Source organism: Pseudomonas sp. NPDC098740 (assembly GCF_044760065.1).
GTDB classification, from domain to species: domain Bacteria; phylum Pseudomonadota; class Gammaproteobacteria; order Pseudomonadales; family Pseudomonadaceae; genus Aquipseudomonas; species Aquipseudomonas rossensis.
In genome coordinates this window covers 195,480-308,459 of sequence record NZ_JBIWAM010000005.1, presented here as the reverse complement: position 1 = coordinate 308,459, position 112,980 = coordinate 195,480, and the positions used below count along the sequence as shown (strand labels likewise).

The window sequence follows — 112,980 nt, the reverse complement described above, 5'->3', positions numbered from 1 at the left end:
TTGCAGGCCGTGGGCTTGCGTGGCGCCATCGACCTGATGCCTGACGAGTTGTCCGGCGGCATGAAGCGTCGTGTCGCTCTGGCCCGGGCGATTGCCCTCGATCCGCAAATCCTCATGTATGACGAGCCCTTTGTCGGCCAGGACCCCATCGCCATGGGTGTGCTGGTGCGCCTGATCCGCCTGCTCAACGATGCGCTGGGCATCACCAGTATCGTGGTCTCCCACGACCTGGCCGAGACCGCGAGCATCGCCGATTACATCTATGTCGTCGGCGAAGGCCAGGTGTTGGGGCAGGGCACTCCCGAGGAACTGATGAACTCGCAGGAACCACGCATCCGTCAATTCATGACAGGCGAGCCTGACGGTCCGGTCGCCTATCACTTTCCAGCGACGGATTACCGCGCAGATCTTCTGGGGCAGCGTTGATGCGCAAGATTTCACTGATAGAACGGGTTCGCCGGTTCGGCCACTCTGGCATTGACGTGCTGGGGGTGTTCGGCCGTTCGGCGATATTCCTGTTTCATGCCTTGCTTGGCCGTGGCGGCATTGGCGGCGGTTTTGGCTTGCTGATCAAGCAACTGCATTCGGTGGGCGTAATGTCCCTGGTGATCATCGTGGTCTCCGGGGTATTCATTGGCATGGTGCTGGCGCTGCAAGGCTTCAACATTCTATCCAGCTACGGTTCGGAGCAGGCGGTCGGCCAGATGGTTGCCCTGACGCTGTTGCGCGAACTGGGGCCCGTGGTCACGGCGTTGTTATTCGCCGGGCGCGCCGGTTCGGCATTGACTGCCGAAATCGGCAACATGAAGTCCACCGAGCAGTTGTCCAGTCTGGAAATGATTGGTGTTGACCCGCTCAAGTACATCATTGCCCCCCGCCTGTGGGCCGGCTTCATTTCCCTTCCTGTGCTGGCGATAATCTTCAGCGTGGTGGGCATCTGGGGTGGTTCATGGGTGGCCGTCGACTGGCTGGGCGTCTATGAAGGTTCCTACTGGTCGAATATGCAGAACAGCGTGACCTTTGCTGACGATGTGCTCAACGGCATCATCAAAAGCATTGTTTTCGCCTTTGTCGTGACCTGGATCGCCGTATTCCAAGGCTATGACTGCGAGCCCACTTCCGAGGGGATCAGTCGTGCCACTACCAAGACCGTGGTGTATGCCTCTTTGGCCGTACTCGGCCTGGACTTTATTCTGACCGCCTTGATGTTTGGAGATTTCTGATGCAAAACCGCACCCTGGAAATCGGTGTCGGCCTTTTCTTGCTGGCTGGCATCCTGGCTTTGCTGTTGCTGGCGTTGCGGGTGAGTGGCCTGTCCCCGAGCGCAACCACCGATACTTATAAAACTTACGCGTATTTCGACAATATCGCCGGTTTGACTGTCAGAGCTAAAGTGACCATGGCCGGTGTGACCATCGGCAAGGTCACGGCGATCGATCTGGACCGCGACAGTTTCACCGGTCGAGTGACCATGCAGCTGGAAAAGCGCGTAGATAACCTGCCGACTGACTCCACTGCATCTATCCTGACCGCTGGTCTGTTGGGCGAGAAGTACATCGGTATCAGCGTGGGCGGGGAAGAAACCTTGCTCAAGGATGGTTCAACCATCCACGACACGCAGTCGTCGTTGGTGCTTGAGGACCTGATCGGTAAATTTCTGCTCAATACCGTAAGCAAAGACGCCAAATGAGGAGCTTTTGAATGATCTCTACCTTGCGACGTGGCCTGTTGGTATTACTCGCAGCCCTGCCGTTGGTGGCTAACGCCGTGGCGGCGCCTTCGGCGCACGATCTGGTACAGGACACCACGACCCGGTTGCTGGCGGATCTTGCCGCCAACAAAGAAAAGTACAAACAAGATCCGCAAGATTTTTATACCGCGCTGAACACCATCGTCGGGCCTGTGGTGGATGCCGAAGGCATTTCCAAAAGCATCATGACGGTCAAGTATTCACGCAAAGCCACGCCTGCGCAGATGAAGACCTTTGAAGAAAATTTCAAAAAGGGTCTGTTCCAGTTTTATGGCAACGCTTTGCTCGAGTACAACAATCAGGGGATCGTCGTCGACCCTGCCAAGGATGAGTCGGGAGACCGTACAAGCGTTGCCATGACGGTCAAGGGTGCCAACGGTGCGATCTTTCCTGTGTCTTACACACTCGAAAAGATCAGTGGCGAGTGGAAACTGCGTAACGTAATCATCAACGGCATTAACATCGGCAAGTTGTTCCGTGATCAGTTCGCTGATGCGATGCAGCGCAATGGTAACGACCTGGACAAGACCATCAATGGTTGGGCCGGGGAAGTCGCCAAAGCCAAGGAAACCAGCCAGAAGCAAACCACTGAGACGCAAGCTCAATGAGTGTGTCGGCCATTCGCATGAGCGAATCCGGCGAGCTGACGCTTAGCGGCATGCTGGATTACCGCACTGGCCCCGGTTTGCGCAAGCAGGGGCAGGTGCTGATTAAATCCAGCAAGGCCGCGGCTCTGGTGGTCGATTGCTCGGCAGTGTTGAAGTCCAGCAGTGTCGGCTTGTCGCTGCTGCTGTGCTTCATGCGTGATGCAGAGGCGGCCGGCAAGGCGCTGAGCATCCGCGGGATGCCAGAAGACATGCGCGAAATCGCTCAGGTCAGCGAAATGACCGAGCTGTTGGCGCATCCCTAACCGCATCTATGAAGAAGCCCCCCGTCAGAGTCCTGCTTCGCGGGGTTCGCAGGCGCGGGGCTTTTTTGTATGATGTCCGACCCGCGCGCACAGGGCGCCGATTGAGGTTGAGCATGCAGGCCGTAGAAGTGAAGAGCTTCCTTGAAGGAAAGCTGCCAGGAACCCTAGTAGAAGTCGAGGGCGAAGGCTGCAACTTTCAGCTGAACGTGATTAGCGATGAACTGGCGGCGTTGAGCCCGGTGAAGCGTCAGCAGCAGATCTATGCCCATTTGAACCCATGGATCACCGATGGCAGCATCCATGCGGTCACTATGAAATTTTTCAGCAGCGCGGCCTGGGCCGAGCGCACCTGAGCCCAAGGGCGTCGAGATTCTTATGGATAAATTGATAATTACCGGTGGCGTTCGTCTTGATGGCGAAATCCGCATCTCCGGGGCAAAGAACTCTGCCCTGCCGATCCTGGCTGCAACCTTGCTGTGCGATGGCCCGGTGACTGTTGCCAACCTGCCGCACCTGCACGACATCACCACCATGATCGAGCTGTTCGGTCGTATGGGCATCGAGCCGGTGATCGACGAGAAACTCAGCGTCGAAATCGACCCGCGCACCATCAAGACCCTGATCGCTCCGTACGAACTGGTGAAAACCATGCGTGCGTCGATCCTGGTGCTGGGCCCGATGGTTGCGCGTTTTGGTGAAGCCGAAGTCGCACTGCCTGGCGGTTGCGCCATTGGTTCGCGTCCGGTTGACCTGCACATTCGTGGCCTCGAAGCCATGGGCGCGGTCATCGACGTCGAAGGCGGCTACATCAAGGCCAAGGCGCCTGAAGGTGGCCTGCGCGGTGCGCACTTCTTCTTCGACACCGTCAGTGTGACCGGTACCGAAAACATCATGATGGCGGCCGCTCTGGCCAAGGGCCGCAGCGTTCTGGCAAACGCCGCTCGCGAGCCTGAAGTCATCGACCTGGCGAACTTCCTGATCGCCATGGGCGCCAAGATCACTGGCGCCGGCACTGACACCATCACCATCGATGGCGTCGAGCGTCTGCACCCGACCACTTACAAAGTGATGCCTGACCGTATCGAGACCGGCACTTACCTGGTCGCAGCTGCTGTGACCGGCGGTCGTGTGAAGGTCAAGGACACCGATCCGACCATCCTCGAAGCCGTTCTTGAGAAACTCAAGGAATCGGGTGCCGAAATCACCTGCGGCGAAGACTGGATCGAGCTGAACATGCACGGCAAGCGGCCAAAAGCCGTTAACGTGCGCACCGCTCCGTACCCGGCATTCCCGACCGACATGCAAGCGCAGTTCATCTCCCTCAACGCCATTGCCGAAGGCACTGGTGCTGTGATCGAGACGATCTTCGAAAACCGCTTCATGCACGTTTACGAACTGCACCGCATGGGCGCCAAGATCCAGGTCGAAGGCAACACTGCCATCGTCACCGGTACCGAAAAGCTCAAGGGCGCGCCAGTCATGGCCACCGACCTGCGTGCTTCGGCCAGCCTGGTGATCTCGGCGTTGATCGCTGAGGGTGACACCCTGATCGACCGCATCTACCACATCGACCGTGGTTACGAGTGCATCGAAGAGAAACTGCAGATGCTCGGCGCCAAGATCCGCCGCGTACCGGGCTAGTTTCTGTTGCATGGGCACAGGGACGTGCCCGTTGGTTTCGTTTCAAGTCGAGGGTGTTTGCGCCCTCGATGTGTGTCCGGCGCCATTTGCGACCGGGCATCAGTAGCCTGATAAGGACTGACGTTTCCCATGTTGACCATCGCACTGTCCAAGGGCCGCATCCTTGACGACACCCTGCCGCTTCTGGCTGAAGCGGGCATCGTGCCGACCGAGAATCCGGACAAGAGCCGCAAGCTGATCATCCCCACGACCCAGGCCGATGTACGTCTGTTGATCGTGCGCGCCACCGATGTGCCGACTTACGTCGAACATGGTGCCGCGGACCTGGGCGTCGCCGGTAAAGATGTGCTGATGGAGTATGGCGGCCAGGGTTTGTACGAGCCGTTGGACCTGCGAATTGCCCTCTGCAAGCTGATGACCGCCGGCCGTGTCGGCGATGTCGAGCCCAAGGGCCGCCTGCGTGTGGCGACCAAGTTCGTCAACGTTGCCAAGCGCTACTACGCCGAACAGGGCCGTCAGGTCGACATCATCAAGCTCTATGGCTCGATGGAACTGGCGCCGCTGATCGGTCTGGCAGACAAGATCATCGACGTGGTCGACACCGGCAACACCCTGCGCGCCAATGGTCTGGAACCCCAGGATTTCATTGCCGACATCAGCTCCCGGCTGATCGTGAACAAAGCTTCGATGAAAATGCAGCATGCCCGTATCCAGGCGTTGATCGACACCCTGCGCAAGGCAGTGGAGTCTCGACACCGCGGCTGACTCACCCGCGCGGCCATAAACCGCGCCCGTCTATCCGCCTCATAGCCAGAATTCTCAGGTGCCCAAGCGGAAACGACTGCTAAGTTAGGGCGCCTGAGTTTTTGCCAATTCTATGAGGCTCTCGCTATGACCGCACCGACTGCAATTCGCCGACTCAACGCTGCTGACCCGGATTTCGCACATCATCTGGATCATCTGCTGAGCTGGGAAAGTGTGTCTGACGACTCGGTCAATCAGCGAGTGCTGGACATCATCAAGGCCGTGCGCGAGCGTGGCGATGCGGCGCTGGTGGAATTCACCCAGAAGTTCGACGGCCTGCAGGTCGCGTCCATGGCGGACCTGATCCTGCCTCGTGAGCGCCTGGAACTGGCCCTGACCCGAATCACCGTGCCTCAGCGTGAAGCGCTGGAAAAAGCCGCGTCCCGAGTACGCAGCTACCACGAGAAACAGAAGCAGGATTCCTGGAGCTACACCGAAGCCGACGGCACCGTGCTGGGCCAGAAAGTTACGCCGCTGGATCGCGCCGGCCTGTATGTACCGGGCGGCAAGGCGTCTTATCCGTCCTCGGTACTGATGAACGCGATTCCGGCCAAGGTGGCCGGTGTGACCGAAGTGGTCATGGTGGTGCCGACGCCTCGTGGCGAAATCAACGAGCTGGTGCTGGCCGCAGCCTGCATCGCCGGCGTGGACCGCGTGTTCACCATCGGCGGCGCTCAAGCGGTCGCCGCGCTGGCTTACGGCACCGAAAGCGTCCCGAAGGTCGACAAGGTGGTCGGTCCGGGCAACATCTATGTCGCCACCGCCAAGCGCCACGTGTTCGGCCAGGTCGGCATCGACATGATCGCCGGCCCATCCGAAATCCTCGTGGTCTGCGACGGCCAGACTGATCCGGACTGGATCGCCATGGACCTGTTCTCCCAAGCCGAGCACGACGAGGACGCCCAGGCGATTCTGGTCAGCCCGGACGCCGAGTTCCTCGACAAGGTCGCCGCCAGCATTGCCAAACTGCTGCCGACCATGGAACGCGCCGAGATCATCGAAACGTCGATCAATGGCCGTGGTGCGCTGATCAAGGTCCGCGACATGGACCAAGCCATCGAAGTGGCCAACCGCATCGCACCGGAACACCTTGAGTTGTCCGTTGCTGATCCGCAGGCCTGGCTGCCGAAGATTCGCCACGCTGGCGCGATCTTCATGGGCCGCCACACCTCCGAAGCCTTGGGCGACTACTGCGCCGGTCCGAACCACGTGTTGCCAACCTCCGGCACCGCGCGTTTCTCCTCGCCGCTGGGTGTGTACGACTTCCAGAAGCGTTCGTCGATCATCTTCTGCTCCGAGCAGGGTGCGTCGGAACTGGGCAAAACCGCTTCCGTGCTGGCCCGTGGCGAGTCGCTGACCGCTCACGCGCGCAGCGCCGAATACCGCATCGTTGACGAGCTCTTTAATGAAGAGCAGGGGGAGTGAACATGAGTAAATTCTGGAGCCCGTTCGTCAAGAATCTGGTGCCTTATGTACCGGGCGAGCAGCCGAAACTGGCGAAGCTGGTGAAGCTCAACACCAACGAAAACCCGTACGGACCATCGCCAAAAGCCTTGGCGGCGATGCAGACCGAACTGAACGACAATTTGCGTCTGTACCCGGACCCGAACAGTGATGTGCTCAAGCAAGCAGTCGCCAAGTACTACGGCGTGCAGAGCAATCAGGTGTTTCTCGGCAACGGTTCCGATGAAGTCCTGGCGCACATCTTTCACGGTTTGCTGCAACACGATCAGCCGCTGCTGTTCCCGGACATCAGCTACAGCTTCTATCCGGTTTACTGCGGGTTGTATGGCATCGCCTTCGACGCGGTGCCGCTGGACGAGCAGTTCCAGATCAACCCGGCAGACTACGCCAAGCCGAACGGCGGGATCATCTTCCCGAATCCGAACGCACCGACGGGCTGCCTGTTGGCGCTGGATGCCGTGGAGCAAATCCTCAAGGCCAGCCCGAATTCGGTGGTCGTGGTCGATGAGGCTTACATCGATTTCGGCGGTGAGACGGCGATCAGTCTGGTGGATCGTTATCCGAACCTGCTGGTGACCCAGACCCTGTCCAAGTCCCGTTCATTGGCGGGCCTGCGGGTGGGTCTGGCGGTGGGGCATCCTGACCTGATCGAGGCGCTGGAGCGGATCAAGAACAGCTTCAACTCCTATCCGCTGGATCGTCTGGCGAATGTCGGTGCAGCCGCAGCGCTCGAAGATCGTGAGTACTTCGACAAGACCTGCCGGTTGGTCATCGAGAATCGTGAATGGGTCGTTACGCAATTGGAAGCGAAGGGCTTTGAAGTGTTGCCGTCGGCGGCGAACTTCATCTTCGCCCGTCATCCGAAACACGATGCGGCAGCGCTGGCGGCGAAGTTGCGCGAGCAAGGTGTGATCGTTCGGCACTTCAAGCAGGAGCGGATTGCCCAGTTCCTGCGGATCTCGATTGGCACACCGGAGCAGAATCAGGCGCTGATCGACGGCCTCGGCGACCTCTAAAGATACCCCCCGATCCTGTGGGAGCGAGCTTGCTCGCGATGGCGGTCTGACATTCAACATAGATGCTGAATGTTATGGCCTCATCGCGAGCAAGCTCGCTCCCACAGTTGTTTTGGGGGGGCTTTTATTCGTGATGCGCTTCGCCGAGGAACGTCAACGAACTAAACACCCCGCGGGTCGCCACATCCGGGTTGTCCTTCAGCGGAATCTCCATCTGCGCCGCAATCACATTCAATCCTTCATTACGCACCAATACTTGCGCCCGACCTTCTGCGTCGGTCTCGGTGCTCAAGGTATTCGGCGCGCTGCGATAGTCGCCCACCAACTTCACACCCGCCGCCGGCTTACCGTCCAATAGCACTCGAACCGGCAACGATTTACCCGGCCCGACGGTCAGCGGATCAACCTCCGGCAGAATCAGCAATTTCATCTGATCGAGCTTCGGCAGTTTTGCCCCCGGCTGGTATATCGCCAGGCTGTACTTGAAGGTCTGGGTCGACTCAATGGCCCCCGACACTTTGCTGCGTCCTTCGTTGATCCATTTTTTATCCGCGGTCTGCGACCACATGCCGTTGTTCAGCGCCACGGCCATCACCGCCGGTGGTTTCAAAGGCTGCAGGCGGGCGTGGTCGGCCAGGCGTTGCACGCTCACCGGGATCATTTTGCCGCCGACGTCATAAGCCCACGCGCCACTGATTTTCTGCGCCTTGAAGGCGTTATCTTCGGCGCCGTGGCCGTAGATGACTTCGATGTTGCCACGACGTTGTTCGGTCCAGAGACCGTGGGCCGAGACTTGGCTGGCACATAACAGGCCGAGCAGCAGACCGGGTAGCGCCAGGGATTTGAGATGTTGCATGGTGACGTCCTTTTACAGGTTGAGTGTCAGGCTGACGGTGAAATTGCGCGGCTCGCCGGGGTTGACCCAGTAGTTGCTGTAGGAGCGCTCGAAGTATTTCTCGTCGAAAAGGTTGTTCAGGTTCAGGCCCACGGTGACATTTTCGCTGGCCTTGTAATGGGCCAGCAGGTCGACGGTGTGATAGGCCGGCAGTTCGAAATCGCTGCCGGCTTCACCTGAGCGATCGCCGACATAGGTGAACGCTGCACCAAGGTCCGAACCGCGCAAATGGCCGTCCTGAAATTCATAAACGCCCAACAAACTGCCGCTGCGTTTGGCCACGCCGAGAATTCGGCTGCCGGTGGGAATCACCTTGTCGCCTTGGGTGACTTCGGCGTCGATGTAAGCGAAGGCCCCTATCACTCGTACAGCATCGGTTACTTGCCCGGTGACTTGCAGGTCGAATCCCTGGCTGCGGGCCTTGCCCATGGCGCGGCTGGAGTCGGTGCTCGGGTCGAGCGCCAGGACATTTTCCTTTTCGATCTGGAAGGCGGCGAGGGTGGTACCCAGACGATCGTCGAACAATTCGCTCTTGATCCCGACTTCATAACCGACGCCTTCTTCCGGGTCGAAGGATTTGCCAGCGGAATCCAGGCCGTTGTTCGGTTTGAACGAAGTGGAGGCGTTGGCGAACAGCCCTACTTCGGGCGTCAGTTGGTAGAGCAGGCCGGCCCGCTGGGTCAGGGCATCGTGGCGCTGGCGGCTGGTCGTGTTGCGGCTGTGATCGTCGATGCTTTGTTCGAAATGTTCGAAGCGCGCACCGAGCATGCCGCGCAGTTTATCGGTGAAAACTATCTGGTCCTGAAGGTTCAGTGCCTGGCTTTCGACATGCTCGAAGAGGTTGGTCCCGGAGCGTGCGCCATTGGGTTTCGGCTGGCCGTATATCGGTCGATAGATATCGATGGCGTACGGGCCGCCGGCAATGGTCGTGACCCGTTCGTTCTTGCGGAAATTCTCGTATTCGCTGCCGATCAGCAGTTCGTGCTGCCAACTGCCGATGTCGAACAAACCGCGCAGTTCGAGTTGGGTGATGCTGTCATGCCAGTTGGTATCGCGCTCGCGGTAGCGACGGTTGATGGTATGGCCATCGGCGTTCAAGGGACGATTTTCGGACGCGAAGCCCCAGAGTTTGCCTTCCTTGTAATGGCTGGCCAGGCGAAGTTTCCAGCGGTCGTTAAGCTGATGTTCGAGGGCGGCTTGCAGCAGATTGTTGTGGTTGTCGATGTTGCCGTTATTGGGTTCGCCAAGGAAGGTCGAACGGGAGACGCCGCTCCATTTATTGTTCGGCGCGACGATACCTCGATCGAATGTCGAGCTGTGGCGAACGAATTCGCTCTCCACCAACAGGCTGGTGTCCGGGTTCAGTTGCCAACTGAAGGAGGGCGCGACGAACACACGCTGGCTGTCGACATGATCGCGGAAACTGTGGTTGTCCTCGACGGCCAGGTTCACCCGGGACAGAACGTTGCCGTCATCATCCAGCGGTGTGTTGACGTCCACGGCGGTGCGATAGCGATCCCAACTGCCGGCGCTGGTTTGCAGTGTGGTGAAGGCTTCGGGCTCGGGTTTCTTGGTGACGATGTTCACCGTACCGCCCGGATCGCCACGACCATAGAGACTGGCGGCCGGGCCTTTGAGCACTTCGATGCGTTCGATGTTGGCCTCGTCCGGCGTGCTTGGATAGCCGCGGTTGGCGCTGAAACCGTCCTTGTAGAACTCCGAAGTGGTGAAGCCGCGCACGCTGTATTCGTAGAGCGTCAGGCCGCCGAAGTTGTTCTGCTTCGACACGCCACCGGCAAAATCCAGGGCGCGCTCGACGCTGGTGCTGCCCAGATCCTTGAGCACACTGACGGGAATCACACTGATCGATTGCGGGATATCGCGAATGGCCGTGTCGGTTTTGGTTGCGCTGGAAGAGCGCGTGGCGCGGTAACCCTTGACCGGGCCGGTGGGGGATTCGTAGTCGGAGGTGACGCTGATGGCGTCCAGTTCAACGGTTTGCGATTCTTCGGCGAAGACCGGATCCCCCAGCAAACCGAGGGCCAGGCTTGCGAGGGAAGCCATTGTTCGAGACGACATGTTATGTTGTTCCAATAGTGATATTGAAACAATATAACATGCCTAATGAGAATGTCTGCTGTTAACAGCTTCGGAGTTATGGAGCGGCTGAGGGCGCAGCTCCTACCGCTTACTCTCCTTCTTTTTCCTTGATCGGCGCGGGTGGCGGACGCAGACCGATTTCTGCCGTGAGCTTGAGCTCTTTGCCGTTGCGCATCACCTGGATCGTGACCTTGTCAGTCGGTTTGATCCGCGCGACCTGGTTCATCGAACGACGACCATCGCCGGCCGGTTCGCCGTCGATGCTGAGGATCACGTCACCCAGTTGCAGGCCGGCCTTCTGCGCCGGACCGTCACGGAAAATCCCCGCGACCACAATGCCCGGGCGCCCCGACAGGCCAAACGATTCCGCCAGTTCCTGGCTCAACGGCTGCACTTCGATACCGAGCCAGCCGCGAATCACCTGGCCGTGTTCGATGATCGACTTCATCACTTCCATGGCCAGTTTCACCGGGATTGCGAAACCGATGCCCTGCGAACCGCCGGACTTGGAGAAGATCGCCGTGTTGATGCCGGTCAGGTTGCCGTTTGCATCCACCAGCGCACCGCCGGAGTTGCCAGGGTTGATCGCAGCGTCGGTCTGGATGAAGTCTTCGTAGTTGTTCAGGCCCAGCTGATTGCGCCCGGTGGCGCTGATGATGCCCATGGTCACGGTCTGGCCGACGCCGAACGGGTTGCCGATGGCCAAAGCCACGTCGCCGATGCGGATGTTGTCGGAGCGCCCGACAGTGATCGATGGGAGATTCTTCAAGTCGATCTTCAGGACCGCGAGGTCGGTTTCCGGGTCGCTGCCGATCACTCGGGCCAGGGTTTCACGACCGTCCTTGAGCGCCACCACGATCTGGTCGGCGCCGCTGGTCACATGGTTGTTGGTCAGCAGGTAACCTTCCGGGCTCATGATCACGCCGGAGCCGAGGCTCGACTCCATGCGCTTCTGTTTGGGCGAGTTGTCGCCGAAGAAGCGGCGGAACTGCGGATCCTCGAACAGCGGATGGTTCGGTTTGTTGATGACTTTGGTGGTGTACAGGTTGACCACCGACGGCGCGGCCGTGGTCACCGCGTCGGCATAGGACACCGGACCCTGTTGCATGGTGGTGGTTTGCGGGGCTTGCTGCATGTTGACGTCAAGGCTTGGGAGCCCGACCCACTGCGGGTAACGCTGGATTATCAATAGAGCGATAAGCACGCCGGCCAACAGCGGCCAGCCGGAAAAACGCAGCGCCTTGAGCATTAAGCACGTCCTGAGAGGTTGCAGGCGGTATGAGACCGCCCATAATGTCGCGCATTATACGAGGCGAAGCGTGCCTCTGAACGGGATATTTAGGAGTCTTTTATGGCCGTCGCCCTGAGCACCCTGGTCGAAGAAGCCGACCGTTACCTTAACAGTGCAAAGATTGCCGATTACTGCCCCAACGGGTTGCAGGTCGAAGGTCGGCCGCAGGTCATGCGCATCGTCAGTGGCGTCACCGCCAGCCAGGCGTTGCTCGACGCCGCTGTGGAAGCCAGCGCCGACCTGGTGCTGGTGCATCACGGTTATTTCTGGAAAGGCGAGAATCCGTGCATTACCGGCATGAAACAGCGTCGGTTGAAAACCCTGCTCAAGCACGATATCAGCCTGTTGTCCTACCATCTGCCGCTGGATCTGCACCCGGAAGTCGGCAATAACGTTCAGCTCGCCCGTCAGCTCGATATCACTGTGGAAGGCCCATTGGATCCGGACAATCTCAAAGTGGTCGGCCTGGTCGGTTCATTGAGCGAGCCGGTGACGCCCCGCGATTTTGCCCGTCGCGTACAAGAAGTCATGGGGCGCGAGCCGTTGCTGATTGAAGGCAGCGAGATGATTCGCCGCGTTGGCTGGTGCACCGGTGGCGGTCAGGGGTACATCGATCAGGCCGTGCTGGCTGGCGTCGACTTGTACCTCAGCGGTGAGGCGTCCGAACAGACCTTCCACAGCGCCCGGGAAAACAACATCAGCTTCATCGCCGCCGGCCATCACGCCACCGAGCGCTATGGCGTGCAGGCGCTGGGGGATTATCTGGCGCGGCGTTTTGCCCTTGAGCACATCTTCATCGATTGCCCGAACCCCATCTGATTTCCTGAACCAATGCATTCCCCTGTGTAGGAGCTGCCGAAGGCTGCGATCTTTTGATCTTGAAAATCAAAGTCAAAAGATCGCAGCCTTCGGCAGCTCCTACAGAGAGCGTAGCCCAAACGAGGGGGTATATTCATATACCCTTTCGATCTAGCTCACGTCCTGATTAGAAGAGGTCGCTGTGCTAGGATTCCCCGCTCGAACACGGCCCGCTGGCCGTCCATAAGATCGTTTTCGTGAGTAGCCATGGTCGACAAACTGACGCATCTGAAACAGCTGGAGGCCGAAAGCATCCACATCATCCGCGAGGTCGCCGCCGAGTTCGATAACCCGGTGATGCTGTACTCCGTCGGTAAAGACTCTGCCGTGATGCTGCACCTTGCGCGCAAGGCATTCTTCCCGGGCAAACTGCCGTTCCCGGTGATGCACGTCGACACCCGGTGGAAGTTCAAGGAAATGTACGCGTTCCGCGACCGCATGGTCGAAGACCTCGGCCTGGACCTGATCGTGCACGTGAACCCCGATGGCGTCGCGCAGGGCATCAACCCGCTGACCCACGGCAGCGCCAAGCACACCGACATCATGAAAACCGAAGGCCTCAAGCAGGCCCTCGACAAGTATGGTTTCGATGCCGCTTTCGGTGGTGCCCGTCGTGACGAAGAGAAGTCCCGCGCCAAAGAGCGCGTGTATTCCTTCCGCGACACCAAGCACCGCTGGGACCCGAAAAACCAGCGTCCCGAGTTGTGGAACGTCTACAACGGCAAGGTCAACAAGGGCGAGTCGATCCGTGTTTTCCCGTTGTCGAACTGGACCGAACTGGACATCTGGCAGTACATCTACCTCGAAGGCATCCCGATTGTGCCGCTGTATTTCGCCGCCGAGCGCGACGTCATCGAGATGAATGGCACCTGGATCATGATCGACGACGAGCGCCTGCTCAATCATCTGAGCGATGAAGACAAGGCGCGCATCGTCAAGAAGAAGGTCCGTTTCCGCACACTCGGCGACTACCCGTTGACCGGTGCGGTCGAGTCCGAGGCCACCAGCCTGACCGACATCATTCAGGAAATGCTCCTGACGCGAACTTCCGAACGCCAGGGCCGGGTCATCGATCACGATGGCGCAGGCTCGATGGAAGAAAAGAAACGTCAGGGTTATTTCTAAGGGGTTGTCATGTCGCACGCATCTGATTTGATCAGCGAGGACATCCTCGCCTATCTGGGCCAGCACGAACGCAAGGAAATGCTGCGCTTTCTTACCTGTGGCAACGTCGACGACGGCAAGAGCACCCTGATCGGGCGCCTGCTGCACGACTCCAAAATGATCTACGAAGATCACCTGGAAGCCATTACCCGCGACTCGAAAAAAGTCGGCACCACCGGTGATGACATCGACCTGGCATTGCTGGTCGACGGCCTGCAGGCCGAGCGTGAGCAGGGCATCACCATCGATGTCGCTTACCGCTACTTCTCCACCGCCAAGCGCAAATTCATCATCGCCGACACCCCGGGCCATGAGCAGTACACCCGCAACATGGCCACTGGTGCGTCCACCTGCGACCTGGCGATCATCCTGGTCGACGCCCGTTACGGCGTGCAGACCCAGACCCGTCGCCACAGCTTCATTGCCTCGTTGCTCGGCATCAAACACATCGTTGTTGCCATCAACAAGATGGACCTCAACGGCTTCGACGAAACAGTCTTCGAGTCGATCAAGGCCGATTACCTGAAGTTCGCCGAAGGCATCGCGTTCAAGCCGAGCACCATGGCCTTCGTGCCGATGTCGGCGCTGAAAGGCGACAACGTGGTGAACAAGTCCGAGCGTTCGCCGTGGTACACCGGCCAGTCGCTGATGGAAATTCTCGAGACCGTCGAGATCGCCAACGACCGCAACTACACCGACCTGCGTTTCCCGGTGCAGTACGTCAACCGTCCGAACCTGAACTTCCGTGGTTTCGCCGGCACCCTGGCCAGCGGCGTCGTACACAAGGGCGACGAAGTCGTTGTGCTGCCGTCGGGCAAGAGCAGCCGTGTGAAATCCATCGTCACCTTCGAAGGTGAGTTGGAGCACGCCGGTCCTGGGCAAGCGGTGACGCTGACCATGGAAGACGAAATCGACATCTCCCGCGGCGACTTGCTGGTGCATGCCGACAATTTGCCGCAAGTGACTGACGCCTTCGACGCCATGCTGGTGTGGATGGCCGAAGAGCCGATGCTGCCGGGCAAGAAGTACGACATCAAGCGCGCGACTACCTACGTGCCGGGTTCGATCACGAGCATCGTCAACCGTGTTGACGTGAACACCCTGGAAGAAGGTCCGGCCAGTTCGTTGCACTTGAACGAGATCGGTCGGGTCAAGATCAGTCTTGACGCGGCCATCGCGCTGGACGGTTACGCGAGTAACCGCACCACCGGTTCGTTCATCGTCATCGATCGTTTAACCAATGGCACCGTCGCGGCCGGCATGATCATCGCCCAGCCGTTGAGCCATGGCACCAGCACGCATCACGGCAAACTGGCGCACGTCGCCACCGAAGAACGCGCCCAGCGCTTCGGCCAGCAACCGGCCACCGTGTTGTTCAGCGGCTTGTCGGGCGCCGGCAAAAGCACCCTGGCTTACGCGGTTGAACGCAAGCTGTTCGACATGGGCCGTGCGGTGTTTGTACTCGATGGTCAGAACTTGCGTCACGACCTGAACAAAGGTCTGCCACAGGACCGCGCCGGGCGTACCGAGAACTGGCGTCGCGCGGCGCACGTTGCGCGTCAGTTCAACGAAGCCGGTCTGCTGACCTTGGCAGCCTTCGTTGCGCCGAGTGCCGAAGGTCGTGAGCAGGCCAGGGAGCTGATCGGCAAGGAGCGTCTGCTGACGGTCTACGTCCAGGCCTCTCCGACGGTCTGTGCCGAGCGTGACCCACAAGGCCTGTACGCAGCGGCCGGGGATAACATCCCGGGCGATTCCTTCCCGTACGACGTGCCGCTGGACGCCGACCTTGTGGTCGACACTCAGTCGCTGTCGCTGGAAGAAAGCGTCAAGCAAGTGCTGGATCTGCTGCGTAAACGTGGCGCGATCTAAGCGTTAGCCGCCAATAAAAAAAACCGCCGATGAGTGATCATCGGCGGGTTTTTTTGTGTCCTCAAGATCGCTATCGCGGGCAAGCCCGCTCCCACAGGGTTTTGTGGTGTACACGTCTACTGCGTGCGACTCGATTCCTGTGGGAGCGGGCTTGCCCGCGATAGGGCCGGTACAGTCACCTGATTACTTGGCGGGATACTCCCGATGCATCTGCGCAAGCAACGCATCCTTGTCTTCCCACAGCTGATTAATCCAGCCCTGAAACTGCAGTCGATACTCGCCATCCTGGTCGTAGTTCTTGCCAATGAACTGCGGCGGAATCTTCAGCTCCTGAAAGTGCACCACCACATCCTTCACATTTCCACAGAGCAAATCCCAGTAACCGGGACGGCCGGCCGGATAGTGAATGGTCACGTTGACGATGGCTTCGAGTTGCTCACCCATGGCATCCAGCACAAATGCAATACCGCCAGCCTTTGGCTTGAGCAGATGCTTGAACGGCGATTTCTGCTGGGCATGCTTGCCTTCGGTGAAACGCGTGCCTTCGACGAAGTTGAAAATCCCCACCGGGTTATGGCGGAACTTGTCGCAGGTCTTGCGGGTGGTTTCCAGGTCTTTGCCTTTCTTCTCCGGGTGCTTCTCCAGGTAGGTCTTGGAGTAACGCTTCATGAACGGAAAGCCGAGCGCCCACCAAGCCAGACCAATCACCGGCACCCAGATCAGTTCCTGTTTGAGGAAGAACTTCAGCGGGCGAATCTTCCGGTTCAGCACGTATTGCAACACCATGATGTCGACCCAGCTCTGGTGGTTGCTGGTGATCAAATACGAGTGCTGATAGTCCAGACCTTCTAGGCCGCTGAGTGTCCAGCGCGTGTGTCCGAGCAAGTCCATCCAGGCCTTGTTGTTGCTGATCCAGGCTTCGTGGATATGGCTCATCAGCCAATCGGTAAAACGCTGGGCGGCGGGGAAGGGCAATAGCAGTTTGAAAATCGCGACGATGAACAGCGGTGTGCAGCAGGCAATCGTGTTCAGCGCCAACAGCAGCGAGGCAATCACGCCTCGCAGCGGTGCAGGTAGGGAATCCAGCATTTAAAGATCCAAAGGTCGGTTGGCAGCTTGAATCGCGGTCAACGCGATGGTGTAGACGATGTCGTCGACTTGCGCGCCGCGCGGCAGGTCGTTCACCGGTTTGCGCAGGCCTTGCAGCATCGGCCCGAGGCTGACGCAGTCGGCGCTGCGCTGCACGGCTTTGTGGGTGGTGTTGCCGGTGTTCAGGTCGGGGAACACGAACACTGTGGCGCGACCGGCGACCTGGCTGTTCGGCGCCAGTTGCCGGGCAACGGTTTCGTTGGCGGCGGCGTCGTATTGCAACGGGCCGTCGATCAGCAGCGAGTTTTGTTGCTCGTGGGCGAGCAATGTCGCTTCGCGAACCTTCTCGACTTCTTCGCCGCTGGCCGATTCACCGCTGGAGTAGCTGATCATCGCCACGCGCGGGGTGATGCCGAAGGCGGCTGCCGAGTCGGCGCTTTGCAGCGCGATCTCTGCCAGTTCGCTGGCGCTCGGGTGCGGGTTCATCACGCAGTCGCCGTAGACCAGCACTTCCTCGGGGAAGAGCATGAAAAACACTGACGACACCAGCGTGCAGCCCGGCGCGGTCTTGATCAGCTGCAGGGCCGGGCGGATGGTGTTGGCGGTGGAGTGAATGACGCCGGACACGAGGCCGTCGACCTCATCCAGCGCCAGCATCATGGTGCCGATCACCACGGTGTCTTCCAGTTGTTGCTCGGCCATCGGCGCGTTGAGGCTTTTGGTTTTGCGCAGGGCAACCATCGGCTCGACGTAGCGTTCGCGAATCAGGTCCGGGTCGAGGATTTCCAGCCCCGGCGGCAGCTCGATGCCTTGGGCGCGAGCCACGGCTTCGACGTCTGCCGGCTTCGCCAGCAAGACACAACGGGCAATGCCGCGCGCCTGACAGATCGCTGCGGCTTGCACGGTCAGCGGCTCGCTGCCTTCAGGCAGGACGATGCGCTTGTTTGCGGCTTGGGCGCGCTGGATCAATTGATAACGGAACACGGCGGGCGACAGGCGCATTTCCCGTGGCGTGCCGCAGCGCTGGTGCAGCCACTTGGCGTCGAGGTGGCTGGCGACGAAGTCGGTGATGATCTCCGCGCGCTCGCGGTCGTCGATCGGGATTTCCTTGTTCAAACCGTTCAACTGGTTAGCGGTGTCGTAGGAGCCGGTGCTCACCGACAACACCGGCAGGCCAGCCTGCAACGCGCCACGGCACAGGTCCATGATGCGCGGGTCGGGCAGGGTGTCGCTGGTCAGCAACAGGCCGGCCAGCGGTACGCCGTTCATGGCCGCGAGACTGACGGCGAGGATGATGTCATCGCGATCACCGGGCGTCACCACCAACACGCCGGGCTTGAGCAGCTCTACAGTGTTGCGCATGGTACGGGCGCAAATGATGATTTTGGTCATGCGCCGGGTTTCGTAATCACCGGCATTGAGGATCTGCGCGCCCATCAGATCGGCGACGTCGCGGGTGCGTGGGGCGTTCAATTCCGGCTGGAACGGGATGCAACCCAGCAGACGGAAATCGCCACTGCGCAGCAATGGCGAGTGTTCCTTCAGGCGTGAGGCGAAGGCCTCCATGCTCTCCTCGGTTTTGACCTTGTTGAGGATCACGCCGAGGACTTTCGGGTCTTTCGGACCGCCGAACAATTGCGCCTGCAATTCCACTCGGCCGGACAGTTCGGTCAGCACTTCGTTTTCCGGTGCCGAGACCAGGATCACTTCGGCGTCGAGGCTTTTCGCCAAGTGCAGATTGACCCGCGCGGCATAACTGGCGCTCCGGGTCGGGACCATGCCTTCTACGATCAGCACATCCTTGCCGACTGCCGCCTGCTGATAGAGGGTGATGATTTCTTCGAGCAACTCGTCCAGCTGACCGTCGCCGAGCATGCGCTCGACGTGCGCCAGACCGAGCGGCTGAGGCGGTTTCAAACCGTGAGTGCGCGCCACCAGTTCAGTGGACCGTTCAGGCCCGGTGTCGCCCGGATGCGGCTGGGCAATCGGTTTGAAAAAGCCGACCTTGAGGCCGGCCCGCTCAAGGGTACGTACCAGCCCGAGGCTGATGGAGGTCAGACCCACACCAAAATCGGTGGGTGCGATAAAAAAAGTTTGCATGCGGATTCTCTAAAGGTGCATGGCAATGGTGAACGCCTATGACTGGCCTTCTACCGAAATTCAGTCGCCAAGGTTAGCGCTAACCGAGCCTTGTGCGCACCAACCGCAATCAAAGGGCTGGCCTATTTTTTTAATACGTTGCGTGGAGTCCAGGACCCAGGCGCGCGATTGCCACGGTGGCTGGTGGCGCAGGTGCTGGGTGTGACCGCAGGAAAGCTCGGCCACCCAGTGCCCGTCCTCATCTTGATGGAAGCCTGTGACCGTCGAGCCTTTCGCCGTCACCCGTCTGTCCGGGTTGTGTTCGCTTTCGGGCGATTGCTTCGCTAAACTTGGCCATTCTTCATTCTTATGCAAAAGGTCTCGCCCCATGCTGATCGCCGCCAATAAGGCTGTCTCCATCGACTATACCCTGACCAACGACGCTGGTGAGGTCATCGACAGCTCCGCCGGCGGCGCGCCGCTGGTCTACCTGCAAGGCGCAGGTAACATCATTCCGGGCCTGGAAAAGGCGCTGGAAGGCAAAGCAGTCGGTGACGAACTGACGGTTGCCGTAGAACCTGAAGATGCCTACGGCGAATACGCTGCCGAACTGGTCAGCACGTTGAGCCGCAGCATGTTCGAAGGCGTCGACGAGCTGGAAGTGGGTATGCAGTTCCACGCATCCGCTCCGGACGGCCAGATGCAGATCGTCACCATTCGCGATCTGGACGGCGACGATGTCACCGTCGATGGCAACCACCCGTTGGCCGGTCAGCGCCTGAATTTCCAGGTCAAGATCATCGACATTCGTGACGCCAGCCAGGAAGAAATCGCTCATGGTCACGTCCATGGCGAAGGTGGTCATCACCACTGATTTTCTGCGCTAAGCTTTCGAGAACTGGAGAGGCGCCCGAGGGGCGCCTTTTTAGTCCGCGGCTGTCCCTGGTGACACCGCCAAGTGGCTGTTTCGAGAAGAACACGGGAATCTGGAGTTCGTCATGAGTGCTTTTCACGACCTTAAATTGACAGGCCTGGATGGTCAGGAGCTACCTCTGGCGCCCTTCAAAGGGCACGTCGTGCTGGTGGTCAACGTCGCCTCCAAATGTGGCTTGACCCCTCAGTACGCGGCGCTGGAAAACCTCTACCAGCAATACAAGGACAAAGGCTTCAGCGTGCTGGGCCTGCCGTGCAACCAGTTTGCCGGGCAGGAACCGGGTACCGAGCAAGAGATCCAGGAGTTTTGCAGCCTCAACTACGGCGTGAGCTTTCCGTTGTCCAGCAAGCTGGAAGTCAACGGTCATGATCGTCATCAGCTGTACCGTCTGCTGGCGGGCGAGGGTGCTGAATTTCCCGGTGACATTACCTGGAACTTCGAAAAATTCCTGCTGGGCAAGGATGGTCGCGTGCTGGCGCGGTTCTCGCCGCGCACGGCGCCGGATGATCCGTCTGTCGTTCATGCGATTGAAAAAGCCCTGAGCTGAAGAGAAAGATCAAAAGATCGCAGCCTTCGGCAGCTCCTACGTGGGAATGTGAACACCCGTAGGAGCTGCCGAAGGCTGCGATCTTTTTTCGTTTCTAATCCTTAATCACTTAAATCAATAGTGCTGTTCAAGGCTTGCGACTCTCCATATTATCGCCGTCATAAAGTCATTTCCCGTGGAGCGTCCCATGCCCGTCAAAGCCCTGTTCAAACCGTTCCACCTCGGCACCCTCGAACTGCCGACCCGCGTCGTCATGGCGCCGATGACCCGTTCGTTTTCGCCGGGTGGCGTTCCCAATTCCAAAGTGATCGAGTACTACCGTCGTCGCGCTGCTGCGGGTGTGGGTCTGATCATCACCGAAGGCACCACCGTCGGCCACAAGGCTTCCAACGGTTACCCGAACGTGCCGCATTTCTACGGCGAAGCGCCGCTGGCTGGATGGAAAAAAGTAGTCGAGGCTGTTCATGCTGAAGGCGGCAAGATCGTTCCTCAGCTGTGGCATGTCGGCAGCGTGCGCCGCATCGGCACCGAGCCGGACGCCAGCGTGCCGGGTTACGGTCCGTCGGAGAAATTGAAGGACGGTCAGGTCGTGGTTCACGGCATGACCAAGCAAGATATCCAGGACGTGATCGCCGCATTTGCCCAGGCCGCCAAAGATGCCCAGAGCATCGGCATGGACGGCGTGGAAATTCACGGTGCCCACGGCTACCTCGTGGACCAGTTCTTCTGGGAAGGCAGTAACCAGCGCACCGACGAATACGGCGGCAGCCTGGCCAACCGTTCGCGTTTCGCCATTGAACTGATCCAGGCGGTGCGTGCAGCGGTCGGCGAAGGCTTCCCGATTATTTTCCGTTTCTCTCAGTGGAAGCAGCAGGATTACACCGCGCGTCTGGTGCAAACCCCGGAGGCACTGGGTGAATTCCTCAAGCCATTGTCCGACGCCGGCGTGGATATTTTCCACTGCTCGACGCGTCGTTTCTGGGAGCCGGAGTTCGACGGTTCCGAGCTGAACCTGGCCGGCTGGACCCGCAAACTCACCGGTAAACCGACCATCACCGTGGGCAGTGTCGGCCTGGATGGCGAGTTCCTGCAGTTCATGGTCAACACCGACAAGATCGCGCAGCCGGCCAGCCTGGAAAAACTGCTGGAGCGTTTGAACAATGATGAGTTCGATCTGGTGGCGGTAGGTCGTGCGCTGCTGGTGGACCCGGACTGGGCGCAGAAAGTGCGTGACGGCCGTGAAGAAGACATCCTGCCGTTCAGCCGTGAGGCGTTGATGACTCTGGTTTAAGCGGCGCTTTCACTGACGCCATCGTCGGAACGCCGCCCGGAGCAAGCTCGCTCCCACAGGTGACCGCGTTCTTCCAGAGACATGCGGTCGAATGTGGGAGCGAGCTTGCTCCGGGCGGCGTTCCGACGATGGCTGACTCAATGTCACCAAAAATTCAGGGCGCGATCGGTGCATTCGGCACCACTTGCTCCCCAACACAAGCCCCGCGCAACTGCCCTTCAAACTGCTCGATAATCGCTGCCCACCCTTGGCGACTCGCATGCTGACGCGCGTTAAGCCGCACGCAGCGCAAGGTTTCGCGCTCCTCCAACAGCCAACACGCCGCATCGCAAAACGCCTCTTCGTCCCCCGGCATCGCCAGTACACCGTTGTAGCCATGGCGAATGTGCTGAGCCGCCGCCGCTTGATCGTAAGCCACCACACCCAAACCCGAAGCCAGTGCCTCAAGCACCACGTTGCCGAACGTCTCGGTCAGGCTCGGAAACAGAAACACATCTCCCGACGCATAGTGACTGGCCAAGGCTTCGCCGCGTTGAGAGCCACAGAAAATCGCCTCGGGCAGTTCTTTCTCCAGGACCACTCGTTGCGGGCCGTCGCCGATCACGATCAACTTCAGGTTTTTCTGTGGATAAGTCGTACGCAGCCTTTCGAAACTGCGCTTAAGCAAGCCGAGATTTTTCTCCGGTGCCAGGCGTCCTACATGGATGACGGCAATGTCACTGTCGGCCAAATCCCACTGTTCGCGTAGCGACGTCAGCCGCTTGGTCGGGTGAAACAACTGGCTGTCGACCCCACGCGACAGCAACGCCAGGCGCTCGAAATGCCGGCGCTCCAGTTCCATTCTTTGGCTCACGCTCGGCACCAGGGTCAGCGTCGAACGATTATGAAACCAGCGCAAGTAGTGGGTCAGCAATCGCGTCAGCAGTCCAAGCCCATACTGACTGGAGTACTGCTGGAAATTGGTGTGAAAACCGCTGACCACCGAAATCCCCAAGCGCCGCGCCGCGCGCAACGCGGACAATCCCAGCGGTCCTTCCGTGGCGATGTACAGCACGTCCGGCCGATGACGCTTCCAGCGCCGCAACAGCTTGTGCATCGACGACTGACCCCATTGCAGACCCGGATAGCCCGGCAGCGGCCAGCCTCGGCACAGCAACAACGCATCGTCGCTGACCCGCTGCTGATCGCAACCCTGACGCGGTCGCACCAATTCCACCTGATGCCCGCGCGCGCGCAAACCGTCGCACAAGCGGCCGAGGGTATTGGCCACTCCGTTGATTTCGGGAGGGAAGGTTTCGGTGATCAGAGTGATATGCAGAGCTGTCGTCATGACCTCAGTGTCGGCTGAGGCCATGTCGTCAGTGTGACGGTGGGATGATGAATTTGTGACCGAATCAGCGCTGGACTACCAGGTTTTCCGCGCCACGTTCACGCACCCAGAACAACGTTGCACCCGCCACGGCGGCCGGCATCATCAGGATGTTGACCACCGGAATCAGCAGCACCAGATAAACACTGCCGCCGAAACTCATGCTCTGCCAGCGCTTCTCGCGCAGCCAGGCGAGCATCTCGTTCCAGCCGAGTTTGTGGTTGTCCGCCGGGTAGTCGATGTACTGGATCGCCATCATCCACACCCCGAACAGCAACCACAGTGGTGCAGCGATGATGTTCACCACAGGAATGAACGAGAGGATGAACAACCCGATGGCGCGCGGCAGGAAGTAGCCGAGCTTGCGCATCTCCCGGGCCAGGGTGCGGGGGATCATTTCGATCAGCTCGCCCCAGCTGAAGGACGGGAAGTCGTCGGTGCCACGCACCACGACTTCGACTTTTTCCGCGAGGAAGCCGTTGAATGGCGCGGCGATGATGTTGGCCAACATGGTGAAGGTGAAGAACACCATCAACACCACCAGCACCACGAACAACGGCCAGAGCACATAACCGAGAAAACTCAGCCAGTCGGGCAGGGACGGCATCAACGTATCGACCCATAGGCTGAATTGATGGCTGGCCAGGTAGATCAATCCGACGAACAGCACCAGGTTGATCATCAGCGGCAACAGCACAAACAAACGCAGGCTTGGGCTCAGGACCAGCTTGAGGCCTTCGCGCAGGTATTGCGGGCCGGACAGAACGGGGGCGGGCATAACGTGCTCCGAGCAAAGGGGAAACGCGCCGACCTTACCGGCTTTGCCTGACAGGCGAAAGCGCGGTAGCAGCATCGACATTAACTGTAACAAAGGCGCCTATGTATCCATCGTGATGGGATAGAGACCGCCTATGAGCTGGATTGTTAAACCGTATTTCCTTAATCTTCGCCCCCTCGATACGCTGCACCCCATACTTTTCACAGGACTGTCGAGCTCAAGCCTTCCCCAAGTGCTTTCAACGGTCCTTTTTTATTCCCGCCGGCAACCCGGCGTTCCGCGCCAGATGTTTAGGGCCGGTCAACAGGAGCAGGTCATGTCTGAAGTCCGTCATTCGCGAGTGATTATTCTCGGTTCCGGCCCTGCCGGTTACAGCGCCGCGGTTTATGCCGCCCGTGCCAACCTCAAGCCACTGCTGATCACCGGCATGCAAGCCGGCGGTCAACTGACCACCACCACCGAAGTCGATAACTGGCCGGGCGACGTCCACGGCCTGACCGGCCCGGCGCTGATGGACCGCATGAAAGAGCACGCCGAGCGCTTTGAAACCGAAATCGTCTTCGATCACATCAATGCCGTGGACTTCGCTGCCAAGCCGTACACCCTGACCGGCGACAGCGCGACCTACACCTGCGACGCCTTGATCATCGCCACCGGCGCCAGCGCTCGTTACCTGGGCCTGCCGTCGGAAGAAGCGTTCATGGGCAAAGGTGTTTCGGCCTGCGCAACCTGCGATGGGTTCTTCTACCGCAACAAGCCAGTGGCCGTGGTCGGTGGCGGCAACACCGCTGTTGAAGAGGCGCTGTACCTGGCCAACATCGCCAGCAAAGTGACCTTGATCCACCGTCGCGAAACCTTCCGCGCCGAGAAGATCCTGATCGACAAGCTGAATGCCCGTGTTGCCGAAGGCAAGATCGTCTTGAAGCTGAACTCGACTCTGGACGAAGTTCTGGGCGACAACATGGGCGTGACCGGTGCCCGCCTGAAGAACAACGACGGCAGCTTCGACGAGCTGACAGTCGACGGCGTGTTCATCGCCATCGGCCACACCCCGAACACGTCGTTGTTCGAAGGTCAGCTGACCTTGAAAGACGGCTACCTGGTCGTGCAGGGCGGCCGTGACGGCAACGCTACTGCCACCAGCCTCGAAGGCATCTTTGCTGCCGGTGACGTGGCTGACCACGTTTACCGTCAGGCCATCACCTCGGCCGGCGCTGGCTGCATGGCGGCACTGGACGCCGAGCGTTACCTCGACGATCTGCAGAACGCTTCGTTCTGATTGCGTTGCAATGAAAAAACAGGCCTCGGTTATTCCCCCACCTAGGAATACATAGTTAGGGTCTTTCTAGATTGTAACTACACAAATACCCCTCGATGAGGGGTATTTTTTTGACATCGCTAATCTGAAAGCCTTTTGTGGCATAGAACTGGATTCGAACAACAGTGTTGTGGTGGTTGCCGACCGGCTCCATCATCCGCCACAGGAATGACCGCCTCCATGTGTGATGACAGTTGTATCGCGGTCGGTGCCAGCACCTACAAACGAATGCTCATCTTGAAAATGCAATTGCAAATTTGTATCATTCGTTTTCAATTCAGCGAAGCAGGGAACGCAGCGCCAAAACAATAATAAGGTCAAGGCAATGCTCAAAATGCTTCTCGTATACGGTCATCTGCTCGCTACATGTATTGCCCTGGGGAGGGTGTTGCAGGCGGATCACAAGCTTTGGAGTTGGCGCAAGGAAATACTGGACCAGGCGAGGCTTGAGTACCTTGATGAAACTCAGAAGATCGTCAGCCTCGCACTGCTGGCCCTTTGGGCAAGCGGACTGTTGCTGGTGCTTCAGGGTTATCTCAATGAAGGCGACGCGTATCTGCTCAATCAGAAACTCTGGGCCAAGGTAACTGTCGTCGCGCTGCTGAGTCTCAACGGTGCATTATTGCATCGAGTCGGCTTCCCGTTGCTGCAAAAGGCTCCATTCGTCGCACTGCGCAGTGCAGGCCGCACGCGGCTCGCCTTGTTGGGTGCGTTTTCCATGAGCGGTTGGCTATTCGCCGCTTTCCTGGGGGTGGCTCGAGCCTGGAATCACGTGTTGCCTTATCTACATGTGATGGGCGCATTCGCCGCATTCTCGTTACTGGCTTGTTGCGTGGCGCTTGCAGTCGCCGGTAGGGCGGGCAGTGTCTGTGCGCAAAAATCCTCGGTACCGGGGTAGCTATCAATACGTGCAGCGGTCAGGCTGTCCGCCGGATCGCAGTTTGCTTTTCAGGAAAGGTTCGCCAGGCAGGCCTCGAGAATATCCAGCCCTTCTTCCAGCACCGCCGCCTCAGTGGTCAACGGCGCCAGAAGCCGGATGATGTGCCGTGATTTGCCGCTGGGCATCAGCAGCAAACCGGCGTCTCGTGCCAACGCCAGCAGCTGCGTCAACTGCGCCGATGCCGGTGTGCCGTCGGTATTGACCAGCTCGATGCCGCGCATCGCGCCAACGCCGGTCAAGCGGCCCAGATACGGCGACAGCTTGCTGGCGCGCCAGGATTGGTAGCGGCTGACAATCGCTTCTTCCTGTTGCGTGCCCCAGGCTTGTAGGTGCGCGTCAGTCATTTCATCCAGGGTCGCCAACGCCGCGGCGCAGGCAATCGGGTTGCCCGAATAGGTGCCGCCCAGTCCGCCCTTGGGCAAGGTGTCGAGCAGCGACTTGCGCCCGACCACCGCACCCAGCGGCACACCGCCGGCGATGCTTTTGCCCAGCAGGATCAAGTCCGGCTCAATGCCCAGTCGCGAAAATGCAAAGCGCTGGCCGGTGCGACCGAAGCCGGACTGGATTTCATCAGCGATCAGCAGGATGTTTTTTTCATCACAGAAGCGACGTAGCGCCTGGGCGAACTCCACGTCCAGCGTCAGGAAGCCCGATTCGCCCTGCACCGGTTCGACAATAAAACAGGCGACGTCATCAACGTCGATCTCGACGCTGAACAGCCGGTCCATGGCTTTCAGTGCCTCCGCGCAGGTCACGCCGTTGTCCTTGCTCGGGAAGGGCAGGTGAAAAACCGGACCCGGCAGCACGCCGACTTTCTGTTTGTAGGGCGCGACTTTGCCGTTGAGGTTGAGCGTGGCGAGGGTGCGGCCATGGAAGGCGCCGTCGAAGGCGATGACGGCCGTGCGACCGGTGGCGCCACGGACGATCTTCAGGGCGTTTTCCGCCGCTTCAGCGCCGCTGTTGGTGAGCATGCCGCTGACCGGGTAGTTCACCGGAATAAACGCGGCGAGACGATCCATCAGTTCGATGTAGGGCGCATGCGGAGCGGCGTTGAACGCGTAGTGGGTCAGCCGGGTGGCTTGTTCGCGAATGGCCTCGACGATGCGCGGATGGCAATGGCCGAGGTTCAATACACCGATGCCGCCGACGAAGTCGATGTAGCGTTTGCCATCGGTGTCCCAGACCTCGGCATTTTTGCCGTGGCTGAGCGTGACGGGATGAACGATGTTGATCGACTGGCTGATGGTTTCGCTGCTCATGGATGACCGACTCTGAAGAAGGGATGCTTCTTTTTATCTAAGCCGTGAGCAGCGGTGCCCGGCAAACGAAATAAAGTCGCCGGGTCAATCTTAAAAGTCGGGATGTGCGGTGAAGGTCAAAAGATCGCAGCCTCGTTTCACTCGACAGCTCCTACAGCGAAATACAATCCCTGTAGGAGCTGTCGAGTGAAACGAGGCTGCGATCTTTTGATTTTGAGTCAGCGGCGAGTCAGCGGCTGTTGAGTGAACTTCACACCGGTCAGGCCATGAGCAATCAGCGCGCGGATATTGCCGTGATCGCTGCCCTCAGGCGTCGCCACCACCGAACGGTAATGCTCGCCGAACGCCAACAGCGCTTCTTCATCGCTCAAGCCTTCCAGCAGCGCCAGACCCAGGGTCTTGCACGAGCCTTCATTCTGCCCGGCTGCGTTTTCCACGCCGCCGTTGTTGAAAGCCTGAGGCTGATAGTCGTAGCCGGCGGCGATGAAGGCCAGGGTGTCGGCAAAAACGTGTTCGCCGCTCTTGAGGCTGGCGCGCAGGGTGTTCAAATCACTCATTGGGTTTTCCTTTGGCGAACGCCGCTTGTTGTTCGGCGTTGGCTTCTTGCTGGTATTGGGCTTTCCACTCGGCGTACGGCATGCCGTAAACCACTTCGCGGGCGTCGTCGAGGCTGACCTCGATCTGGCGTTCGTCGGCAGCGGCCTTGTACCACTTGGACAAGCAGTTGCGGCAGAAACCGGAGAGGTTCATCAGGTCGATGTTCTGCACATCCTTGCGGCTGTCCAGGTGGGCGACCAGCCGGCGAAAGGCGGCGGCTTCGAGTTCCAGGCGTTGTTGGTCGTTCATGGCGGGGCTCTGTGCAATCAAATCGTGGCGCGGATGATAAAAGCCTGGCGAACAATGCGCCAGACGCGGTCAGCGGCTCGCGGCCAGGGTAATCGACACCGACTCGGCGAATCGCAGGGCGTGGGGCTTGTCGACTTCGACCTCGGCGTACAACACCGACTCGTTGGCCATGACCAGATCGAGAATTTCCTGAGTCAGGCGCTCGAGCAGGGCGAAGCGATTGCCTTCCACGTGGGCGATGATCGCCTTGGTGATGGTGCGGTAATTCAGCGCGTGATCGATGTCGTTGTCACGCACCGCTTCCTGAGCGGCATAGAGGATGGTCAGGTTGATCAGTACATCCTGCTTGTTGAGGATTTCATCCTCGTTGATCCCGATGAAGGTTCGCAGGCACAGGTCCTTGACCCGGATGCGTGCCGTTCCTGGTTGAAGTTGTGGCATTGCTACTTGCTCCGTCCAATCAATTGCAGGAACTCCTGTCGGGTGTTGCTCGACTCGCGGAAGGCGCCGAGCATCACCGAGGTGTTCATGGTCGAATTCTGTTTCTCGACGCCGCGCATCATCATGCACATGTGCTTGGCTTCGATGACCACCGCGACGCCCGCCGCACCGGTCACTTGCTGCACCGCGTCGGCGATTTGCCGGGTGAGGTTTTCCTGGATTTGCAGGCGACGGGCGAACATGTCCACCAGTCGTGCAATTTTCGACAGGCCCAGCACTTTGCCCGTTGGAATATAAGCCACATGCGCCTTGCCGATGAAGGGCAGCATGTGATGTTCGCAGAGCGAGTACAGCTCGATGTTGTCGACGATGATCATTTCATCGGCATCGGAAGCGAACAGCGCGCCGTTGACGATCTCTTCGACACTTTGCTCATAACCATGGCAGAGGTACTGCATGGCTTTTGCCGCGCGAGCCGGGGTGTCTTGCAGGCCCTCGCGGTCGGGGTTTTCACCAAGGCCGATGAGGATCTCGCGGTAGCTCTGGGACAGGGATAACGTCATGGAACATCCTCGCGGGGGCCGCTTATTTGATGTGCCGTCCGCCATTGACGGTCAGGGTCGTGCCGGTGACATAAGGGTTGTCGAGCAAATAACGCAGGCTCTGGTAGATCACTTCGCAGCCGGGTTCGATACCGAGCGCGGACTTGGCCAGTGCCTTGGCGCGGTACGCCGCGTCGTCGTCGGGGTTGAACATTAGCAGGGCTGGCGCGATACCGTTGACCTTGATTGTCGGCGCGTATTTCGCGGCGAAGGACAGGGTGAGGCTGTCGAGCCCGGCTTTGCTGGCGCAGTAACCAATGTGCTTGCTGCTGCCCTTGCGGGTCACGTCGTCGCTGATGTGCACGATGTCGGCGGGGCTTGAGCGTTGCAGCAAGTCGGCACAATGCAGATTGATCAGGTAGGGCGCCAGCATGTGGACGTTGAACATGCGGGTGAAGGCTGCGGCGTCGGTGTCCGGGGTTTCGGCCAGCCATTCGGAGGCGTTATGGACAATCGCCCGCAGGCTGTCGGTGTGGTTTTTCAGTTCGCTGATGAACGCGAAGATTCCGGCTTCAGTGGAGAAGTCGGCAAACACCGCGGTCGCTCCCAGGTCGCGCAGAATTTGCACGCCGGGGCGTTCACTGCGGAAGCTGAAGATCACCGGCTGGCCATCCTCGAGCAAACGCTGCGCACAGTGCAGGCCGACACGTTGGCCGGCACCGGTGATGAGGATTGGGGCTACGAAAGAGGTCATGAACGGCTCGCGTCGCGGTAAGAGCAAAACTATACCAGCGACGAGAGGTGTCTTGCCCCTGAAAAGATCGCAGCCTGCGGCAGCTCCTACAGGGCGCGGTACGGTCACGCTTTTGTAGGAGCTGGCGAAGCCTGCGATCTTTTAGCTGTTCTGGGTGGAGGGCTCGGCGGGCAACGGCCGTGCCGGTGGGGTGTTCAGCCAGCTGGCCAGAAGGCGGGTCGACAGCGGAATGAAGAAGTAGACCATCAGAGGGGTCAAGCACAAGGTGCTGATGAACACCCGGCTCAGCAGGCCCATGTCGCTCAGCAATGGCCCGAGGACAAAGTTGAACAGCAGGGAAACCGGAAAGAATGCCAACCAGATCGCCACGGCCTGTTTCCAGCGTGGTGGGCGCTGGCCGGCCGCGCCGAACCAGCCTTCGATGCCGCTGACACGATGTTCCGTTGGATGGGCAAACAAGTCGCTGCCGCGGCCAAGCCAGGCGGTGCGTGAGACGGAATGTTCCCAGGCATGCAGCGTCTGCTCGTCTGCGAAGCGGAAAATAATCTGGAATTCGTCATCGTCGGGCGGCGGAGCGAGCACGCCAGAACCGAGATAACCGGCAAAATCGGTGGCCAGTTGTTCGCCTTCGTGCAACCAGGCGATCAGGTCTTGATAACGCCCATCGGCGACGCGGCGCGCAACCATCAGCGTGACGGGTGAGGTAGACATTGTGTATCTCCGTATGACAATCGCGTCGCTCCGGATAGGAGTTTCGCCAGGCGCAGCGCCGGGGTGGAGGGCTGCGTCTTGGAACAAGCAAGGATTATTCCTGATTCTGCCTGGAACGTCAGTGACATTCGTCGCCATCAACGTCTTGAATGGTATGGGGGCAGGGGAGGTAGAATGGGATCCAATTTATACATGGACGTAGAATTGTAAAATGCCTGTCCTGACTGACGTTGTCCGTGTATTGCAGCCCGATATTCCCCTCGAGCAGGAAGAACTGTTTCCGATACGCGAAGTGGCGCGCCTGACGGGGGTCAACCCGGTCACGCTACGTGCATGGGAGCGCCGCTATGGGCTGATACAGCCCACGCGCACCGAAAGTGGGCACAGACTGTATTCGATGACCGATATCGATCGTGTGCACAGCATCCTTGGTTGGATCGAACGCGGCGTTGCCGTCAGTAAGGTTGGCAAGATACTGACCAGGATTGCACCGCTTCAGACCCTGTCGCACATCATCCCGAATGAACTCGTACACGCTGACTACACGCAATGGCAGCAACAGGTTCAGTCGGCGGTGAGTGCCTTTGACGAGGTTCAACTGGAGCAGGTCTATGGACAGATCTTTTCCAGTTATCCCCTGACTGTCGTGTTTCAGGACATTTTGCTTCCACTCTGGAAGCAACTGCTGCAGCGCCATGAAGCGTTCGGTCAGGCCAGCGAGTGGTTTTTCCTGGATGGTTTTCTGCGCTCCCGAGTGTTGCAACGCCTGCTGCTGGTGCGTGTCATGCAGCCGCGACGGGTGATTGTCTGCGCCCTGAACGCTCAGTGTCGTGAACTCGAAGTGCTGGTAACGGCGCTGTTCCTGAGCAGTGTCGATTCGGCTATTCAAGTGTTGGCTATCGGTCAGCCATTCGATGAGTTGACCCTGGTCTGCGAAAGAGTCAAACCCCAGGCGCTGGTGCTGGTTTCCAATCACGCGCCTGCGCCCGAGTTGCCACGGCGATTGAAGCGCCTGGCCTTGAGCCTGGATTGTCAGTTGATGCTGGCGGGGGATGCGTCCAATCTGGTGCAGGAGAACCTGGCTGGCTCGTCGATTGGATGTCTGGGTAACGAAGGATTGGTCATGCGTCAGCGTCTGAAACAGTTCCTGACAGGCAACCTGGACACTTGAATCAGAGATGCATGGCCGGATGCGTCAGCCGATGCTGCTGAAGAATGTATTGGCGTAGACGCTCGGTTTCGTCCTTATCATCCTGATTCAACTGATAGGCATAGAAGCCGTTCTTGGTTTCTTTCTCGAAGGCGCCGCGCAACGCGATGCGCTCATAGCCGGACGGGCTGAACCACAAGGCGAAATGTTTGGGCGGTTTGGTCTTGTTGCGAACTTCCAGCAAGACCCCTTTGAACGACACTTCGTGCACCCACATAGTACCGGGCTGGCCATTGGCATTCTCCAGCGCTACCGGTTCTTCGAGTACCAGGCGCCATGGCCGGACCATCGGTCCGTCTTCATAAATGCTGGGGACGCCGAGGCGTAAATGCAGCGCATGAAACTCGTCTTCCACCAGGTGCAGCGGGAAGGTCATTTGCTGATTTTCGAAGTTGGCCTGGATGGTGACTTGCTCATGAGCGGCAAGGCGCGTGAGTAAGTCACGGATCTGTGAACCACCGTTGACGAGCAGGCTCGACGTCGCATCCCGCACATTGAGTTGCGGGTTGTGTTGCATGGTCTGGATAAAATCCAGCTCATCCTGAGTCAGGAGTGCGTCGCGTTGCATGATCTGCTCGACAGAAATAGTTACAAAGTCACTGGTGATTGTAGTTAATGACAATCAATTCTTCGTTTTGTTTTCGCCGTTCGTCGCTTTTAGTGCGGCAAGCTCGGCCTGGACCTCAGCCAATTGCGCCTCCAACTGCGCCACTCGCTGCTGCGCCTTGACCTGTACGGTGACATCTTTCTGCACACCGACGAAATAAGTCTGTCCGTCGTCGGGGTTCTTCACCGTCGAAAGGGACAGCTCGTTCCAGAACGGCGTGCCGTCCTTGCGATAATTTCTGAGGATTTCCCGGCAGGAACCGCCACTGCTCAAGGCCTCGCGAATCAACGGGAGAGCTTCCTGGTCGCGGTCCCCGGACTGAAGAAAACGGCAATCCTGGTAGAGGATTTCTTCGCTGGTGTAACCCGTCAGGCGTTCGAATGCCGGGTTGACGTAAATCAGGATGTTGTCCTGCTCGCCTTCCTTTTCGGCAATCACGATGCCGTCATTGGAAGCGTTGATCACCATTTGCAGCAGGTGGGCGTTAATCATCGGAGAGTCCTTTCCAATTTGATTGTGGGATGCATTCTAAAAGAACACTGAGAACTTTCTACTGGCCACCAGCGTTAATTGAGAGTCAATCGCAGCTTTTTTGCCACGGCTGTTAATATCCCCGTCTTTTTACTCAGCTTCAGGATCAGATTGATGAAAGTCGCCATCCTTTCCGGCTCGGTGTACGGCACGGCTGAAGAAGTCGCCCGCCACGCCGCAAATATTTTAAAAGCTGCGGGTTTCGAAGCCTGGCACAACCCGCGTGCAAGCCTCGCCGATGTTCAGGCCTTTGGTCCCGAAGCCTTCCTGGCGGTGACCTCGACCACCGGCATGGGCGAGTTGCCGGACAACCTGCAACCGTTGTATTTCGCCATTCGCGACCAGTTGCCTGCTGCCTGGCGTGGCTTGCCGGGCGCCGTGATTGGCCTGGGCGATGCGAGTTACGGCGACACGTTTTGTGGCGGCGGCGAGTTGATGCGCGAATTGTTCGGCGAACTGGGCCTACGCGAAGTCCTGCCCATGCTGCGCCTGGACGCCAGCGAAAGCGTGACGCCGGAAACCGACGCCGAGCCTTGGCTGAAGGAGTTGGTCAGCGTTCTGCGGGGCTGACCGGTCGCTCGCGCAGTAGGGCGAGCCAGGCTTGCGCGGCTTTTGACAAGTACGCGCCCTGACGCCAGATGAAGGCGATATCCCAACGCAGATAACCCGGTGCGTTCAAGGTCAGGCGCACCACGCCTGGCCGCACCAGCCCACGAGCCACCACGCGCGGCAAGAGCACCACACCTTGACCGGCAGCCACCAGCGCCGCAAGAAAGTCAGCCTGGCCGCTGCGACCACCTTCCTTCGGCGTAAAACCCAGTTGCTGGCAGGCTTGCAGCAAGCGGTCGTTGAGCACGAAGCTGCGCTGATACAGCAGGAATGGCGTGTCGGCCAATTCCTCCAGCCCAATCACAGTCTTAGACGCCAGCGGATGATCGGCCGGCAGCAGGGCATCCAGCGGTTCATCGCAGAAAGGCTGGAAGGCGAACTGCGGGTCCTTCGTCAACAGGCTGCCACCCAGTTCCAGCTCTCCACTCAAAATGGCCTGCTCGATTACGGCAGTCTGCTGCGTAGCGACGGTTGGCGAATTTTGTTGGTGATCGGCGTCAGCACGTTGATGGTGATGCTGGTGACCGCCTTTACCGTGGAACTGGTGGTGCGGTGGAGGAGGTCTCGTGAAGCTTGAGCTGATGCCGATGTTCTGGCTGGCCTTCACGCTGCTGGCCTATCTGTTCAGTCGCTGGATCTATCGGCGCACCGGGCGCTATGTGTTGTCGCCACTGATTCTGGTTCCAGCCTTGCTGTTGGCGCTCGCTGTGCCGCTGCACACCGCGTATGCCGAATATTCGAGCAACACCCATTGGCTGATGCTGGTGCTGGGGCCGGTTACCGTCGCTTTTGCACTGCCGATCTGGCGGCAGCGGCAGATGCTGATGCGGCATTGGCCGGCATTGTTGCTTGGGATGCTGGCGGGCAGCGCGGCGTCCATCGGCAGTTCGTTCGGGCTGGCCAAGGCGCTGGCGCTGGACAGTTCGGTGACGATGTCGCTGGTGCCGCGCTCGATCACCACGCCTTTTGCCATGCCGCTGGCCCGGGACCTGGGTGGCGTACCGGAACTGACGGCGGTGTTTGTGATGTTCACCGGGGTGTTCGGGGCGATGCTCGGCGGCATTCTGCTCAAGTGGTTGCCCCTGCGCAGTGCCTTGGCTCGAGGGGCGCTGTTTGGTGTCGGTGCTCACGGTGCCGGGGTCAGTCGAGCACATGAAGTGGGGGGTGAAGAGGGCTCGGTGGCGGGGTTAGTCATGGTTCTGACGGGGCTGCTAAATCTATTCGCCGCACCATTGTTGGCGGCAGTACTTTGACATGGATCCAGGTTCGTTGGCGTACTGACTCGCTAGGCCATCAAGCTGGCTGCCAATGCAACTACACGATCCCCGGGGGGTGACTAGACTGTTGTAACGTCGGTAAACAATAGAAACCCCAAGAATAAAAATTAGAGGTTCCTTGCCGTGAACGTAGCCCCCGTCCAATCGCCACACAGTGTCAAAGACCAGGTCAGTGCCGCCGAGTGGCAGACCCGCGTCGACCTGGCCGCCTGCTATCGTCTGGTTGCCCTTAATGGCTGGGATGACCTGATTTTCACCCACATCTCGGCCAAGGTCCCCGGTACCGAAGATTTTCTGATCAACCCGTTCGGGCTGATGTTCCACGAGATTACCGCATCCAGCCTGGTCAAGGTCGATCAGGCCGGCAACAAGCTGATGGACAGCCCTTACGAGATCAACCCGGCCGGTTACACCATCCACAGCGCGGTGCACGAGGTTCGTCACGATGTCGTCTGCGTGCTGCACACCCATACCGCGGCGGGTGTCGCGGTGTCGGCGCAGAAACAAGGTATTTTACCGATCAGCCAACAATCATTATTTGTCCTGTCCAGCCTGGCTTATCACGCCTACGAAGGTGTTGCGCTTAACCATGAAGAGAAGGCGCGACTGCAAGCCGACCTCGGCGAAAACAATTTCCTGATGCTGCACAACCATGGTCTGTTGACCTGCGGCGCGACCATCGCCGACACGTTTCTGATGATGTTTACCTTCCAGCGTGCCTGCGATATCCAGGTGCTGGCGCAGAACGGTGGCGCCGAATTGATCGCCATCGAACCGCAGATTCTGGCGGGCGCCAAGGCGATGATCGCCGGCGTCACCAAAAGCGCTCAAGGGATGGGCGGCGCGCTGGCCTGGCCGGCGCTGCTGCGCAAACTCGATAAACAAGACGCGGGTTATAAACTCTAATGGCACTCGCCGAGATCCCCCTGTGTGTCTGGCGCAAACGCGGCCAGACGTTCGTATTCCGTGGCCAGACCATCCGCTACTGGACGGCGGGGCAGGGTGAGCCACTGTTGCTCATTCATGGCTTCCCCACCGCCAGTTGGGACTGGCATTACCTTTGGCAGCCGCTGACCCAGCGCTATCGGGTGATTGCCTGCGACATGCTCGGCTTTGGCGACTCCGCCAAACCGGTGGACCACGAATACAGTCTGCTGGAGCAGGCCGATCTGCAACAGGCCTTGCTGGCACATGTGAAAGTCGAGCAGCCGGTGCACCTGTTGGCTCACGATTATGGCGACAGCGTGGCCCAGGAACTGATGGCCCGGCATTACGAAGCGCGCATTCATATCGCCAGTTGTGTGTTCCTCAATGGCGGCCTGTTTCCCGAAACCCATCGCCCGGTGTTGATGCAAAAACTCCTGCTCAGCCCCTTGGGCTGGATGATCGGGCGAGCCTTTTCCCGTGACGGTCTGGTGAAGAGTTTCCAGCAGATCTTCGGTCCGCACAGCCGCCCCACCGAGAGCGAGATGGACGATTTCTGGAGCTTGATCGAGAGCAATCAAGGGCCACGGATCATGCATAAATTGATCGCCTACATCCCTGAGCGGCGTGCCCAGCGCGAGCGTTGGGTCAGCGCGATGCAGCGTGGTGAAGTGCCGTTGCGGGTGATCGATGGTGAGGTCGATCCGATCTCCGGCGCGCACATGGTCGAGCGTTATCGGGAACTGATCCCGAACCCGGACACAGTCTTGTTGCCCGGTATTGGCCACTACCCGCAAACCGAGGCGCCGGGGCAGGTGCTCAAGCACTATCTGGAGTTTCGCGATCAGATGATTTCACCGCCGCGCAAGGCCGCTTGTTCCTGATTATCCCCCTGCCTTATCGCGCACCATTCAGCCTCACCCCAGTTCATTGTGACCCGCATCGCCGTGCCTGACACTCGGACTTATTGTCCCCTGGCCTGCTGGAGTCCCCCCAATGAATGAGTCTGTGCGCTTCGAAGATAAAGTCGTGATCATCACGGGTGCTGGCGGCGGCCTGGGCCGGGCCCACGCGCTGCTGTTCGCCAAACAGGGCGCCAAAGTACTGGTCAACGATCTCGGCGGCTCGGCTCAGGGCGAAGGCGCAAACGCTTCGGCGGCCGACCGGGTGGTGGCCGAAATTCGCGAGGCCGGTGGTATCGCCGAGGCCAACCATGACTCCGTCACCGACGGCGACAAAATCGTTCAGAACGCCTTGGACACCTTCGGCCGTGTCGATGTAGTGGTCAACAACGCCGGGATCCTGCGGGACAAAACCTTCCACAAAATGGAAGACGGCGACTGGGACCTGGTTTACCGCGTCCACGTCGAAGGCGCCTACAAAGTTACCCGTGCCGCCTGGCCGCACCTGCGCGAGCAAAACTACGGCCGCGTCATCTTCACCGCTTCGACCTCGGGCATTTACGGCAACTTCGGCCAGTCCAACTACGGAATGGCCAAACTCGGCCTCTACGGCCTGACCCGCACCCTGGCCATCGAAGGCCGCAAGAACAACATCTTGGTCAACGCCATCGCCCCCACCGGCGGCACCCGCATGACCGAAGGCCTGATCCCGCCGCAAGTCTTTGAACAACTCAAACCTGAACTGGTCAGCCCGCTGGTGGTGTACCTCGCCAGCGAGAATTGCCAGGAAACCTCCGGGCTGTTTGAAGTCGGTGGTGGATGGATGGGCAAGGTGCGCTGGGAACGAAGCCTCGGCGCCGGTTTTGATCCGCGGGTCGGTTTCTCACCCGAAGATGTGGCGGCGCATTGGCAACAGATCTGCGATTTCGAAGGCGCGGTGCATCCGCAGGACAACCTTGAAGCGCTGAAGGAAATGATGGCGAATTTGCAGAAGTATTCGATTTAATGGAAACCAGCAAGGTCACCGCTCTTGACCTTGCTGGTTCTTAATAATCGGTCCCGACATCTGGTTTGCAGCGGTGATCAAGAAAAATACTTGTGAACCAATGCCGCCAGATTCGCGGCCGTTTGCGCATCCATGATCCCGTCGTACGTTTCCGGGCGAAAGTGCAGCTGAAAGGCCCTAACCAGTTGTGTGAAGCCTTGTTCGGTTGACGCGCCGGAAACGTCGTACCCGTAAGTCTTGAACAGTTTGAGCAAGTCGCTTCGGGCTGGAATGCCGGTCTCGCAATATTGCTGCAGATAGGTATCTCGGGTGGCATCGTCGAACCAGGCACCGACGCCTTTCAAGTAAAGGGCATGCCAGGGGAATTTCGGCCCTGGGTCACTCTTGCGGCCGACCGAAATATCAGAGTGCCCCAGAACAAGGGTCGGGCTGATATCCGGGTAACGTCCGAGGATGTTCAACGCCAGCTCTTCAATGGCGGCAATTTGTTCTGGCTGATACGGCGGAAAGTTGAAAACCCCTTGGCTAAACGTTGCGAGGTTGACGATTTCAACGCCGATTGACGTGTCGTTCAGACTGCTTCGGTTGCCCCAATGACTCACACCCGCATGCCACGCACGCTTGGTTTCGTCTACGAGATTGAAAACTTCCTGCCCGGTATAACCTGCTTTCAAGTAGCTCGGATCGGTGATGTCGGGAACCAGATAGTGAGCGCTGACATTCGGGCCGGTGAGTGCATTGACTGAGCTGGAGAAGTTACCGGCCGTGTAGTGGAAAATCAGAAAGCGTACGCGGGTGTTGAAACTTTTGGTGGAGCGGTACTTGTTGTAGTCAATAGGCTTCATGAAAAGATTGCTCGCAATGAATTAGGTTAGAGTCAGCGTGCAAAAGAACGGCTGACTTGTTTTTAACCTTAATCGCGAGGGCGCTTCGCGTGATTACAGAACTATGTAGTCGCTTTCCGAGAGGTGTGTAGGTAATAGAAAGTTAGAGTGGATTAAGTAATGGGCACCACGTTTACTTCATGCAACTCTTCACCACCGTCACAAAACCACCGCCCATAAAAAAGGCCGCTGCAAACGCAGCGGCCAAAGTAAGACGATTGATCAAGGAGCAATAAATCAACGTCAGTGAACACGGGGCGATGAATCGAAAATCTTCAATTCATCTGAAATCTGTCGCCAATGGCGTGGACGGGACACTTGCCATTGGTTCGTGCTTTCCGGCCATTTGCCGTGAAAGCCCGGCAAGAATAAGGCTTTGAGCCAAAAGGAAAAATAGCAATTCATGACATGAACTGTTGCAGCATGAGTAACAGTCGCCCCAAGCCCCCGCCCACCCGCCATGCGCTGCGTTGATAACCCCCCATCCAGCCCATCCATAACCCGCGCAAAACGCCGTCCCATGCGGGTATTCATCCTTTGGAGGTACATCGCGAATACCTCCTTGGTGCGCTTATCGCTCCCAACGTGCGGCAGTAGGGTGGGGCCTTCTGTCACTCACCGGGGAAGACGCATGACAAAAACAACAATGCGCGCCATCTTCACGCCGCAAGCGCTCGTCGCTGCGGTTGCCTTGGGTTGCTGCGCCCAGGCGCAGGCTGTTTCATTCAACATTGGGGAAATCGAGGGGACCTTTGACTCTTCGCTGTCCGTCGGTGCGAGCTGGGGCATGCGCGATGCCGACAAATCCCTGGTGGGCGTCGTCAATGGCGGGACCGGCCAGTCTTCGACGGGGGATGACGGGCGTCTGAACTTCAAGAAGGGCGAAACCTTCTCCAAGATCTTCAAGGGTATTCATGACCTCGAACTGAAGTACGGCGACACCGGGGTGTTCGTGCGTGGCAAGTACTGGTACGACTTCGAACTCAAGGACGAGGATCGTGAGTTCAAACCGATCAGTGACAGCGGTCGTAAAGAAGGCGCCAAGTCCTCCGGGGCGCAGTTGCTCGACGCCTTCGTCTATCACAACTATTCCATCGCCGATCTGCCGGGCACTGTGCGCGCCGGCAAACAAGTGGTCAGCTGGGGTGAAAGTACCTTCATCGGCAACTCGATCAACAGCATCAACCCGATCGACGTTTCAGCGTTCCGCCGTCCTGGCGCCGAAATCAAGGAAGGCCTGATTCCGGTGAACATGCTGTTCGCCTCCCAAGGTCTGACCGATCAGCTCTCGGTGGAAGGTTTCTATCAACTGGAGTGGGACCAGACTGTCGTCGACAACTGCGGCACCTTCTTCGGCAACGACGTGGTGGCGGATGGTTGCAACAAGAACTACACCGTTGCCAGCCCGGCGATCGCACCGTTGCAACCGATCGCTGCAGCGTTTGGCCAAGGCTTCGAGGTCGGCAGGGAAGGCGTGATCGTCCCACGTGGCGGTGACCGCGATGCCAGCGACTCCGGGCAGTGGGGCACGGCGCTACGCTGGCTCGGCGACGACACCGAGTACGGTCTGTACTTCATGAACTATCACAGCCGTACCCCGACGGTCGGCACCACCACAGCCGGTCTGACAACGCTGGCACGGATCCCGGCCATCGTCGGTGCCGCCAACAGAATCGCGCCCGGTACCGGGTCTGCACTGGCTCAGAGTGTGATGCTCGGACGCGGCCAGTATTACCTTGAGTACCCGGAAGACATTCGTCTCTACGGTGCGAGTTTTTCCACAACCTTGCCTACCGGCACGGCGTGGACCGGCGAGATCAGCTATCGCCCCAACGCTCCGGTGCAAGTCAACACCAACGACCTGACCCTGGCCTTGCTCAACCCGATCGCAGGCGGCGCGGCATCGCCTATCGCGACCACGCCAGGTGCCGACAACAAAGGCTACCGCCGCAAGGAAGTGACGCAGGTCCAGAGCACCCTGACGCACTTCTTCGACCAAGTGCTGGGCGCCCAACGGCTGACCCTGGTTGGCGAAGCGGCGGTGGTGCACGTCGGTGGCCTGGAGTCGCGATCCGAATTGCGTTACGGCCGTGACTCGGTTTATGGCCAGTACGGTTTTGGCGGCGATACCGACGGTTTCGTCACCTCGACCTCCTGGGGCTACCGCGCCCGGGCGATCCTCGATTACGCCAACGTGATCGGCGGGATCAACCTCAAACCCAACCTGTCCTGGTCCCACGACGTCGCCGGCTATGGCCCCAACGGGCTGTTCAACGAAGGCGCCAAGGCGGTCAGCGTCGGCGTCGATGCCGACTACCGCAACACCTATACCGCGAGCCTCAGTTACACCGATTTCTTCGGCGGTGACTACAACACCCTGGAAGACCGCGACTTCCTGGCACTGAGCTTCGGCGTGAACTTCTGATCTGGCTGAGAAGGATGAATTTGATGCGCAAGATGATTCTGCAATGCGGCGCCCTGGCCTTGAGCCTGTTGGCTGCCAACGTGATGGCGGCGGTATCGCCGGAAGAAGCCAACAAACTGGGCACCAGCCTCACGCCGCTCGGCGCCGAGAAGGCCGGTAACGCTGATGGCTCGATCCCGGCGTGGACCGGTGGCATCCCGAAAAACGCCGGTGCGGTGGACAGCAAAGGCTTCCTGGCTGACCCGTTCGCCAGCGAAAAACCGCTGTTCATCATTACCCCCGCCAACGTCGACAAGTACAAGGACAAACTATCGGAAGGTCAGGTGGCGATGTTCAAGCGCTACCCGGAAACCTACAAGATCCCGGTCTACCCGACCCATCGCACCGTGGCCGTGCCACCGGAGCTTGTCGAGTCGGCCAAGCGCTCCGCGCTGAACGTGAACAGCATCAACGAGGGTAACGGCCTGGCCAATTTCACCGGCAACCGCTACTACGCGTTCCCGATTCCGAAGACCGGCGTCGAGGTGCTGTGGAACCACATCACCCGCTATCACGGCGGAAACCTGCGACGCATCATCACTCAGGTGACCCCGCAAACAAACGGCAGCTACACGCCGATCCGCTTCGAGGAAGAGATCGCCGTACCGCAACTGATGAAGGACCTGGACCCGGAAAAAGCTGCCAACGTGCTGACCTTCTTCAAGCAATCGGTGACGGCACCTGCGCGTCTGGCGGGTAACGTGCTGCTGGTGCACGAAACCCTCGATCAGGTGAAAGAGCCGCGTCTGGCCTGGATCTACAACGCCGGCCAGCGCCGTGTGCGTCGCGCACCACAAGTGGCTTATGACGGGCCGGGTACTGCCGCTGACGGCCTGCGCACGTCCGACAACTTCGACATGTTCTCCGGCGCACCGGATCGCTACGACTGGAAACTGGTCGGCAAGAAGGAAATGTACATCCCTTACAACAGCTACAAACTCGACTCGCCGAGCCTCAAGTACGATGACATTGTGAAAGCCGGGCACATCAATCAGGACCTGACCCGTTATGAATTGCACCGGGTCTGGGAAGTGATCGGTACGGTCAAGCCGAGCGAACGGCACATCTACGCCAAACGCCACATGTACCTCGACGAAGACAGCTGGCAAGTGGCGCTGGCGGACCATTACGACGGTCGCGGTCAGCTGTGGCGAGTAGCCGAGGGTCACGCTCAGTACTACTACGATCACCAGACCCAGGCCTACACCCTCGAAGCGCTCTACGACATCATTGCCGGCCGATACATTGCCTTGGGAATGAAGAACGAAGAGAAGCACAGTTTCGAATTCGGCTTCGAAGCCAAGGCTGCCGACTACACGCCATCGGCCTTGCGCGCCGAGGGCGTTCGGTAAGGGTTTTGATACATCGACAGTACAAAAGGCGACCGGGTGGTCGCCTTTTTTATGGCTGCCAATCAGCGTGCTGAATACTTCTCAACAAGCGGGTTAGAGAGGGCTAGGGTTGCCGGACAATTATAAAAAGGCACGCCGTAATGACCGTCATGATCCCGTGTCTGGACCGTTCTGGATTCCTGCCCCGTTTGTCCACTCATCACCAGTCACGGGTTCGCTTGACCGAGCCGTTACTGGCCTCCACGGCCCGGGTGAAATTACTTTGCGCGCCGGCCGGCAGTGGAAAGACAGCGTTGCTCGCCGAATGCCTGCTGCAGGCACCGCCGCAGTGCCGCGTGTTCTGGTTGCCATTGTCTGGCACGGTGTTGAGCGCGGTGGATTTTCGTCATCGTCTGACAGAAACGCTGGGGTTGGCTTCGTCGGGCGAATCCGATTTGCTGGGGTATCTGTCACGATTGCAGACGCCGACCTGGCTGTTTCTCGATGACTATTGCCGCGTCCCGAACCCCGAATTAGACCTGCTGCTGGATCGCATGCTGGCGGTCAGCAGCCCGATGTTGACCTGGTGGCTGGGTGCTCGCCGCCGGCCGCCCTGCAACTGGCCACGGCTGTTGCTCGACGATGAGTTGTACGAGTGCGAAAGAACTTCGCTGGCTTTCACGCCAGGTGAAGTCGAGCAGATACTGCAGCCCTGGGTGCCGGAGCAGGCCAGCAAGGTGGCCAGTCGGATCATCCAGCGCACCGGCGGCTGGTGTGCCGGCGTGCGGATTGCATTGCTGCACAAGTGCGACTGGTCGCGTCAGGACAAACCCCTGGGACGGGCGGACACCTTGCTCGATTACCTGGAGCATGAGTTGTTCAGCTCGCTGACGCCTGAGTTGAGCGAGGCCTGGCGCGTGCTGGCCCACTTGCCCCGCTTCAATGCCCGGCTGTGCGATCACCTGTTCGGGGCCGGAGAGGGCGCTCAGTACTTGCGGACCTTGCAAGCGCTGGGCTGTTTTATCGAACCTTGGGGGGACTCCACCGATTGGCTGCAGATATTCACCCCGTTCACGCAGTTGTTGCGCGATGAGCAATGGCCGGCGGGACGTTCCTGGCATCGGCGTGCCTGCCAATGGTTCTGTACCGAACAGGACTGGAAATCGGCCTTCGAACAGGCATTGCTCGCCGAGGAATACGAAGTGGCGGTCAGCCTGTTGCAGCACTTCAGTTTCGAGCATTTGTTCGAGGAGCAAACGGTGGTGCTGTTGTTGCGTTTGCATGAGCAGCAAGGCGAAGAACTGACGCTGGGCAGTCCGCAATTGGTCGGATTGATTACAGCTGCGCTGTTATTCGCCGGACGTTTCGAACAGGCGACTGCCTGTATCGCTCATTTGGCGCATTTCACGCCTCAACCCTCGGCGGTGCTTCAGCGTCAACTGATTGCACGTTGGCAGGCCCTGCAGGGTTGGTTGCTGCATTTACAGGGACGAATGGAGGCTTCGCGCGCGCACTTTCTTGACGCGTTGAGCGCGCTCGATCCCGAATGTTGGACGGCACGCCTGATGTGTTTGTCCGGTTTGACGCAACAGGCATTGCTAAGGGGCGAACTCGACGTGGCGCAAGCCCACAACCGCGAGGCGCTGTGCCTGGCGCGGGCGCAAGGTTCGCTGGTGTTCGAGGGCCTGATGGAGCTCGATCATGCGCAATGGCTGGAGCAGCGTGGCGCCCCGGCTCGCGCCGAGAGTTTGTTGTTCAACATACATGGACTACTCTGCCAGCAGGCCGACCGGCCCGCGCCGTTGCTTGGGCGTATCGCTTTGCGACGTGGGCGACTGGCGTTAACCATGGGCCAGGATGAACACGCGCGCGAGTGCTTTCAGCGCGGTCTCGAGTTGTGTCTGCGCAGTCACGACAAGCGTGTGTTATATGGCTTTCTTGGTCTCGCGCAACTGGCGGCCAATCAGGGTGATTACACCCAGGCGTTTGTCCAATTGCGCGATGCTGAACGGCTGATGCAGCAGCGGCAAATTCCGGATACCGTCTATCGTGGCGTCCTGTTGCAAGTCAGCAGTCAGTTCTGGTTGCAGCAGGGGCGACCGCAACTGGCCCATGAGGCACTGACGCGGGTACTGCGTCATTATTGTGGGCCGCAGGCTCGCCAAGCTCCCCCGGCAACACTGGAGCTTATTCCGCGGATTGAGTATCTGTTGATTCTGGCCGAGGTTTATCTGCAACAGCTCAACAACGCCGCAGCGTTGCTTCAAACTCTGATCGACAATGCGCACGCCAACGGTATGTACGCCCTCGAAGCGGAATTGCATCTGGCGCGGGCCGAAGTGATCTGGCTTCAGGGTGAATCGCATCTGGCCAATGCAGCTTTGCAAGAAGGGGAGCAAATGATCAGCCGTTGCCAAGGGCGGCAAGCGTGGCGCGAGTTGCAATTGCGACAACCCCAGTGGTTGCGTACATCTGCAGCGGAGGTGTCGATCACCGAACTGTGTGTTGAGGCTCACAGTTCCAGTCCCCTCAGTAAACGGGAACTTGAAGTTTTGCAGTTGATCGCACAGGGCAACTCCAATCAACAGATTGCCGATGTATTGTTCATCTCGTTACACACAGTAAAAACTCACGCCCGTAGAATTAATGGAAAGTTGGGGGTTGAACGCAGAACGCAAGCTGTGGCCAAGGCTAAGTTGTTAGGTATGTGCTCGTAAAGTTGCCTGTATTTGATGTTGTTTATATGTACTTGCTCGTGTGTGTTTTTATTTCCGGTAATAAGTTGTTCGTGTTTATAATATCTTGTGTTTTTTTGGTCCGTGTTGCTTTGCATTGTTCTGGAGTAAGTTTGCGCTAAGTGCTTTGACGCCAAGTCAGGCATAAACGTGTTAACAAAGGACGATGAATATGAACAGTTTATTTGATGCAAAGACGTTGATTGCCAATGCAAGACCCTCGTGGCTGGACGGAGTAACTCAGAATGATCGCGAACTCTATTTAGCGCATGAAGGATGGCTGGTTGCGAGAGAGAGTGAGTTGAAAAAACAGTTGGGACACTTCAGTTCGCTCAAAGACTATGCCCGTAGTACTGCCAATCAGCTCATTAAACTGGAGTTTGACCAGGACCTGGATGCCGATGAAATTGTGTGTAATGCCCGTTATACATTCCAGGTGGGAGGGCGGAAGATCGAGCAGGAAGATACTCGCACCCTGACCGAGCAGTTTATCTACGGCCTTTACGAGGAGGGGCAAAGGGCCAAACTCGTATTCAAGGGTGACGGACTTCCCGCCGAGCTGAATCAGGAATGGTTTGAAGAGATGATGACCAACGATGCCCGGGCTGCCTACGGTGCCCAGTTTCGTTCTCTGTATCAGCGTCAAGAAGTCATGCAAGCCTTGAAGAACGTCATGAGCCAGCGTCTGTTGCTGAGTGCGTTGGCTGCTCGCCATCAGGGGCACATCAACGACAAGAACTTCGCGCAGATTGTCTCTGCCTTGTACGGCGACCAGGCATTCACCATTGATGGCGTGCGTCTCATCGACAACACGCGTGCGCTTCAGCAGTTGATTCTGGTCGCAAGACTCGATGGTCGGGGCGATTTCTTGCTATATGCGCCAGGCTCACCAGGTGGACAGGACTGGTACGAAAGCAAGGATCTGCCAGGACTAGGTATGCGGGTTGGCGGATGGACAAAAGACGGCAAAGGTCGGGACTACCTGACCTGGCAGTCCCACGCTGTGGATCGAGAAGCCATTGCTACCTATCTGAAACAGGTCGAACGTCTGCCGAGGACCTGGAAGGGAGTGAGCCTGGTTGCATCACCTTTCAAAGGTACTGAAGTACTGACCGCCATCATTGAAAACATTCGCGCCTGGCGCGTGGCCGAGGAAGAGTCCCGGACACCTTACGGTTATCGCACGGCTTCCGACGATCAACGCCAGAACTTTGCCCGCACTCGGTGCGAACTCAAGGCCTTGCAGGTCATTGCCACACGTGAGGGCGGTTTCATTCCCTACGGCAAGTTCTGCTTCGATCTGATTAAACAGCGTATCGAGCAAGTGCTGGCTGAAAGGGGGGAGCGGGCAACGGTCAATCCTGATCGCATCTTTGTATCCGTCACTTCGCAAGTGGTTATGACGCTGACCGAACTGATCAGCACCGAAACGCATTTTTACGCCGATGAAAAACAAACGCCTTGGAGCTATCCGCGATTTACCCTGGAACATGATCATCCGCCGATCAGCAAACTTGATATCCGGGATATTGCCGGCTGGTCGCGTATACTGCGCCCGGGCGAAAAGTACATCGAAATGCTGCGTTCGAAGCATTTGAATAGAAGCCATCCCGAGGGTGCGCTTAAACGAATGGTTCACCTGGAAGTCCAGCGCCGCCAAATGAAAGTGGGGGTGATGCAGGAGCGTTTTAACGGTCGTTTGACTGCCGAGCAGTATCGGCAACTGATGAATGTGATTGAAGCCCTGGAAAAAATTGACACACGACCGAATCTCATGGCTGAGTATCCGAGAGATCTTCGCTTCAGCGCAATGTTCAAGTTGCATTTGCGAGACAAACTGGTGGTCGGCGTTTTCGTTTTCCGATTGGTCATTGGTGATCGGATTGAGGAGTTCCTGTATACGCCTGACGCACCTGACGGCCGACTGATTCGTCCGCATTCGGAATTTGTATCCGCCGTCAAGAAACTCAAATTTGGCAACTATTTCTATGACCGGGTTCGTTATAAGGATCAGCGGGTGGTGGGTACGTACATCACCGATCTGGAAGAGATTGACAACTTCAATGAGGCCCCGGTTCTGCCACGCAACAGTCGCGTCAGAGACTTGGGCAGCAGTTATGACGATCTGATTAATCGCACGATTTCCGATGTCGATGAAAAGACCGAAAGCCTTGACGAAGTCATCTTCAAGCTGGTGTTCGGCGCGGTGCAGGCTGCGGCCGCCGTTGTCAGCGTGGTGATTCCGCCGGTGGGTATTGCAATGAGTGTGGTGTTGTTCAGCAAAAGTGTGCTGGATGGTGCCGAAGCCTATAACGACGGAGATCGCGCCACTGCGGCAACGCATTTTCTGGATGCACTGATCGAACTGGCGTCGCTGGGTAAAGCCGGTTACAGCAAGACCCAGCCAACCAAGTTGCAGCAGGACTTTATCGGATTGTTGGGCGATGTGTATTCGATTCAGAAGTTTTACAGCCAGGCGACCGGGCAACAGAAATTGCCTTTACAGGCGCTCGAGGCCATTCAAGCTATTCTCGATGATCCACAAGCCCTCGACAGCAAAACGCGTCTGCTGTAACGGCTGAGACAAACGGGATAAGTACCTTGTATTCATCGATCAGGAAATTGGCGTAATACGTTGAATTCCATTGTGCTGCACAAATCTCATGTCGATGAATCCTGGATCGGCTGATACCCCATCCGCCAGCTCACGGCCCGGGTCGCCGCCAGCAAGCGCTGTGCTGCCGGGCCGTTTTCGTCGGCGTGAAACAACGACGCCGGGCCGACAATGGTCAGCACTGCGGCGATCTGTCCGACCGCATTGAATACCGGCGCCGACAAAGCATCGACCCCCGGCATCAGCAAACCATGCACATGATGCAGACCGCGTTCGCGGATCTGTTCGCACAACGCCTTATAGGCCTGATCATCCGCCAGCGCATGGGTCGACACGCTCTGCAGTTCCTGCTCACGCAAGTCCAGGGTTTCACGCTTCGGCAGATAGGCGCCGAACACCAGCCCTGTGGACGAACTGAGTAACGGCAACACCGAACCCAACTGCGTCACCACCGTCACCGCGCGCACCGCCGGTTCGATGTGCACCACCGTCGCGCCCTGATTGCCCCACACCGCTAAAAAGCAGGTTTCATTCAGATCGTCACGCAACTCGGCCAAGGGCAGGGCGCCGACTTTCAGTACGTCCATACTGTTGAGTGCGGCGAGACCGACGCGCAAGGCTTCGCGGCCCAGACCGTAATGGTTGGTGGCAGCATTCTGTTCAGCAAAACCGCTGGCAATCAACGCCTGCAAATAGCGGTGAACTTTGCTCGCCGGCATCTGCACGTGTTCGGCCAGGCGCGACAGTGAAGTCGATGGCGATAACTCGGCCAAGGCCTTGAGGATGTCGGTGCCGACCTCGGCCGAGCGGACTTTCTGTTTATCGTTGCTGCGCGGCGTTTCCATGGAGGCGGTCTGATCCCGGGACGAATGGGCGTCTTTATAGCTTGACGGTCAATACCAATCAAATTACGTTAAGCGTAATCGAATTACGATAAAAATAACCCAGGCGTGCCGAGCCCTCTTGAATGGAGCGACGGGCCATGCCTACTCCCTGTTCAGGAGGCTCCATGAACCTCGATTCAACGGCGCCAGCGCTGGCTTATCAGTCCGGCTTCGGCAACGAATTCAGCAGCGAAGCGTTGCCTGGAGCACTGCCCGTCGGCCAGAATTCCCCGCAAAAAGCCCCTTACGGTCTCTACACCGAACTGTTCTCCGGCACGGCATTCACCATGCCTCGCAGCGAAGCGCGGCGTACCTGGATGTACCGCATTCAGCCGTCGGCCAATCACCCGGCGTTCGTCAAACTGGATCGGCAACTGGCCGGCGGCGCGTTGGGTGAAGTGACCCCCAACCGTCTGCGCTGGAACCCGTTGGACATCCCGGCCGAGCCAACCGATTTCATCGACGGGCTGGTGAGCATGGCCGCCAACTCGGGCGCGGAAAAACCGGCCGGGATCAGCATCTATAGCTACCGCGCCAACCGCTCCATGGAACGCGTGTTTTTCAACGCCGATGGCGAACTGCTGCTGGTACCGGAGCTGGGACGTCTGCGCATTGCGACCGAGTTGGGCGTGCTGGAACTGGAGCCACTGGAAATCGCCGTGCTGCCGCGCGGTCTGAAATTTCGTGTCGAACTGCTCGACCCGCAAGCCCGCGGCTACATCGCCGAAAACCACGGTGCGCCGCTGCGTCTGCCGGACCTCGGGCCGATTGGCAGCAATGGTCTGGCCAATGCCCGGGACTTCCTGACCCCGGTCGCGCATTACGAAAACCTCAAACAACCGACCACGCTGGTGCAGAAATTCCTCGGCCAGTTGTGGGGCTGCGAGCTCGACCATTCGCCGCTGAACGTGGTCGCCTGGCACGGCAATAACGTGCCGTACAAATATGACCTGCGCCGTTTCAACACCATCGGCACGGTCAGTTTCGACCACCCGGATCCGTCGATCTTTACCGTCCTGACCTCGCCGACCAGCGTCCACGGTCTGGCCAATCTCGACTTCGTGATCTTCCCGCCACGCTGGATGGTCGCCGAGAAAACCTTCCGGCCACCGTGGTTCCACCGCAACCTGATGAACGAATTCATGGGCCTGATCAAGGGCGAGTACGACGCCAAGGCCGAAGGCTTTGTGCCCGGCGGTGCGTCCTTGCACAGTTGCATGAGCGCCCACGGGCCGGATGGCGAAACCTGCACCAAGGCGATCAACGCCGAACTCGCGCCAGCGAAAATCGACAACACCATGGCCTTCATGTTCGAGACCAGCCAGGTGCTGCGCCCGAGCCGTTTCGCGCTGGATTGCCCGCAACTGCAAAACAACTACGATGCCTGCTGGGCCACGCTGCCCGCCACTTTCGACCCGACCCGGAGATAACCCATGACTCAGACAACCATCACTCGTAGCTGGGTTGCCTCCGCCAACGGCCATGCTGATTTCCCTCTGCAGAACCTGCCGCTGGGCGTGTTCAGCGTGAAGGGTTCGGCACCGCGCAGTGGCGTGGCCATTGGTGAACATATCTTTGATCTGGAAGCTGCACTGGACGCCGGGCTGTTCGATGGCGTCGCAAAAACTGCAGTTGAAGCCACCCGTGGCGGCCAGTTGAATGCGTTCTTTGAACTGGGTCGTGAAGCTCGCGTTGCCCTGCGCGAACGCCTGCTGGAGCTGTTCAAAGAAGGCAGTACCCTGCACGGCAAGATCGAAGCCCAAGGCGCAAAACTGCTACCACTGGCGGCGAATTGCGAGATGCACCTGCCAGCGAAAATCAACGACTACACCGACTTCTACGTCGGCATTGAGCACGCGCAAAATGTCGGCAAACTGTTCCGTCCCGACAACCCGTTGCTGCCGAACTACAAGTACGTGCCGATCGGCTACCACGGCCGCGCCTCGACCATTCGCCCGTCCGGCACCGACGTTCGCCGTCCGAAAGGCCAGACCTTGCCGGCCGGTCAGACCGAACCGACTTTTGGCCCGTGCGCACGTCTGGACTACGAACTGGAGCTGGGCATCTGGATCGGCCAAGGCAATGAAATGGGCGACTCGATCGCCGTCGGTGACGCCGCCGATCACATCGCCGGTTTCTGCCTGCTCAACGACTGGTCGGCGCGGGACATCCAGGCCTGGGAATACCAGCCGCTGGGGCCATTCCTGTCGAAAAGCTTTATCACCAGCATCTCGCCGTGGGTGGTGACTGCCGAAGCGCTGGAGCCGTTCCGTCGTGCTCAACCGGCACGTCCGGAAGGCGATCCGCAGCCGCTGCCGTACCTGTTCGACAAGCGTGATCAAGCGGCGGGTGCCTTCGACATCGAACTGGAAGTACTGCTGCTCACCGAAGGCCTGCGCGAACAAAATCTGCCGGCCCATCGCCTGACCCTCAGCAATACCCAACACATGTACTGGACCGTGGCGCAAATGGTCGCGCACCACAGCGTCAACGGCTGCCAGTTGCAGGCCGGTGACCTGTTCGGTTCGGGCACGTTGTCGGGGCCTGAGAACGGTCAGTTCGGCAGCCTGCTGGAAATCACCGAGGGCGGTAAAAAGCCGATCGAACTGGCATCGGGTGAGGTACGTAAATTCCTTGAGGACGGCGACGAAATCATCCTGCGTGCCCGTTGCAACCGCGAGGGTTTTGCCTCCATCGGTTTCGGCGAATGCCGCGGCAAAGTGCTGCCGGCGCGCTAAGAGGATCGGGTCATGGAACTCTATACCTACTACCGTTCGACATCGTCCTATCGGGTGCGCATTGCGTTGACGCTCAAGGGGCTGGATTACCAGGCGCTGCCGATCAACCTGATCGCGCCGCCAGGTGGCGAACATCGACAGCCGCCGTATCTGAGCATTAATCCGCAAGGCCGAGTGCCGGCCTTGCGGACCGACGAAGGCGAACTGCTGATCCAGTCGCCGGCGATCATTGAATACCTGGAGGAACGTTATCCACAGGTGCCGCTGCTCTCCAAAGACCTCGCCGCTCGCGCCCATGAGCGTGGTGTGGCAGCGGTGATCGGCTGCGACGTGCATCCGCTGCACAACGTCAGCGTGCTCAACAAGCTGCGGCAGTTAGGGCACGATGAACCGCAAGTGGTGGAGTGGATCGGGCACTGGATCAGCCAAGGATTGGCGACCGTGGAGCAGTTGATCGGCGATGAGGGTTATTGCTTTGGTCCGACGCCTGGGCTGGCGGATGTTTACCTGATTCCGCAGCTGTACGCGGCCGAGCGCTTCAGCATTTCACTTGAGGCGTATCCGCGGATTCGTCGAGTGGCGGCGTTGGCGGCGACGCATCCGGCGTTCATCAAGGCGCATCCGGCGAACCAGCCAGACACTCCTTAAGTCAGAAACAAGATCAAAAGATCGCAGCCTTCGGCAGCTCCTACATTGGGATGGTGTACACCCTGTAGGAGCTGCCGAAGGCTGCGATCTTTTGCTTTTAATGGACGATGGAGTTAGGCGGCAGGTGCCCTAATCGTTCAGTCAGGCGAATCCGCTGAATCGGGTCGTCACTAAGCAGCAGGGCATGCTCCAGGTCAAAGCGCTCGGCGTTCGGGCAATCCAGCCGTTGATAGAGGCTGGCCCGGGCCAGGTAGTCGGAGGCGCTGGCGTTGCCCAGTTCCAGCACACGTTCTGCGTCAATCAGGGCGCCGATGTAGTCATCGTTAGAAAGGTGTAACTGACGCAGGTTGCGCGACAGCCGCTGCAGCATTTGCACTGGCTCGGCGGTGAGCAAATGCTCGGCGCCAAGCTGCATGTTCGGGCCGTACTGGCGTTGCAGCAGTTCCCGGCAATCGTTGGGGTACAACCGACGTCCGCCGCATGGGTCGAGCAGGTGATCGGCGCCCGGTACCCGTAGCAGGAAATGCCCGGGGAAGTTGACTCCAACCATGGGAATTTCCAGACCTTTGGCCAGTTCCAGGGCAATCAATCCCAGACTCAGCGGCTGCCCGCGTCTGCGTTCCAGCACTTTATTGACCAGCGCGACTTGCGGACGCAATGGCGTGGAGTCGTCCTGAGCGAATCCCAGGTCATTCATACGCCGTAACAACGGCTGGGCCAACTCGCTCACCGGCAACATCGGCAAGCCATAACTGACCCGTTGTTGCAGGTCCTTGAAATCGTTCAGCACCGCTTCGGGATTTACCTCACTGTCGTGTTCGGCGGCAATCCATAGCGCCGCCTCGAACAGCGCGGGCGGTGAACGTTGCAGACAGTCGAAGAAACATTGGCGGGGGGTCATCAAAATCTCCGGGTAATGCCTCGTTTTAGCCCCGTCTCCGTCATTCGTCCAGTGCCGAACATAGGCGGTTGCAGGTTATGTCCGAAAGTCTGCATGGCGGCGTCGCTTATTCCGGTGCGCTTCTGCAATTTTCGGGCGCAAGCCTATACTGGCGACTACAAGAAGTGATTCGGGAGCCCTACGATGTTCGCTCTCATGCAAAGCACTCGCCTTGAATCCCTGCATCTGAGCGTCGACTCGGTCACCGGGTTGAAGGCGGTCATTGCCATTCATAACAGCCGTCTGGGGCCTGCCCTCGGCGGGTGTCGTTACCTTGCCTATCCGAGCGACGAGTCCGCCGTCGAGGATGCGGTGCGCCTCGCCCAAGGCATGAGTTACAAGGCGGCGCTGGCCGGCCTGGCTCAGGGCGGCGGCGTGGCGGTGATTGTTCGCCCAGTCCATGTGGAAAACCGCGCCGCGCTATTCGAAGCCTTCGGGCGTTGCATCAATCAGCTCGACGGCCGCTACATCACCGCCATCGACAGTGGCACCTCGGTGGCGGACATGGATTGCATCGCCCAACAAACCCAACACGTCACCAGCACCACCTCGGCTGGCGACCCTGCACCGCACGCGGCGATGGGCGTGTTCACCGGTATTCGTGCCACCGCCATGGCCCGGCTGGGCAGCGATAACCTCGAAGGCCTGCGAGTGGCGATACAAGGGCTCGGCAACGTTGGCTATGCCCTCGCCGAACAACTGCACGCCGCCGGTGCCGAGCTGCTGGTCAGTGACATCGATCACGGTAAAGTCCAACTGGCGATGGAGCAACTCGGCGCTCACCCGATCGCCAACGACGCGCTGCTCAGCACCCCTTGCGACATTCTCGCGCCCTGCGGCCTCGGTGGCGTGCTCAACAGCCACAGCGTGACGCAATTGCGCTGCGCGGCGGTGGCCGGTTCGGCAAACAACCAACTGACCCATCTGGAAGTCGCCGATCAACTGGAGCGGCGGGGCATTCTGTATGCGCCGGATTACGTGATCAATTCCGGCGGGCTGATCTACGTTTCGCTCAAACACCGCGGCGAAGATCTCACGACCATCACCGCACACCTGTCGAAAATCAGCTCCCGGCTGACCGAAGTCTTCGCCCATGCCCAAGCGGAAAAACGCTCGCCGGCCCGAGTGGCTGACGAGTTGGCGGAGAAAGTGCTGTATCGATGAGGTTGAACCGATGAAGGAGTGAGGGCCTATCCGGCAGACTTGCTCCCAAGGCTGGCGCCACAAGCGTCAAGCTTGACTGACGCACGCTGACGCGGCGTGCCAGGAGCCCCTGTGATGCCTCACAAGGTTGAGCTGCCTTACACCCGATTTTTATCCCCTGACGGCCAATTGCTCGGCGAACTTCCTGACTGGGCCGACGATTTCAATTTGCTGACGCGCCTTTATCGGCAGATGGTCCTGACCCGCCTTTTCGATCAGAAAGCGGTCGCCCTGCAACGCACCGGGCGCATCGGCACTTATGCGCCGACGTTGGGCCAGGAAGCCATTGGCGTCGCCGTCGGCAGCGTGATGCACGCCGAAGACGTGCTGATTCCGTATTACCGTGACACCGCCGTGCAGTTGATGCGCGGGGTGCGCATGGAAGAAATCCTCCTGTACTGGGGCGGTGACGAGCGCGGCAGCGACTTTGCCGAACCGGCGGCGGCCCAGGACTTTCCGATCTGTGTGCCGATTGCCACCCAGGCCTTGCATGCCTGCGGCGTTGCCAGTGCATTCAAAATCCGCGGCGAACATCGGGTCGCCGTCACCACCTGCGGCGACGGCGCCACCAGCAAGGGTGATTTCCTCGAAGCCCTCAACGTCGCCGGTGCCTGGCAGTTGCCGGTGGTGTTCGTGGTCAATAACAACCAATGGGCGATCTCGGTGCCACGACGGATTCAGTGCGGCGCCCCGACGCTGGCACAGAAGGCGATCGGTGCCGGGTTCCACGGAGAGCAGGTCGACGGCAATGACATGCTCGCGGTTTACGACCGAGTACAAGTGGCCCTCGAACGGGCGCGTCACGGTAAAGGCCCGGTGTTGCTGGAATGCCTGAGCTATCGCCTCGGCGACCACACCACCGCCGACGATGCCACGCGCTACCGGCCAGCGGACGAGGTCAAGCAGGCCTGGCTCGAAGAGCCGGTCAAACGCCTGCAACGTTTCATGGTCGGGCAGGGCGTCTGGGACGAAGGCCGCGAGCAGGCGCTGATCAGCGAATGCCAAGGCTTGGTGCAGCGTGCTGTGGATAACTTCGAAGCGGCGGGGACTCAGGCGCCCGAATCGGTCATGGATCACGTCTACGCCCAATGGCCGGAGTCTCTCGCCAGCCAGCGTGAAGAGTTGCTCGAAAGGGCGGCGCGTCGCGCGGGAGATTCGAGCCATGAGTAACGGCAAAGTCACGTTGCTGGAAGCGGTGAACCTGGCGCTGCATCGGGCCATGAGCGAAGACGAAAACGTCATCGTCCTCGGTGAAGACGTCGGGGTGAACGGCGGCGTGTTTCGCGCGACTCAAGGGCTGCGCGACAGCTTCGGCTTCAAGCGGGTTATTGACTCGCCGCTGGCCGAAACCATGCTCGGCGGACTGGTGGTCGGCATGGCCGCGCAGGGCCTGAAACCGGTGGTGGAAATCCAGTTCATGGGCTTCATCTACGCGGCCATGGAGCACCTGGTGTCCCACGCCAGTCGCATGCGTAATCGCACTCGAGGGCGGATCACTTGCCCGATGGTCATGCGCACACCGATGGGCGCGGGGATTCGGGCGCCAGAACATCACAGCGAAAGCACTGAAGCACTGTTCGCGCACATTCCGGGTTTGCGGGTGGTGATTCCGTCATCGCCGGCCCGGGCCTATGGCTTGTTGCTGGCGGCCATCGATGACCCTGACCCGGTGGTGTTTCTCGAACCGACCCGGCTCTATCGCATGAACCCGCAACCGCTGTTGGACGATGGCAAGCGCCTGCCGCTGGACAGCTGTTTCACCCTGCGCGAAGGCAGTGACATCACGCTGATCAGCTGGGGCGCCTGTGTAATGGAAACACTGCAAGCCGCCACCGCATTGGCCGAACGGGGCGTGTCGGCGGAAGTGATCGATGTCGCGACTATCAAGCCGCTGGACCTCGACACGATGGAAGCCTCGGTGCGCAAGACGGGTCGTTGCGTGATCGTTCATGAAGCGCCGCGCTCCTGTGGCGTCGGTGCGGAAATCGCCGCGAGCCTCTATGAGCGGGTGTTGCTGGAATTGCAGGCACCGATCCAGCGAGTCACTGCGCCGGACATTCCACCACCGCTGTATCGACTGGAGTCGCTGTACATGCCTAACGTCGAGGACATTCTTCAGGCTTGCGACAACGTACTGCACTTTTCCTGAACCCAAGGAGGCTGCGATGAAATATTTCAAACTGCCGGATCTGGGAGAAGGTTTGCAGGAGGCGGAAATCGTTCGCTGGCACGTCAACGTTGGCGATACCGTCAAGGCCGATCAACTGCTGGTGTCGGTGGAAACCGCCAAGGCGCTGGTGGATATCCCTGCACCCTATGACGGCGTGGTGGCAAAACTCTACGGCGGTGAGGGCGACATTATTCACGTCGGTGAACCCTTGCTCGGCTACGAAGGCGAAGCCGATGCGGGCACCGTAGTGGGGCGACTCCAAGGTGGCGGCAGCAGTCAGGAGGATTCGTTTTTCATCGGGGCTGCCCCCTCGACCCGAGAGCACCTGGCGACTCGCGCCACGCCGGCCGTGCGGCAACTGGCTCGGCAACTCGGCGTGGAGTTGAGTGGGTTGACGGGCTCTGGCCACGAGGGGCTGATCACCCGTACGGATGTAGAAAACGCGGCTCAAACTGAACTGGATCGCTTCGGCGGCGAACGGTTGCGCGGTGTGCGGCGCAGCATGGCGCTGAACATGGCGCGGTCCCATGCCGAAGTCGTGCCCGTGACGATTTTCGGTGACGCCGACCTGCATCGCTGGGGTCAGGCACGTGAACCCTTGATACGTCTCGCCAAGGCGATGGCGGCCGCGTGCGCCGTGGAGCCGGTGCTCAACAGCGCCTTCGACGGCAAAAGCCTGTCGCTCAAACAACACGAACGGCTCGATCTGGGCATCGCCGTGGACACCCCGGACGGCTTGTTCGTGCCAGTGCTGCGCGATGTCGGTCATCGCACCCCGGCTGAGTTGAAGGAAGGCGTCATGCGATTAAGGGCCGACGTGCAGGCGCGATCGATTCCGCCCAAGGAAATGATGGGGGCGACCCTGACGTTGTCGAATTTCGGCACCTTGTTCGGTCGCTACGCCAACCCGGTGGTGGTGCCGCCGCAAGTGGCGATCCTCGCCGCTGGCGCGATCCGCGACGAACCTGTGGCGTTTGATGGCGCGGTGGTGGTGCATCCGGTCCTGCCGCTGTCCCTGACTTTCGATCATCGAGTGGTGACGGGGGGCGAGGCGGCGCGTTTCTTTAAGGCGCTGGTCGAGGCGCTGGAGCAACCCGACGCTTAGGTTTTTCGCAGGCATGAAAAAGGCCCTGAGTCATTTGACTCAGGGCCTATTCAATTCGGGCGTTGCTTACTTGGCAGCCTTGGGGGCTTTAGCTGGCTTGGTCGGCTCAGCCACTTCAACAGGTGCAGGCGCCTCAACGGGTGCAGCCTTTTCAACGACTTCAGCAGGCGCATTGAGCAATTCGGACAACGCGTCCGGCTGGCTCTTGAACGCCTTGGCGAACACATCGCGGTTCTTCGCCATGTAGATCCCGGCTTCTTCCACTTGCTGTTCGGTCAGGGACGGAACGGCTTTTTGCAACACTTCAGCCAGTAATTCGGCCAGTTCGAGCATTTTGTCATGACGGTCAGCTTCGGCTTTATCCATGAACAAGCGCTCCAGATCTCGGCTGCTGCGGTATACCACTTCGACGGCCATTCACCACCTCACATGCCTTCACATTAAGTTGTCTTATTCGACCACTGTATTTATATACAGCGAAAAGGATAAGCGAATCCCTGCGCTTTGGGTAGTGGCTTTTTAATGTAGACCGAATTCAGGTGGTCTGCGCAAAACCTGTGGGAGCCGAGCTTGCTCGCGATGAGGCCCTCGAATCCAGCACAAAAGTGTCCAGTAGCAGCCCATCGCCATCTCACCAAACAGCCTCTGGCCTTTTTTCTGCATGCAGAACAACCGTCACGTCAAACCCGCATCATCCGCTCGAACCGAGCTAAGGAAGAATCATCGTGAAAATCAACTGGGCCGAGAACCTGCGGCAGAACGTGCACCAACTGGCCGAGTCTCTGGGCAACCTGTTCGTCGAGACCTTCCACTACCTGGCGCTGTTCGCCATCGGTGCAGTCACCGCGTGGGCGGCGGTGATGGAATTTCTGGGGATGATCGAAGAAGGGCACATCAAGATCGATGACATCTTGCTGCTGTTCATCTACCTGGAACTGGGGGCGATGGTCGGGATTTACTTCAAGACCAACCACATGCCGGTGCGTTTCCTGATCTACGTGGCGATCACTGCGCTGACGCGGCTGCTGATCTCCAACGTCTCGCACCACAATCCGCCAGATATCGGCATCATCTACCTGTGCGGCGGGATTCTGCTGCTGGCGTTTGCGATTCTGGTGGTGCGTTACGCTTCGTCGCAATTCCCTTCGGTGAAGATCGAACACCCGCAGCGCAAGATCGGTGCGGGTTCCGGTGAGCATCCCGAAGTCGAGAAGGGCGAGATTTAAAGCCGCATGGCTGGCCGGCTGTGACCCTTGACGCGTGGCGGCGGCAGATTGCAATTGTCGCCGTCGGTCATGGCTTCGAGGATGGCCACGGCGCTGTGGCCCTGTTCGATGGCGATGCCGAATTGAATGCTTTGCACCAGGCGTTTGAGGCGCTGGGGGTCATTGCGTTGTTCGGCGCTGATCATCCGTTTGGCGACCACGTGACCGCTGTTGGACAGGGTCAGCATGATGCTGCCATCCAGACCCTGAATGCTCAGGTTGATCTGATAATCCGGTGCAAAAGCATCGGTAATGAGCTGAAAAGGGTTGTCCATGATGCGTCACCGCCTGATTGAACGTGCAGTTGTTGACCCGCCGTGATCGGGATTAGTTCGCAACACCAGACCACCGGCATTCCATGTTCATTACTTTTTTCCGTATCGCGTAGGAGCTGCCGAAGGCTGCGATTTTTTGATTTTTGGCGCCCTTGAAGGCGCTACAGATCAAAAGATCGCAGCCTTCGGCAGCTCCTACATAGGCAAAGCAAGGGGCATGCCGGAAAAATTGTCGAACAATAGACACGGCAAAAAAGAGGCGGGCTCTGTGGCCCGCCTTCTTTTTGCCTGCCCGTTTCAGGGCATGAATGAGTAGATGATCGCAGACAGTGCAATCAATCCGATCAGCACCACGAACACGTTCGAGGCCTGACCCGAGTACTGGCGCAAGGCTGGCACTCGACGGATGGCGTACATCGGCATCAGGAACAACAGGCACGCGATGATCGGCCCGCCAAGGGTTTCGATCATGCCGAGGATGCTCGGGTTGAACGTCGCCACGGCCCAGCAGCTGAGGATCATGAACAGCGCGGTCACGCGGTTCAGCCAACTGGCAGACATCACCCGGCCACGGCCGCGCAGGCTTTTCACGATCAGGCCCTGAAAGCCTTCGCTGGCGCCGATGTAATGGCCGAGGAACGACTTGGTGATCGCCACCAGCGCAATCAGCGGCGCAGCGTATGCGATGACCGGCGTCTGGAAGTGGTTGGCCAGGTACGACAGGATCGAGATGTTCTGCGCCTTGGCCGCCGCCAAGTCAGCCGGGGACAGGGCCAGCACGCAGCTGAAGCAGAAGAACATCACCGTCACCACCATCATCGCGTGGGCGATGGCGAGGATGCCGCTGCTTTTGCGCTCGGCTTGTTCGCCATAGCGTTGTTTCTGATCGACGGAGAAAGCGGAAATGATCGGCGAATGGTTGAACGAAAACACCATTACCGGGATTGCCAGCCACAACGTCTTGAAGAACAGTGGCATCGGCATGCCTTCACTGGCGGTGGCGAAGAACGCTCCGTTCCAGTTCGGGATCAGGCTCAAACCGAGCAGCAGCAACGCCGCGACAAACGGGTAAACCAGCACGCTCATGCATTTGACGATGACGCCCTGACCGCAACGGACGATCGCCATCAGACCGAGGATCAGCACCAACGACAGAATCGCCCGTGGTGGCGGGGCGATGTGCAACTGATGCTCCATGAAGCTGCTCAAGGTGTTGGTCAGCGCCACGCTGTACACCAGCAGAATCGGGAAGATCGCAAAGAAATACAGCAGCGTGATCAGCTTGCCGGCACCGATGCCGAAGTGTTCTTCCACCACTTCGGTGATGTCCCCGGAACGCCCGGACAACACGAAGCGGGTCAGGCCGCGGTGGGCGAAAAAAGTCATCGGAAACGCCAGCACTGCCAGGATCAGCAGCGGCCAGAAGCCACCCACGCCGGCGTTGATCGGCAGAAATAGCGTGCCAGCGCCGATGGCCGTGCCATAAAGGCCAAGCATCCAGGTGGTGTCGTGTTTACTCCAGCCTTTGTGGGTTATTTCGCTATTGCGTGTCAGGTCTACAGCAGGATTATCGGCAGCAGGTGTACGTACATCGGTCATCGTTTGGCCTCGTTATTGTTATTGTTCTTGCTCGGGCTCACGTGTTGCGGGCGGTCAGGGAATGCTCCTCAGCACTCCACCCAGCTAACAGCCAGGCCGCCCCGTGAAGTCTCTTTGTATTTGTCATGCATGTCGGCGCCGGTATCGCGCATGGTGCGGATCACCCGGTCCAGGGAAATGAAGTGTTTGCCGTCGCCGCGCAGGGCCATTTGCGTAGCGTTGATCGCCTTCACGGCGGCGATGGCGTTGCGCTCGATGCACGGCACTTGCACCAGGCCGCCGACCGGGTCACAGGTGAGGCCGAGGTTGTGTTCCAGGCCGATTTCAGCAGCGTTTTCCAGTTGCTCGGGCGTGGCGCCGAGCACGTCCGCCAGCCCGGCGGCGGCCATGGCGCAGGCGGAGCCAACTTCGCCCTGGCAGCCAACTTCGGCGCCGGAGATAGAGGCGTTTTTCTTGCAGAGGATTCCTACGGCCGCAGCGCCCAAAAAGAACGCCACCACGTCATCGTCCGACGCGTCCGGGTTGAATTTCATGTAGTAATGCAGCACCGCCGGAATGATCCCCGCCGCGCCGTTGGTCGGCGCCGTGACCATGCGCCCGCCCGCTGCGTTTTCCTCGTTCACGGCGAGGGCAAACAGGTTCACCCACTCCATGGCCGATAGGGTGGAGGTGATGACATTCGGCTTGCCAATTTCCAGCAGGCTGCGGTGCAATTTCGCCGCGCGACGGGGAACATTCAGACCGCCGGGCAGGATGCCTTCATGGCGCAGCCCTTGCTCGACGCACTCGCGCATCACGGACCAAATGTGCAGTAGGCCCTGGCGGATTTCGGCTTCGCTGCGCCAGGCCAATTCATTGGCCATCATCAACTCGGAAACGCGCAGACCGTGCAGGTTGCAGAGCTTGAGTAGTTCGGCGGCGCTGGAAAAATCGTACGGCAGCACCACATCGCTGGTGGGCGCGATGCCGGACTCGGCTTCGGCCGCTTCGATGATGAAACCGCCGCCAATCGAGTAGTACGTTTGCTCAGACAGCTCACCGGTTTCGCCAAAGGCTGTCAGGGACATGGCGTTGGGGTGGTAGGGCAGGCTCTCGTCGAGCAGTAGGAGATCGCGTTGCCAGTTGAAGGCGATGGTGGTTTTGCCTGCCAGAGACAGTTCGCCAGTTTCGCGCAGAGACTGGATTCGACTGTCGATGGACGTGGGATCAATGCTGTCCGGCCATTCGCCCATCAGGCCCATGACGCAGGCGCGGTCGGTGGCGTGACCGACGCCGGTCGCCGACAGCGAGCCATAAAGTCGGATTTCTACTCGCCGTACGTCGGCCAGCAATTGTTGGTCAATCAGGGCTTGGGCGAAGGTCGCGGCGGCGCGCATCGGGCCGACGGTATGGGAACTGGACGGACCGATGCCGACTTTGAAGAGATCGAAAACACTGATAGCCATGCTAAAGCCTATACAAGCAATGGAAGAGAAATCGCTGCCATTTTTGTAGGACAAGCGCAATGTCGGCGATACTGCCCATCTCGGTCCTACGTGACCAACGAAACTTCCTAAGACAGCCTTTAGCAGGACTAAACAATGAGTCGCCAATTGCACGCCCAGACTTACGTCTGGCTGCACGTGTTTTCCTGTGCCGCGCGGCACTTGTCGTTCACCCGATGCGCCGAAGAACTGCACATCACGCCGGGTGCGGTCAGTCAGCAAATCCGACAGCTGGAAGAACGCCTGGGCTTTCGCCTGTTTCATCGTCGCGCTCGCGGCGTGGAATTGAGCGCTGAAGGCCAGCGACTGGCCATCACTGTCAACGAGGCATACGGCAGCATCGATGCGGAATTGCGACGACTGGACGCCGGAATGATCAGTGGGATTCTTCGGGTGCGCTCGATTCCATCGTTCCTGAGCAAATGGCTGACCCCCCGTCTGCCGCGCTTGCAGCAGCGCTTTCCGGACATTCAATTACGGCTGGTGGCCGAGGACAGCAGCGTGCCATTGCACGAAGGTGACTTCGATTTGGCCATCGACCTGAATGACGGCAGCTATCCCGGTTTGTTATCCACAACCTTGCTCGACGAACAGATATTCCCGGTCTGTGCCCCAAGCCTGCTGCGCGGCCGGCCGCCGCTGCATGGCCCGGCGGACCTGATGCATTTCCCGTTGCTGCACGACATCACCGCCTGGCGCGGCAGTTATGAGTACGCGGAATGGGAGTTCTACCTCAACGCCATCGGTTTCGAAGGTGCGGACGTGCGGCGCGGGCACACCTTCAATCGCAATCACCTGACCATCGAAGCGGCGATTGCCGGGATGGGCGTGGCGATTGCGCGGCGAACGTTGCTCAATGACGAGTTGGAGCGGGGGACGTTGATCGTGCCGTTTGGCCTGGCGGTGCCCAATCACAAGCGTTACGTGCTGCTCTATGCGCCAGGGGCGCTGAGCCATCCGGGCGTGCGTGCGGTGCATGACTGGCTGGTGGAGGAAGCGGGGATCTTTCGAAGCCTGCATCCGCTGGCGGAGCGGCAGATGTGAGCAATTGTGACAAAAGAGTCAGGCGACCCAACTCCCGACCTTAACAGCGCTTTTGCTCCTTGTCCGGCTTTTTTTGCGTATGAAAATTTATCTTTTTTTAGGGGTTGAATTGTTCTGCGAGCAGACCGATTGTGTAAGTAAGAGGTCACGGTGATGACGCCCAAGGGCCAGCCGATGTGCCTCTCGCGAGCTAGCTGAAATAAGGGATGAACTATGCAAATCCAAGTCAACAGCGATAACCATATTCAAAGCAGCATCCGACTGGAGGAGTGGGTACGTACTACCATTGAGAGCACGCTCGAACGTTATGAAGAGGACCTGACACGCGTCGAGGTTCATCTGCGGGACGAGAACGGCGACAAGCCCGGTCCCCATGACATGCGCTGTCAGCTGGAAGCGCGGCCAAAAGGCCACCAACCGATTTCTGTCACCCATAAAGCCGCAAACCTGGAACTGGCGATCGACGGTGCGGCCGAAAAACTTGAACATGCACTTGAGCACCTGTTCGGCAAACTGCGGGGCAAACCACGTGCCGCTGTGGTGCCGTTCGAGAGAGTCGCTGCCGATGCGTTGCTGGAAGACGAGTTTCTCGAGAACGAACAGGCTGCGCAAAACGGTTGAAGCCTGATTAATTTTTTACCTTTCCACTGACAAACGGGTCTGCTTATGCAGGCCCGTTCTCGTTTGGGCTGATCATTCCCACGCAAAGTGGAGGAACGATCAGGGCCAGGATTAGAACGCTACAGACGTCTGCACATAAACCGTCCTTGGCTCCCCCACATACTTACCCTTGTTGTTGTCATCAAACGAGCGGGTAAAGTACTGATGGTTGAAGATGTTCTTCACCCCCACCGCCACATTCAAATCCGACAACTTCGGCCCGAAGTCATACGCCGCGCGGCTGCTGAACAGCATGTACCCAGGAATCTTGCCGGTGCTGCCATCAGCGCTTTCAGCCGAGGTATTGGCGTTGTCGGCAAATTGATCGCTCTGATAGCTGCTGTCCAGGTTCAGTTTCCACGCGCCTTCGGTATAAGCCACGCCAATCGTGCCTTTGTGTTTCGAGGAGAAGGGCACACGATTGCCCTTGTTCGGCCCGTCTTCACGGATGGTCGCGTCCACATAGGCGTAAGTGGCATAAACATCGAAACCGGCCAATGAAGGGCTCAAATCATCGAGGGCATAGTTGACGCTGGTTTCGATACCTTGATGGCGAGTTTCGCCACGGGCGATCACCGAGTCGTTGGTCTGGTTGCTTTCGTACTGGTTGTCGAAGTTGATCAGGAACGCGCCGATCTCTGCCCGTAGCGCACCGTTGTCATAACGGGTGCCCAGTTCCCAGGTACGCGCCTTCTCCGGTTTGACTTCGCCACTGGTCACTCGATTAGGCATCTGGCTGTATTGCACGCTACCGAACGAGCCTTCGGTATTGGCGTAGAGGTTCCAGGTGTCGGTCACGTGATAGAGCACGTTCAACGCCGGCAGCGCCGTGTTGTAGTCGCCCTTGTACTTCACGTTCGTCAGGGTGTTGGTTTGTTGCGATTCGATCATCTCGTAGCGGATGCCCGGGGTGAAGGTCCACTTGCCGATGTCGATCCGGTCGTCGACGAAGAACGCATTGGCCTCGGTGCCGCCACGGGTGTCGCGGTCGTTGCGGCTGTCGGTGGTCGGGTATTCGTTGCTGGCGATCGGCGTGCGATAGCGCAATTCGTGGCCGGCTTCGTTGATGTAGCGATAGCCGACACCGACTTCATGGCTGGTCGGGCCGACATCGAAGCCCTGGGCGAAACGGGTTTCCAGACCGCGCACCCAATACTCGCGCGGCGACAGCGACAGGAAGGTGCCCTGATCCAGATAGCCGCTGCGCAACGTCTTGGTGAAGAAAGTGTTGGCGGTGAACTCCCGGCGACCTTCCTGATAGCGATAGCCAACGTTGAACATCGTCCGACGGCCCCAGAACTGGTCTTTCGGACGCGTCGACTGGTAAGGGTCAGCGTCGTAATCGGCGACGTTCAGGCCGCCGGGCATGTCGGCCTTGCCTTCGTAATACTGGGCCATCGCGTTGAAGCTGTTGGCGTCGTCGAGCTGGTATTTACCCTTGAGGATCAGGTCGTCGATTTCGGTATCGCTGTGTTCTCGCCAGTCGCCACCGCGCGTGCCGGAATACAACAACGCACCGCCCAGACCGTTGTCGGCAGTGCCGCCGGCCAGCAGGTTGCCGGTGGTCTTGAACCCGTCGTGGCTGGAGGAAGGGCTGGTTTCGGTCTGAAAACCACCCTTGACCGTCGGCTCATCGGGAATCGCCCGGGTCACGAAGTTGACCACGCCGCCGACGTTCTGCGGCCCGTAACGTACGGCACCGCCACCACGTACCACGTCGACCGCGTCCATGTTGCCCATGCTGATCGGTGCAAACGACAACTGCGGCTGACCATAAGGTGCGAAAGGCACCGGAATACCATCCATCAATACCGTCGAGCGCGAGGCCAGTCGCGGATTGAGCCCGCGAATGCCGAAGTTCAGCGCCATGTCATGGCTGCCGGTGCCGTTGTTGTCCGGCGCATTCACGCCGGGGATGCGGTTGAGCACGTCCTTGGCCTGAGTCGCGCCCTGGCGTTCGAACTCTTCGCGGCGGATCACGTCACGCGCGCCGGGATGCTCGAAGACGTTGATTGGCGCCGCATCGCCGAGCCAGTCACCGACGACTTTGGAGGTGTCCAGTTCCAACGCGGTATCGCCCACCGGTTGCAGGCTGAAGGCATTGTCACCTTCGGCGCGGGCTTGCAGGCCGGTGCCTTCGAGCAAGGCTTTCAAACCTTGCTCGGGGGTGTAGTTGCCTTCCAGACCGCGACTCTGTACGCCGCTGGTAACTTGAGAGCCAAAGGAAATCAGCACACCGGCTTCACGGCCGAACTGGTTGAGGGCGTTTTCCAGCGAGGACGGTGCGATGTGATACGGCTTGGCGTCAGCGGCGTGTGCCAGCGCTACAGCGCCGAAACTCAGGCTGGCGCCCAGCAAAAGTTGGCGCAAGGTGCGGGCCAGCGGGGTGAGGCGGGTGGGTTGCATGGACGACGATCCTGAGAAGGTGGAATCAAGGTGGCTTTCCTTCTCTGTCACGCCAGATCTGAAAAACGGCTCATTTATTTTTTTAAGATCAAAAGATCTGGCGTTTAAACCTTCGCCTCAACCGTCACCCAATACCGGGTAAACCGCTTCACTTTCACCGGCATGCTGATTTCCAGCAGATCAAGAATCCGTTCGCTGTCATCCAGTGGATACGTCCCGGAGATCAGCAAATCCGCGACCTTCGCATCGCAATGGAGTTGCCCGCGACGATAGCGACCGAGCTCGTCGAGGAAATCGTCGAGGCGCATGTGCGCGGCCACCAGCATGCCGTCGACCCAGGCACCACTGTTGGCGTCCAGGGGCAGAGCATTTCCGATGCCTTTTGCACCAAAGCTCAACTGTCGGGCGCTTTGCAGTATCAGCGGTGAACGACCGTCGGGCGTCAACTCAACGCTGCCTTCGAACACCGCAACCTGGGTGTGATCGGCAAACTGCCGCACGTTCATACGCGCGCCTTCAGTCTTCAACAAGCCTTGGGCGGTACGAACCTGAAACGCTTGGGCGGCAGTGAGCAACATCTCGCCTTCGAGCAAACGGATCAGCCGTTGTTGACCTTCAACGCGCATATCCACGGAGCTGGCGGTATTGAGCTGTAACTGATTGCCATCACCGAGCGGTACCTTGCGTCGCTGGCCGACCGGGCTGCGGTAGTCGGCCAGCAACGGAGTCAGCGGAGTGTGCTCGCGCATCCCCCACGTGACTGCGCAACCGGCACCGAGAATCAGCAGCAGCTTCAGCGCCTGACGACGACTGCCGGATTTCGGCGCGTTGAGGGCGGCGTGGGCCAATGGCGAAGACAAACCGCGCAAGCGCTGATTGATCCGCTGGATATGGTCCCAGGCCCGTTGATGCTCACTGTGCGCATCGTGCCATCGCTGCCAGGCGAGTTGCTGGCGTGGGGTCAACGACCCTTGCTGCATTTCCATCAACCAATGCACCGCCTGTTCGGCGACTTGGGATGAAAAGTCCGGTGGAGAGTTTATTGAATTGTTCATAGGGCGAAGTAGCAGCGCATGGCTGCTTTGTTCAGGTGACGTTTGACCGTGGCGATGGAAATCCCCAACTCGCCGGCGATCTGTGGATAAGTCAGGCCATCGACCTGCGCCAGCAGAAACGCGCGTTTGACCAGGCGCGGCAGGCCATCGAGCAACTGGTCCAACTCCATCAGGGTTTGCAGGATGATTGCCCGTTCTTCCTCTGACGGCGCCACGACTTCCGGCATCTGCGCCAACGCATCGAGGTAGGCACGTTCCAGATCCTGACGGCGGTAATGATTGAACAGCACGCGCTTGGCGATCGTCGTCAGGAAGGCTCGCGGCTCGATGATCTGCGGTGTTTCCCGTGCAGTCAGCACCCGCATGAAGGTGTCCTGGGCCAAATCCGCAGCGCTGTCCGGGCAGCCGAGCTTGCGCCGCAACCAACCGGTGAGCCAGTTGTGATGGGCGTGATAGAGGACTTCGACGGTATTGGCTGGCTGCAACGGGACCACTCCGAGCGCATTCGGATACGTTAGAGAACAAGAATTGTTCGCATTGTAGTGGTGGGTACCCGTATCCGGCAATCGACTGTATCGACGATCTCATCGGACTCTTTTGCATATGAGAATATTTATCATTAATATTGCGGCCTTGTTGGCCCCGTGACGTTCACGAGGCTTCACCCGTTTCAAGGTCGAAACATGAAAGGCAAAATCACCGCGCTCCCCGTTTCCTACCGACTGGCCGTCACTTCCCGAGTGCTGGCCGCTGTGCTGGGGGGTTACCTCGTCGCGGCATTGGCCAGTGTCAGCCTGACGATGTGGCTGCCCATGGCTCGCGGCGAAGCGGTGGTCACCGGGATGATGACCTCGTTTCTGGTGTATCTGGTCGCCGTACTCTGGTGCTTTGCCTGTCGCAGTGCGTGGCACGCCTGGTTCGGATTGATCGTGCCGAGCGTGGTTTTGTCGGCGGTGTCGGGGCTGGCGTACTGGATGGGCCACTCATGAAAGAGGGCTTTCGACAGGCCATGGCCTGGCTGCATACCTGGGCCGGGTTGATCTTCGGCTGGCTGCTGTTCGCGATTTTCCTGACCGGCACGCTCGCCTATTTCAAGGATGAGATCAGCCACTGGATGCAGCCGGAAATTCCCGCCCGTTCGCTGTCCTCCGAAGCCAGTCTGACCCTGGCCCAGCACTACCTTGAGCAGCACGCCGCGGGTGCCTCGCGATGGCTCATCGATTTACCGGATGCTCGCGAACCCGGACTGTCGGTGAGGTGGCAGCAAGCACCGGCCAAGCCCGGCACGCGCGGTCAATTCACCGAAAAACGCCTCGATCCGCAAACCGGCACAGAAGTGCAGGGCCGGGAAACACGCGGTGGCGAGTTCTTTTACCGCTTCCACTTTCAGTTGCAAATGCCCTATCCGTGGGGTCGCTGGCTGTCGACCATCGCAGCGATGGTGATGTTCGTCGCGCTGATCAGCGGGATCATCACCCACAAGAAAATCTTCAAGGACTTCTTCACCTTCCGCCCGCGCAAGGGCCAGCGCTCATGGCTGGACGGGCACAACGCGGTGGGCGTTCTGGTGTTGCCGTTTCATCTGATGATCACTTACAGCAGCCTGGTGATTTTCATGTCGATGGTGATGCCGGCGAGCATCCTTGCCTCGTACAAAGGTGATGTCGAGGCGTTTTACGATGAGGTATTTCCGGCGTCCAATACGCCCGACATGGCAGGCAAACCGGGCCAGTTGGCACCGTTGGCTCCGCTGCTGGAACGGGCCCGCGAGCAGTGGTCGGGCGGGCGAACCGGGTGGCTGACGGTGAACAATCCGGGCGATGCGAATGCCTCGGTCATTCTTGCGCGTGACGGCGCCGACCGAGTGGTCCACGACTTTGGCAGCGCGTTGACATTCAACGGCGTGACCGGGCAGCTACTCAGCACGACGCCGAAGCAAGCACTGCCCATGGCGATTGCCGGCAGTTTCTATGGCTTGCACATGGGCCATTTCGCCGGTCCGGTATTGCGCTGGCTGTACTTCATGTGTGGTTTGGCGGGCACTGCGATGATCGGTACCGGGCTGGTGATCTGGCTCGGCAAGCGTCAGCTCAAACATGTGAAGAGCGGTGTGATGCCGTTTGAATTGCGACTGGTGGAAGTCCTGAACATCGCCAGCATGTCGGGGTTGATGGTCGCGGTGTCGGCGTTCTTCTGGGCCAATCGATTGTTGCCGGTCGGGATGGCCGGGCGGGCGGATTGGGAAGTGAACAGCTTCTTCATTGTCTGGGGTTTGAGTGTGTTGCACGCCATGGTCCGCCGTGGTCGCGCAGCGTGGGTCGAACAGTTGGCGCTGGCGGCGTTGCTGTTCTGTGCGGTACCGCTGCTGAACGCGCTGACCACGCCTTATCACTTGGGCGTCACCCTGATGCAGGGTGATTGGGCCATGGCCGGTTTCGATCTGACGTGCCTGGTCAGTGGTCTGTTTTTCGCGTGGGCTGCGTGGAAAATGCAGCGCGCGGGGCAGGCTGGAATCGTCACCCGACCACGGGCGAAATCGATATTGCTTGAGCAAGAGGCGCACTGAATGTTCTTGGCCTTGTTGCTGTGCTACGGCGGTTTCACCGCGCTCTGTTTATCCATGGATCGGCATCACGCCGAACTGCTGGGGCGCAAGCCCTCGGCTCGTCGCCGTCAAGGAATGAAACTCAGTGGCTGGCTGTTGCTGGCGTTATCGCTGTGGGCTGCGGTGTCGTCGACGGGGTGGGGGCTTGGATTGGTGGAGTGGTTTGCGGTGTTGATGCTCAGTGCTTTGCTGCTGGTGTTGTTGATGCCGTATCGCCCGCGCCTGGCCTTGGCGTTGGCCGGGTTGAGCGTGCTCGCCAGCCCCGTCGCCGTGTTTGTGCAGTGCTGACCTGATGATCACCAGCCCCCCGGAATCCCATGACGACGAACATCGCGGTGCGCGTGCGCATTTCCTGCAGGTGTTCCTTTCCCAGCGTTCGCAAATGGAAGCGCTGGTGAGCCGCCGAGTCGGGTGTCGGGCGACGGCCGCGGATCTGGTGCAGGACTTGTTCCTGCGCTTCTGGCGTCGACCGCTGGTGCAGGTCGAAGAGCTCAGCACTTACCTGTTGCGCTGCGCCGGCAACATCGCCATCGACCATTTGCGCAGCGAAGGCACGCGGGTGCGGGTCAACGAGGGCTGGATGCCGGATCAACCCGACAGTCACGGCAGCGAACCGCAAGCGGCGTTGGAGGCGGGCAACGACTTGCGTCACGTCGAAGCGGCGTTGCGTGCGCTGCCTGAGCGCACGCGGCAGATTTTTTTGCTCAACCGTATTCACGGGCGCAAATACGCCGAGATCGCGAAGGCCATGGGTTTGTCCCAAAGCGCCGTGGAAAAACATATGATGCGCGCCCTCGAGGCTTGCAAGGCCAGCCTGCGGGAACCCGAACCGCGCACGCCAGGGAAAGCACTGTGAACAACACCGAACGCGTCACCCCGACGCCTGCTCAGGAACAGGCGGCCTTCGCCTGGCTGAGTCTGTTGCATGATCAGCCCAGCAGCGGCGATCAGGCCACCTTCAGCCATTGGCTACAGGCCGACCCCGCCCATGCCGAGGCTTACGCCCAGGCGCAAGTGGTGTGGGAGTTGACCGAAACACCGGCCCGAACGTTGGCCGATGAAGACGCGTTTGCCTTGCAGGGTTACCTCAACGCCATGAATCGCTCGCGCCGTACCAGCGTTCGGCGTTGGTCCGGTGCGTTGGCGATGGCCGCGTGTCTGGTGCTGATGATCGGTGTCGGTGCTGGCTGGCAACCGTCGCGCTGGGTCGATGATCTGGGCGCGGACTATGTGTCGGCGCCGGGGGAAATTCGCACCGTCACGTTGGCGGATCAGTCACAAGTCACCCTGGACGCCGACAGTGCAATTGCCGTGGATTTCAGGCGTGGCGAGCGCCACGTTCAGCTGCGGCGCGGCGCTGGATTTTTCAGCGTGACCCACACCGGCGATCCGTTTGTGGTGGACGCTGAAAAAGGCCAGGCGCGGGTGCTGGGGACTCAGTTCGAAGTGCGTCTGCAACCGCACGGCGCGCAGGTCACGGTGTTGTCCGGGCGGGTTGGTGTGACGGCGGACAAGCACGCTGCGCATCAAATCCTCATCGCTGGCCAGCAAGTGGCCTATGGCGAGGGTTCGGCGGAAAAACTCCATGCGGTCGACAGCGAAGCGCAGTTGGCGTGGCGTCAGGGATGGCTCAATTACTACAAGGCGACACTCGCCGACGTGGTGCAAGACCTTGGGCGTTATTACCCGGGACGGATTGTGCTGCTCAACGATGAACTCGCGGCGCGGCGGGTCAGTGGCAGCTTTCCGAGCAAGGATCCGCAAGCGGTGTTGAGTTCGTTGCAAGGGGTGTTGGGGTTTGAGCAGCACAAGGTTCTGGGGCATCTGATTATTTTGCGCTGAAGCTGCTGGCCTCTTCGCGAGCAAGCTCGCTCCCACATTTGAAATGCATTCCCCTGTGGGAGCGAGCTTGCTCGCGATAGCGTCAAATCAAACACCGCATCACTCCCGATAAAAATATTTTCAACTTTCTGGTGAGGTAAACCCCGACGCCATCCGTGTAGTGACTGAAACTGCGAGTCATTCGCATCCCGTAGGTTCTACACAGGTCATGAGCAATGAAGTCCAGGGCAACATCGGGTTCGGTCAAACAATGGTTGGGTACGTGTGCCTTGAGCTTTTCGGCATTGGCATTGCTGCCGTTGAGTGTGGCGGTGGCGGCTGAGGCCGGCGGTGCCCGACAGAGTGCGCAGTTCAGCTTCGCAATGGCTGCCAAACCGCTGCCCCAGGCCTTGAGCGACTTCAGCCGGATCACCGGTATCAGCGTCATCTACACCGATGAGGCGCCGTACGGTCTAACCGCCCCGGCGATCAATGGTCAGTTGAGTGCCGAGCAGGCGATGCAGCGTTTGCTCAGCGGTTCGGGGTTCACCTTCCGTCGCACCGACGGCCACACGTTGGTGCTGGAGCCGTTGCCTACCGAGGGTGCCTTGAACCTGGGCGCGACCACCATCACCTCGGTGGCCGATCAATCCATGAGCTATCAGCCGCCGCCCACCAGTTCGGTGATGCGCTCATCGGCCTTGCTCCAGGAAATTCCCCAGACCGTCAACGTGGTTCCGGCTCAGGTCATTCGTGATCAAGCGCCGCGCAATCTGGATGACGCGCTGGCCAACGTCAGCGGCATTACTCAAGGCAACACACTGGCGAGCACTCAGGACTCGGTGATGACTCGCGGCTTCGGCGACAACCGCAACGGCTCGATCATGCGCGACGGCATGCCAATCATGCAGGGCCGTGGCATGAATGCGACCGTGGACCGGGTCGAAGTGCTCAAGGGCCCGGCCTCGCTTCTTTACGGCATTCAAGACCCGGGCGGTGTGGTCAACATGGTCAGCAAAAAGCCCGAGCTTGAGCAGTACAACGCGTTGACCCTGCGTGGCTCGACCTATGGCGACGGCAAAAACGGCAGCGGTGGCGGCCTCGACAGCACCGGCGCGTTGGGTGTTTCCGGGTTGGCCTATCGCATGGTCCTGGACCACGAAGACGAAGATTACTGGCGCAACTTCGGTACTCACCGCGAGACATTGGTAGCACCGTCACTGGCCTGGTTCGGCGAAAGCACCAAGCTGCTGTTCTCCTACGAACACCGCGAGTTTCTGACCCCGTTCGACCGCGGCACGATCATCGACCCGCGTGACAACCATCCGCTGGACATCTCCCGCGAGCGTCGCCTCGACGAGCCCTTCAACAACATGGAAGGCCGCTCGGACCTCTATCACTTCGAGGCTGATCACGAGCTCAACGACAATTGGAAAGCCCACTTCGGCTACAGCTGGAACCGCGAAACCTACGATGCCAGCCAGGTGCGCATCACCGCCATCGACACCAAGAAAGGCACCCTGACCCGCAGCATGGACGGCACTCAGAACGCCATCAGCACCGACCGCTTCACCACCGCCAGCCTTGAAGGCAATGTCCAGCTCGCGGGGATGAAACATGACCTGGTGTTCGGCGTCGATGATGAATACCGCAAGATCTACCGCGAAGACCTGATCCGCCAGAAAAGCCTGAGCACTTTCAGCTACGTCAACCCGGTTTACGGCCGCGAAGTCGCCGGCACCACCGTCAGCCCTGCGGACAGCGCGCAGACCGATGAACTGCGCAGCGATTCGTTGTTTTTGCAGGACTCGATTCACCTGACCGATCAATGGATTCTGGTAGCCGGCGGGCGCTTTCAGGAATACGACCAGTACGCTGGCAAAGGCGCGCCGTTCAAGGCCAACACCGACAGCAACGGCCAGAAATGGGTGCCTCGCGCCGGCCTGGTGTATCGCTACACCGATGAACTGTCGTTCTACGGCAGTTACACCGAGTCATTCAAACCCAACTCGACCATCGCGCCGTTGAGCGGCAGCAGCACCGTGCTTGACGGCAGCGTCGCGCCGGAAGAAGCCAAGTCCTGGGAAATCGGCGCCAAGCTCGACATGCCGGGCCGCCTCACCGGTAACGTCGCGCTGTTCGACATCAAGAAACGCAACGTGCTGGTGGCCAACTCCGAAGGACCCGTGACGATCTACAGCGCCGCCGGTGAAGTGCGTTCCCGTGGTCTGGAAGTGGACCTGAGCGGTCAACTGAGTGATCGCTGGAGCATGATTGGCAGCTATGCCTACACCGATGCCGAAGTCACCGAAGACCCGATCTACAAAGGCAAAAAACTGCAAAACGTAGCGAAGAATAGCGGCTCGCTGTCGGCGGTTTATGACTTTGGCACCATCGTTGGTGGTGATCAGTTGCGGGTTGGCGCGGGTGCGCGTTATGTCGGCGAGCGAGCGGGTAACGCCGTGAACGATTTCGACTTGCCGAGCTACACCGTGGCTGATGCATTCGCCACTTACGACACCAAAGTCGAGGGGCAGAAGGTCAAAATCCAGCTCAACGTGAAGAACCTGTTTGACCGCACCTACTACACCTCGGCGGCGAGCCGGTTCTTTGTGTCGATGGGGGATTCGCGGCAGGTGTCGCTTTCGAGCACGCTGGAGTTCTGATCGCAGACCGCGTCATCGTTCATCGCGAGCAAGCTCGGCTCCCACCGGGATAGGTGTCGTTCACAAAAAATTGGTTCGACTCCGATCCCTGTGGGAGCCGAGCTTGCTCGCGATGGCGGCATCCCAGGCACCAACGACCTTCGGGCTACCGCAAAAACGCTTGGCGATATTCGCCAGGCGTTCCACCCAATGCCTGACGAAACCGATTGGTGAAATGACTCGCACTGGCAAACCCACACACCAACGCGATCTCCCCCAATGGCTGCGACGTCGAACGCAGCAACTCCTGCGCTCGGCTCAGTCGCCGCGACAGCACAAACTGATGCGGCGGCAAGCCGAAACTTTCACGAAACATCCGCGCAAAGTGGTATTCGGATAGCGCACACAACGCAGCCAACTGCCCCAGGCTGATGGCCTCGGCCAATTGGTTGTCGATGAACTCCACCAACTGCCGCCGCTGATGCGCTGCCAATCCGCCTTTCAGCCGCAAGCCCTCACGCATTCCAACCTGACCGAGCAGTACGTGGCTGAGCATTTCATGGGCCAGGCTGCTGGTGAGCACGCGTTCGCCGGGCTCGTCCCAGTTGAGTGTGAGCATTTGCCGAAAGCGCCGGGCTTGCGCCGGGTCGTCCAGAAAGGTGGCTTCGCGCAGCTGCAGCTCGCGAGGTTCGCGGTCCAGCAAAGTAACGCAGCCGAGGGCGAATTGTTCGGGGCTGAAATACACGTGGGCCAGGCGTATGTCGCCGTTGATCACCCAGCCCGATTGATGCTCGGCCGGCAGGATGCACAACTTGTCGGGGCCGCCCTTGGTGCCGGGTTGGTCGCGGCGAAAGGTGCCGGTGCCGCCGGCGATGTAGCAGGACAGGGTGTGATGGCTCGGCGCTTCGTAATCCTGGGCGTCATGATGATTGCTCCACAAGGCTGCAGCCATGCCGTCACCGAGCTCGGCGCTGTGCTCCAGGCGAGCATTGGGCGAGCGGTTGAGGGCTTGAAAGACTTGCAGGGTTTCCAGTGCAGGCATGATGGCTTCTCTCCGACGCCTTGCATCCTACTCCGTAGCCGTTCGGCTGCCAGCCTGTGGCCCGACAAAAGCGCAAGTTTATGCAAGTGCGAAAGGCCTTGGCGCAGGACACTGAGCCCCTATTGAGGAGCTTTGCCATGAACCTGTCGTTGTATTTGCTGACCGTGCTGATCTGGGGCACCACCTGGATTGCCTTGAAATGGCAACTGGGCGTGGTGGCGATTCCGGTGTCGATCGTCTATCGCTTCGGCCTCGCCGCGTTGGTGCTGTTCGTGATGCTGCTGCTGAGTCGCCGCCTGCAAGTGATGAACCGTCGCGGGCATCTGATCTGCCTGGCGCAGGGGTTGTGCCTGTTCTGCATCAATTTCATGTGTTTTCTGACTGCCAGCCAGTGGATACCCAGCGGTCTGGTCGCGGTGGTGTTTTCGACGGCCACATTGTGGAACGCACTCAATGCACGCGTGTTCTTCGGCCAGAGAGTCGCTCGTAATGTGCTGATGGGCGGTGCGCTGGGGTTGCTTGGGCTTGGCCTGTTGTTCTGGCCTGAGCTGGCGGGGCACACCGCGAGCCCGCAAACCTTGCTCGGATTGGGCTTGGCGTTGCTCGGCACCCTGTGCTTCTCGGCCGGTAATATGCTGTCGAGTTTGCAGCAGAAGGCGGGACTGAAACCGCTGACCACCAACGCTTGGGGCATGGCCTATGGCGCGGCGATGTTGTCGGCGTGGTGCCTGGTCAAAGGCATTCCGTTCGACATGGAATGGAACACGCGCTACATCGGCTCGCTGCTGTACCTGGTGATTCCGGGGTCGGTGATCGGTTTCACTGCCTACCTGACGTTGGTCGGGCGGATGGGGCCGGAACGCGCAGCCTATTGCACCGTACTGTTCCCCGTCGTGGCGCTGAACGTGTCGGCGTTTGCCGAAGGCTATCAATGGACCGCGCCCGCCTTGGTGGGTTTGGTACTGGTGATGCTGGGCAATGTGCTGGTGTTTCGTAAGCCGAGGGCGCCGAGGGTGCAAGGGAACGGCAAACTGGCGTGAAGGTTTGGTTAATCGAGCGCTGAAACTTCAGCGTTCGATGTTGAGCACGATGTAAATCAGCAGTGGAAACATGAAGTCCACGATGTGCCTGGCCCAATCCTTGGCGTTCCACGTTGCGGATTCATCCATATTGAACCATTCGGTGCCGATCACTTGCAGGCAGATGTAATAGACAAAAAAGCCGATCAATAGTCCGATGATCGCAAACTTCTTCGCTTCGTGAAAATCGGCGGCAGGTGCATTGATGTTTCTATAAAGATGGTAAGTGCCCAGCAAGCAGAAAGCCGTGTAAATAACTTCCAGAGTGATGATGAACCAATAAATGCGGTGGTGGAGCATGGGCGAAGTGATTGCTCTGTAACTCAGGTTCAGGTTTTCTCGGGTGGTGTCCATGCTGAGAATATGGCCGACGTATTCGTAATTGGATGGGTAGTCGGTAAAGTTGCTGTACATCACCATCAAGCCAAAGAAGCTTATATAGGTCATTAGTATTACTTTGCTGTATCTAATCAGTTTGTCGGTCGTAAGGTGGTTCAATGTAGGTGCTCTCCATAACTAAGGTCTGTAAGTTAGACTAAGTAATGGGGAGTCTATAGTGAGTATCTTTTTTTTAGCAGTTAACTGAATTGCAAGGTGTGTAGGTCACGGGCAGGCGGTTAAACACCTGCCCGTTTTAGTTAGCCTTTCCAGACGTGTGGGTTCACCAGATCTTGTGGTCGCTCACCCAGCAAAGCGCTGCGCAGGTTGGCCAAGGCTCGGTTGGCCATGGCTTCGCGGGTTTCATGAGTCGCCGAGCCGATGTGCGGCAATGTCACCGCGTTTTTCAGTTGGAACAGGGGTGACTCGGTCAGCGGTTCTTTCTCGTAAACGTCCAGCCCGGCACCGCGAATCCGGTTGTTTTGCAGGGCTTCGATCAAGGCGGGTTCGTCCACCACCGGGCCGCGGGCAATGTTCACCAGAATCGCGCTCGGCTTCATCAACGCCAGTTCGCGATGGCTGATCAGGTGTCTGGTTTTTTCACTGAGCGGCACCACCAGGCAGACAAAATCGGCTTCGGCCAGCAGTTGATCAAGGCTGCGGAACTGCGCGCCGAGTTCTTGCTCCAGCTCGGTCTTGCGGCTGTTGCCGCTGTAGATGATCGGCATGTTGAAGCCCAGCCGCCCACGACGGGCGATGGCCGCACCGATGTGGCCCATGCCGACGATGCCCAGGGTCTTGCCGTGCACATCGCAACCGAACAATGGCGCCCCGACGGTGGCCTGCCATTGGCCGGCCTTGGTCCAGGCGTCCAGTTCGGCCACGCGGCGGGCGCTGCTCATGAGCAGGGCGAAGGCCAGGTCGGCGGTGCTTTCGGTAAGGACGTCGGGGGTGTTGGTGAGCATGATCCCGCGTTCGTTGAAGTAGGCGACATCGTAGTTGTCGTAGCCGACCGAGACGCTGGAGACGACTTCCAGTTTGGCGGCGTTTTCCAATTGTGCGCGACCGAGTTTGCGACCGACGCCGATCAGGCCATGCGCGTGGGGCAGGGCTTCGTTGAATTGGGCGTTGATGTCGCCGTTTTTCGGGTTTGGCACGATGACGTCGAAGTCTTGCTTGAGGCGTTCGACCATTTCGGGGGTGACGCGGCTGAAGGCGAGGACGGTCTTTTTCATGGGAGGAGGGCTCTCGGGCGCAGGTGAATGCCAAGCACGCTAACATTCTTCCTCGTTATTGTGCGAGTGCCCGGATTGCCGGGTGCCCTTCGCCCAACTGTGGGAGCGGTGTAGCGCAGACCCGGCGCGTCGCGGTTCTGCGACATCAGTTCGCCACCCGAACCCCACCCATACTCCCACTCAACTCATACGCCACCAATTCCGCCTGATGCGCCGCCAATATCTCTGGCAACGATCCACGCAAATACTCGACCCACGTCTTGATCTTCGCATCCAGATACTGCCGCGACGGATAGATCGCATACAGATTCAATTCCTGCGAGCGGTACTTGGGCATCACCCGCACCAGACTCCCATTACGCAACCCTTCAATCGCCGCATACACCGGCAACACGCCAACCCCCATGCCGCTGATGATTGCCGTCTTCATCGCGTCAGCGGAGTTCACCAAAAACGGCGAGCTATTAATGGTGACCATTTCCTGGCCTTCAGGACCGTCGAAGGTCCACTTTTCCAGCGGAATCACCGGGCTCACCAAACGCAGGCACGCGTGGTTCAGCAAATCGCTGGGCTTGTGCGCGCAGCCGTTGGCTTTCACATACGCGGGCGAGGCGCAAACGATGCTGTAGGTGATGCCCAAACGCTGGGAGACGAAGCCCGAGTCCGGCAACTCGCTGGCGAGCACGATGGACACGTCATAGCCCTCATCCAGCAGGTCCGGCACGCGGTTGGCCATGGTCAGGTCGAAGGTGACGTCGGGGTGGGTCTTGCGGTAGCGGGCGATGGCGTCGATCACGAAGTGCTGACCGATGCCGGTCATGGTGTGCACCTTGAGCTGCCCGGCCGGGCGGGCGTGGGCGTCGCTGGCTTCGGCTTCGGCTTCTTCGACGTAGGCCAGGATCTGCTCGCAGCGCAATAGATAGCGCTTGCCGGCCTCGGTCAGGGCGATGCGTCGGGTGGTGCGGTTGAGCAGGCGGGTTTGCAGGTGGGCTTCCAGGTTGGAGACCGCGCGCGAAACGTTGGCCGTGGTGGTGTCGAGTTGCACGGCGGCGGCGGTGAAGCTGCCGGCCTCGGCCACGTAACTGAAGGCGCGCATGTTTTGCAAAGTGTCCATGGGGTGCTCTCTAGGCGAATGGCAAATTGTGACACGAAGTTGCTGACTTTCTACAGGCGACTAAAGATGGACTAACTGATTACCGCGTTAACGGTAACAAAGATTCACAGGATTCCCAGCTTATCGCCAACAAAGCCGACCCCTAGAATTGCGCCCACCTCTGTAGGAGCTGCCGAGTGAAACGAGGCTGCGATCTTTTGATCTTCGCTTTTAAAGGCAACATCAAAAGATCGCAGCCTCGTTTCACTCGACAGCTCCTACAGGGGATCTATCTCACCTCAGGAAATCGCAGCAGTGCCGCGTCGCATCAACAGAGCGCTTCAGACGCTCAGTGTTTTGGCTTTAACCCTGGCAATCAGCGGCTGCATCGGTACCGGAGGTATTGCCCCACAGGGCAAGGCGTTGGAGGCCAATTCATTGACCACCGACGAAGCCATCCACAACGCTGTACAGGACGCTCACTGGCCCACCGCGCAATGGTGGCAGGCCTATGGCGACCCGCAATTGAACCGCTGGATCGACCTCGCCCTGCAAGGCAGCCCGACCATGGCCATGGCGGCGGCGCGAGTGCGTCAGGCCAAATCCATGGCCGGGATCGCCGAGTCCGCCGAGTCGCTGCAGATCAATGGCGAATCCACTCTCAAACGCCACAACTGGCCCACCGATCAGTTCTACGGGCCGGGCGAGTTGGCCAACACCACCACCTGGGACAACAACGCCGCGCTGGGCTTCAGCTACGCCCTTGACCTTTGGGGGCGCGAAAGCAACGCCACCGAGCGCGCCGTGGACATGGCGCACATGAGCGCCGCCGAAGCGCGTCTGGCTCAGCTCGAATTGCAGAACAACATCGTGCGCGCCTACATCGAGCTGTCGTTGCATTACGCGCAACGGGACATCGTCGAGGCGACCTTGAAACAGCAGCAGCAAATTCTCGACCTCGCGCAGAAGCGCCTGAACGGTGGCATCGGCACCCATTTCGAAGTCAGTCAGGCTGAAACGCCGCTGCCGGAAACTCACCGCCAGATCGATGCACTGGACGAAGAAATCGCCCTGAGTCGCAATCAACTCGCAGCCTTGGCAGGTTTTGGTCCGGGGGAGGGCGCGCAGTTGCAGCGGCCAACGTTGTCGTTAGGCGCAGCGCTGAAACTGCCGTCGTCGTTGCCCGCGCAGCTGCTCGGTCAACGCCCGGACGTAGTCGCCAGTCGTTGGCAAGTGGCGGCCCAGGCACGGGGTATTGATGTCGCGCACGCCGGGTTCTACCCCAACGTCGACCTGGTCGGCAGCCTCGGCTACATGGCCACCGGCGGTGGGGCGCTGGAGTTTTTGACCGGCAAGAAGCTCAACTACAGCGTCGGCCCGGCCATCTCGTTGCCGATCTTCGACGGCGGCCGTTTGCGCTCGGAGCTGGGCGAAGCCTCGGCCGGTTACGACATCGCCGTGGCCAAGTACAACCAGACGCTGGTCAACGCGCTGAAAAACATCTCCGACCAGTTGATCCGCCGCGAATCCATGGACAAGCAGCAGGCCTTCGCTGCCGAGTCGGTGGCCACGGCCCAGAAGACTTACGACATCGCGATGATCGCCTACCAGCGCGGCCTCACCGATTACCTCAATGTGCTCAATGCCCAGACCTTGTTGTTCAAACAGCAGCAGGTTCAGCAGCAGGTTCAGGCCGCACGCCTCAGTGCTCACGCTGAACTGGTGACGGCGCTCGGCGGCGGACTGGGCGCGGGCGACGATGTGCCGAAAGACAGTCAGACCGCTGTACCGAAAACCCCGACTCTTCTTAAGAGCATCTCGAAGTGAGCACGGACCCTGTGGGAGCGAGCTTGCTCGCGATGAGGGCGTGTCAGTCAATGCTTGTGTCGCCTGACACTCCGCTATCGCGAGCAAGCTCGCTCCCACAGGTTCCCAGCCTGACTGAATATCAATGAGCAGGATTTCATGACTCCCTTGCCCGCACCTTTGCGCTGGCTGTATTCCCTTGAATGGCGCCGGGGTTTCTTCGACTGGGCGCGCAGCGATGGCGTGACCTGGGTCTACATTTTCAAGGTGCTGTTCGCGGCGTTCCTGACGCTGTGGCTGGCCATGCGCCTGGAGTTGCCGCAACCGCGCACGGCGATGATCACCGTGTTCATCGTCATGCAACCGCAAAGCGGCCACGTGCTGGCCAAGAGTTTCTATCGTTTTCTTGGGACATTGGCCGGCTCGGCGGTGATGGTCGCGTTGATTGCCTTGTTTGCGCAGAACACCGAGTTGTTCCTCGGTTCGCTGGCGATCTGGGTGGGCATCTGTTCGGCGGGCGCGGCGCGCTATCGCAACTTCCGCGCCTATGGTTTCGTGCTCGCCGGGTACACCGCCGCGATGGTTGGTTTGCCCGCACTGGCGCACCCGGACGGCGCGTTCATGGCTGCCGTGTGGCGGGTGCTGGAAATCTCCCTGGGAATTATTTGCTCCACGCTGGTCAGCGCCGCGATCCTGCCGCAATCCGCCAGCGCCGCCATGCGCAACGCCTTGTATCAGCGCTTCGGCGTGTTCGCGCTATTCGTCACCGATGGCTTGCGTGGTCGCAGTAAACGGGAGGCTTTCGAGGCGAGCAACGTGCGCTTCATCGCCGAGGCTGTCGGATTGGAAGGGCTGCGCAGCGTCACCGTTTTCGAAGACCCGCACATGCGTCGGCGCAACGGTCGGCTCAGTCGACTGAACAGCGAATTCATGGGCATCACCACCCGTTTCAACGCCTTGCACCAGTTGCTCGAACGCTTGCGCAGCAGCGGCACCGATCACGTGGTTGCGGCGATCAAACCGGGTTTGCAGGACCTCGCGGAACTGCTCGACGGCTTCAGCGGCCGCGCCCTGACCAACGCTGATGCAGGGCGTCTGGTGATCGCGTTGACCGCCTATAAAGAAGATTTGCCGGCGCGCGTTCGCAGCTTGCGGGCGACTTTTCAGGAGAGCGATCCGAGCGACGCCGAGCAGCTGGATTTTCATACCGCGTATGAACTGCTCTATCGCTTCGTCGACGACTTGCACAGTTATGCACAGACCCATGCGTCGCTGGCCGATCACAGCCATGCGCGCGAGCAATGGGATGAGCCGTTCACCCCGCAAACCAACTGGATGGCATCGGCCGCCTCGGGGATTCGCGCGGCGTTCATTCTGGTAGTTCTGGGCAGCTATTGGGTCGCCACCGCGTGGCCGAGCGGGGCGACGATGACGCTGATCGCCGCCGCGACCGTGGGCCTTTCAGCGGCGACACCGAATCCAAAACGCATGGCGTTTCAGATGGCTTGCGGGACGCTCCTCGGGGCCCTGATCGGCTTCGTCGAGATGTTCTTCATCTTCCCGTGGATCGACGGCTTTGCGTTGCTCTGCGTGATGCTCGCGCCGGTGATCGTGCTCGGTTCGTTCCTCACTTCGCGGCCGCAATACGCCGGTGTCGGTCTCGGCTTGCTGATCTTCTTCAGCACCGGTTCGGTGCCGGACAACCTCACCGTTTACAACCCTTACGCGTTCATCAACGATTACATCGCCATGGTGCTCGGCATGCTGGTCTGCGCGGCGGCCGGGGCGATCATTCTGCCGCCCAACAGCCGCTGGTTGTGGCGTCGACTGGAGCAGGATTTGCGTGGCCAGGTGGTGTACGCCATCAGCGGCAAACTCAAGGGTTTGGCGTCGAGTTTCGAAAGCAGTACGCGGGACTTGCTGCATCAGGCCTACGGTCTCGCGGCAGGGCAGCCGCAGGTGCAACGGGACTTGCTGCGCTGGATGTTCGTGGTGCTGGAAGTCGGCCACGCGATCATCGAGTTACGCAAGGAACAGGCGATCCTGCCGGTGCATCCGGCCTATGCCGAATCCCAACCGTGGCGTCAGGCGATCCGGGTGATGGGACGCTCGCTGGTGCGGCTGTTTCTGCAACCGAGCCAGAGCAATCTGGAGCGTGGATTGATCGCCGTCGATCACGCGATCAGCCGCGTGCAAGCCACCGATGAACCTTTCGCGCCGCACTTCGACACCTCGGCCTTGCGTCGGGTGAAGAGCTATTTGCACTTCATCCGCACTTCGTTGCTGGACCCGCAATCACCGCTCGCCGGCTACATAAATGCCAACACTACCGCCAAGCCCCAAGGACTTGAACATGCCTCGTGAAATCGCCTTCCACGGCGTGTACATGCCGACCATGACCCTGATGTTTTTCGTCGCGGCGGCGCTGGCCTGGGCACTTGATCGGTTCCTGTCCGGATTCGATCTGTACCGCTTCTTCTGGCACCCGGCGCTGCTGCGCCTGAGTCTGTTTACCTGTCTGTTCGGCGCCCTGGCGCTGACCGTTTACCGTTGACTCTCTATCACTGACTCTCTATCACTGAAGAAGGCCCTGATGAAAAAGCTTTTCAGCCTGCTTGCGACCCTGCTGGTGCTGGCCCTTGCGATGTGGATCGGCCGGACCCTGTGGGTGCATTACATGGACACGCCATGGACCCGCGACGGCCGGGTGCGCGCCGACATCATCAACGTCGCCGCCGACGTCACCGGGGAAGTGGTGGACGTGCCGGTGCGCGACAATCAACAGGTGAAGAAGGGCGATTTGCTGATGCGGATCGACCCCGAGCACTACCGCATTGCGGTCAAACAGGCACAGGCGCTGGTGGCCTCGCGCAAGTCGACGTGGGAGATGCGCAAGGTCAACGCCCACCGCCGCGCTGACATGGACAACCTGGTGATCTCCAGGGAAAACCGCGACGACGCCAGCAACATCGCCGACTCGGCGTTAGCCGATTACCAGCATGCTCAGGCGCAGCTCGAAGCCGCCGAACTGAACCTAAAACGCACTGAGGTTCGCGCTGCGGTGGACGGTTATGTCACCAACCTCAACGTCCATCGCGGCGACTACGCGCGCATCGGCGAAGCGAAAATGGCCGTGGTCGACATGAACTCGTTCTGGGTCTACGGCTTCTTCGAAGAAACCAAATTGCCCCACGTGCGGGTCGGCGATAAAGCCGACATGCAGCTGATGAGTGGGGAAGTGTTGAAGGGGCATGTGGAAAGCATTTCTCGCGGCATCTACGACCGTGATAACCCGCAGAGCCGCGAGCTGATTGCAGATGTGAACCCGACCTTTAACTGGGTGCGTTTGGCGCAGCGGGTGCCGGTGCGGATTCACATTGATGAAGTGCCGGAGGGGGTGCTGTTGGCGGCGGGGATTACGTGCACGGTGGTTGTTAAGTAAACCGTTAGACCGAGTCGCCTTCATCGCGAGCAAGCTCGCTCCCACATTAGATCTGCAATGAACACAAAGTATGTGTACGACGCAGATCAAGTGTGGGAGCGAGCTTGCTCGCGATGAAGGCGACTCGGTCCCACTGACAAATAGCGGCAGTTCACTCCTTGCAAAACGTCTCATGCAAATGCAGCCAAATGAGCTTGCCATCGGCCTGCTTCTCAAACACCACCGTCGACCGTCGATCAGAGTGCAACCCCGTCGCATCGGTCTGCTGCTCGCGATAACTCACCGTCGCGCCACCATCGTGCCAGGTAATGCCGCGCAACTCGCTGAGCTCAATTCTGAACCCGAGCTTCTTCCCGCCTGCCATCAAAAACAATTCGCTCAACGCGTCGAAATCCAGCACCCGCCCCAACGGCGAGACCATGGAAAACTGCGGCGAAAAACGCGTCAGTAATTGTTCAAGCGCCGGCTCGTCCTGTTCCTCGGCCAACCATTGCTCGATGGCGACGTGGGCCTGGATCACCTCGTCAAAGTATTCGGTGTAGTCAGTCATGGAAGTTGCCCCTTCAGTCCGAACCGCTTCATCAACCCCGCCTCCAGCAGCCCTTTGGGCAACAACCCCGCCAGCAACGGCAACGCCCGACTGCCATTGCCCAGACGAATCAGGCGCGGTGGTTTGCTCTGCTGCACGGCCTTGAGCAATCCGGCAGCAAATTCACTGGCCGGGGTCGGGTTGTCCTGGGAGGCCTTGGCCCGTGCGCGAATGCCTTCACGCAGCGGAAACCACGGCGATTGTTCGGTAATCAGCTGCTCCGCCTCATGGCCGGCATTCTTGGCAAAACTGGAGGCGATTGCGCCCGGCTGGACTTCCATGACCCGCACGCCAAACGGCGCCAGTTCCATGCGCAACGCATCGGTCAAGGCATGCACCGCCGCTTTCGAGGCGCAGTAGGCGCCGGCGAATGGCGTGACCAAAACCCCGGACACGCTGCCGATGTTCACCACCAGACCCTTGGCGCGACGCAGCACCGGGAACAAGGCGCGTGTGACGCCGACGATGGCGAACACATTGGTTTCGAATTGCCGCTGCATGGCCGGCACACCGCCGTCGAGCAACGGCCCCATGGCGCCGTAACCTGCGTTATTGATCAGCACGTCGAGGCCGCCATGTTGCTGGTTTATGCGCTCGCTCAAGTGTTCGAGTGCTGCACCGTCGTTGACGTCCAGTTGCACGGCAGTGAACCCGGCAGCGGCCAGGGCCGCCACGTCTTCAGTCTTGCGGGCGCTGGCCCAGACGTCGTATCCGGCATTTTTGAAAACATCAGCGAGGGCGCGGCCAATGCCGCTGGAACAACCGGTAATCAACGCAACGGGCATGGCGCGGTCCTTGTGCAAAAAGAGGAAGAGAATTAGTCGGAGAAACTACCCTGCAAACGCTCTGCGCGAAACTCCAGTGTTTGCGGGCGATAGCCAGGGCGCAGCGGCGGCAGCGGCAAACAGTCTTCCCAGTTCGCGCCGGCCTGCAGTTCGCCGGGGCCGCGATAGCGCGGGGCGGCATATTGATTGTCGGCCAGATTCACCGTATCGCCCGGCGCATACGCGGCGACGCGCCAACGTAACTCGGTCAGTGGCACGTCGTTGCCGTTGTTCATTGTCAGATGCAACGGCCGGTCCGCCGGGCAGTGTTCGGGCGCGTAGGTGATGCGCAACTCCAGGCGCGCCAGTTGCTTGACCTCGCGGTTGTCCATCCAGATCACCCACGTTGCCACCACACCCAACCCGATAGCGGCTGCCACAGAGACGGGCAAGGCTTTTGCCGGGTAGCGCAGCAAAAGGATCAGCCAGGTAATGACCAGCAGGACGCCGATGAACATGTCGCACAACCTCGGGGGAAGAGAAGGTCATCCTACCTAAGCGTAGGTGCGGTTGGCGATGGGGCATTAGATCTTCAGCGTCATTGCGGGCCTCATCGCGAGCAAGCTCGCTCCCACAGTTGATCGCATTTCAATGTGGGAGCGAGCTTGCTCGCGATGGGCCCTGTCAGGCAGCGAAAATCCAGGCAAAAAAAGCCCCCACCCAACCTGCTGCGGATAGGGAAACGCAGCGGGTCGGGCGGGGGCTTCTTGTGTTACAGATCAATCACCGCGCGATGGTTTTCACCGACACGCCGCGTTCGATCGGGGTAGAGCGACCGTAGATATCTTCAAACCGCTCGATATCGTCTTCGCCCAGGTAGCTGCCCGACTGCACTTCGATGATTTCCAGCGAGATCTTGCCCGGATTGCGCAAGCGGTGGACCGAGGCGATCGGGATGTAGGTCGACTGGTTTTCAGTGAGCAGGAACACGTTTTCGTCGCAGGTCACTTCAGCGGTGCCGCTGACCACGATCCAGTGTTCGGCGCGGTGATGGTGCATCTGCAGCGACAGGCATGCGCCCGGTTTGACCGAGATGCGCTTGACCTGGAAGCGACCGCCCATGTCCACCGAGTCGTAGGAGCCCCATGGACGATAGACTTCGCAGTGGGTCTGGGTTTCGCTGCGACCCTGCTCGTTGAGGGTGTTGACCATCTGTTTCACGCCTTGGACCTTGTCCTTGTGGGCGATCATCATGGCGTCCTTGGTTTCGACGACCACAATGTTTTCCAGGCCGATCACCGACACCAGTTTGCCGTTGCCGTGGATCATGCAGTTTTTGCTGTCCTGGATGACCACATCGCCTTTGGTGACGTTGCCGTTGGCGTCTTTTTCATTCACTTCCCACAACGACGCCCAGCAGCCGACATCGCTCCAGCCCGCGGTCAGCGGTACAACGCAGGCGCGCTGGGTTTTTTCCATCACCGAGTAGTCGATGGAATTGTCCGGGCAGCAAGCGAAGGTGGCGGAGTCGATGTCGACCGTGTCGGCATCCTGCTCGCTGCGTTCCAGGGTCAGCACGCAGGTGTCATAGATGTCCGGATCGTGTTTTTTCAGCTCTTCCAGGAAACGGCTGGCACGGAACAGGAACATGCCGCTGTTCCAGAAGTAACCGCCGGACTCGACGAACTCGGTGGCGCGCTTCACGTCCGGTTTTTCGACGAAGTGCGAGACGCGGCTGACACCTTCGGGCAGCAGCGAATCATTGGCCGACTTGATGTAGCCGTAGCCGGTTTCCGGTTTGGTGGCCGGTACGCCGAACAGCACCATTTCGCCGTTTTCTGCAGCGACCGTGGCCAGGGCCAGCGCGCGTTGCAGGGCTTTCTGATCTTCCAGCACGTGGTCGGCTGGCAGCACCAACATCAATTCGTCGCGACCTTCGTTGACCAGCATCAGTGCGGTCAAGGCCACGGCTGGCGCGGTGTTGCGGCCGAACGGTTCCATCAGGATGCGCTGCACGTCCAGTTTACGGGCGGCCAGTTGCTCGTTGACGATGAAACGGTGTTCCTTGTTGCAGACCACGATGGGGGTGTCCATGCCTTCGAACACCAGGCGTTCCAGGGTTTGCTGGAACAATGTTTGTTCGCCGGTCAGGGCGAGAAACTGCTTAGGGAATTGCTTACGCGAAAGCGGCCAAAGACGTGAGCCACTACCACCTGACAAGATCACCGGAATCATGTTGTTACTCCTTGAAAATCGTATGGGTCAGAGCTACTGCGTTCTGTCGTTTCACTCTTGTTCTTATTCCATAGCCAGGTCGATTCACCTGTAGCAGCTGCCGAGCCTGCGAGGCTGCGTTCGGCGGCGTAGCCGTCGTGAATCCAGACAATGCGGTCATTCAGAAAGACCGAATTGCTTGGATTACGACTGCTGCGCAGTCGGACGCAGGCTTCGCCAGCTGCTACAGGGATCACCGTCCTGACAAAATGATTAGCGCGTCGAAACCGGGCGTTTTACCCAGACTGGCGCCAGGCTGCTGCCGGTGCCGGTGACATACAGCACGGCGGCTTCACCGCGTTCCAGGGCAACCGGTTTCACGTCGCCGACTTTCTTGTCGCCATCGTATAGCGCCAGGCTGACTTTGACCGGGTTGATTTCACGTTCGCCACGGCCCTTGGCGGCCACGGTCGGGACCACTTCGGTCTTGCCGTCAGCGGTTTTCAGGGTCAGGGCCTTGTCGCTGAGGTTCTGCACGCGGACCAGGGATTTCTGCTTGTTCTTGAACGGCGGCTCTTCGATCAGTTGCGGTGCGCCGCTGGCGTTATTGACCAGGGTGTAATAGTGATCACCGGCCAGTTTCACCGGCAGGGACTGGCTACCGACCTTGGCGCTGTAGTCGCCGCCTGGCATGAAGCTGAAGTCAGTGCTGGACAGCGGCGCGACTTCGGCCAGGTTGGTGGTGCCGACGGTGGCGCTGACTTCAGCGTTACCGGCGTTGTAGACACGTACGAAGCTCGAACCTTTCGGTGCGGTCGGGCCATAGAGCGCGGCGTCGCCAGCGAAGGCGGACATCGACAGAACGCTCATGCCAGCGACGAGTGCGACTGCTTTTAAGGAGCGAGCGGCGAGACGGCGAGGAGTAGTAGTGAAAGTCATGGTAGTACCTCTCTCTTTCAGTTTTGCGCCCGGTCGGGCGTCTCGGATTTAGGGTTGTTCAATGCAACGTTTTGTTGGTTTACGCCGGCTTCTTTGAGCTCTGCGACCCACTGCGGGTCGGCGTCACCGATTTCGTTGTTCACAGGCAGATAACGTTCAGGAAACTCCCAGATCAGCACCTGTGGCGGGCTGTTCTTGAAAGCATCACTTTTCAGATAGGTGAGCATCGGCAGAATCGGGCCATGGCCGTCTTCGGCGTAATTGACGACGTCGCTGTTCAGCGCTTGTTTCAGCGCACCGACGAAGTTCCAGTTGGGGTTAGCGCTGTAGCTGGTGCCGATCAGGGCCACCGGCACTTCAGCGTTGGCGAACAGGGCGTCATCACCGGTCGGCTGGTCTTGCGCCGCGACGGTGTTGCGCTTCTGCAACGGCTCAGGCTTGGGCATCAGGTTTTCGAACAGCGGGTCCAGCGGCAGGAACAACCGCAGGTCGCCCTTGTGAGTCACCTTCTCCGCAGGTTCAGTGACGAAGTGTTGCGGCTCGCCGCTCAGCGGGTATTTGGCGGAAATGGATTTCGCCAAGGTCTCGGCAGCGATTTGCGCGCCTTCCGGGGTCCAGTGAGTGTCGGTGCGCAGGAACACTTGCTGACCGTTCAGCTTGGCTTTCAGCATCGGGCCGAACAGGTCGGGAGCGAGGACCTTGTTGGCCGCCACACGAGCGTGGAAGTCCTCATAGAGGTTGGCGTGGATGCTTGAAGGCTTCACTTCACCCAGGTGTTCCGGGTACAGGCGAGTCTTGGCCGGCACGATCGCCATGACCAGTTTCACGCCTTTCGCCTTCAATTCCTGGCGTACGCCTTCAACCAGCGCGTAGTTGCCTTGCAGGTTCAGCTCTTCGTTGACGATCGGGTTGAATTCCTCATCGCTGTACAACCACTGATCGCGGCCGAGCACGACGCCCGGACGACCTTCGTTGAACAGTTTGAAATCCAGCGCAGCCCAAAGGTTGGTGCCCAGGCGCTTGATCGGGAACTCGTCGTCGTAATGCGTTTCCACGGCTTTGGTCCAGCGGCCGTTGAGCACCGTCGTTTCGGCAGAGGTGCTGAAACCGAAGAAACTGCGCGTGGACCACAGGCCCAGGACCAACAGCGTCACCATGAACAGGCTGATGTAGAGGATGCGTAATGAGCGGGTCATAGTCAGATCCCTCAGAACTGGAAGTAAAGGAACGGCGAGAAGCTTTGCGCCGAGAGTTTGAAAATCGAGGCGATGAACAGCACCAGTACCAGCGTGCGCATCACGTAACGAGACCAGTCCGCAGTCCAGTAGGCCGGTTGCACAGTCGCTTCAACGCCGACGGTGTAGCCAGGCTCGTGGATGCTGCCCGGGTTGTCGCCCGGTACGGCTTTGATCATTCCAGGGGTCGCGGCAGCCGGGCCATCGGCCTCGACGTTCACAACAGGCTTGGTTTTCTCAGGCGGCAGGTTGCTGTAGAAGTCACGAATGCCGAAGAACGCCAGGGTCATGTAAGCCACCACCAGAGTCGCCACTTGCAGGCCGGTGAGGCTGGCCGCGTTGAGTTCCGACAGCGACCATTCGCCGAAGCTGAACATCGCGCCGTACATACGACCGGCAACGTGCAGGTTTTCCGAGCGGAAGATCACCCAGCCCATGACCACGAGCAGGAAGGTCAGCGCCCAGCGGATCGGGTTGATGCTGCGCGGCGACGTATTCAGGCCGAGGGCTTTTTCGATCGCCAGCCACATGCCGTGCCAGGCGCCCCAGATGATGTACGTGATGTTCGCGCCGTGCCACAGACCACCGAGCAGCATGGTCAGGAACAGGTTGCGATAGGTCATCAGCGTACCTTTACGGTTACCGCCCAGCGTGATGTACAGGTAGTCACGCAACCAGGTGGACAGGCTGATGTGCCAGCGACGCCAGAACTCTGTAATCGACTGGCTGATGTACGGCTGTTTGAAGTTTTCCATGAAGCGGAAACCCATCATCAAGCCCAGACCGATTGCCATGTCGCTGTAACCGGAGAAGTCGAAATACAGCTGCGCGGTGTAGGCCAGCGCGCCGAGCCAGGCATCGCCCGTGGTCGGGTTCTGCAAGGCGAAGCAATGGTCGGCCACGACCGCCAGGGTGTCGGCGATGAAGACCTTCTTGATGAAGCCCTGCATGAATCGCGTCGCACCTTCGGAGAACTTGTCGAGGGTGTGGGTGCGGTTGTTGAACTGGTCGGCGAGATCGCGGAAGCGCAACACCGGACCGGCGATCAGGTGCGGGAAGATCGCCACGAAAGCGGCAAAGTCGATCAGGTTGCGGGTCGCCGGGGTATCACCACGGTAGACGTCGATGATGTAGCTGATGGACTCGAAGATGTAGAACGAGATCCCGATCGGCAACAGCACGTGGGTCAGGATGAACGGCGACAGACCGACGGAGGTCATCATCGCGTTGATGCTGTCGACGCCGAAGTTGGCGTACTTGAAGTAGCCGAGAATGCACAGGTCGACGCCCACGCCCAGGAGCAACCAGCGTTGTGCCGGTTTGGTCCGAACGCCGGCGGCACCGACTTTGAGGCCGATCCAGTAGTTCCACAACGTGACGGCTGCGAACAGCGCAAGGAAGTCCACACGCCACCAGGCATAGAACACGTAGCTGGCGATCAGCAGCAGCAGGTTGCGATAGCGTATTCCGCTTAAGTAGTACATGCCGAGAAAGATCGGCAAGAACAAAAACAGGAACACGTTGGATGAAAATACCATCCCGGTCTCTCCATGTTTAACCAACAGTCAAGGGCCGCAGCCCCCCCAAACCCCCCACCGAAAACCGGAGGGCGTAACACACAAAACTCAAACTCGACACTGACCCCTGTGGGAGCGAGCTTGCTCGCGATAGCGGTCTGACATTCACATCGATGTCGACTGACACTCAGTCATCGCGAGCAAGCTCGCTCCCACAGGTTTTATATGTGCCTTCAGGAGCCTTTTTTGCCCTTCTCGTTCGCCGGGTCGTAGACCTTGGTCAAATCCCCACCGAGGCGGAAGGTCTTGAACGGCTGCATTTCGCGCTTTTTCTCAAGCACATCCGGCGAGCAGGTGTAGAGCGTGCAGAACGGTTCGAGCCAGGAAAATTTCGAGTCGACCTTGAGGTCGGTCATGTCCTGCTCTTTACCGTTCTTCTTCTCGAATTCTTCCGGGTCTTCGACACCCGCGAGCACTCGATCACCCAGGCGCTTCAATGCGCCGTTGTTTTCCTGACGCAAGTCCACACCGTTGACCAACGCAAAACTGGCGATCATCGACAGCGGTGGCAGGGCGTAGTTGTGATAGGAGAGGGCGCGTTGCTGGCGCTTGAGTTCGTTGGGCAGGAAACCCTGGGCGTCGACTTGATTGACGCCGACTTTGTATTCCTTCACCGACCAGTCGAACAGGTCGCGGCGGTTGGTGGCGATGGACGTTGCCATCACCGACCAGGCGGACCAGTACGAGTGGTTGTTGGTTTTTTCCAGCGGCAGGTTGTCCCAGTCGCTGACCACTTGATCAGCCATTTTGCTGAACCAGGCCTCAATCAGTTGCGCCTCTTGCTGATGGTTCGCCAACGGATGCGAGTCGGAGAACTTCAGGCGGATATAGGACGACGCCATGCTGCCCAATGCCCATTTGCGCATGGACTTGCCGGTGTGGTTGAAGTCCTTGGACATCAACGCATCGGCCTTGGCCCAGGCGGTCAACCAATTCAGGGTGCATTCCAGCTGTTCCGGACGACCGTCACGCATGTACTGCATTACGCGCTTGCTGGTGCCGCGCTCAATCTTGGTGATGTCGGCCGTGGTGTCACGGAAGGCTTTTTCCGATGCCTCGTTCAGGGTCGAACGGGCCTTGTCGGAACCTTCATATTTGCTGCGAAATTGCAGCGAGCCGGTGTACGGCGTCGGCATCGCATCACAGCCTTCGCTCTTGTCGCCGGTTTTGACTTTTTCAATCGGCGCGAAGTACCCCTGTGGAGGGCGCAGTGGCGCGGCGGCCTGGGTGGCACCGGCAAACATGGCCAGGCTCAACAGGGACGGTGCGATCAATCTTTTCAAAGTTCGGGTTTGCATAGTTGCCTCATTGCCCGGTCTGAGCGGTACGCTGCCCAGCGCCAGGGAACACGTTGCGTTTGCAGATTTTCGCTTCGACTTTCTGTGGCGCGGCACCTGCTTCAGGGCCCTGGATTTCGACGGCCAGCAGATTCTGCGAGGCCCAGTCTTCGTCCGTGCGCAACTCAAAGGCGAAACGCCCGTCGGTGTCGGAGGTTTCCGGTTTTTCGATCTTGATGTCCTCGTGGCGACCGTTCATGTACCAGAGGGTGGCTTGCAGAGTTTTCACCGACGGATCGGCGAAGCGGATATCAACCTGGTGGCTGCTGTTTTGCAGGTTCAGGTTCTTGCTGTTGACCATCAATTCGTTCTTGCCCGGTTTCAACGTGGTGCTGCCGGTCATCTGCGCATCCTTTCCTTCGCAACCGTTGTCCAGCAGCGCCATCATCTGGCGGTAGATGGTTTCCTGGTCGAGGCGATAGAGCGGCGAGAATTCCCAGATCAGAATCTTCGGCGGCTTGGTCTGGAACTCTTCGCTGCCCAGGTACTGCAGCATCGAACCTTCCAGGCCACCACCGGGGAACGCCACGTTGAGGATGTCGGCGCCGATGGCCTCTTCGAGGAAACCGGCGAAGTTGTAGTTCTTGCCACTGTGGCTGGTGCCAACCAGGGTGACTTCCGGATTGCCGGAGTCACTGAACAGATCGCCATCAGCTGCTTCGCCTTTCGGCTCGGTGGTGAACTGATCCATGTACTGGACCGCGTAGCTGGTGCCACAGAGTTGACCAGCCATGTTGTGTAACGTTCCGGTCTTGCCCATGCGACCCGACTTATGGCTCTCGAATTCGCGTTTCGGCACGTCGGCAAAGGCCGGCATTTTCTTGATTTGCTCACCGACGATTTTCGCCGTGCGCTGGGCGCCATACGGCGTCCAGTGTTGGTCGCCCTGGAAGTAGAAATCGTGGGCCGGCAGGGTGTCAGGCAGCGACTCGTTGGTCAGCGGCGACAGGTCCGGCACGGTGTAGCCCATGGCGGCGAAACGCCCGAGCATGGTCTTGTAGTTCTTCAGGGCCTTGTCGAAATCGTACTTGGCCTTTTCTTCCGGGTTGAGTTTGTTGCGGTTCACCAGACCACGGGTCGGCTGGTAGACGATGACCAGTTCCACGCCTTTGCTCTTGAACGCATCGTGCAGTTCTTTCATGCGTTTGTAGCCGGCGGGTGTGGTGTCGAACTCGGTGCGCAAGTCTTCTTGCGTACGGAATAGCCAATCGCCCTGGGCCTGCACCAGCGTGGTGAAGTTCTGCTGGTAACGCGTGGTGTAGTTTTTCGCGTCGTGCGCTGCCGGGCACAGGTTGCAGCACGGTTCGGCGCTGAAGGCAGGTGCTTTGGCTTCATCGGCACGAGCGCCGGCGCTGGCCGCGAGAATGCCGGCGGTCAGGGCCGACAGGCTGAGTAATTTGATCAAGTGTGGGTGCATAAAATTATCCTCAGTCCCGCATTTCGGTCTGGCGTTCGACAGGGTCGATTAGCACGGCTTTCTGCTGGCGCACCAGCAGGTCAAGAATTTCATCCTGGCGCTCGCCAAGAATTCCGTTGAAGCTGATGCCGCTGGATTTGGTCGGCGCGAGCATGGACACGCGATACAACTCGACGCTTAGTGGCGAGTCGATGGACAGCGGGCCGCTGCCGTTGCCGGCCAGTTCGCCACCGACGATGATCAGCGACACCTGGGCGTCGAACGGGTCGAGCTTGATGTCACGGTCGGTGTCGCTCAGGTCCTTGATGTGGCCGTAGACACCGGTCAGCCCGTTGGCCATGGACAGGTTTTCGTAGAGGCGGATGTTCACGCTGTTACGAATCCGGATGCCGTGACGACGGTTGCTGATCACCTTGTTGCCCCACAGCAGGTTGTCGCCACTCTCGTAGAGGGTGATGCCGTCGGTGTGGTTCTTGTAAATCTCGTTGTAGGCGATCAGGTTGTTAACGCTGTTACGGTCGATCACCAGGCCCGACAACTTGTTGTCGTAGCTGCGGTTGTTGAAGATGAAGCTGTCGTTGACCTCACGGGAAATAATGATCCCGTGCTTCTTCTTGGTCCCGTAAACGGTGTTGTCCGCGATGATCAGACCGTGGGAACGGTCATGCGGGTCGATGCCGTAGACGATGTTGTCTTTGTAGGTGTTGCCCTTGACCACAAAGTCACGGGTTTCGTAGCAGTAGAAGCCGTACCACATATCCGAGAACTCGGAATCGATGATCCAGCCGCTTGGGTCAGGACGCTTGAGCACCTTGGCCATGTTCGGCGTGTACTGGGAAATACTCACGCCGTAGGACTTACTGTTGGCATAACCGAAACTGGCGATCTTGCTGTTGGCGATGTAAGTCTCGGTGCCACCCCAGGACAACATGAACGGACGGAACTCCTTCGCCGACTTGAACATCGCCGGACCGTTTGCCTTCTCACTCCAACCGGTGATTTTGGTATCACGCACGAACAGCTGACCGTCGTTGACCAGGAACGAACCGGCCTCTTGAGACAGGCGCAGTTCCTGGGTCTGCTTGTCGATTTCCAGAATGCCCTTGTTACCCACCACGATCGGCAACTTCGCCAGGAACACGCCCGGTGAGGTTTCGCTGAAGTACTGCTTGGGCACCTTCTTGGCCAGATCCTTGAGGTTCATGTAGCCGTCGTCGATGAAAATCGCCTGTGGGATACCGTGCTGACGCACCACCCATTCAGCCATCTTGTTATCGCCGCCGATGAAGTCCTTCAGGGCGTTTTCCTGCATCATCCGGCGCACGCTGATCTTGCCGGGCTTGGTGCGCACGATTTTCGCGGCGATGGCTTCGGCGGTGTAGCCGGAGGTGTCCGGCAGTTTCGGCTTGGCCAGCTCCAGCGGCGCGGTCGGTGCGCTGCTGACGGTGTAGGTCCTGGCCTGTTGCAACCCTTTTGCAATGGTCGCCGGTTGCCCTTTTTGAACGGGCGAGGCCGGCTCCACTGCGGCGAAGACTGCCGTGCTGGCCAGCAACATCGCGCCGGCCAGCAAGGTTATCGAGCCTCTCTTCGGACTGTTCATGTCAGGAACTCCCTTAGCGGTTCGCATCAGAAGCGCCAGATCACGTCGACAAACGCGCGGTGCATGTACGAGTCGACGCCTTTGCCATACGCATCGCCGGGCTTGAACACACCGCCACGCAACCGCACCAGGGCCGAAGGCTCATCGATCGACTGGCTCAAGGAGGCGGGCAGCAGGCCTTGCTTGAAGTACTTGGTGACGACCACGTCCATTTCCTGACCTAGGTCTTTGTTGCCATCTTCCAGCGGCAGGGACGTGCTGGAAAGAATCGCGCCGGTCACATCGTCGGTGTCGTTCTGGACGGCGTTGATGCCGTTGCTGCCGACCGGCTTGTTGCCGTCGACGCGCCAGAATTTGTGGTAGATCACACTGGCGTCGTATTCGTCGTTGAGCATCCACGAGCCGAACAAGGTAGCGCTCTGCATGTTGTTCGTTTCGCCACGGAAAGCCTCGCCGAAACGGTGAACCCGCGAGCGAGTACCGGTGTAGTTCGAGCGGTTGCTTTGCAGGCCGTTCTGTTCGTAATCGGCGCTGGCGCGGGCATAGGCTGCACCGACTTGCCATTGCGGATCGAGGCGCAGACGCACGCCCAGGTCAGTGGCCCAGCCATCAACATTGCCACTGGTTTTGGCTTGTGCCGGAGCGGTGCCCTCGGCGGTCAGCGGGTTGACCGTGTCGCGGTCGCCACTCATGCCGGTGACGCTGCCCCAGTAATTGACGGTGTTGGTGTTGCGCCAGTTGTAGGCATCGCTGTCGGCGGTGAGGCCGATCCAGCTGATGTCGCCGTTCTCTTTCTTGTCCAGAGAATCGGCGGCAACGCCCGGCGTCGGGTAATCGAGCTTGCCGTCATCGTGAGTGTGGTGACCACGAATGCCGACCCAGTTGCCCGGGTTCCACTGGTACGCCGCATCGGCGTAAGCGTGCAGGCGATCCTTGTCCTTGGGCGCGAGTTCTGTGAGATCGGTGCGGTACTCGCTGAAGCGCTCGGCAACACCGGCGTTGGCGCGCAACAGGGTTGTGTCGAAGGTCCAGTTCAGCGCTTCGATGTTGGTGTCGCGCCATTGGCCATCGTCATTACGCAGGCGCTGGCGACCGAGCTTGAGAATCTCGCCGGGGTAGGGCGTAAGGCCGCTGTAGCCGACCCAGAATTCACGCATCGCCAGGTAGTTTTTCTTGCTCTTGCGATCACCGTTGTCGGTGGCCTGGGTGCCGTCGCTGTCGGACTGTTGCAGGGTGTCCGTCTCGATGATGTCGGTGGACGTCACGGCCTGCCCCATGGCGTAGCCGCTCCACGCGCCGCTCTCGCCATAAATCCATGGGCGCAAGTCGAGGCCGACGCCGTTGACGTCGCCGCCGCTCGCCGTACCGAGGTCGGTGTCGTCTTCGGACTGGGCGGTGACTTTCACGTCAAGGCCGTAGTTCTTGCTTTCAGTCAGGGCCGCAAGGGTCGGGCACGACCACAAGAGGGCGAAAGACAGGCCAATACCGGCCTTAACAAATGGATTCAACTTCATAGGGATTCCTCGCCGTCTTCTTCCAGGGCATGCAGTTCCAGCGTGTTCTGGCTCAAGGCACCACGAACGGCCTGTTCTTGTTTCAACAGGCGTTGGGCCTCGGCGAGCTGGGCAGGCGGCAGTTGGGCTTCGAGTGTTTGCGCAAGTTCAGTGGCTTGCGGGGTGTTCTGCGCCTTGGCCAATTGGCTGAAGACGTAAGCGTTGCGCGGGTCGGGCCGGGTGCCCTTGCCTTGGGAGAACAGTTGGGCAATGGCGAAGTCGGCGCTGCTCTGACCGTTACGCGCAGCCTTGAGCAGGTGGTCCAGCGCTTTCTGCGAATAGACCTTGCCCAGGTAACCGCGACGGTAGATCTGGCCGAGGTAGTAATCGGCGGCCACTTCTCTGCCGGCGGCTTTCTTGAAGTGTTCTTCGGCGACCTTCGCGTCGGCCGGCACCATTTTGCCTTCGTAGTAGAGCTTGCCCAGCAACAGTTCGGCGCGCGGCTGGTCGGCGGCGCGGCCGTTGTCCAGGTACTTCATCATCATGTCTACGTCACCCAGTTCCGGGAAGTCGTAGAGCAGTTGCGCCAGGCTGACCCAGGAAGCGGGGTAGCCGGGTGCGATGCCTTCGAGCAACGACTGGGCGGTTTTCTCGTCGGTCGTGCCCAGGGATGCATCGCCCAGTACGCGGGCCACGCTGTCCACCCGTTGGGCGGAAACCGCGCCGCGAGCCTGAGCGGCTTGCATTTGCTTGATCAGCTCGGCCTGTTTCTCTGGCTGGGCTTTTTTCTGATAGACCGTGGCCAGTTCGACGTAGCAGATGTCGGTGGTGTTCAACGCGGCTTTGCAGATCGTTTCCACTTCGTCCAGATGCTGGTCGTAAGTGCCCTGGGTGCGATAGAGCAGCACTTGGGCCAGGCCCGCTTCCGGCTTGCCTTCGGCGCGCCATTGGCTGATCTGCTGTTGCGCGTTGACGTTCGGGAAACTGTGCGGGTATTGCAGGTACAGCATGGCCAGCGGGATCAGGGTGTTGCCTTCGCCTGCGGCAGTGGCTTTCTTCAACAGGCCTTCGGCTTCGTGCTGTTCGGCTTCGGTGGAGCCGGGTTTGGCCACCAGCAGACGACCCAGGCGAGCCTGAGCCCGCGGCGAAACGCTGGCCGCGGCGCGATAAGTCGCCTCAGCTTTCTTGATCTGCGCCGGGTCACGGCTGTCGACCTGGATATCGGCCAGGCCAACCTGTGCTTCGCTGTAGCCCAGGTCTGCCAGTTGCTGATAATTCTGCGCCGCCAGCGTGGTATCACCGCGCTTGAGGGCTTCGTTGGCCAGACGCTGGTCGGGCAGGCCGGCGCATCCGGCCAAGGCAATTGCCATGGCCAGAGTCAGCGGGACTGGCAGGATTCTGAGTGGGCTAGTCACGGGCATGTCCTCTTGTTTTTAACGACCGGCGGCCATGGCTTTATCGATCAGCCAGTTCAGGTTCGGACCACGGGTGCTGTTCACTTCAACCGGACGACCGGCGAATTTGCTGTCCAGCGGCTCGTCAGGCTTGATCAGCACGCGGATGTCGGACGACAGGTCGGCGCTTTTCAGGCTGGTGCTGCTGACGATCGTGCCGCTGCGGGTTTTGTCTTCGCCGGCGATCTGGAAGCTGACGGTGCTGCCTGGAAGCACATCGCCGAACTGGCGATAGGAGAAGCGCGCTTCAACGTTGGCTTCACTGTTACGCGGCACCAGTTGGAAGATCACGTCGCCCTTGTTGGCGTACTGGCCGTTGGCGACCATTTGCTGCGCCACGGTGCAATCGCAGGGCGACGTCAGGGTGCCGGTCATTTGTTTGCCGAACAGCTCTTCAACCTTGGCCGGTTGCAGTTGGTTATCGTCCAGATGGCCCTTGAGTACGTCGAGCATGCTGGTGCTGAACGTCGCCAACGGGGCGCCCTTGGCCGCAACGCCGTCGGTTTTCACCAGGCTCTGCACAGTGCCGTCGCGCGGCATGGTGATGTTCATGCCCGCCACGCTGACCAGACCGGCCTGGGCGTGGCTGACGAAGTACATGCCGTACACCGACTTGAAAATGAAGCCGAATGCCGTCAGACCGACGAGGAAAATCGCGAAGCTGAAGGTCACTGCACGCAGACGACCGAACGCGGTCATGCCGTGGCCGCCATCCTTGACCTTGCGCGCCTTGGTGAAGTTGTCGCGCTGCAGGGTTGCCAGCACTTCACCCATGCTGACGATGTCGCCGGCCAGGTGCGAGGTGATCAGGTGGCGCAGGGTGGAAATGTCCTGAGGTTCGAGGTTCTGGAACTCGCAACCGGTACGGCCGGTTTCGCGCTCGTGGGAGCGGACCAGTAGCTCGACGTCCATGGCCAGGCCGAGGTTATCGATGACGAACTGCAGGCGGGCCTTGTACTTGTCGCCGATCTTCAGTGGCAGCTGACCGGCGTTGAAGGCCAGGCCGCCAGCGGAGAGGTCGAGGACCCGAGCTTCCACCGGGGTCCGGTCAGGACCGTAGAAACGCAGCTTGGCCGGGATTTTTACCCGGGCGTGCTGGCGCTGGGCTTCTGATTCATGCACTACGTTGGCGTTGACGGCGGTATTCATATGGACGATTTCCTAGTTAATTCAGGCGAGTTCGGTCAGACCATCATCAGCAGCACAGCAACAAAGATGCTGCCGGCGGAGAAGGTCATGGTCCGAGACGACCAAGTGTTGAACCAACCTTGAAAGCTGGCGAGATCACGGGTCAGGGAAGTGGGCTGGCGAGTCCAGGACTGTTGGTCGAGGCGGAAGAACACGTAGATCTTCACCAGCGCGCCGACGATCTGGTTGTAATAGAGAATCGCCGGGTAGGCCGGGCCGATCGTGTGACCGGACAAAGACAGAAGCACGGTCAGGATCAGACGAGTAATGCCGATCCACAGCAGGTAAACCAGGATGAACGCGGCGCCGTACTTGATGGTGGCGATGATCGCGACGGTCAGGCCCAGCAGCGACGTCCACATCGACACACGCTGGTCGAACAGCACCACTGAGGTGAACAGACCGAGACGTTTCATCCCCAGGCCCAAGGCGCGGGAGTTCTGCCGCAGGTTGTTGCCGTACCAGCGGAACATCAGTTTGCGACTGGCCTTGATGAAGCTTTTTTCCGGCGGGTGTTCCACGGTGTGAATGGCGGCGTCCGGCACGTAGAACGTGTCGTAGCCCAGCCGCATCAAGCTGAACCAGCTCGACTTGTCATCACCGGTGAGGAACTTGAAGCGACCCAGGCGCCAGTGTTGCAGCGAGTCGCTTTCCACGTCGGCGATGAAGTCCGGGTTGGTCACCACAGTGGCGCGGAATACCGACATCCGCCCGGTCATGGTCAGCACGCGCTTGGACAGGGCCATCGAGCACATGTTGATGTGGCGCTGGGCGAATCGCAGTTTGTGCCACTCGCTCATGATGTAGCCGCCGCGCACTTCGCAGAACTCGTTGGTGGTCAGGCCGCCGACATTGCCGAACAGCTGGAACCACGGCACGGTCTTGAGCACGACGCCTTCGGCGAGCACGGTGTCGCCATCGATCACTGCAACCACTGCGCGGTCGTCCGGCAGGTGGCGGGAGATGGCGCGGAAACCGTAGGCCAGGCCATCGCGCTTGCCGGTGCCGGGAATGCGCACGAAGTCGAGCTTGACGCGAGCCGGTGGGTTCATCCGGGCCCAAAGGCTTTTCACCAGCTTCTCATCGGACATTTCCACGATGGAGCAGACCATGGTGGTCGGCAGGCCGCAGTCGATCGCTTCGCGAATCACCGAGGCGTAAACCTGGGCGGTGGTCAGCGCGTCGATACGAAAACTGGTGACCATCAGAAACACATGGGACGGGTCTGCCGCTTTACCCAGCTTGCGCACTTTGCGCCGCAGGTGCGGGTAGACGACGTACAGAAACAGCATGCCGCGCAGAAAGTGCGTAGCACCCATCGAGTAGCGCCAGATACCGACGATACCGATCAGGAGGATGAAGTCCTTCGACTCGGAGTCGAACGTGGACGCAGGCAACGCCATGGCGATGCCCATCAAAATACTTAAGTAAAACAGCCAACCGGCGACCTGAAGTAGGCCGTGCTTTAGCCTGTGCATAATCTGCATCCGTCTCTATCTCGGGCGAGCCTGTGGGGTGGCCCGATGGGGTTAAGGCAGGCTTACGAAAACTGGCGACATCCGGTCTGGATGACGCCAGAAATCCTGTAGGAGCTGGCGAAGCCTGCGATCTTTTGATCTTTCGCTTGAAACTCAAGTGGACCTGGAAAGATCGCAGCCTCGTTTCACTCGACAGCTCCTACGACCGCATTACCAGCAGATGCCTTCAGTCCGGCCACTCACGCTGGTGGCTTGGGACATGAAACCGACCAGGTCGATCACTTGCTTGCCGTGTGGAGCGTTCTGCGCCAGGGCGCGGAATTTCTCGTCACGGTTGCCAAGGATGATCACGTCGGAGTTGTTGATCACGTCGTCGAAATCGGCGTTGAGCAAGGACGAGACGTGAGGGATCTTCGACTCGATGTAATCCTTGTTCGCACCGTGGACACGGGCGTATTCGACGTTGGTGTCGTAGATGCTCAGGTCGTAGCCCTTGCCGATCAGCATTTCCGCCAGATCAACCAGCGGGCTTTCGCGCAGGTCGTCAGTACCGGCCTTGAAGCTCAGACCCAGCAGGGCGATTTTGCGTTTGCCGTGGCTGGAGACGATGTCGAAGGCGTTCTGCACCTGGGACTCGTTACTGCGCATCAGCGAGTTCAGCAGTGGTGCTTCCACGTCCAGGGAACCGGCGCGGTAGGTCAGGGCGCGAACGTCCTTCGGCAGGCAGGAACCGCCGAACGCGAAACCAGGGCGCATGTAGTACTGGGACAGGTTCAGCGTCTTGTCCTGGCAGACCACTTCCATCACTTCGCGGCCATCGACGCCGACGGCCTTGGCGATGTTGCCGATCTCGTTGGCGAAGGTCACCTTGGTGGCGTGCCACACGTTGCAGGTGTACTTGATCATCTCGGCCACGGCGATGTCCTTGCGGATGATCGGAGCGTCGAGTTCTTCGTACAGCGATTGCAGAACGTCGCCCGACGCCTTGTCGAACTCGCCGATGACGGTCATTGGCGGCAGGTCGTAATCGGCGATCGCGGTGCTTTCACGCAGGAACTCAGGGTTCACTGCAACACCGAAGTCGACACCGGCTTTCTTGCCGGAGCAGTCTTCGAGGATCGGGATCACCACGTTTGCCACAGTGCCTGGCAGTACGGTGCTGCGAACCACGATGGTGTGACGGGTGGTCTTGTCACGCAGGACAAAACCGATCTCGCGGCACACAGCTTCGATGTAGTTCAACTCCAGGTCGCCGTTCTTCTTGCTCGGCGTGCCGACGCAAATCATCGACAGGTCGGTGTCGCGAATCGCCTCGGCGAAGTTGGTCGTGCCGCGCAATTTGCCCGTCTCGATACCCTTCTGCAGAAGCTCGCCCAGACCCGGTTCAACGATCGGCGATTTACCGGCGTTGATCATATCGATTTTGTCTTTGGCAACATCGACGCCAACGACGTCATGGCCCCGTGCAGACAGGCAACCGGCACATACTGCGCCGACGTAACCCAAACCAAATATGCTGATGCGCATCGCAATTACCTCTGTGTTTATCAAGCCATTACATGGCCGGAGTTAATGGTGTTCAGCGGTCGTAGTGCACTCGGAAGTGCGCCTTAAAGGCGTCACAATGCCGCGTGCAGGCATATAAGTTCCGAGTGTCTAAATAAGTTCACTCAAAAGGTGCGCAACTAGGCTTTTATTGTTATGGCGTGCCCTGTTATGCAGCAGATCTTCTAATCAGAAGACATTCGTGCAAAGGTCTTGCGCGCTCAATGCCAGGCGGAAGCCCGTAAATCAAGCGGTTGGGTGCTCAGGTGAGCACGTTTATAGGGGCTCAGCCTTCCTTGCAGGGGATATTTTTGATGATTATCTCCTGTCCTTCATGTGTTGCCCAAATCAGGGGCACGTTCGCAAAAGTTAATGTGACAACTTTGCTACGTGAATCTCTTCTCTGCGTAAGTTATCTCGTACAGGCGCCGAGAGAATGGTTACCGGTGGTATGAGCTACGCATTTGGACATAGTTCCAGTCCGCCCATCGCGAATGCTGAAATTTTTTGAAATATTGGAAAAGATGGCACTGCTCTCATATTGATAGCAACGGCTGTTTGACCCTTGATACATAGGGTTATTATCGGGTTAGATAGTTATGTGCCACTACCGATAAAAAAATTAAGTGCCACTACTGAAAAAAATTATCAATGTCGAGTGAAACTAAAGTTAGAAAAGCGAATGATTGTTTTCTGACGCCAGTAAGGTGGCGAATTGAGCGGGGAATTGTTGGGCGATCGGACGTCGGCGCACGACCCGTTAATGGGGCGCGCACCGATTGGGTGCTTACTCCGGCGCGTGATCGCGCAGGAACACCAGATTGTCCGGTTTAGACTGCTCGGCGCTGTAGCGATAGCCTTGTACATCGAACTGCTTGAGGGCTGCCGGGTCATTGATGCGTTCTTCTATAACGAAGCGACTCATCATGCCGCGGGCCTTTTTTGCGTAGAAGCTGATGATTTTGTACTGGCCGTTCTTCAGGTCCTTGAATTCGGTATTGATGATGCGCGCGTTCAGGGCGTTGCGTTTGACCGCCGAGAAGTACTCGTTGGAGGCCAGGTTCAGCAGCACGTCATCGCCTTGATCGGCCAGGGCTTCGTTGAGCCATTCGCTGATCCGTGTGCCCCAGAAGGCATACAAGTCCTTGCCACGGGCATTCGCCAGTTTGGTGCCCATCTCCAGTCGATACGGCTGCATCAGGTCCAGCGGGCGCAGCAAGCCGTAGAGGCCGGACAACATGCGCAAGTGCTGCTGGGCGTAATCGAAATCGGCCTCGCTGAAAGTTTGAGCATTCAACCCGGTGTAGACGTCGCCCTTGAAGGCGAGCAGTGCCTGCTTGGCATTTTCCGGAGTGAACGCGGGCGTCCAACTGCCGAAACGCGCGGCGTTGAGCCCGCCGATCTTGTCGGAGACGTGCATCAACTCGCTAATCTGCGCAGGGGCCAGCTCGCGCAATTGCAGGATCAGCTCCTGGGAATGGTCGAGGTATTGTGGCTGGGTGAAGCGCTGGGTCGCCGGCGGTGTTTCGTAATCGAGGGTCTTGGCGGGGGAAATCACCATCAGCATGAAGTCGTCTCCTTTAATCGTGGGGGCGATTCTAGGGGGTTGTCCGTGTTGACTCCAGCTATGAGCGTCATAGGTGATCGGTGGTGTCATGGAACAAGATCGCAGCCTCGCTTCGCTCGACAGCTCCTACGGTGTGCGTACATCTGTAGGAGCTGTCGAGCGAAGCGAGGCTGCGATCTTTTGATCTTCCCGCGATATAGTGCCGCGCGGGTTTTGTTATGGAGACATCCCATTGCGTATCGTTTTTCTATTCTCGGCCTGGCTGTTGAGCTTCGGTGCCATGGCGGCGCCAGGCGATGTGGCGACGCTGGATCGCAGCACCTGGCCTGAACAGCTCAACAGCCCGACCCTGTTTGATGTGGCGTCACGGGCCGAGATACTCATGTTCGCTCACGTCCTGTTGGCCAGCGAATCCCTGGATGAAGTGAGCCTTGCCCAGCGCCTGGGGTTGCGCACGGTCAATCTGGAATCGATCAACTACCTGCGCCAGCGCATGTGGCAGCGACTGCTGACCAACTACAACTACGCCCAGCAGAGCTGCGATCAGGATGCCTCCTTCTGTTTCCTGGTCGAGGACATGGACACCCTGCGCCAGCAAGCCGCCAAGTTTCAGGTCAGCGATGAGAGCTACTACATAAAGTGGGCCGAGCCGAGCCGACTGTTCCACGCCCAGTACCTGGACGAGCAATTGCGCAAGGCAGCGCTGTTTCCGCAAACCAGCAGCGAAGTCGATCGTTTTGGCGACTATGAGCGCAACGGCGATCAGATGCATGACCGGCTGTTTTTGCTGACCTTCGACAGTGCCGCCAATACCGCGCCGGATAACACCGCCTGGGCCACGGAATACCTGCGCAAGTCGAACATGAGTGGCACGTTCTTCGTCCTCGGCAAGGACATCCAGGCCCGTCTGGCCGATCGTTCGGTAGCCAGCCTGCAAGCGACGTACTCGAAGCAGTGCATTGGCGCGCAAGGCTGGGAATTTCGCTCCCACAGCCACTGGCAGGACTGGCAGGACTCGGTGCGACGCAGCGTCGAACTGGTCAAAAGCAAACTGCCCGAGAACTACGTGCCATTGTTTCGGCCGCCCGATGGTCAGCGTCGGTCTGACGCTGAAGGATTCTTCAAATCCCAGGGCTTGCAGGTGGCGCTGTGGGATATCGATGCCCAGGATGGTGCCGGCAAGCTAAAAGCCAATCAGAGCGCGCAACGGGTGTTGAGCCTGATGTTGTTGTGGCGCCACGGGGTGATCAACTTCAACGTGAAGCAGGATGCGCTGAAAACGGCGATGCCCTGGCTCATCACGCAAACGGCGCAAAGCGGAATCGGCTGGGAAGACTGTCAGGACGCGTTTCGCTGAAAACGACGAAAGTCCGTAAACATTGGGCGGTGGGCGATTTTTGGCGAGAATTCGGTGCAGGCGGACTTCCGACTTTAACGGGGTGATGGCAATCCGCCTAGTGCTATTGGTCACTCTGAAAAATAAACTTCAAAAAAACGTCAAAGTACTTTTTTCTGTCACAGGTTTTGGAGTATTACGAAGACAGACCGCCGAAACCTGCAGACAGGTGGCGTCTTCCAAGACCCCAATTTGTGTGCAGTTCACTTGAATCCTCGCAGGTGAATTCGGTGGCCACTTCGAGGCGCAGCACTGTCACGGTATTGCGTCGACTGGCTCCCACAAAGGTGACCGAGTATGGATGATCACGGACGTAGTTCTTCCTCCAACCAGCCAATCCTTTATGTACTCGATACCAACGTATTGATTCACGATCCAAACGCCCTGCTTAACTTCGAAGAACACCACGTCGCCATCCCGATGACCGTGCTTGAGGAGCTCGACAAGCTCAAGAGCGGGCATCACAGTGTGGCTGCAGAATGCCGTCAGGCGATTCGCCTGATCGACAAGACCTTGGGCGATGCCAGCCCCGAAGATGTCGAACTCGGTGTGCCGATCCAGCGCGGCAAGAGTGGGCCCAAGGGTTTGCTGTCAATTTTGATGAGCAAACGTGCCGAACCGAACATCATTCTGCCCGAGCACCTGAACGACAACATCATCATCAACCAGTTGATCGACCTGCACGCGCGCGAACCAAAACTGCCCGTGGTGCTGGTCACCAAAGACATCAACATGCGCCTCAAGGCCCGGGCTTGCGGGATTGCGGCCGAGGACTACAGCACCGACCAACTGGTTGACGACGTGTCGCTGCTGCCCAACGGTTATCACAACATGACCGGCTCCTTCTGGGACCGTGTGAGGAATGTCGACACCCGTCAGGATCATGGCCGCACCTGGCACCAGGTGCAGTTGATCGACAACCTGCCGGCGGTGCACATCAACGAGTTCATCATCGACGAACAGGGTTTTGTCGGCTGGATCAAGGAGATCGAGGAAGACAAGCTGCTGATTCTCGACCTGCATCAGGAACCCCTGTTGCACCAGGAAGCCTGGGGCTTGAAACCGCGTGACATCTATCAAAGCCTGGCGCTGTACGCCTTGCTCGACCCGGATATCCACCTGGTCAACCTGACCGGGGCAGCAGGTTCCGGTAAAACCATCCTCGCACTGGCGGCGGCGATCGAGCAGACCATGGTCAGCAAACGCTATCGCCGGATCATCGCGACCCGTAGCGTGCAGGGTCTGGACCAGGAGATCGGTTTCCTGCCCGGCACTGAAGCGGAAAAAATGGAGCCTTGGCTGGGCGCCATCACCGACAACCTCGAAGCCTTGCACATGGATGACGAAAACACCCATGGCAGTGTCGATTACATCCTCAGCAAAGTGCCGTTGCAGTTCAAATCCCTCAACTACATTCGAGGTCGCAGCTTCCAGCAGAGTCTGATCCTGATCGATGAATGCCAGAACCTCACGCCGCACCAGATGAAAACCATCATCACCCGTGCCGGCGCCGGTTCAAAAGTGGTGTGCCTGGGTAACCTGGCGCAGATCGACACCCCTTACCTGTCCGCGACCAGTTCCGGGCTGACGTACCTGACAGAACGCTTCAAGGATTTCCCCAACGGTGTGCACATCACCCTGCAAGGGGTGCCACGTTCGATTCTGGCCGAATACGCCGAATCGCATTTGTAACCCTCATCAAAACCGGGCGGCCTCACAGGTCGCCCGGTTTTTTTATGCCCAACACATAACCCTGTGGTGACCCGATAATCAAACGTGCGGAATTTTGACCCGCAGGTTTACAATCGGTGCTCCTGATCAGGAGTATCCCTGTGCTGACTCATCTCGATTCCCAAGGTCGCGCCAATATGGTCGACGTCACTGAAAAAGCCGTGACGTTCCGTGAAGCAACGGCCCAAGCCCTCGTACGCATGCTGCCCGAAACCCTGCAGATGATCGTCAGCGGCGGTCACCCCAAGGGTGATGTGTTCGCGGTGGCGCGTATCGCCGGCATTCAGGCCGCGAAGAAAACCAGCGATCTGATCCCTCTGTGCCATCCGCTGCTGCTCACCGGCGTCAAGGTCGAGCTCAGTGCCGAAGGCGACGACACCGTGCGCATCGTGGCGCGCTGCAAGTTGTCCGGACAAACCGGCGTGGAGATGGAAGCCCTGACCGCCGCCAGCGTCGCGGCGCTGACTATCTACGACATGTGCAAAGCCGTGGATCGCGGCATGACTATCGAAAGCGTGCGGCTGCTGGAGAAGCTCGGCGGCAAGAGCGGCCATTTCCAGGCGGATCAACCATGAACGTCACCGTGAAGTTTTTTGCCCGTTACCGTGAGGCGCTCGGCGTGGACTCGGTGAAGGTTGAAGGTGATTTCGCCACGGTCGACGATGTGCGTGCGCTGCTGGCCCGCCGCGACGGTGCCGATGTGCTGAGTGAACAGAACCTGATGTGCGCCCGCAACGAAGACCTGTGCCAGCTCGATGAGCCGGTGAGCGATGGCGATGAAGTGGCATTTTTCCCGACCGTGACCGGAGGCTGAGCCATGGCGATTCGCGTGCAATCCACGGCGTTCGATCCGGGTGCTGAAGTCAACGCCATGCATGCAGCCAATGTGGGCGTCGGTGCGGTGGTGAGTTTTGTCGGCTATGTTCGCGACTTCAATGACGGACTCGACGTCGCCGGGATGTTCCTTGAGCACTACCCGGGCATGACCGAAAAAGCCCTCGCCAAGATCGCCACAGAGGCCGAGCAGCGCTGGCCGCTGCTCAAGCTTGAAGTGCTGCATCGCATCGGCGCCCTGGAACCAGGTGAACCGATCGTCTTCGTCGGCGCCGCCAGCGCCCACCGCCAGGCCGCGTTCGATGCCTGTGCCTTTGTCATGGACTACCTGAAAACCCGCGCACCGTTCTGGAAGAAAGAAAACACCCCTGACGGGTCGCGTTGGGTTGAAGGGCGTGACAGCGATCATGCGGCGGCGGATCGCTGGAAGCAGTAGTTCCTGCGGTGTCTGCAAGTACGCCTTCGCGGGCAAGCCACGCTCCCACAGGTTTTTGTGTCGGGAACACATTACGTGAACAACACAAAAACCTGTGGGAGCGTGGCTTGCCCGGGAAGAGGTCATCAGCAACACCAAAAATCCCAAAGACCCACCGCCCGACCACCGGCCCGCACATCCTCGATCGCCCTGATTGACGACCTATACATAAAAGTCCAGTATGGAATTACAAGTACAAAAAAGCACTTCCCCCGTTTCTGCTCTTTCTTCTGTCTTGCCAAACCAACAACAACCCGCGAGAGAACGAACATGAAGAAATTCCCCCTCATCACCGGTCTGGCCCTGAGCCTGTTGGCGTGCAGCAGCCTGTTCGCCGCCGATAAAACCCTGCGCATCGGCATCGAAGCGGCTTATCCACCGTTCGCGTCCAAAACCGATAAAGGTGAGATTGTCGGGTTCGACTACGACATCGGCAATGCCCTGTGCGCGCAGATGAAGGTCAAGTGCGTTTGGGTCGAAGGTGAGTTCGACGGTCTGATTCCTTCCCTTAAAGTGAAGAAAATCGACATGGCGCTGTCGTCCATGACCATCAACGAAGACCGTAAGAAGTCCGTGGATTTCACTCACAAGTATTACTTCACCTCATCACGTCTGGTGATGAAGGACGGCGCGGTCGTGGATGACCAGTACGCCAGCCTCAAGGGCAAGACTGTCGGCGTGCAGCGCGCAACCACCACCGACCGTTACGCCACCGAGGTTTTTGAGCCGAAGGGTATCAACGTCAAGCGTTACGGCAACAACGAAGAGATCTACATGGATCTGGCAGCCGGTCGCCTCGATGCCATTTTTGCCGACACCATTCCACTGAATGACTTCCTGACGATGCCCCGTGGCAAAGGCTATGCCTTTGTCGGGCCGGAGCTCAAGGATCCGAAATACGTGGGCGAGGGCGCCGGGGTTGCGGTGCGCAAGGGCAACACTGAGTTGGTCTCCGAGCTGAACACAGCCATCGACGGCATTCGCGCCAGTGGCGAGTACCAGAAGATTTCAGAGAAGTACTTCAAGTCTGATATCTACGGCGATTGATCAAATGCTGGAGGGGGCTTTCTTTTGAAAGCCCCCGCGCGGTTCCGATTTTTGAAAAATGCTTCAAAGTTAATCCCTTCTTAACCGGCTCGTCGTCTATTCCCCGATACCCCGCTGTGCGCGCCGGACTCTCAAAGGTCAGGGCCAGCGTGTAGACTTCTGGGCAATCGATATTTAGAAGGGAAACGCAATGAGCGATGAAACGATGCGGTTGGGCCGTGAACGGCGCTATCTGGTGTTGCTGGGTATCATCTGCCTGGCGCTGATCGGTGGCGCGCTGTATATGCAAATTGTTCTGGGCGAGGCGCCATGCCCGCTATGCATCCTGCAACGTTATGCGTTGCTGCTGATCGCGCTCTTCGCGTTCATCGGCGCGGTCATGCGCACCCGCCGCAGCATCACGGTATTTGAAACCCTGGTGGTGATCTGCGCCATTGCAGGCGTCGGGGTGGCCGGGCATCACGTCTATACCCAGTTCTATCCGGCGGTCAGCTGCGGCATCGACGTGCTGCAACCGATTGTCGACGGTTTGCCACTGGCGAAGATCTTCCCGCTGGGCTTCCAGGTCGACGGCTTCTGCTCCACGCCGTACCCGCCGATCCTCGGTCTGTCGCTTGCACAATGGGCGCTGCTAGCTTTTGTGCTGATCGTGGTGCTGGTGCCGCTGCTCACGTCGCGTAATCGCAAAGCCCTGCGCTGAAGTCATCCGCCGCATCGCTGCCACACGAAAAAACGCCCCGGCCCTCGTTGAGGGGGCCGGGGCGTTTTGCATTTCAGGGCGCAGGTAAAATGACCTTGATGCGCGACAAGTATGGGGGCGGCACGTGTGCGACATGTTGTCACAGCAGGAGTGTCGCAAGGCATTTCAAGGCGCCGAATTGGTACATGGCTACGCAACAAAACTGGCCTGTTTTAGCGTCCGGCAACTTCAGTCTCAAAAATCCGGAACATGCAGTTTTAACAGGCCCTGGCGAATTGCCGAAGCCCTTGTCACATGGGGGCTTTGGCAGGGTCGAAGGAGGGTGCAGAGCCTTCGATACTGTCTGAACTGCCTGAGGTAGACCTACAATTTTTGGTGTTTTTGTTGAGAATGAATTTCGATACCATGGCGCACTTTTGCAAATACCGTTAATGATTGTTGCTGGAATGGATAAAAATTATTTCGGGATGAGACATGGTTTATAGAACGTTACATATCTACAATCGCCCGCACTGAATTCCCGGCACTGCTCACCCTTACTCAGGTGCATGAGCAGCAATAGGGCGTCGAGAGGCCCGTTGGCTTCATGCGACTCCCAGGTGTCGGTGCCTTCCAATTATCCGCACCAAATGGAATTGGTCTGTAACAAGGCCTTTGCCCACGAATTCGAATAAGAACTCAACGCTAGCCCAGGATTTGTCGAACAGCGTCTGACGCGCGACGGGCAGCCACTTATTCAATCCAAGAAAAATGCCAACCCTTGGCAGGGTGAAGTGTTGGCGATCAAAACCCAACTGCATTGCGCAAGCTGCTTTAGAGGTCGTGAGATGAGTAAAAACAGGTACCCCAGACTACTAGGCTTATTGCCGCTGATCGGCACGTTGTTGCTGTCAGGCTGCAACATGACCTTGCTCGATCCCAAGGGCCAGGTCGGCCTGGACGAGCGAAACCTGATCATCACCGCAACGCTGCTGATGCTGTTGGTCGTGGTTCCGGTCATCGTCATGACCTTCCTGTTCGCCTGGAAATACCGCGCGTCCAACACCGACGCCGTCTACACGCCAAAATGGTCGCACTCCACCAAGATTGAAATCGCGGTGTGGGCTGTTCCAGTGCTGATCATCATTGCTCTGGGTTATGTCACCTACAAGTCGACCCACGCGTTGGATCCTTACAAGCCGCTGGAGTCCGACGTCAAGCCGATCACCATTGAAGTGGTCGCGCTGGACTGGAAGTGGATGTTCATCTACCCGGAACAAGGCATCGCCACCGTCAACAAGATCGTGTTCCCGGCGCACACGCCGATCAACTTCAAGGTGACTTCGGACTCCGTGATGAACTCGTTCTTCATCCCGGCGCTGGGCGGCCAGATCTACGCGATGGCCGGCATGCAGACCAAACTGCACCTGATCGCCAACCAGAACGCTGAAATGGACGGTATCTCCGCCAACTACAGCGGCGCTGGTTTCACCGGTATGAAGTTCAAAGCTATCGCCACCTCTCAGGAAGATTTCGACGCCTGGGTCAGCGAAGTCAAAAAGGCACCTAAACAGCTTGAAAAAGCTGAATACGAAGCCCTTTCCAAGCCAAGCCAGAACAACCCAGTCGAGCTCTACTCCTCGGTCACGCCGAACCTGTTCCAGATCATCGTCGACAAGTACGAAGGCATGAAACCGGGCAAGCCGATGCACCACGAGAAGAAAGAGCACGAAATGGCCGCCATGGAAGGGATGGACATGAGTTCGCATTCAGCTGCCGGGGCAGAGGAGTAAACGATGTTTGGTAAATTAAGTTGGGAAGCGGTCCCGTTCCACGAACCGATCGTGATGATAACCATCGCCATGATCGCGCTCGGTGGTCTGGCGCTGTTCGCTGCAATCACCTATTTCAAGAAGTGGACCTACCTGTGGTCCGAGTGGCTGACCTCGGTCGACCACAAGAAAATCGGCGTGATGTACATCATCGTTGCCATGGTCATGCTGCTGCGCGGTTTTGCCGACGCCATCATGATGCGTACCCAGTTG

At 59.1% G+C, this 112,980-nt stretch carries 103 protein-coding genes and 4 pseudogenes (1 of these 107 cut by a window edge); 59 read left to right on the top strand and 48 right to left on the bottom strand.

The window, feature by feature from the left end:
• The 10 genes from ACIQU2_RS08985 to hisC form a co-directional block, all read left to right on the top strand.
• On the top strand, positions 1-426 hold the 3' portion of the coding sequence (locus ACIQU2_RS08985; RefSeq protein WP_008150748.1) for an ATP-binding cassette domain-containing protein. Its footprint begins 384 nt before the window's first position; the window shows 426 of its 810 coding nt (coding positions 385-810); its start codon lies beyond the left edge, outside the window; it ends in the stop codon at positions 424-426.
• Positions 426-1,223 carry a lipid asymmetry maintenance ABC transporter permease subunit MlaE gene (gene mlaE / locus ACIQU2_RS08980; protein WP_347803526.1) on the top strand — a complete coding sequence of 266 codons (798 nt, stop codon included), beginning with the start codon at positions 426-428 and terminating at the stop codon, positions 1,221-1,223. The genes ACIQU2_RS08985 and mlaE overlap by 1 nt, the downstream gene beginning before the upstream one ends.
• The gene (mlaD, locus tag ACIQU2_RS08975; RefSeq protein ID WP_131061201.1) at positions 1,223-1,690 is read left to right on the top strand and encodes an outer membrane lipid asymmetry maintenance protein MlaD; all 468 of its coding nucleotides are present in this window, start codon (positions 1,223-1,225) and stop codon (positions 1,688-1,690) included. Before mlaE ends, mlaD begins: the two co-directional genes overlap by 1 nt.
• Positions 1,691-1,701: 11 nt before the next feature.
• Positions 1,702-2,358 carry an ABC transporter substrate-binding protein gene (locus ACIQU2_RS08970; RefSeq protein ID WP_347803525.1) on the top strand — a complete coding sequence of 219 codons (657 nt, stop codon included), beginning with the start codon at positions 1,702-1,704 and terminating at the stop codon, positions 2,356-2,358.
• Positions 2,355-2,660, top strand: coding sequence for a lipid asymmetry maintenance protein MlaB (locus ACIQU2_RS08965; RefSeq protein WP_403140049.1), 306 nt, complete (start codon positions 2,355-2,357; stop codon positions 2,658-2,660). The genes ACIQU2_RS08970 and ACIQU2_RS08965 overlap by 4 nt, the downstream gene beginning before the upstream one ends.
• A gap of 113 nt (positions 2,661-2,773) precedes the next feature.
• Positions 2,774-3,013, top strand: a complete 240-nt coding sequence (locus tag ACIQU2_RS08960) for a BolA family protein (protein ID WP_007912386.1) — start codon at positions 2,774-2,776, stop codon at positions 3,011-3,013.
• 22 nt (positions 3,014-3,035) lie between these two features.
• Complete coding sequence (murA, locus tag ACIQU2_RS08955; protein ID WP_046045865.1) at positions 3,036-4,301, top strand: UDP-N-acetylglucosamine 1-carboxyvinyltransferase; 1,266 nt, start codon at positions 3,036-3,038, stop codon at positions 4,299-4,301.
• A 129-nt stretch (positions 4,302-4,430) separates the two neighbouring features.
• Positions 4,431-5,066, top strand: coding sequence for an ATP phosphoribosyltransferase (gene hisG, locus ACIQU2_RS08950; RefSeq protein ID WP_007901570.1), 636 nt, complete (start codon positions 4,431-4,433; stop codon positions 5,064-5,066).
• Positions 5,067-5,192: 126 nt separating this feature from the next.
• Positions 5,193-6,530: a histidinol dehydrogenase gene (gene hisD / locus ACIQU2_RS08945; protein WP_403140048.1), complete on the top strand. Its 1,338-nt coding sequence runs from the start codon at positions 5,193-5,195 to the stop codon at positions 6,528-6,530.
• A 2-nt stretch (positions 6,531-6,532) separates the two neighbouring features.
• Positions 6,533-7,585, top strand: a complete 1,053-nt coding sequence (gene hisC, locus ACIQU2_RS08940; RefSeq protein WP_403140046.1) for a histidinol-phosphate transaminase — start codon at positions 6,533-6,535, stop codon at positions 7,583-7,585.
• 124 nt (positions 7,586-7,709) lie between these two features.
• Here the strand turns inward: hisC and ACIQU2_RS08935 are convergent, their stop codons facing one another.
• From ACIQU2_RS08935 to algW, 3 genes are all read right to left on the bottom strand, one after another.
• The gene (locus tag ACIQU2_RS08935; protein ID WP_403140045.1) at positions 7,710-8,441 is read right to left on the bottom strand and encodes a DUF4198 domain-containing protein; all 732 of its coding nucleotides are present in this window, start codon (positions 8,439-8,441) and stop codon (positions 7,710-7,712) included.
• A 12-nt stretch (positions 8,442-8,453) separates the two neighbouring features.
• Positions 8,454-10,559 carry a TonB-dependent siderophore receptor gene (locus ACIQU2_RS08930; protein ID WP_403140044.1) on the bottom strand — a complete coding sequence of 702 codons (2,106 nt, stop codon included), beginning with the start codon at positions 10,557-10,559 and terminating at the stop codon, positions 8,454-8,456.
• 109 nt (positions 10,560-10,668) lie between these two features.
• A complete protein-coding gene (gene algW / locus ACIQU2_RS08925) occupies positions 10,669-11,829 on the bottom strand; it encodes a Do family serine endopeptidase AlgW (RefSeq protein WP_347803013.1) in 1,161 nt (386 codons plus the stop codon).
• Positions 11,830-11,931: 102 nt separating this feature from the next.
• Between algW and ACIQU2_RS08920 the strand changes: the two genes are divergently transcribed.
• The 3 genes from ACIQU2_RS08920 to cysN all read left to right on the top strand — a co-directional run bounded on the left by ACIQU2_RS08920 (position 11,932) and on the right by cysN (position 15,762).
• Positions 11,932-12,690, top strand: a complete 759-nt coding sequence (locus ACIQU2_RS08920; RefSeq protein WP_403140042.1) for a Nif3-like dinuclear metal center hexameric protein — start codon at positions 11,932-11,934, stop codon at positions 12,688-12,690.
• Between the two features lie 246 nt (positions 12,691-12,936).
• On the top strand, positions 12,937-13,854 hold the full coding sequence (gene cysD / locus ACIQU2_RS08915) for a sulfate adenylyltransferase subunit CysD (protein ID WP_403140041.1): 918 nt from the start codon (positions 12,937-12,939) through the stop codon (positions 13,852-13,854).
• A 9-nt stretch (positions 13,855-13,863) separates the two neighbouring features.
• Positions 13,864-15,762: a sulfate adenylyltransferase subunit CysN gene (gene cysN / locus ACIQU2_RS08910; RefSeq protein WP_403140040.1), complete on the top strand. Its 1,899-nt coding sequence runs from the start codon at positions 13,864-13,866 to the stop codon at positions 15,760-15,762.
• Between the two features lie 183 nt (positions 15,763-15,945).
• Here the strand turns inward: cysN and ACIQU2_RS08905 are convergent, their stop codons facing one another.
• From ACIQU2_RS08905 to ACIQU2_RS08895, 3 genes are read right to left on the bottom strand one after another with little or no spacing between them, the layout of a single operon-like run.
• Entirely contained in the window at positions 15,946-16,851 is a 906-nt protein-coding gene (locus tag ACIQU2_RS08905) for an acyltransferase (RefSeq protein WP_403140038.1), read from the bottom strand.
• A complete protein-coding gene (pta, locus tag ACIQU2_RS08900) occupies positions 16,852-18,951 on the bottom strand; it encodes a phosphate acetyltransferase (protein ID WP_095129433.1) in 2,100 nt (699 codons plus the stop codon).
• Positions 18,952-19,011: 60 nt separating this feature from the next.
• Entirely contained in the window at positions 19,012-19,350 is a 339-nt protein-coding gene (locus ACIQU2_RS08895; RefSeq protein ID WP_347803018.1) for a DUF3565 domain-containing protein, read from the bottom strand.
• Between ACIQU2_RS08895 and ACIQU2_RS08890 the strand changes: the two genes are divergently transcribed.
• From ACIQU2_RS08890 to ACIQU2_RS08880, 3 genes are all read left to right on the top strand, one after another.
• Positions 19,319-19,804 (top strand): peptidylprolyl isomerase, encoded by a 486-nt coding sequence (locus ACIQU2_RS08890; protein ID WP_007901600.1) that lies wholly within the window; start codon positions 19,319-19,321, stop codon positions 19,802-19,804. The two genes, ACIQU2_RS08895 and ACIQU2_RS08890, sit on opposite strands and share 32 nt — an antisense overlap.
• Before the next feature lie 124 nt (positions 19,805-19,928).
• Positions 19,929-20,411 (top strand): glutathione peroxidase, encoded by a 483-nt coding sequence (locus ACIQU2_RS08885; protein WP_140681524.1) that lies wholly within the window; start codon positions 19,929-19,931, stop codon positions 20,409-20,411.
• A 187-nt stretch (positions 20,412-20,598) separates the two neighbouring features.
• Positions 20,599-21,702: an NADH:flavin oxidoreductase gene (locus tag ACIQU2_RS08880; RefSeq protein WP_403140036.1), complete on the top strand. Its 1,104-nt coding sequence runs from the start codon at positions 20,599-20,601 to the stop codon at positions 21,700-21,702.
• Positions 21,703-21,856: 154 nt separating this feature from the next.
• On the opposite strand, the gene ACIQU2_RS08875 is transcribed toward ACIQU2_RS08880, so the two are convergent.
• Both ACIQU2_RS08875 and cysZ read right to left on the bottom strand, forming a co-directional pair.
• Complete coding sequence (locus tag ACIQU2_RS08875) at positions 21,857-23,056, bottom strand: glycosyltransferase family 4 protein (protein ID WP_403140035.1); 1,200 nt, start codon at positions 23,054-23,056, stop codon at positions 21,857-21,859.
• A 40-nt stretch (positions 23,057-23,096) separates the two neighbouring features.
• Positions 23,097-23,849, bottom strand: coding sequence for a sulfate transporter CysZ (gene cysZ, locus ACIQU2_RS08870; RefSeq protein WP_403140034.1), 753 nt, complete (start codon positions 23,847-23,849; stop codon positions 23,097-23,099).
• Between the two features lie 316 nt (positions 23,850-24,165).
• On the opposite strand from cysZ, the gene trxB reads away from it, so the two are divergent.
• A complete protein-coding gene (gene trxB, locus ACIQU2_RS08865) occupies positions 24,166-25,128 on the top strand; it encodes a thioredoxin-disulfide reductase (protein ID WP_123365291.1) in 963 nt (320 codons plus the stop codon).
• 364 nt (positions 25,129-25,492) lie between these two features.
• On the top strand, positions 25,493-26,065 hold the full coding sequence (locus tag ACIQU2_RS08860) for a hypothetical protein (RefSeq protein WP_347803023.1): 573 nt from the start codon (positions 25,493-25,495) through the stop codon (positions 26,063-26,065).
• 50 nt (positions 26,066-26,115) lie between these two features.
• On the opposite strand, the gene ACIQU2_RS08855 is transcribed toward ACIQU2_RS08860, so the two are convergent.
• The 7 genes from ACIQU2_RS08855 to ACIQU2_RS08825 form a co-directional block, all read right to left on the bottom strand.
• Positions 26,116-27,366: an aspartate aminotransferase family protein gene (locus tag ACIQU2_RS08855; RefSeq protein WP_347803024.1), complete on the bottom strand. Its 1,251-nt coding sequence runs from the start codon at positions 27,364-27,366 to the stop codon at positions 26,116-26,118.
• Positions 27,367-27,584: 218 nt separating this feature from the next.
• A complete protein-coding gene (locus tag ACIQU2_RS08850; protein ID WP_403140031.1) occupies positions 27,585-27,923 on the bottom strand; it encodes a HopJ type III effector protein in 339 nt (112 codons plus the stop codon).
• Complete coding sequence (locus tag ACIQU2_RS08845) at positions 27,916-28,212, bottom strand: DUF1244 domain-containing protein (protein ID WP_095129425.1); 297 nt, start codon at positions 28,210-28,212, stop codon at positions 27,916-27,918. Before ACIQU2_RS08845 ends, ACIQU2_RS08850 begins: the two co-directional genes overlap by 8 nt.
• Before the next feature lie 69 nt (positions 28,213-28,281).
• Complete coding sequence (gene folX, locus ACIQU2_RS08840; RefSeq protein ID WP_129438421.1) at positions 28,282-28,653, bottom strand: dihydroneopterin triphosphate 2'-epimerase; 372 nt, start codon at positions 28,651-28,653, stop codon at positions 28,282-28,284.
• A 2-nt stretch (positions 28,654-28,655) separates the two neighbouring features.
• Positions 28,656-29,216: a GTP cyclohydrolase I FolE gene (gene folE, locus ACIQU2_RS08835; protein ID WP_403140029.1), complete on the bottom strand. Its 561-nt coding sequence runs from the start codon at positions 29,214-29,216 to the stop codon at positions 28,656-28,658.
• 22 nt (positions 29,217-29,238) lie between these two features.
• The gene (folM, locus tag ACIQU2_RS08830) at positions 29,239-29,949 is read right to left on the bottom strand and encodes a dihydromonapterin reductase (protein WP_403140027.1); all 711 of its coding nucleotides are present in this window, start codon (positions 29,947-29,949) and stop codon (positions 29,239-29,241) included.
• A gap of 141 nt (positions 29,950-30,090) precedes the next feature.
• Positions 30,091-30,660, bottom strand: coding sequence for an antibiotic biosynthesis monooxygenase (locus ACIQU2_RS08825; protein ID WP_403140025.1), 570 nt, complete (start codon positions 30,658-30,660; stop codon positions 30,091-30,093).
• Positions 30,661-30,871: 211 nt separating this feature from the next.
• Here ACIQU2_RS08825 and ACIQU2_RS08820 point away from each other — a divergent pair, with 211 nt between their 5' ends.
• Positions 30,872-31,831, top strand: a complete 960-nt coding sequence (locus tag ACIQU2_RS08820; RefSeq protein WP_403140023.1) for a MerR family transcriptional regulator — start codon at positions 30,872-30,874, stop codon at positions 31,829-31,831.
• Between the two features lies 1 nt (position 31,832).
• On the opposite strand, the gene ACIQU2_RS08815 is transcribed toward ACIQU2_RS08820, so the two are convergent.
• Positions 31,833-32,438, bottom strand: a complete 606-nt coding sequence (locus ACIQU2_RS08815; RefSeq protein ID WP_347803029.1) for a hypothetical protein — start codon at positions 32,436-32,438, stop codon at positions 31,833-31,835.
• 54 nt (positions 32,439-32,492) lie between these two features.
• Entirely contained in the window at positions 32,493-32,969 is a 477-nt protein-coding gene (locus ACIQU2_RS08810) for a PAS domain-containing protein (RefSeq protein WP_347803030.1), read from the bottom strand.
• Between the two features lie 153 nt (positions 32,970-33,122).
• Between ACIQU2_RS08810 and ACIQU2_RS08805 the strand changes: the two genes are divergently transcribed.
• Positions 33,123-33,578 carry a flavodoxin gene (locus ACIQU2_RS08805; RefSeq protein WP_347803031.1) on the top strand — a complete coding sequence of 152 codons (456 nt, stop codon included), beginning with the start codon at positions 33,123-33,125 and terminating at the stop codon, positions 33,576-33,578.
• Here the strand turns inward: ACIQU2_RS08805 and ACIQU2_RS08800 are convergent.
• Positions 33,559-34,065: pseudogene (locus ACIQU2_RS08800) on the bottom strand (LysR substrate-binding domain-containing protein); the annotation flags it as partial. The gene ACIQU2_RS08805 and the pseudogene ACIQU2_RS08800 overlap by 20 nt on opposite strands.
• On the opposite strand from ACIQU2_RS08800, the pseudogene ACIQU2_RS08795 reads away from it, so the two are divergent.
• From ACIQU2_RS08795 to ACIQU2_RS08775, 5 genes and pseudogenes are all read left to right on the top strand, one after another.
• Positions 34,054-34,194 (top strand): annotated as a pseudogene (locus ACIQU2_RS08795) (CidA/LrgA family protein); the annotation flags it as partial. The pseudogenes ACIQU2_RS08800 and ACIQU2_RS08795 sit on opposite strands and share 12 nt — an antisense overlap.
• Positions 34,184-34,870, top strand: coding sequence for an LrgB family protein (locus tag ACIQU2_RS08790; protein ID WP_403140021.1), 687 nt, complete (start codon positions 34,184-34,186; stop codon positions 34,868-34,870). The pseudogene ACIQU2_RS08795 and the gene ACIQU2_RS08790, both read left to right, overlap by 11 nt.
• 147 nt (positions 34,871-35,017) lie before the next feature.
• A complete protein-coding gene (locus ACIQU2_RS08785) occupies positions 35,018-35,800 on the top strand; it encodes a class II aldolase/adducin family protein (protein WP_403140020.1) in 783 nt (260 codons plus the stop codon).
• Complete coding sequence (locus ACIQU2_RS08780) at positions 35,800-36,702, top strand: alpha/beta fold hydrolase (RefSeq protein WP_403140019.1); 903 nt, start codon at positions 35,800-35,802, stop codon at positions 36,700-36,702. The genes ACIQU2_RS08785 and ACIQU2_RS08780 overlap by 1 nt, the downstream gene beginning before the upstream one ends.
• Before the next feature lie 112 nt (positions 36,703-36,814).
• Complete coding sequence (locus ACIQU2_RS08775) at positions 36,815-37,726, top strand: SDR family oxidoreductase (protein ID WP_223429840.1); 912 nt, start codon at positions 36,815-36,817, stop codon at positions 37,724-37,726.
• Between the two features lie 77 nt (positions 37,727-37,803).
• Here the strand turns inward: ACIQU2_RS08775 and ACIQU2_RS08770 are convergent, their stop codons facing one another.
• Positions 37,804-38,571, bottom strand: a complete 768-nt coding sequence (locus ACIQU2_RS08770; RefSeq protein ID WP_403140017.1) for an N-acetylmuramoyl-L-alanine amidase — start codon at positions 38,569-38,571, stop codon at positions 37,804-37,806.
• 670 nt (positions 38,572-39,241) lie between these two features.
• Here ACIQU2_RS08770 and ACIQU2_RS08765 point away from each other — a divergent pair.
• The 4 genes from ACIQU2_RS08765 (at position 39,242) to ACIQU2_RS08750 (ending at position 47,715) form a co-directional block, all read left to right on the top strand.
• A complete protein-coding gene (locus tag ACIQU2_RS08765; RefSeq protein ID WP_403140016.1) occupies positions 39,242-41,035 on the top strand; it encodes a DUF1302 domain-containing protein in 1,794 nt (597 codons plus the stop codon).
• A 23-nt stretch (positions 41,036-41,058) separates the two neighbouring features.
• Positions 41,059-42,426: a DUF1329 domain-containing protein gene (locus tag ACIQU2_RS08760; RefSeq protein WP_403140015.1), complete on the top strand. Its 1,368-nt coding sequence runs from the start codon at positions 41,059-41,061 to the stop codon at positions 42,424-42,426.
• 140 nt (positions 42,427-42,566) lie between these two features.
• Positions 42,567-45,122, top strand: a complete 2,556-nt coding sequence (locus tag ACIQU2_RS08755; protein ID WP_403140014.1) for a LuxR C-terminal-related transcriptional regulator — start codon at positions 42,567-42,569, stop codon at positions 45,120-45,122.
• Positions 45,123-45,312: 190 nt separating this feature from the next.
• Positions 45,313-47,715: a dermonecrotic toxin domain-containing protein gene (locus ACIQU2_RS08750; RefSeq protein ID WP_403140012.1), complete on the top strand. Its 2,403-nt coding sequence runs from the start codon at positions 45,313-45,315 to the stop codon at positions 47,713-47,715.
• A gap of 86 nt (positions 47,716-47,801) precedes the next feature.
• On the opposite strand, the gene ACIQU2_RS08745 is transcribed toward ACIQU2_RS08750, so the two are convergent.
• Entirely contained in the window at positions 47,802-48,599 is a 798-nt protein-coding gene (locus tag ACIQU2_RS08745) for an IclR family transcriptional regulator (RefSeq protein ID WP_347803040.1), read from the bottom strand.
• 164 nt (positions 48,600-48,763) lie between these two features.
• On the opposite strand from ACIQU2_RS08745, the gene hmgA reads away from it, so the two are divergent.
• From hmgA to maiA, 3 genes are read left to right on the top strand one after another with little or no spacing between them, the layout of a single operon-like run.
• Positions 48,764-50,068, top strand: a complete 1,305-nt coding sequence (hmgA, locus tag ACIQU2_RS08740) for a homogentisate 1,2-dioxygenase (protein WP_403140011.1) — start codon at positions 48,764-48,766, stop codon at positions 50,066-50,068.
• Between the two features lie 3 nt (positions 50,069-50,071).
• Positions 50,072-51,376 (top strand): fumarylacetoacetase, encoded by a 1,305-nt coding sequence (gene fahA / locus ACIQU2_RS08735; protein ID WP_403140009.1) that lies wholly within the window; start codon positions 50,072-50,074, stop codon positions 51,374-51,376.
• A gap of 12 nt (positions 51,377-51,388) precedes the next feature.
• Complete coding sequence (maiA, locus tag ACIQU2_RS08730) at positions 51,389-52,024, top strand: maleylacetoacetate isomerase (RefSeq protein WP_403140008.1); 636 nt, start codon at positions 51,389-51,391, stop codon at positions 52,022-52,024.
• Positions 52,025-52,121: 97 nt separating this feature from the next.
• On the opposite strand, the gene ACIQU2_RS08725 is transcribed toward maiA, so the two are convergent.
• Positions 52,122-52,925 (bottom strand): SirB1 family protein, encoded by an 804-nt coding sequence (locus ACIQU2_RS08725; protein ID WP_403140006.1) that lies wholly within the window; start codon positions 52,923-52,925, stop codon positions 52,122-52,124.
• A gap of 183 nt (positions 52,926-53,108) precedes the next feature.
• On the opposite strand from ACIQU2_RS08725, the gene ACIQU2_RS08720 reads away from it, so the two are divergent.
• The 4 genes from ACIQU2_RS08720 to ACIQU2_RS08705 all read left to right on the top strand — a co-directional run bounded on the left by ACIQU2_RS08720 (position 53,109) and on the right by ACIQU2_RS08705 (position 57,442).
• A complete protein-coding gene (locus ACIQU2_RS08720; RefSeq protein WP_347803045.1) occupies positions 53,109-54,128 on the top strand; it encodes a Glu/Leu/Phe/Val dehydrogenase dimerization domain-containing protein in 1,020 nt (339 codons plus the stop codon).
• Between the two features lie 114 nt (positions 54,129-54,242).
• On the top strand, positions 54,243-55,337 hold the full coding sequence (gene pdhA / locus ACIQU2_RS08715) for a pyruvate dehydrogenase (acetyl-transferring) E1 component subunit alpha (RefSeq protein WP_403140005.1): 1,095 nt from the start codon (positions 54,243-54,245) through the stop codon (positions 55,335-55,337).
• A complete protein-coding gene (locus ACIQU2_RS08710; RefSeq protein ID WP_403140004.1) occupies positions 55,330-56,316 on the top strand; it encodes an alpha-ketoacid dehydrogenase subunit beta in 987 nt (328 codons plus the stop codon). Before pdhA ends, ACIQU2_RS08710 begins: the two co-directional genes overlap by 8 nt.
• A gap of 16 nt (positions 56,317-56,332) precedes the next feature.
• Positions 56,333-57,442 carry a dihydrolipoamide acetyltransferase family protein gene (locus tag ACIQU2_RS08705; protein ID WP_403140003.1) on the top strand — a complete coding sequence of 370 codons (1,110 nt, stop codon included), beginning with the start codon at positions 56,333-56,335 and terminating at the stop codon, positions 57,440-57,442.
• A gap of 162 nt (positions 57,443-57,604) precedes the next feature.
• On the opposite strand, the pseudogene ACIQU2_RS08700 reads toward ACIQU2_RS08705, so the two are convergent.
• Positions 57,605-57,859, bottom strand: a pseudogene (locus tag ACIQU2_RS08700) (YebG family protein); the annotation flags it as partial.
• Between the two features lie 308 nt (positions 57,860-58,167).
• On the opposite strand from ACIQU2_RS08700, the gene ACIQU2_RS08695 reads away from it, so the two are divergent.
• Positions 58,168-58,668: a phosphate-starvation-inducible protein PsiE gene (locus tag ACIQU2_RS08695; protein ID WP_283183010.1), complete on the top strand. Its 501-nt coding sequence runs from the start codon at positions 58,168-58,170 to the stop codon at positions 58,666-58,668.
• Here ACIQU2_RS08695 and ACIQU2_RS08690 read toward each other — a convergent pair.
• The 3 genes from ACIQU2_RS08690 to ACIQU2_RS08680 all read right to left on the bottom strand — a co-directional run bounded on the left by ACIQU2_RS08690 (position 58,665) and on the right by ACIQU2_RS08680 (position 62,026).
• The gene (locus ACIQU2_RS08690) at positions 58,665-58,982 is read right to left on the bottom strand and encodes a DUF3509 domain-containing protein (RefSeq protein WP_403140002.1); all 318 of its coding nucleotides are present in this window, start codon (positions 58,980-58,982) and stop codon (positions 58,665-58,667) included. The genes ACIQU2_RS08695 and ACIQU2_RS08690 overlap by 4 nt on opposite strands.
• Positions 58,983-59,279: 297 nt before the next feature.
• Positions 59,280-60,581 (bottom strand): serine/threonine transporter, encoded by a 1,302-nt coding sequence (locus ACIQU2_RS08685; RefSeq protein WP_192410188.1) that lies wholly within the window; start codon positions 60,579-60,581, stop codon positions 59,280-59,282.
• Between the two features lie 68 nt (positions 60,582-60,649).
• Positions 60,650-62,026, bottom strand: coding sequence for an L-serine ammonia-lyase (locus ACIQU2_RS08680; protein WP_347803050.1), 1,377 nt, complete (start codon positions 62,024-62,026; stop codon positions 60,650-60,652).
• Positions 62,027-62,161: 135 nt separating this feature from the next.
• Here ACIQU2_RS08680 and ACIQU2_RS08675 point away from each other — a divergent pair, with 135 nt between their 5' ends.
• A complete protein-coding gene (locus ACIQU2_RS08675) occupies positions 62,162-63,109 on the top strand; it encodes a LysR substrate-binding domain-containing protein (RefSeq protein ID WP_008150625.1) in 948 nt (315 codons plus the stop codon).
• A 213-nt stretch (positions 63,110-63,322) separates the two neighbouring features.
• The gene (locus ACIQU2_RS08670; RefSeq protein ID WP_008150614.1) at positions 63,323-63,730 is read left to right on the top strand and encodes an HPF/RaiA family ribosome-associated protein; all 408 of its coding nucleotides are present in this window, start codon (positions 63,323-63,325) and stop codon (positions 63,728-63,730) included.
• A 111-nt stretch (positions 63,731-63,841) separates the two neighbouring features.
• Here the strand turns inward: ACIQU2_RS08670 and fecA are convergent, their stop codons facing one another.
• From fecA to ACIQU2_RS08655, 3 genes are all read right to left on the bottom strand, one after another.
• A complete protein-coding gene (gene fecA / locus ACIQU2_RS08665) occupies positions 63,842-66,175 on the bottom strand; it encodes a TonB-dependent Fe(3+) dicitrate receptor FecA (protein ID WP_403140000.1) in 2,334 nt (777 codons plus the stop codon).
• Positions 66,176-66,279: 104 nt separating this feature from the next.
• Positions 66,280-67,218 carry a FecR domain-containing protein gene (locus ACIQU2_RS08660; protein ID WP_403140076.1) on the bottom strand — a complete coding sequence of 313 codons (939 nt, stop codon included), beginning with the start codon at positions 67,216-67,218 and terminating at the stop codon, positions 66,280-66,282.
• A gap of 8 nt (positions 67,219-67,226) precedes the next feature.
• Positions 67,227-67,715, bottom strand: coding sequence for a sigma-70 family RNA polymerase sigma factor (locus ACIQU2_RS08655; RefSeq protein WP_403139998.1), 489 nt, complete (start codon positions 67,713-67,715; stop codon positions 67,227-67,229).
• 198 nt (positions 67,716-67,913) lie between these two features.
• Between ACIQU2_RS08655 and ACIQU2_RS08650 the strand changes: the two genes are divergently transcribed.
• From ACIQU2_RS08650 to ACIQU2_RS08625, 6 genes are all read left to right on the top strand, one after another.
• Positions 67,914-68,219: a DUF3649 domain-containing protein gene (locus ACIQU2_RS08650; protein WP_347803053.1), complete on the top strand. Its 306-nt coding sequence runs from the start codon at positions 67,914-67,916 to the stop codon at positions 68,217-68,219.
• A complete protein-coding gene (locus tag ACIQU2_RS08645) occupies positions 68,216-69,796 on the top strand; it encodes a PepSY-associated TM helix domain-containing protein (protein ID WP_403139996.1) in 1,581 nt (526 codons plus the stop codon). The genes ACIQU2_RS08650 and ACIQU2_RS08645 overlap by 4 nt, the downstream gene beginning before the upstream one ends.
• Entirely contained in the window at positions 69,797-70,123 is a 327-nt protein-coding gene (locus tag ACIQU2_RS08640) for a DUF3325 domain-containing protein (RefSeq protein WP_403139994.1), read from the top strand.
• Between the two features lie 4 nt (positions 70,124-70,127).
• Positions 70,128-70,691, top strand: coding sequence for an RNA polymerase sigma factor (locus ACIQU2_RS08635; RefSeq protein WP_008150603.1), 564 nt, complete (start codon positions 70,128-70,130; stop codon positions 70,689-70,691).
• Entirely contained in the window at positions 70,688-71,677 is a 990-nt protein-coding gene (locus ACIQU2_RS08630) for a FecR family protein (protein ID WP_403139993.1), read from the top strand. Before ACIQU2_RS08635 ends, ACIQU2_RS08630 begins: the two co-directional genes overlap by 4 nt.
• Before the next feature lie 215 nt (positions 71,678-71,892).
• Positions 71,893-74,322, top strand: coding sequence for a TonB-dependent siderophore receptor (locus tag ACIQU2_RS08625; RefSeq protein ID WP_403139992.1), 2,430 nt, complete (start codon positions 71,893-71,895; stop codon positions 74,320-74,322).
• A 145-nt stretch (positions 74,323-74,467) separates the two neighbouring features.
• Here ACIQU2_RS08625 and ACIQU2_RS08620 read toward each other — a convergent pair whose 3' ends face one another.
• Positions 74,468-75,343, bottom strand: coding sequence for an AraC family transcriptional regulator (locus tag ACIQU2_RS08620; protein ID WP_347803148.1), 876 nt, complete (start codon positions 75,341-75,343; stop codon positions 74,468-74,470).
• Positions 75,344-75,480: 137 nt separating this feature from the next.
• Between ACIQU2_RS08620 and ACIQU2_RS08615 the strand changes: the two genes are divergently transcribed.
• Positions 75,481-76,383 (top strand): DMT family transporter, encoded by a 903-nt coding sequence (locus ACIQU2_RS08615; RefSeq protein ID WP_347803147.1) that lies wholly within the window; start codon positions 75,481-75,483, stop codon positions 76,381-76,383.
• Between the two features lie 27 nt (positions 76,384-76,410).
• Here ACIQU2_RS08615 and ACIQU2_RS08610 read toward each other — a convergent pair whose 3' ends face one another.
• The 3 genes from ACIQU2_RS08610 to ACIQU2_RS08600 all read right to left on the bottom strand — a co-directional run bounded on the left by ACIQU2_RS08610 (position 76,411) and on the right by ACIQU2_RS08600 (position 79,149).
• Positions 76,411-76,920: a DUF2165 domain-containing protein gene (locus tag ACIQU2_RS08610; RefSeq protein WP_347803146.1), complete on the bottom strand. Its 510-nt coding sequence runs from the start codon at positions 76,918-76,920 to the stop codon at positions 76,411-76,413.
• A 140-nt stretch (positions 76,921-77,060) separates the two neighbouring features.
• Positions 77,061-78,035, bottom strand: coding sequence for a 2-hydroxyacid dehydrogenase (locus tag ACIQU2_RS08605; RefSeq protein ID WP_403139991.1), 975 nt, complete (start codon positions 78,033-78,035; stop codon positions 77,061-77,063).
• A 145-nt stretch (positions 78,036-78,180) separates the two neighbouring features.
• Positions 78,181-79,149, bottom strand: coding sequence for a LysR family transcriptional regulator (locus ACIQU2_RS08600; protein ID WP_347803144.1), 969 nt, complete (start codon positions 79,147-79,149; stop codon positions 78,181-78,183).
• A gap of 294 nt (positions 79,150-79,443) precedes the next feature.
• On the opposite strand from ACIQU2_RS08600, the gene ACIQU2_RS08595 reads away from it, so the two are divergent.
• The 4 genes from ACIQU2_RS08595 to ACIQU2_RS08580 all read left to right on the top strand — a co-directional run bounded on the left by ACIQU2_RS08595 (position 79,444) and on the right by ACIQU2_RS08580 (position 84,376).
• Positions 79,444-80,955 carry an efflux transporter outer membrane subunit gene (locus ACIQU2_RS08595; RefSeq protein ID WP_403139990.1) on the top strand — a complete coding sequence of 504 codons (1,512 nt, stop codon included), beginning with the start codon at positions 79,444-79,446 and terminating at the stop codon, positions 80,953-80,955.
• 138 nt (positions 80,956-81,093) lie between these two features.
• Positions 81,094-83,298 (top strand): FUSC family protein, encoded by a 2,205-nt coding sequence (locus ACIQU2_RS08590; RefSeq protein ID WP_403139988.1) that lies wholly within the window; start codon positions 81,094-81,096, stop codon positions 83,296-83,298.
• Positions 83,288-83,488 (top strand): DUF1656 domain-containing protein, encoded by a 201-nt coding sequence (locus ACIQU2_RS08585; protein WP_347803141.1) that lies wholly within the window; start codon positions 83,288-83,290, stop codon positions 83,486-83,488. The genes ACIQU2_RS08590 and ACIQU2_RS08585 overlap by 11 nt, the downstream gene beginning before the upstream one ends.
• Positions 83,489-83,527: 39 nt before the next feature.
• Positions 83,528-84,376: an efflux RND transporter periplasmic adaptor subunit gene (locus ACIQU2_RS08580; protein WP_403139986.1), complete on the top strand. Its 849-nt coding sequence runs from the start codon at positions 83,528-83,530 to the stop codon at positions 84,374-84,376.
• A 151-nt stretch (positions 84,377-84,527) separates the two neighbouring features.
• Here the strand turns inward: ACIQU2_RS08580 and ACIQU2_RS08575 are convergent, their stop codons facing one another.
• The 16 genes from ACIQU2_RS08575 to yaaA form a co-directional block, all read right to left on the bottom strand.
• Positions 84,528-84,926 carry a DUF4440 domain-containing protein gene (locus ACIQU2_RS08575; RefSeq protein WP_403139983.1) on the bottom strand — a complete coding sequence of 133 codons (399 nt, stop codon included), beginning with the start codon at positions 84,924-84,926 and terminating at the stop codon, positions 84,528-84,530.
• On the bottom strand, positions 84,923-85,750 hold the full coding sequence (locus ACIQU2_RS08570) for an SDR family oxidoreductase (RefSeq protein WP_347803138.1): 828 nt from the start codon (positions 85,748-85,750) through the stop codon (positions 84,923-84,925). The genes ACIQU2_RS08575 and ACIQU2_RS08570 overlap by 4 nt, the downstream gene beginning before the upstream one ends.
• Positions 85,751-85,782: 32 nt before the next feature.
• The gene (locus tag ACIQU2_RS08565; protein WP_347803137.1) at positions 85,783-86,247 is read right to left on the bottom strand and encodes a multidrug transporter; all 465 of its coding nucleotides are present in this window, start codon (positions 86,245-86,247) and stop codon (positions 85,783-85,785) included.
• 265 nt (positions 86,248-86,512) lie between these two features.
• Positions 86,513-87,964 carry a mannose-1-phosphate guanylyltransferase/mannose-6-phosphate isomerase gene (locus tag ACIQU2_RS08560; protein ID WP_347803136.1) on the bottom strand — a complete coding sequence of 484 codons (1,452 nt, stop codon included), beginning with the start codon at positions 87,962-87,964 and terminating at the stop codon, positions 86,513-86,515.
• A gap of 252 nt (positions 87,965-88,216) precedes the next feature.
• Positions 88,217-88,882 carry an alginate O-acetyltransferase AlgF gene (locus tag ACIQU2_RS08555; protein ID WP_347803135.1) on the bottom strand — a complete coding sequence of 222 codons (666 nt, stop codon included), beginning with the start codon at positions 88,880-88,882 and terminating at the stop codon, positions 88,217-88,219.
• Between the two features lie 17 nt (positions 88,883-88,899).
• Positions 88,900-90,078 carry an alginate O-acetyltransferase gene (locus ACIQU2_RS08550; RefSeq protein WP_403139980.1) on the bottom strand — a complete coding sequence of 393 codons (1,179 nt, stop codon included), beginning with the start codon at positions 90,076-90,078 and terminating at the stop codon, positions 88,900-88,902.
• An 11-nt stretch (positions 90,079-90,089) separates the two neighbouring features.
• A complete protein-coding gene (locus ACIQU2_RS08545; RefSeq protein WP_403139978.1) occupies positions 90,090-91,655 on the bottom strand; it encodes an MBOAT family O-acyltransferase in 1,566 nt (521 codons plus the stop codon).
• Positions 91,656-91,867: 212 nt separating this feature from the next.
• Complete coding sequence (locus ACIQU2_RS08540; RefSeq protein ID WP_403139976.1) at positions 91,868-92,992, bottom strand: mannuronate-specific alginate lyase; 1,125 nt, start codon at positions 92,990-92,992, stop codon at positions 91,868-91,870.
• A 7-nt stretch (positions 92,993-92,999) separates the two neighbouring features.
• Entirely contained in the window at positions 93,000-94,448 is a 1,449-nt protein-coding gene (locus ACIQU2_RS08535) for an alginate O-acetyltransferase (RefSeq protein ID WP_347803131.1), read from the bottom strand.
• 10 nt (positions 94,449-94,458) lie between these two features.
• Positions 94,459-96,048, bottom strand: coding sequence for a mannuronan 5-epimerase AlgG (algG, locus tag ACIQU2_RS08530; RefSeq protein ID WP_403139974.1), 1,590 nt, complete (start codon positions 96,046-96,048; stop codon positions 94,459-94,461).
• A gap of 26 nt (positions 96,049-96,074) precedes the next feature.
• Positions 96,075-97,562 (bottom strand): alginate export family protein, encoded by a 1,488-nt coding sequence (locus ACIQU2_RS08525; RefSeq protein ID WP_347803129.1) that lies wholly within the window; start codon positions 97,560-97,562, stop codon positions 96,075-96,077.
• A complete protein-coding gene (algK, locus tag ACIQU2_RS08520; protein ID WP_403139972.1) occupies positions 97,559-98,962 on the bottom strand; it encodes an alginate biosynthesis TPR repeat lipoprotein AlgK in 1,404 nt (467 codons plus the stop codon). The genes ACIQU2_RS08525 and algK overlap by 4 nt, the downstream gene beginning before the upstream one ends.
• Positions 98,963-98,974: 12 nt before the next feature.
• A complete protein-coding gene (locus tag ACIQU2_RS08515) occupies positions 98,975-100,144 on the bottom strand; it encodes an alginate biosynthesis protein Alg44 (protein ID WP_347803127.1) in 1,170 nt (389 codons plus the stop codon).
• Positions 100,145-100,179: 35 nt separating this feature from the next.
• The gene (gene alg8 / locus ACIQU2_RS08510; RefSeq protein ID WP_403139969.1) at positions 100,180-101,661 is read right to left on the bottom strand and encodes a mannuronan synthase; all 1,482 of its coding nucleotides are present in this window, start codon (positions 101,659-101,661) and stop codon (positions 100,180-100,182) included.
• 210 nt (positions 101,662-101,871) lie between these two features.
• The gene (locus tag ACIQU2_RS08505; RefSeq protein WP_347803126.1) at positions 101,872-103,188 is read right to left on the bottom strand and encodes a nucleotide sugar dehydrogenase; all 1,317 of its coding nucleotides are present in this window, start codon (positions 103,186-103,188) and stop codon (positions 101,872-101,874) included.
• An 805-nt stretch (positions 103,189-103,993) separates the two neighbouring features.
• The gene (gene yaaA, locus ACIQU2_RS08500; RefSeq protein WP_347803125.1) at positions 103,994-104,773 is read right to left on the bottom strand and encodes a peroxide stress protein YaaA; all 780 of its coding nucleotides are present in this window, start codon (positions 104,771-104,773) and stop codon (positions 103,994-103,996) included.
• Positions 104,774-105,005: 232 nt separating this feature from the next.
• Here yaaA and ACIQU2_RS08495 point away from each other — a divergent pair, with 232 nt between their 5' ends.
• The 9 genes and pseudogenes from ACIQU2_RS08495 to ACIQU2_RS08455 form a co-directional block, all read left to right on the top strand.
• Positions 105,006-106,130, top strand: a complete 1,125-nt coding sequence (locus ACIQU2_RS08495) for a polysaccharide deacetylase family protein (protein ID WP_347803124.1) — start codon at positions 105,006-105,008, stop codon at positions 106,128-106,130.
• 336 nt (positions 106,131-106,466) lie between these two features.
• Positions 106,467-107,861, top strand: a complete 1,395-nt coding sequence (locus ACIQU2_RS08490) for a PhoH family protein (protein ID WP_129438280.1) — start codon at positions 106,467-106,469, stop codon at positions 107,859-107,861.
• A 140-nt stretch (positions 107,862-108,001) separates the two neighbouring features.
• Entirely contained in the window at positions 108,002-108,475 is a 474-nt protein-coding gene (moaC, locus tag ACIQU2_RS08485; RefSeq protein WP_033061025.1) for a cyclic pyranopterin monophosphate synthase MoaC, read from the top strand.
• The gene (gene moaD, locus ACIQU2_RS08480; protein WP_347803123.1) at positions 108,472-108,714 is read left to right on the top strand and encodes a molybdopterin converting factor subunit 1; all 243 of its coding nucleotides are present in this window, start codon (positions 108,472-108,474) and stop codon (positions 108,712-108,714) included. The genes moaC and moaD overlap by 4 nt, the downstream gene beginning before the upstream one ends.
• 3 nt (positions 108,715-108,717) lie before the next feature.
• The gene (gene moaE / locus ACIQU2_RS08475) at positions 108,718-109,170 is read left to right on the top strand and encodes a molybdopterin synthase catalytic subunit MoaE (protein WP_046045949.1); all 453 of its coding nucleotides are present in this window, start codon (positions 108,718-108,720) and stop codon (positions 109,168-109,170) included.
• A 309-nt stretch (positions 109,171-109,479) separates the two neighbouring features.
• The gene (locus ACIQU2_RS08470) at positions 109,480-110,256 is read left to right on the top strand and encodes an ABC transporter substrate-binding protein (protein ID WP_347803122.1); all 777 of its coding nucleotides are present in this window, start codon (positions 109,480-109,482) and stop codon (positions 110,254-110,256) included.
• Between the two features lie 190 nt (positions 110,257-110,446).
• Positions 110,447-110,956: a disulfide bond formation protein B gene (locus tag ACIQU2_RS08465; protein ID WP_347803121.1), complete on the top strand. Its 510-nt coding sequence runs from the start codon at positions 110,447-110,449 to the stop codon at positions 110,954-110,956.
• Positions 110,957-111,783: 827 nt separating this feature from the next.
• Positions 111,784-112,728: a ubiquinol oxidase subunit II gene (cyoA, locus tag ACIQU2_RS08460; RefSeq protein ID WP_283183047.1), complete on the top strand. Its 945-nt coding sequence runs from the start codon at positions 111,784-111,786 to the stop codon at positions 112,726-112,728.
• Between the two features lie 3 nt (positions 112,729-112,731).
• A pseudogene (locus ACIQU2_RS08455) lies at positions 112,732-112,980 on the top strand (cytochrome o ubiquinol oxidase subunit I); the annotation flags it as partial.

What these genes read in the sequence shown, in the direction of transcription:
- cyoA (WP_283183047.1), top strand. Translation starts at nt 111,784, where the DNA reads ATGAGTAAAAACAGGTACCCCAGACTACTAGGCTTATTGCCGCTGATC.
- ACIQU2_RS08640 (WP_403139994.1), top strand. Translation starts at nt 69,797, where the DNA reads ATGTTCTTGGCCTTGTTGCTGTGCTACGGCGGTTTCACCGCGCTCTGT.
- ACIQU2_RS08585 (WP_347803141.1), top strand. Translation starts at nt 83,288, where the DNA reads ATGCCTCGTGAAATCGCCTTCCACGGCGTGTACATGCCGACCATGACC.
- ACIQU2_RS08745 (WP_347803040.1), bottom strand. Translation starts at nt 48,599, where the DNA reads ATGGAAACGCCGCGCAGCAACGATAAACAGAAAGTCCGCTCGGCCGAG.
- murA (WP_046045865.1), top strand. Translation starts at nt 3,036, where the DNA reads ATGGATAAATTGATAATTACCGGTGGCGTTCGTCTTGATGGCGAAATC.
- ACIQU2_RS08505 (WP_347803126.1), bottom strand. Translation starts at nt 103,188, where the DNA reads ATGCGCATCAGCATATTTGGTTTGGGTTACGTCGGCGCAGTATGTGCC.
- ACIQU2_RS08645 (WP_403139996.1), top strand. Translation starts at nt 68,216, where the DNA reads ATGAAAGAGGGCTTTCGACAGGCCATGGCCTGGCTGCATACCTGGGCC.
- ACIQU2_RS08625 (WP_403139992.1), top strand. Translation starts at nt 71,893, where the DNA reads ATGAAGTCCAGGGCAACATCGGGTTCGGTCAAACAATGGTTGGGTACG.
- algK (WP_403139972.1), bottom strand. Translation starts at nt 98,962, where the DNA reads ATGCCCGTGACTAGCCCACTCAGAATCCTGCCAGTCCCGCTGACTCTG.
- ACIQU2_RS08775 (WP_223429840.1), top strand. Translation starts at nt 36,815, where the DNA reads ATGAATGAGTCTGTGCGCTTCGAAGATAAAGTCGTGATCATCACGGGT.
- ACIQU2_RS08685 (WP_192410188.1), bottom strand. Translation starts at nt 60,581, where the DNA reads ATGACCGATGTACGTACACCTGCTGCCGATAATCCTGCTGTAGACCTG.
- mlaE (WP_347803526.1), top strand. Translation starts at nt 426, where the DNA reads ATGCGCAAGATTTCACTGATAGAACGGGTTCGCCGGTTCGGCCACTCT.
- ACIQU2_RS08650 (WP_347803053.1), top strand. Translation starts at nt 67,914, where the DNA reads ATGAAAGGCAAAATCACCGCGCTCCCCGTTTCCTACCGACTGGCCGTC.
- folE (WP_403140029.1), bottom strand. Translation starts at nt 29,216, where the DNA reads ATGACGTTATCCCTGTCCCAGAGCTACCGCGAGATCCTCATCGGCCTT.
- maiA (WP_403140008.1), top strand. Translation starts at nt 51,389, where the DNA reads ATGGAACTCTATACCTACTACCGTTCGACATCGTCCTATCGGGTGCGC.
- ACIQU2_RS08605 (WP_403139991.1), bottom strand. Translation starts at nt 78,035, where the DNA reads ATGAAAAAGACCGTCCTCGCCTTCAGCCGCGTCACCCCCGAAATGGTC.
- ACIQU2_RS08680 (WP_347803050.1), bottom strand. Translation starts at nt 62,026, where the DNA reads ATGGCTATCAGTGTTTTCGATCTCTTCAAAGTCGGCATCGGTCCGTCC.
- mlaD (WP_131061201.1), top strand. Translation starts at nt 1,223, where the DNA reads ATGCAAAACCGCACCCTGGAAATCGGTGTCGGCCTTTTCTTGCTGGCT.
- cysD (WP_403140041.1), top strand. Translation starts at nt 12,937, where the DNA reads ATGGTCGACAAACTGACGCATCTGAAACAGCTGGAGGCCGAAAGCATC.
- ACIQU2_RS08720 (WP_347803045.1), top strand. Translation starts at nt 53,109, where the DNA reads ATGTTCGCTCTCATGCAAAGCACTCGCCTTGAATCCCTGCATCTGAGC.
- trxB (WP_123365291.1), top strand. Translation starts at nt 24,166, where the DNA reads ATGTCTGAAGTCCGTCATTCGCGAGTGATTATTCTCGGTTCCGGCCCT.
- ACIQU2_RS08890 (WP_007901600.1), top strand. Translation starts at nt 19,319, where the DNA reads ATGCTGATCGCCGCCAATAAGGCTGTCTCCATCGACTATACCCTGACC.
- ACIQU2_RS08555 (WP_347803135.1), bottom strand. Translation starts at nt 88,882, where the DNA reads ATGACTTTCACTACTACTCCTCGCCGTCTCGCCGCTCGCTCCTTAAAA.
- ACIQU2_RS08540 (WP_403139976.1), bottom strand. Translation starts at nt 92,992, where the DNA reads ATGCAAACCCGAACTTTGAAAAGATTGATCGCACCGTCCCTGTTGAGC.
- hisD (WP_403140048.1), top strand. Translation starts at nt 5,193, where the DNA reads ATGACCGCACCGACTGCAATTCGCCGACTCAACGCTGCTGACCCGGAT.
- ACIQU2_RS08490 (WP_129438280.1), top strand. Translation starts at nt 106,467, where the DNA reads ATGGATGATCACGGACGTAGTTCTTCCTCCAACCAGCCAATCCTTTAT.
- ACIQU2_RS08960 (WP_007912386.1), top strand. Translation starts at nt 2,774, where the DNA reads ATGCAGGCCGTAGAAGTGAAGAGCTTCCTTGAAGGAAAGCTGCCAGGA.
- cysZ (WP_403140034.1), bottom strand. Translation starts at nt 23,849, where the DNA reads ATGCCCGCCCCCGTTCTGTCCGGCCCGCAATACCTGCGCGAAGGCCTC.
- ACIQU2_RS08705 (WP_403140003.1), top strand. Translation starts at nt 56,333, where the DNA reads ATGAAATATTTCAAACTGCCGGATCTGGGAGAAGGTTTGCAGGAGGCG.
- ACIQU2_RS08615 (WP_347803147.1), top strand. Translation starts at nt 75,481, where the DNA reads ATGAACCTGTCGTTGTATTTGCTGACCGTGCTGATCTGGGGCACCACC.
- ACIQU2_RS08635 (WP_008150603.1), top strand. Translation starts at nt 70,128, where the DNA reads ATGATCACCAGCCCCCCGGAATCCCATGACGACGAACATCGCGGTGCG.
- ACIQU2_RS08860 (WP_347803023.1), top strand. Translation starts at nt 25,493, where the DNA reads ATGCTCAAAATGCTTCTCGTATACGGTCATCTGCTCGCTACATGTATT.
- ACIQU2_RS08620 (WP_347803148.1), bottom strand. Translation starts at nt 75,343, where the DNA reads ATGCCTGCACTGGAAACCCTGCAAGTCTTTCAAGCCCTCAACCGCTCG.
- ACIQU2_RS08575 (WP_403139983.1), bottom strand. Translation starts at nt 84,926, where the DNA reads ATGACTGACTACACCGAATACTTTGACGAGGTGATCCAGGCCCACGTC.
- moaD (WP_347803123.1), top strand. Translation starts at nt 108,472, where the DNA reads ATGAACGTCACCGTGAAGTTTTTTGCCCGTTACCGTGAGGCGCTCGGC.
- pta (WP_095129433.1), bottom strand. Translation starts at nt 18,951, where the DNA reads ATGCAAACTTTTTTTATCGCACCCACCGATTTTGGTGTGGGTCTGACC.
- ACIQU2_RS08920 (WP_403140042.1), top strand. Translation starts at nt 11,932, where the DNA reads ATGGCCGTCGCCCTGAGCACCCTGGTCGAAGAAGCCGACCGTTACCTT.
- algG (WP_403139974.1), bottom strand. Translation starts at nt 96,048, where the DNA reads ATGAACAGTCCGAAGAGAGGCTCGATAACCTTGCTGGCCGGCGCGATG.
- fahA (WP_403140009.1), top strand. Translation starts at nt 50,072, where the DNA reads ATGACTCAGACAACCATCACTCGTAGCTGGGTTGCCTCCGCCAACGGC.
- ACIQU2_RS08765 (WP_403140016.1), top strand. Translation starts at nt 39,242, where the DNA reads ATGACAAAAACAACAATGCGCGCCATCTTCACGCCGCAAGCGCTCGTC.
- ACIQU2_RS08810 (WP_347803030.1), bottom strand. Translation starts at nt 32,969, where the DNA reads ATGATTAACGCCCACCTGCTGCAAATGGTGATCAACGCTTCCAATGAC.
- pdhA (WP_403140005.1), top strand. Translation starts at nt 54,243, where the DNA reads ATGCCTCACAAGGTTGAGCTGCCTTACACCCGATTTTTATCCCCTGAC.
- ACIQU2_RS08885 (WP_140681524.1), top strand. Translation starts at nt 19,929, where the DNA reads ATGAGTGCTTTTCACGACCTTAAATTGACAGGCCTGGATGGTCAGGAG.
- folX (WP_129438421.1), bottom strand. Translation starts at nt 28,653, where the DNA reads ATGCCACAACTTCAACCAGGAACGGCACGCATCCGGGTCAAGGACCTG.
- ACIQU2_RS08815 (WP_347803029.1), bottom strand. Translation starts at nt 32,438, where the DNA reads ATGCAACGCGACGCACTCCTGACTCAGGATGAGCTGGATTTTATCCAG.
- ACIQU2_RS08895 (WP_347803018.1), bottom strand. Translation starts at nt 19,350, where the DNA reads ATGGAGACAGCCTTATTGGCGGCGATCAGCATGGGGCGAGACCTTTTG.
- ACIQU2_RS08570 (WP_347803138.1), bottom strand. Translation starts at nt 85,750, where the DNA reads ATGCCCGTTGCGTTGATTACCGGTTGTTCCAGCGGCATTGGCCGCGCC.
- algW (WP_347803013.1), bottom strand. Translation starts at nt 11,829, where the DNA reads ATGCTCAAGGCGCTGCGTTTTTCCGGCTGGCCGCTGTTGGCCGGCGTG.
- fecA (WP_403140000.1), bottom strand. Translation starts at nt 66,175, where the DNA reads ATGCAACCCACCCGCCTCACCCCGCTGGCCCGCACCTTGCGCCAACTT.
- hmgA (WP_403140011.1), top strand. Translation starts at nt 48,764, where the DNA reads ATGAACCTCGATTCAACGGCGCCAGCGCTGGCTTATCAGTCCGGCTTC.
- ACIQU2_RS08935 (WP_403140045.1), bottom strand. Translation starts at nt 8,441, where the DNA reads ATGCAACATCTCAAATCCCTGGCGCTACCCGGTCTGCTGCTCGGCCTG.
- ACIQU2_RS08780 (WP_403140019.1), top strand. Translation starts at nt 35,800, where the DNA reads ATGGCACTCGCCGAGATCCCCCTGTGTGTCTGGCGCAAACGCGGCCAG.
- hisC (WP_403140046.1), top strand. Translation starts at nt 6,533, where the DNA reads ATGAGTAAATTCTGGAGCCCGTTCGTCAAGAATCTGGTGCCTTATGTA.
- ACIQU2_RS08535 (WP_347803131.1), bottom strand. Translation starts at nt 94,448, where the DNA reads ATGCACCCACACTTGATCAAATTACTCAGCCTGTCGGCCCTGACCGCC.
- ACIQU2_RS08845 (WP_095129425.1), bottom strand. Translation starts at nt 28,212, where the DNA reads ATGAACGACCAACAACGCCTGGAACTCGAAGCCGCCGCCTTTCGCCGG.
- ACIQU2_RS08820 (WP_403140023.1), top strand. Translation starts at nt 30,872, where the DNA reads ATGCCTGTCCTGACTGACGTTGTCCGTGTATTGCAGCCCGATATTCCC.
- ACIQU2_RS08725 (WP_403140006.1), bottom strand. Translation starts at nt 52,925, where the DNA reads ATGACCCCCCGCCAATGTTTCTTCGACTGTCTGCAACGTTCACCGCCC.
- ACIQU2_RS08875 (WP_403140035.1), bottom strand. Translation starts at nt 23,056, where the DNA reads ATGGCCTCAGCCGACACTGAGGTCATGACGACAGCTCTGCATATCACT.
- ACIQU2_RS08855 (WP_347803024.1), bottom strand. Translation starts at nt 27,366, where the DNA reads ATGAGCAGCGAAACCATCAGCCAGTCGATCAACATCGTTCATCCCGTC.
- ACIQU2_RS08675 (WP_008150625.1), top strand. Translation starts at nt 62,162, where the DNA reads ATGAGTCGCCAATTGCACGCCCAGACTTACGTCTGGCTGCACGTGTTT.
- ACIQU2_RS08515 (WP_347803127.1), bottom strand. Translation starts at nt 100,144, where the DNA reads ATGAATACCGCCGTCAACGCCAACGTAGTGCATGAATCAGAAGCCCAG.
- ACIQU2_RS08710 (WP_403140004.1), top strand. Translation starts at nt 55,330, where the DNA reads ATGAGTAACGGCAAAGTCACGTTGCTGGAAGCGGTGAACCTGGCGCTG.
- ACIQU2_RS08970 (WP_347803525.1), top strand. Translation starts at nt 1,702, where the DNA reads ATGATCTCTACCTTGCGACGTGGCCTGTTGGTATTACTCGCAGCCCTG.
- ACIQU2_RS08560 (WP_347803136.1), bottom strand. Translation starts at nt 87,964, where the DNA reads ATGATTCCGGTGATCTTGTCAGGTGGTAGTGGCTCACGTCTTTGGCCG.
- ACIQU2_RS08565 (WP_347803137.1), bottom strand. Translation starts at nt 86,247, where the DNA reads ATGTTCATCGGCGTCCTGCTGGTCATTACCTGGCTGATCCTTTTGCTG.
- ACIQU2_RS08930 (WP_403140044.1), bottom strand. Translation starts at nt 10,559, where the DNA reads ATGTCGTCTCGAACAATGGCTTCCCTCGCAAGCCTGGCCCTCGGTTTG.
- ACIQU2_RS08905 (WP_403140038.1), bottom strand. Translation starts at nt 16,851, where the DNA reads ATGCTGGATTCCCTACCTGCACCGCTGCGAGGCGTGATTGCCTCGCTG.
- ACIQU2_RS08470 (WP_347803122.1), top strand. Translation starts at nt 109,480, where the DNA reads ATGAAGAAATTCCCCCTCATCACCGGTCTGGCCCTGAGCCTGTTGGCG.
- hisG (WP_007901570.1), top strand. Translation starts at nt 4,431, where the DNA reads ATGTTGACCATCGCACTGTCCAAGGGCCGCATCCTTGACGACACCCTG.
- yaaA (WP_347803125.1), bottom strand. Translation starts at nt 104,773, where the DNA reads ATGCTGATGGTGATTTCCCCCGCCAAGACCCTCGATTACGAAACACCG.
- ACIQU2_RS08550 (WP_403139980.1), bottom strand. Translation starts at nt 90,078, where the DNA reads ATGACCCGCTCATTACGCATCCTCTACATCAGCCTGTTCATGGTGACG.
- cysN (WP_403140040.1), top strand. Translation starts at nt 13,864, where the DNA reads ATGTCGCACGCATCTGATTTGATCAGCGAGGACATCCTCGCCTATCTG.
- folM (WP_403140027.1), bottom strand. Translation starts at nt 29,949, where the DNA reads ATGACCTCTTTCGTAGCCCCAATCCTCATCACCGGTGCCGGCCAACGT.
- ACIQU2_RS08670 (WP_008150614.1), top strand. Translation starts at nt 63,323, where the DNA reads ATGCAAATCCAAGTCAACAGCGATAACCATATTCAAAGCAGCATCCGA.
- ACIQU2_RS08590 (WP_403139988.1), top strand. Translation starts at nt 81,094, where the DNA reads ATGACTCCCTTGCCCGCACCTTTGCGCTGGCTGTATTCCCTTGAATGG.
- ACIQU2_RS08525 (WP_347803129.1), bottom strand. Translation starts at nt 97,562, where the DNA reads ATGAAGTTGAATCCATTTGTTAAGGCCGGTATTGGCCTGTCTTTCGCC.
- ACIQU2_RS08690 (WP_403140002.1), bottom strand. Translation starts at nt 58,982, where the DNA reads ATGGACAACCCTTTTCAGCTCATTACCGATGCTTTTGCACCGGATTAT.
- ACIQU2_RS08750 (WP_403140012.1), top strand. Translation starts at nt 45,313, where the DNA reads ATGAACAGTTTATTTGATGCAAAGACGTTGATTGCCAATGCAAGACCC.
- ACIQU2_RS08805 (WP_347803031.1), top strand. Translation starts at nt 33,123, where the DNA reads ATGAAAGTCGCCATCCTTTCCGGCTCGGTGTACGGCACGGCTGAAGAA.
- ACIQU2_RS08825 (WP_403140025.1), bottom strand. Translation starts at nt 30,660, where the DNA reads ATGTCTACCTCACCCGTCACGCTGATGGTTGCGCGCCGCGTCGCCGAT.
- ACIQU2_RS08880 (WP_403140036.1), top strand. Translation starts at nt 20,599, where the DNA reads ATGCCCGTCAAAGCCCTGTTCAAACCGTTCCACCTCGGCACCCTCGAA.
- alg8 (WP_403139969.1), bottom strand. Translation starts at nt 101,661, where the DNA reads ATGCACAGGCTAAAGCACGGCCTACTTCAGGTCGCCGGTTGGCTGTTT.
- ACIQU2_RS08755 (WP_403140014.1), top strand. Translation starts at nt 42,567, where the DNA reads ATGACCGTCATGATCCCGTGTCTGGACCGTTCTGGATTCCTGCCCCGT.
- ACIQU2_RS08545 (WP_403139978.1), bottom strand. Translation starts at nt 91,655, where the DNA reads ATGGTATTTTCATCCAACGTGTTCCTGTTTTTGTTCTTGCCGATCTTT.
- ACIQU2_RS08760 (WP_403140015.1), top strand. Translation starts at nt 41,059, where the DNA reads ATGCGCAAGATGATTCTGCAATGCGGCGCCCTGGCCTTGAGCCTGTTG.
- moaE (WP_046045949.1), top strand. Translation starts at nt 108,718, where the DNA reads ATGGCGATTCGCGTGCAATCCACGGCGTTCGATCCGGGTGCTGAAGTC.
- ACIQU2_RS08850 (WP_403140031.1), bottom strand. Translation starts at nt 27,923, where the DNA reads ATGAGTGATTTGAACACCCTGCGCGCCAGCCTCAAGAGCGGCGAACAC.
- ACIQU2_RS08600 (WP_347803144.1), bottom strand. Translation starts at nt 79,149, where the DNA reads ATGGACACTTTGCAAAACATGCGCGCCTTCAGTTACGTGGCCGAGGCC.
- ACIQU2_RS08770 (WP_403140017.1), bottom strand. Translation starts at nt 38,571, where the DNA reads ATGAAGCCTATTGACTACAACAAGTACCGCTCCACCAAAAGTTTCAAC.
- ACIQU2_RS08580 (WP_403139986.1), top strand. Translation starts at nt 83,528, where the DNA reads ATGAAAAAGCTTTTCAGCCTGCTTGCGACCCTGCTGGTGCTGGCCCTT.
- ACIQU2_RS08965 (WP_403140049.1), top strand. Translation starts at nt 2,355, where the DNA reads ATGAGTGTGTCGGCCATTCGCATGAGCGAATCCGGCGAGCTGACGCTT.
- ACIQU2_RS08465 (WP_347803121.1), top strand. Translation starts at nt 110,447, where the DNA reads ATGAGCGATGAAACGATGCGGTTGGGCCGTGAACGGCGCTATCTGGTG.